Below are 110782 nucleotides of genomic sequence, written 5' to 3' on the forward strand. Positions count from 1 at the left end.
GCTCCGACCATGTTTGATACGGGCCGCGCCAACCTGATTTTTTTAATGCCTGCTCCAGCAGGCTTAACTCACTTCCCAACGGCTTCTCTTTCCATTGCTTGAAGTACGTGTACACCGTACTTTTGGGGGGAAAGTCGCTCGGTATCATGTCCCACTGGCAGCCGCTTTTTAACACGTACAATACCGCGCAAAACACATCATATAAATCCACTTGGCGCGGCTTGGTTTTCTTGCGTGCGCTCAGCAGAAGATCTTCTATCTTCGCAAACTGTTCTCTACTGATATCGCTTGGGTAGGTTTTTCTCATTACCCAAGTTTACGCAATATTCTTTTTGTTTACAATAAGATCTCGAATAGCTTCTAAGCTTTGCTGCTCAGAAAATCGTAAGCTTGTAGCACAAGCATCTGCACAGCGACTGCGCCATATGGCCGGGACTCATCTGCTCAAACCACGACGTCAATCTGCACTATGTTCGCGACGATTGGGGATGAGAATCAATTAGCACCATCAACAACTATTTGTATCCTTCTGTCGACGAAGGGCATAAATATACAGAAAAGCGACATAAAATCGGTTAGTGGATAGGATTAGTTTTCTGAATTAAGCATATTTATTGAGTTTTTTTCGAGAAATTCTATTATGAGGATGTACGCTCAGGGCTGATTTTTTTCCGCCGCAGACCATTTGAACAACCGTTGTCTGATGGCTAAGCCACGAGCGGCAGCGTGAGTGTAAACGTCGTGCCAAGCCCGGGTTCGCTGGAAACCTCGATGCTGCCCCCCAGTGACCCGGTTACTAAGTTATAGCAAATGTACATGCCCAGTCCGTTGCTTCCCTGGCCAAACTTCGTGGTGAAAAATGGATCAAATACGCGATCCATCACCACAGCCGGCATGCCGCAACCGTCGTCGCCATAGATCAATCGAACGCTGTCGCCCTGCACTCCGGCCAGAAATCGGATGACGCCGTGATCAAGGTGGTCAAACCCATGCTTCAGGGAATTGTCGATCAGGTGTGTGAGGCCTTGCTCGATCAACTCCGGATAGCTGTCCATATGCAGCTCGACCGGCATATCCAGCTCGAATCGATAAGGTGTGGTGCCTAAGGTGGTCTGCGTTCGCGCGACGAGCTCCGTGACGAGTTTCCTCAGGTCGAACGGGCGGCGTTGATAGGTCGCGCGATTCACTGCCACCAATTTAAATCGGGTCACCAGATCTGCGGCCCGATGCAAGCCCCGCTGCATCAACTCCATCGCGACGTGCGACGTCTCCAGGTACTTGTCCAGCTGGGCACGATGTAGCTTCCCGGCCATCAGCCGCTCCTCGAACTCGCTGATCGTATTGTCCAAGGTGCTGGCAACGACAAGGCAATTGCCGATCGGCGTGTTGATTTCATGCGCCACCGCCGACAGGATGGATCCAAGCGCCGCCAATTTTTCGGATTGCACCAATTGGCGTTGGGTCAGGCGCAGGTGATCCAGCGTCTGTTGCAACTCGTCCAATGTCATCTGCAACTGCACGCTTGAAACTTGAAGCTCGTGGGTGCGCTCCACCACCTGCCTTTCCAGTGTGTCCTGGAGGCATAACATATGGTTGTTGATCGTGCGCGCGGTGCTAATCGCCAACCACAGTGCCAAAGCGTAACCGGCAAAGCGCAATCCATGCCACATCCACCAGGGCAAGTCCCACAGGCTGGAGCGGTCGAACATAATTGCAGCGGAACCGAGCAACATGCACTGAAGACAAAAAAGCAAATCGGCGACCTTACGCATTTCCCGATAGGTCAGGAATAGTTTTGCCGCCGTCAACAACATGCATAGGCCACCACCGACGTTCAATATGGTGGCGGCAGGCGTAAATTTTCCCGATATTATCATCGAGGGAAGAAGGTCCTGAAAGACCAACGACCATCCGCCATACAGGACTGCCACCAGCAACACAATGGATGGGCAGTGTCTGAGATGAGGATTCCTCGCGGAAATCGGCAGCAATATCAGGGCAAACAGCAGACCGCCGAACGCGGTTGCGCTGCTGTGCAACCAAACGAACAAGTTGCCAGCGGCAGCCATCGAATGGAAGCCGTCCAGGCATCCCATTCCGAGCAAGGCTGTGGCGATGAGGAGATTATAGCTGCTGCCTTCACCGGCCGCTTCAAGGCGGAGCAGCAAGTAGGCAACCATCATCGCTATCACCGAGCCCCCCGCTTCAAGCGCAGCATGCAAGGTTGCGCTTTCCAGGCGCGGGTACTGGCCGGCGTACCCGCTGAGCCAAATAACGAAATACCACAGCAGGGCTAGCCCGAGTGCTCCCGCAAGAGCGACAAGCGGGCCCAACGGCTTGAGCGTTGGCGGTATATTGTTTGCCAATCTGACCTCCGCGATCGATCACCGAGAAACTATATAGTGCGCCGGGATTCCAATGTCTACAAGAAAAATCGAGCGCTGCCGTAGCGCGGGGGGCTGCGGATTTTTCAGCGGATGCGCTCGCGTCAATCAGACTGACCACGACTACCGCGGCGGTATCGATAACACGCTATCTGCTCGAAACGAGCGATGCATGGTGATCCACCTCAGCAGCCATCCTTGCGCTTGGGCGTACGTTGACATGAGGGCCATGTTGACGTATGCCTTGATCTCTATTCAGGAGGCAGCGCTAACACAAGCAATGGCGGGTGGCCCACATGCACAGGTCGTTCGTGCGGCATCCCCGCAGCCGTGCAAGGATTGACGTAAGGAAAGTTCTACACGCAAGGAGCAACCCCCGTCGTAACGAAAATTCATGCACTTGGCTCAAATGAGACAGGCGGGATATAAAAAATTAAATTTGCTTGGTATCAGCGTAGAATAAATTAACGATACGATCCTTAAGGACTATCCCGTGAAAATCAAACTACTAGGCAGATTACTGCTTGTCACATTGTTGACGATAGCGGCAGGGTTCACGCTAGCATTGTCGCTGATTATTAGCCAGTATGATGCCGCGCTCAAGACGGTGAACGCCACCTATCTGGAAACCGCCCTGCCATTGCGCCAAATCGACGCGAATACCAAAGACCTGCGTTTCCATTTGCTTGCATCCTTCATGCACGATCCCGAGCTGGAGGTGCATAAATATCACACCCATCCACTGTCGCTGCATACCGCCGCCATTCAATCCGTGATGGACGAAAACAAACGGCTTTGGGCGCAGATTGATCGGGTCGAGCCCAGCAACCCCCACGCGAAGGACCTGGCAGCGCTGAAGACCTTGTATGAAGCCTATTATCAGAAGGGTATGGGGCCTGGGATCACCGCGGTTACCGCCGAAAACTGGAACGGCATCATCGCCTCGGTGACCGCGACGCTCGTCGATTACGTCCAGTTCGAGAAAACGCTGCAGCAAAAAGTGTCTGCGATGCAAAAATGGGAGGAGCAGCAGGCGCTGGATCTGAGCAGTCAGCGGCGGTCCATCCTGCTTGCTGTGGGCCTGCTTGCGGCCCTGACGCTGGGTATCGCCGGTTTTGTCACCTGGAGGACGACCACCAGAGCAGTCGTCAGGATGAGCGGCGCGGCCAGCGCGGCGGCTGCGATGGCGACCGGCGACCTGACTTCCCGGCTTGATACGTCGGGAGCGGATGAGGCATCGGACGTGTTGCGCGCGATGTCCGACATGCAGCGCCGGCTGCAGGGGCTCGTGAGCAATATTCAAACCTCGGTGGAGGTGATCCGCGGCGCGGCATCGGACGTGAACAATGGAAATGACGACTTGTCTTCCCGCACGGAGCAGCAGGCGAGCGCACTGGAGGAGACGGCCGCGACCGTGGAGCAATTCAATTCCAGCGTCCGTCAAAACGCTGACAATGCCATACAGGCGAACCGGCTGGCCGCATCCGCCTCCGATGTGGCCGCCAAGGGCGGGAACGTCGTGTCCGAAGCGGTCAACACCATGCAGGCTATCAACGACTCGGCAAAAAAAATCGTGGATATCATAGGGGTGATTGATGGTATCGCCTTCCAGACGAATATCCTTGCCTTGAACGCGGCGGTGGAGGCGGCGCGGGCCGGCGAGAATGGCCGTGGCTTCGCCGTGGTGGCTTCCGAGGTGCGCAATCTTGCGCAGCGCTCCGCCGCCGCCGCGAAGGAGATCAAGCTGCTGATCAACAGTTCGGTTGAGCGGGTTGACGCCGGTTCCAGACTGGTTGACCAAGCGGGCGAGACGATGAAAGAAATCGTGGCCAGTACGAAACGCGTGGCCGACATCATCGGCGAGATCAGCAATGCGGGGGAGGAGCAGGCGTCGGGCATACAGCAGATACACCAGGCGGTAACCAGCTTGGACCAGACCACCCAGCAAAACGCCACCCTGGTAAGTGAAGCAGCGGCGGCGGCTCAGGAGTTGCATAGCCAGGCAGACCACTTGTCCAACGCTGTTGCGATCTTCAAACTGAGCGCATCGCGGGCGCCGAACGCGACCCCACTTAATGGGCCAGGAGCCACTCCCGCAAAAGCACGGCTGGGATTCACCGCGTAACAGCGGAAGTTCACTGTCCCCAGAAAGCGTCCTCTTGCTTTTGGTCGCTGGAGAACAGTCGGGCTTCGACAATCTGGCTACCCGCAACGCGAATCAGGTCCACGCCGGGTTGCTTGAGCTTCATGCCATCGGCATCGCCAGCAAACTCCAGGGTGATCGCGACCCAATCCCCGTTGGCCATGTAGTGGTCGGCACTGGTGATCGCGAACGTGCCCTTGGACAACTCCATCATCGTGCCTGGCATCTGGCCAACGGCGGCCAAGCCCCAATCTCAGGTTGACGTTGCGCTGATTGGCCTGATTGAACCGGCTGAGAAAATGGATGACAAGTTCATGGATATCCGGCCGGCGCTCGCACAGCGGCGGCAGACGGATGGGTATCACGTTCAGTCGGTAAAACAGGTCTTCGTGGAAGGTGCCCGCTTCCACCTCCCGTTGCAGGTCGCGGTTGGCGGCCGCCACCAGCCGTGCGTCGGTCACGCGCTCCTGCTTGGCGCCCAGCCGCGTGATCGGACCTTCCTGTAAGGTCCGCAATAGCTTCGCTTACATCGATAGCGGCAACTCGCCGATCTCATGAAGAAAATCGTGCCGCCATCGGCTTGCTCGAACAAGCCGGCGTGCGCACTCGAAGCCACGGTGAAGGCGCCACGCTCGTAGCCGAACAACTATGATTCGAACAAGGTCTCGGGGATAGCGGCGCAATTGACCTTGATAAAGAGTTGCTCTCTCCTCGGGCTGAGCAGTCGTCTCCCGGCGAAAAACCATGGTTTGATAGCTGATTGCTGTCTCAGAACGTGTTCTCAGACGAAACGATAGTCAAGGTTTTAAAAGGGAAGTAAGAAAAGTCAGGTTACCTAAGCCGACCTGAGCCTGTCCATCGCAGCGCCGAGCCCCGCTGTTCCGCCGCGCGCAACAGGCGCAGGCAGCGTTGGGCAAAGCGGCAGTGCCTTCAGGGCGTCAAACTCTTTCCACAGCCGATCGTAGTCCTCGATCGCCTTGCGAATGCGCTGTCGGTGCTGGCCACCATGAATTTTACCTTCCTGATCGAGCAACAGGGTCGTCCATGCCGCGGCGAAAATCGCATACTTGATGCGGCCATAGCTGGCGGAGATGCGGGCGAACGACTGACGTTCCGGTGTGGCGAAGCGGATCTGTGACATTAACAATTCAATCTCGCGCCACATACCGAGGGCCTCCTGCTTTTCGACGATGGCGGCCTCGCTCAAACCCTTGGAAACAATGTCACGCAATTGTGGTTCAGACATGGTGTTGTCGCGACACCACCAGACATCGATATTCACTCCCAAATTGCTAAGCTGCCCTCTCAGCACGGCGCGGGCCGACAACAGACATGCTTGTCGCAACAGCCGCGTATCGGCATCCGACAACTTCAGGATGTCGCGGCCGTATCGTTCGAAATGCACGGCTTCCGATTGCGCCGGATCGCGCGCGTAGTTCATAATGACGTAGGCATTCAGATCGCACCACAGTTCGTCTTGAATCACTGGCCCGGCCCAGCCACCGCCGCGTGACCAGGTCCAGACAGTCTTGATGCGCGGGTCGCGGATCACATCCTGCAGGCAGCGGGCTGCGCCCGCAGGCATCAGCCATGCATATTCTTCCCAGCCCTCGATCACACCTTGGGCAACGTAGTAAGGATGCGCTCCTTTTCCGTAGGCCTCAAGCTGGCACTGAACTTCGATCGCTTGACGGTGGCGCCCGGTCGCCAAGGAAGGATTGAATGGCGTGAGGCGATGGAAATCACCACTTTGATGTTTGATCGAAAAAATCAGCTGCGGATGCGGGTCGATGGCGTCCGTCACGTCCAGATAGTATTTCGGATTGTTGTGAAAATTATGTCCAAAGTCCCAAGTGCGGTAATAGACAGTGCGATTGGACTTGACGCAAACTTCGTCGCGCAGCAAGTTGATGAGTGCCACATGGCTCGATTCGCCGTGGGTGATGGCGGTGGCTGACTGAATTGCGTCGCGCGCGGCGCCTTTGGGAAGGCCGGAATCGTGGTAGGGCAGATCGTGCAGATAGACTTCGCCGGTGCGTATGACCAGGCCATCAAGACGGGGGAAGGCGGCGAATAATTCTGCGATAAAGACTTTCAAAATATTCTGAGTCATGGGACGACGCACATCCAGGCGCCCGCGTTCGTCAACCATTTCGGTGCCATATTTCTTAAGCAACGCCTGCGGCAGAATCACAAACTGACACCATGCGTACACCTTCAGGCCGCTCTGTTTGGCGGCGTCGATCTTGGCGCCGATCTCCGATTGCAACTGCGCCGCAAGTTGTGACTGCGGGCTCCCGGCCGGCATGATGCTGGGGTCGAAGGTCGAAAACGTCGGCACGCCCTCAATCGCGTGTTCGATCACTTGCGCATCGAACTGCCGCTCAGTCAGGAATACAGGGTCAACATAGCGTGTTGCAGCATCGTTTTCGCCCGGATTCCTGAACACCATATCCATGACGTCGACGCCCGTGGCAGCCCGGTCCCGCCCAAGCGGTGTTGTGACCTGATCCGCAGTTGCATCTGCGGCCGTAGCCTGGTCACTTGTGACATAAAGGGTGAGCAATGTTTTAAGCGCGGTGCGACGATCGAGCATATTGTGTCCCTTTTTGAATTGAAAATTTGCATTCACAGCGCGCGTACACGTCACGCCGGTCGTTCTAAGTCCTTTGACCGAGCGTGCACTCACCGCCTGAGACCTACGGCATTATCGGATATTGAACACCACCGCCGTCGCAAATGGCATCACCGGTGGGCACACAATAACGAGGGCAGCGCAGCTAGCGCGATTCGATACAACAAAGTACCGCAGGCGGAAGCAATAATCATCGTATACTTTCAAGATAGTGGGGTATTGGTAAAAAAATGGCAGGCCCGAACTTAGCGCCGGCCAGTGGCAACCGTCGCCGCCCGGCCATCGTTGATGACAATATTGGTCGCCTGGTTGGCACGGTAGAGGCCACGGCCAGCGCTGGCATTGACCACCACAACCTGGAATTCGCGCCGTTCCTTCATCCCCGGAAAACCGCCCTGCCGCCGGCCGATCGTCAGCTTCCTCGACGCGTCATTCCACCGCATGTGCGTCAAGGTGTACTCGCCATGCTCATACCCCCATCCATCGCCGGCGTCTTCGTAGTAGATGTATTCGCCATCGGCACCGGGATACACCCGCAGTTCAATCGGCGCGTCGACAATTTCCGATGCGTAGCGCATGACCGGCCCCATCGGGATCACGCTACCGGCCCGTACATGAATGGGCATGCGCGCGAGGGGGGCGTCCGCGATGATTGTTTGGCCTCCGCCGAGCGCCTGGCCGGTCCAAAAGTCGATCCATATTCCTTTCGGCAAATAGACCTCGCGCGTCCTGGCCGCCGTTTCAATCGGCGCCGACCGCGCCGCGTAGTACATAGGTGCGAGCACGGGACTAAGCATCACGCTGTCGCCAAACAGCATCTGCGTCTTGAGATCATGGGTACGAAGATCGTCAGGGAAGACGAACGCCACCGGACGGATGAACGACGCGCCATTCAGATACACCAGCCCGGCCCGCGAATAGATATGCGGCAGGAGTCGGTATCGCAAATGAATCGACTCTAGAATGGCGTCGTAGAACGGCGTGCCAGGCTCACCGAAATGCCATGGTTCACGCGGAGTATCCGCACCATGACTACGGCACATCGGAAGAAACACGCCCAATTGAAGCCAGCGCGTATACAGCTCGCGATAACCCAGGTCAGCCACGCCGCCCTCATAGTCGCCGTCCCAGAACCACCGGTCTTTGCGCTTGACGAAGAAAGCGCCAATGTCGAACGTGACATAAGGTGTGCCGGATGCGCTGAAGCTCTGGAGCGCGACCACCTGCTGGGCCAGCACCGGCCACTTTGCGGAAATGTCGCCGGTCCACACCACCGCGCCCACGGCCTGACTGCCCGCATACCCGGAGCGCGTCAGATTTACCAGGCGCTGGTTTGGCACACGCTTTCGCCAGTTGCGGTAAAGACTCTGCGAATCGACCAGTGCATAAGCGTTCAGTAATTGTGCATCCATCAGCTTGGCCAGCGCTTGTATATTGACGTCATCGGCATTCTGCGGACGCTTGCTGCCCGACCAATCGGCCACCTCCGGTTCGGTCGAATCACACCACCATGCGTCGATACCGTGGCGCCCGAGATAGTTCCAGACATTGTCGAAATACAGATCACCGGCCTTGCGCTGGAAAAAATCGACATAGTCAGTGCCCGGGAGGGTGTAACCATTGTCCTTGAATGCCTTGCCCGGCGGATCAAGCGGACTCGGATTTGGCCAGATCGAGATCATCACGCGCGCGTTCATATCATGAACCGCCTTCGTCATTGCCGCGATATCCGGGTATCTCGTCGCATCGGGGACAAAGCTGCCCCAGCGATTTGACATCCAGTAATTCCAATCCTGGACGATCACGTCGAGCGGGATGTTACGGTCACGGAACTGCATTGTCGTAGCAAGCACTTCGTCCTGCGTGACGTAACGTTCCTTCGATTGCATGTAGCCGTAAGCCCATTTCGGCAACATGCTGGCGGCCCCCGTCAATCGACGATAACCGGCGATCGCGCCGTCCATGGAAGGACCCTGGACAAAGTAGTAGTCTAGATCGTCCACCGCGTTGCTGGTAAACGAGGTTCCCTCCCTGCCATCGGCGAATGTGAGCACACTGTAGGTATCGAACAGCAGGCCGTATCCGCGCGTCGAGACCACGAAAGGCACGACAATTCGCAGGTTGTGCTGATAGAGCCGCTTGCTCTTGCCCCGCAGGTTCAGGTCGTCGGTTTCGTCGAAGCCAAGTCCATAGAGCGCTTCGTTGTCGCGGAACTTAAAACCTGCTGTTGCCTTCCATGCATCGCGGTCAATTTTCTGCACGTAGGTGTCTGCGACCTGCCGCTCGCCGTCGACCGTTTTGACAGTCTTCACCGTCGCGGGGTCGGGCACAGACTTGACAATGGCCACTTTCTCGAACGCGCGCGGCGACACCTTGGCCTCTTCCAGCAGAAGCTTCCCATCTGCCCCCCAAAAAGATATGGCGCCGGTTGTGCGATCCAGTTTCACGCTCATCTTGGGCGAGTGAAGCGCATACGTCTTGCCATCATCGCTGGTCCGGATTACCCCCGGCTTGTCCTTGATGTCGGCGCGCATCAAACTTGCCGCCTTTGACCAATCCCGGTTTTGCGTGGCAGTTATCCGGACAATCTGGTCCGTTACAAAGCTGATGCGCAAGCGCATATGATCAATCCGGCATTCGATCCCGTCCGCCGACTTTTGCACGTCATTCACCACGCCGAGAGTTCGCTCACGGAAGAAGTCTTGCGGAACTTTCTTGTCAGTGGCATAGCCACGCCTGGTCAAAATCCATACGGGAATTGAAGCGGCTAGTTGTTTTAGAAGTTTTCTGCGCTTATTCATTGTGCCAGTCTGTATGCCTGATTTGATTGCTTGGTACTGAAGGCGTCCACGCTTGCATGCCTTCTGTCGACAACATATTGTATTTTATATTTGCAACACCAAAACCGTTACAGACGCAATAAGAATTTTTCCAAGCATCAGCCCCAGCAAGAAATACGGACACAGGTGATCAGAAGGCGGTGTGCTAACTGACTATCTCAGCCGGATCTATCCTCAACCACGGCCAGCGGCTTTGATAGGACGCGACCTTTTTCTCAAACAGATCGCGGTAAGGCGTCAGGGGATTCATCGTCAGGATGCCGTCGTACAGCAGGGCCAGACCGTTTGGCGCATAGATAGCATTCGGGCGTATGCCAACACAGGTGGCGGGGATAAGGAAACGGTCGATACCATCGCGAGCGCACGCCAGTGCATCATAAGGATGGCCAAAGTAAGATGCATACCAGAGATGCACGCGCGCCTGGTTGCATGCTTCGACCGTAATTCCCAGATCGCCCAGCACCTCGTCGACACGCGCCTGCACGTTTTGTTCTGCTGCCTCGCTCAGATCACTGGCATCGTAATAAAACAGGTCATAGTCCTTGATGTCCGCTTCTGGCGCGCGGCCAGCCTGTTTGTTCCAGATGGTCTGGAACAAACATCCGGCGACTAACCAGCCATCGGCAAGTGCCAGGGCATCCCAACGCTCTAGAATAGCGCAATTGTTACGGTTGCCAAGAACCTCAGTCAGGAAACGGTTTTGCATGGAGTAGAGTAGAGGATAGAAGGAAGTAAAACAATGGAATTCCTTCCATCAAGACGCTGCCGGCACCGCCCCTGCTTTCAGCATCGCCTCTACCCGTGCGCGCACGAAGTTGATATGGCTGCGCAGGCCATACAGTTCTTCGGCATACGACAGCGGTATGGTGATGCGGTTGACCTTTTCTTCGATTTCATCAAGGTGACGTAATTGCGCAGTGGCCACGGCCTGCAATTCTGCCGGGGCTACGCTTTCTATCGATTGTTCGACCAGTCGCAATTGACCATACCAGCGGTAGATGCGTGAGCGTATGCGCCATACATACAGGGGCGGAATGATTTTGGACAAGGGCAGGAACAGGGCACCGAGTGCCACCAGTACTACCCACATGCGTTCAAAGAAATTGGCGACCCAGAATGTCAGGTAACGCTGCAACACGGGTGGGCCGTTTTTATAGAATTTTTCGGCTTCTCTTGCCACCGGAATTTCGGTGTATTTATCCGATGGAAATTCGCCCTGCTTGCTGAACCAGTCTGCCCCGCTATGTATGCGCCGTGCAGCCTGCAACAGCAAGCTGATCATGGCGGGGTGCAGGCTTTCATGGGCGACCAGGGTGGCAGTGGGTGCGATCAGGTGGTAGTCGCGAGCCGGGATGTCGCGGCCTATATCGACGATGCCGCGCGGTAGCACCACATGCGACAAAAACGGAAAGCGCCGGGTATAGGCTTCGGCCTGGACAAAATCAAACAGGCGTATGCCGGGCGTCTGCAACAGCATTTGCACCAGCGGTGAATCGCTGGCAGAACTGAAGATCAGCACATCGACTGTGCCATCCAGCAAGGCGACCGTCCCTGGTGTATCGGCCAGTTTTTGTATGCTGACATCAGCTGTGCTCATGCCGTTGACATCTAATATCTGGTCAAACAGGCGGGCAACGCCGGTACCGTCGGGGCCGACATTCACGTTCTTGCCCTTGAACTGGCTAATGGTGGTGACTTCTTTGGGATTGCGATAAAACACCCAGATCGGTTCATAAAACAGGCTGCCCAAAGAAATCAGGCCACGCTCCTGCGCCTGTGCTTCATCGGTGGAACCACTGCGGACAAAACCGACTTCAACCTCGGAATCAGGGTCGCTGATACGTGTCAGGTTTTCTTCCGACCCCATCGAGGATTGCTGGCGTAATTCGACCTGGTTCTTGGCCAGCTCTTGTGCATAGCGTTTGGCAAAACGCTCATACGCGCCATTGGCCTGACCGGTAGACATATCGATGACACGCGATGGAGCCGGGTCCACCAGCCAGTAACCGACACCGCAGACGATCACCACCATCAGCGTGACCGGGCCAAAGGCGACCAGCAGATCACGCAGATTGAACAGGGTGAATTTAATCTTCCGCATGTTTTTGTGGCGTAGGGATATAGTCAGATGTCAGCGTCTGCAAGCCTTTGAGCATGGAGTCATAGGCAACTGCCACCTCTTGCTGGCTACCCTTGACGCCCAGTTCTATATGGCGGCGTTCAGTGGCACTGCCGACGCTGGGCAGGCTGAAGACCTTGATGCCGGCATAGGTGGCTTCCAGCTCTTCCATCAGGGGTGTCAGTACGGACTCGGCAATTTCATACACCAGCACCGACTTTTCAAATTGCGCATGTTGGTGGAACAAATGAGAAAAATGGGTATCCAGCACCCATTCCAGCATGGGCCAGGCCATGACAGGGAAGCCAGGCACAAAGAAATGATTGTGTATCGAAAAACCGGCGATCTTGTTGAAGGGATTGGGGATGATGGTCGCCCCCTGCGGGAATTCACCCATCTTCAGCCTATGCTGGTGATCCGGGGTATTCAGGTCGGCGACCTCGCCTTTTTCTTTGGCGATGTCGATGATGCGTTCCTGTATCAGGAGCTTGGCTTCGGGGTGCAGGACTATCGGCAAATCCAGCGCAGCCGCTGCACACTGGCGCGTATGGTCATCTGGCGTGGCACCAATGCCGCCGGTGGAAAACACGATGTCACCGCTGGCAAAACTGCGTTTCAGGGTGGCCGTAATGCGCTCGCGGTTATCGCCTATGTATTCTACCCAGTCCAGTTGCATGCCGCGTGCCTTGAGCAGGGCAATGACCTTGGACATATGCTTGTCTTCGCGTTTGCCGGATAAAATTTCATCCCCGACTATGATCAAACCTATCGCCACAATCCACTCCCCTTCTTATGCTTGAAGCCTCTATTGTGCGCCATTTTCGATCCGGCGGGTGACAGCGACTCAGGCTGCGGGTTGCTCCTGTGGTTGTTCCTGTTGTTGGCGTTGTACCTGCAGCGCATCCAGGCAATAATACTGGAACCATAAACCGGTGAAGACAAACACCAGCACATAAATCCAGATTGCCACTGCGGCGATGACAGGCAAAAACAACACGGATAAAACGCCGCCCAGCCACAGCAAACCCGGCCCTGCACCAAACAGACCGGCGACAATGCCTATCGCCAGCAATGAAGGGCGATGCTGTTTCAACAGTGCATCCCGTTCATCGATATCGGCATGCAGTGCCAGGGCATCGTACACCATGACGCGGTAGGTCAGCCAGCCCCACAAAAATGGCTGCAGGATAAGACTGACAGGCGGTATCAGGGTCAGCGGCAAGGTCAGCAGCCAGATCAGGGCAAAAATGCCGAAAGATGAAAATGAATGCAGCAAACTACCCAACAGGCTGCCGCCGTTTTTTTGTTCCAGTGCCGGGTAATGCCGGCTGCCCACATGCTGGCTGATGGCGGGCATGGCAAACAGGGCGATGCAGACCAGGGAAGTGAAGATCATCAGCGGCAGCAAGACCCACATCGCCACCAATGGCACCACCATGGTCTTGAAGGCGATCAGGCCCAGCATATTGAGTACGCTGCCGGCAGCCTGAAAAGCATTGTGCTCACCAAACCAGGTCTGCAGAAAATCCATCAGACTTTGCATGCCCCACCACATGGCTGCGCCCCACAGCAGCAAGGCTGCAATAAACGGGATAAAGGTCAGCAAGAGCATGCGGTAATGCAATTGCCCTGCCACTGCCCTGCCCCAGGCACGCATGATGGATGTCATGTTCATTGTTTTTGCTCCTTGTCAAACCCCGTCATGCGCTTTAAACCCAGCCACTGTTGTGACCAGAAACCTTCGCCGTAGTTGCGGCTATTGCCTTCTGGTGCTGGCAACTGGTCGCGGATGCCGGTCATGGCAAATTCCTTGCTGAACAGGGCGGTGCGAAACAAGACATCCCAGACCGGGAACAATACCGCAAAATTATGCCCGCCCAGCGTCCCCTTGCCACGGGTTTCATGGCCTATGCCTATGGCATGGTGGGTACGGTGATAACGCGGCGATACCAGCAGGTATTCACCGATGCGGCCAAAATGGATGCGCACATTGGCATGCTGCAGGCTTTGCAGCATCTGCGATGCCATCACCAGCATGACATATTGGCCAGGTTCAACGCCGATGACCAGGGCGATCACGCCCATATAGATATCGCGGATGAAATCGTCCAGCAGGTGGTTGCGGTTGTCGCTCCACAAATTCATGTCACGCTGGCTGTGGTGCAGGCTGTGCAAGGCCCACGACCAGTTAAACTGATGTTCGGCGCGGTGATACCAGTAATCAAAAAAATCGAGTACGAACAGGTACACAAAAAACAGCAAGACCGGATATTGCAGCATGTCCGGCCAGATGTTTTCCAGATTGAAGGGATTCACACCTTGCAGATGCAACACCGCAGTTGCGCTGTCCAGCAAGGGGTCCAGCACGAAAAAAATCAGAATAGAAAACGCCCCCAGCCGGTGCAAGGCGGTATAGATGAAATCATTCCAGCGGGCATAGCGGTTCTTGATTTCATGCACGGGTATCCATGATTCCAGCGGGCGCAGCACGATAAACAATATGATCAGTTGCAAGACACCAAGAATGAACCATTCGACCCCCTCGAAAGAATCTTCAACAAACTCACCCAGATCCAGATAAAACATCAGGGGCTGCACTATCGTTTCAAAAATCCAGGCTTGCAGATTTGTGAACAGATCGGAAATAGTCATTATTTTTTCGATTGATTTAAATTACGGTAAGCAGGATGCTCACGTAGGGTAGCAAAACAAAAGGCTTTTTGCTCAAGCCCTTTAATCAGCGGTTCCAGGTTTTCTGGTGCCCAGGGCTGTTTGCGTGACCAGATGCCCATGTGTGCGACAAAAATATCGCCATCCCTGAGCTGGTCCAGCGCCCGCTTGAGCAGCATGGGGTTGCTATATTTCTCACTTGACAGTTCGTCCCCGGAAAAACCAGCCGGTGCCCAGCCCACATGCTGGTAGCCGCAAGCCTGGCCGGCTTTCAGCAGCGCGGGGGTCAGCTTGCCACCCGGCGCACGCCATAAGGGATCAAGCTTTTTGCCGGTCAGTGCTAAAAAACGCTGATCGACACGGCGTAGTTCCTGGCAATATTCTTGTGCCGTCCATTGCAGGGTCTGCCCGGCCTGTACACCAAATTGCGGTTTGACGGCGATGCGCCCATCGGGCAAATCACCCACCACGTAAACATGGTCGAAAGTATGGGTGCCAAAGGCATGGCCTTCTTCTGCCAGGTTTTTCCAGTACGGTGACCAACTCATGTCGAGGGAATAATCGCCCTGTACGGTTTTTTCATTCGCCAAAAAAAAAGTCGCCTTGATGTGATGGCGACGCAGGGTGGCAGCAATCAGCTCCGCCTGCGACTGGCTGCCAGTATCAAACGTCAGGTAGATCGTGCCCTTGCAGTTGCCTGCATTGGTGCCAGTGGTGTCATTAGTGGCATTAGTGGCAATTGCGGGCAAGGCCAGCATGGCCACCAGGGCCAGGTTCGTGCGCAGCGACAATTTACATATTGCCAGAACGGTTGGCAAAGTACACACCATGTGGGGAACGCCCTACCGGTATCATCTTGATCACCTTGCGGGATGGAATATCAATCACGGCCACCTTTTTGATCCAGCGCAGTGTGGTCCACAGGGTTTTGCCGTCATCGCTGACTTCCATGCAATCCGGTCCGCCCGGTACTTGTATGTTACCGACCATTTCCAGGGTCTGCTGGTCAAGGATATTGATTTCGTTGGATGTGCGGTTAGAGACAAAGGTATGACGCTTGTCACCCAGGGCGCGGAAATTATGCGTGCCCTCGCCTGCCTTGATTTTCTTGACGGTTTTTTGGGTGCGCCAGTCGATGACTTCGACATAATTGCTGCCCATGATACCAACCAACAGGTATTTATCATCCGGCGTCATGGATATACCCGCTGGCAATTTGCCGACGGGGATAGTCCACTTGACTTTCTGGGTTGCCAGATCAATGGCCGACACCTGGTCGCTGCCCTGCTGGGTAATAAAGACGGTGGTGCTGGCGGCATCAAATGCCATATGGCTGGGCAACTTGCCCAGGGGTACGCGCTGCACCAGTTTCATGTCCTGGCCATCGTATTTATAAAAATCGACACGGTCCAGACGCAAGGAATTCGACACGAACCATTTCTGGTCAGGTGAAAAGCCGATCTGGTAAGGGTCGGCAATGTCTTTCATACGGCGTTGTATCTGCCCGGTTTTAGGGTCAAGAAACACCAGCTCATTACCGACTGCATTCGCCACGATCAGGGACTTGTTGTCCGGCGTGGCCATCAGGTGATGCGGTTCCTTGCCTACAGGAAAGGTGCTGATTTCTTTATAGCTTGTCTGGTCAAGCAGGCTCACCGTCGCATCACGTGAATTCAATACCACGACGACATTGGCCTGGACTGAGGATGCTGCAACACTGGAAAGTAAAGAAAACGCCAGAGACGACCACAAAAAACGACTACGCATGAAAGAAGACACCGCGAAAAATTAAATTGAATAGGCATTTTACAGCGCTTGACATTAAGGAAAGGGCTTTCCTTTCATTGTTTTTCAGATTTTTCGCTAATTTTGCGTAAAATCAAGCTGCGCCTAGTTGCCGCAAAGAAAAACTGACCAAAAACCGGTACAAATTAATAGTAAGGGCTAGTGGTCAGGAGCAGTAGTAAAAAGCAGTAAGCAGTAGTAACAACACCCAACAATTGTATCGCCATCCACCATGCAAGAAACTTTTGCTCTACAATTGCGCCAGCTTTTTTTGATGAAGGAATTACCTGGCTTGGGGCTCAGTTATGACCCACCTATCGCAGCAAACTATTTCTATGCGACAATAGTTTTCGCCTGAAATGACAGTAGCACGCTGCGGGCAGCCAACACTTTCCAGACCAAAAAAAACAGGGTAGCAGAAAAAACCCATTCAGCCTGCACCTGAAAACCTAAAATGACAGGCGTTTTAATACGCATAACTACAACGTCTCACCGAGGAAAAACAATGAGCACAATCACAACAGTCAGCGGCCTGCAATATGAAGACAAAGTCGTCGGCGAAGGCGCAGAAGCGCAAGCAGGTCAACATGTCGATGTCCATTACACGGGCTGGTTGCAAAACCCTGATGGCAGCGCAGGCAAAAAATTCGATTCCAGCAAAGACCGCGGTCAACCGTTTTCTTTCCCGCTGGGCGCTGGCCATGTGATCAAAGGCTGGGATGAAGGCGTGCAAGGCATGAAAGTCGGCGGCACCCGCCTGCTGACCATCCCTTCCAGCCTCGGTTATGGCCCGCGCGGTGCCGGTGGCGTCATCCCCGGCGGCGCGACGTTGATATTTGAAGTCGATTTGCTGGGCGTTTAATTACCCTGCCTCCCCCTGCCCTGACAGCATGACCGATATTGGCAAACCCGGACCTGGTGTTTCGGGTTTGAACCACCTGACGCTGTCCGTCACCAACCTGGAACGTTCATTTACTTTTTATGTGGACGTTTTAGGCTTAAAACCTGTCGCCAGATGGCAAAACGGTGCCTATCTGCTGGCCGGTGATGACTGGATTTGCCTATCCGTCGATAGTGAATGCCGCACCCACATCCCCGCTGAATATACCCATACTGCGTTTTCTGTCAGCCCTGAGGCCTATACCGCTTTTGCGCAAAAGGCAGACGCTGGCGAGTTGCAGCCTTGGAAAAGCAATAAGAGCGAAGGCGACTCACTGTATTTGCTGGACCCAGACGGTCACAAGCTGGAACTGCATGTGGGCGATTTAGAATCCCGGTTGGCTAGCTTAAGAAACAAGCCTTATGCGGGTTTGATCCTGTATTAACCAGACCCTTATTATCAAATAAGCACCAAGCAAGTAAAAGCCAGGGCATGCCTGGCTTTTTTGCAACAGATTTGGTGAATACAGCTTATTCTTTAATGAAATGCTCGCGGTAGTATTTCAGCTCTTCGATGGATTCCAGGATATCGGCCAGGGCGGTATGCTTTTGGTGCTTTTTGAAGCCGGATGCCAGTTCTGGCTTCCAGCGGCGGCACAATTCTTTCAGGGTCGATACATCCAGGTTGCGGTAATGGAAGAAGGCTTCCAGCTTGGGCATGCCGCGTGCCATGAAGCGGCGGTCCTGGCAGATGGTATTGCCGCACATGGGTGACTTGCCTGCGGGTACAAAGGCTTTCAGGAAGGCGATCAGAGCGGCTTCGGCATCGGCTTCGGTGACGGTAGAGGCTTTGACGCGGTCGATCAGGCCAGAGCGGCCATGGGTGCCCTTGTTCCAGTTATCCATCTTGTCCAGGGTTTCGTCGGACTGGTGGATGGCAAATACCGGGCCTTCGGCCAATACATTCAATTGCGAATCAGTTACCACTATCGCCACCTCGATGATACGATCAGTGTCCGGGTCGAGGCCGGTCATTTCCATGTCCAGCCAGATCAGGTTTAACTCGTTAGGGCGGGCCGGAATAGTGGTGTTTGTTTGAATGTCGGTCGCTTGTGACATAATTCTTCCTTAGCTATTACTTATCGAATGTCACATTTTCCCATGATTTCAGTCGTTTTTTCGGTTTTATTCGTTTCCTTCCTGCTATTGACGCTGGTTTTTCAGTTCTGGCTGGCTTCCCGCCATATCCGCCATATCCTGCGCAACCGTGCCGCCGTGCCTGCACAGTTCGCTGAAAAGATCAGTCTGGCGTCGCATCAAAAGGCAGCCGACTACACCATTGCCAAGACCAAGATGGGCATCGTGATGCAGATGGTGAATGCATCGGTGCTGATCGGTTTTACCCTGTTTGGCGGGCTGCAATGGCTGTCGGTGGCCCTGGTCAAGCTGACGGGACCGGGCATGCTGTACCAGATCAGCCTGCTGATTGCGTTTACCCTCATCAGCGGTATCATCGAATTTCCTTTCAGTTATTACTCGCAATTTGTGCTGGAAGAACGCTTTGGTTTCAATAAAATGACCCTGGGCCTGTTTTTTAAAGACATGCTGACCAATACCCTGGTGAGTGCAGCGCTAGGCTTGCCGCTGATCTGGGTGATTTTGAGTCTGATGGAAAAAGCTGGCAGTATGTGGTGGCTGTATGCCTGGGTGTTCTTTATCGGTTTCCAGTTGCTGGTGATGCTGATCTTCCCTATCGTGATTGCGCCGCTGTATAACAAGTTCTGGCCGCTGGACAATGAAGAAGTGCGTGAACGCATAGAAAACCTCAGCAAGCGCGTCAGCTTTGCCCTGAAAGGCATCTTTGTCATGGATGGCTCGAAACGCTCCGGCCACGGCAATGCGTATTTTTCCGGTTTTGGTGGTGCCAAGCGCATCGTGTTTTATGACACCTTGCTGGAACGCCTGGCCCCGAACGAAATTGAAGCCGTCCTCGCGCATGAGCTGGGCCATTTCAAGCTCAAGCACATCGTCAAGCGCATGGTTGTCATATTTGCGCTGTCGCTGGTGTTTCTGGCGATACTGGGCTTTTTGAAAGACCAGGTCTGGTTTTACACCGGTCTGGGTGTCGACCCCATGCTGCTGGCCCGCAATGATGCGATGGCGCTGATCCTGTTCATGCTCAGCCTGCCGGTATTTACCTTTGTATTTTCACCGCTGAGTTCCATCACCTCACGCAAGCACGAATTCGAAGCCGATGCCTTTGCCGCCAAACATACCAATGCCAGTGACCTGGTCACCGCCCTGGTCAAGATGTATGACGACAATTCATCGACACTGACGCCTGATCCTTTGCATTCGGCGTTTTATGACTCACATCCTTCTGCCTCGGTGCGCATCAAGCACCTGCTGGCGGCACAATAACGGAGACACCATGATCAAGAACACAGATTTGCTGGCGAAAAAATCGCAGCATACCGAAACCGCCCTGGATGTAGCCAGCCTGCCCGCCTATCTGGCAGCTACACCCGGCTGGACCCAGGATGGCCCGCGCATCGTCAAGACCTACCAGTTCAAGAATTATTACGAAACCCTGTCCTTCATCAATGCGATTGCCTATGTCATCCATGCGGAAGACCACCACCCGGAAATGGTCGTCACTTTTAACCGCTGCGTCATCAAGTTTGACACGCATACTGTGAATGATGGCAAGGGTGGCATTTCAGAAAATGACTTTATCTGCGCCGCCAAGATCGACGCGATTTTTGAGCAAAGCTTTTCCTGATGGCACGTGCACAAGCCCTGGTCATTGCCGCGCATGGCCGTCATTATCTGGTACAAGCCGAGATCGACGGCCAGCAACACAAACTGCATTGCGTCACCCGTGGTAAAAAAAGTGATGTTTCGGTAGGCGACGTTGTCGAATATGCGCTGACCTCCAAAAACCAGGGCGTGATCGAAGCCATCACCCCGCGCAAGACTTTGCTGTACCGGTCTGATCAGTACAAATCCAAGATGCTGGCCGCTAACCTGACGCAATTGCTGATCGTGGTCGCCACCGAACCCAGCTTTACCGATGACCTGGTATCGCGCGCGCTGGTAGCGGCAGAATCATCCGGCATCAAACCACACCTGATCCTGAACAAGGTCGACGTCACCGCATCCCTGCCCAAGGCACGCGAACGCGTCGGCCTGTATGCTGGCCTGGGTTACCCTGTGCATGAAGTATCGGCCAAGACCGACCCCGAAGGCACACGCCTGCTGATGCACAAACTGATGCAGGGACAAAGCACCATCCTCATCGGCCAGTCTGGCATGGGCAAATCATCGCTTATCAATTTGCTGATACCCGATGCAGAAATCGCCACCCGCGAAATCTCTGCCGCACTCGATACCGGCAAGCACACCACCACCTTCACCCGCCTGTATCACATGGATGAGCATTCCTACGTGATCGATTCACCCGGCTTCCAGGAATTTGGTCTGCACCACCTCAGCGAAGGCATGCTGGAACGCGCCTTCCCCGAATTCCTGCCCCATCTGGGCAAGTGCAAGTTCTACAACTGCCACCACCACACCGAACCCGGCTGCGCCATCCTGGCCGCCATCAAGGACGGCAGCATCTCGACCATGCGGCATGATATGTTTGAACAACTGGTGCATGAATCGAAGCAGACGGTGGGGTATTAACAAGCAACTTGCTTCTTGAGTAGAATGAAATGCCGTTGACGCAAACAAATACCAAAAATTCATCTATGCTGGCTACAGCCAGGGCATTGTGGGTATTCCACTTGGTTTGACCATCTATTTCGGTAAAGGTTATACTTGCTTCGAAGCGCGTCAACAGTTCACTCCAACAAAGCTAGCAACAAGAGAGCAAAATGGATTCTTTAAAACGACGTTTTTTATTCATTTTCCTTTCTGTGGCATTGAGTGCAACGACGTCAGCTGCAGAGCCTACGTTGACCATGCTCGTCGGCACAAGTAATGCACCTAAGATGTTTTTGAATGATGCTGAGAAGCCTGTTGGCTATTTCACCGAACTTGCACAGTTAATTGGCAGACGCGCAGGCTACAAGGTTGTGATCGTTGCGGTTCCTTGGGCACGGGCAGTGCAAATGGCGGAGCGAGGCGAAGGTGTTATTTGTAGTTTATCCAAGACACCTGAGCGTGAAATGCTTTTTAGTTACTCAAATGCCGTTCTTGTTGATCGTGTGGTAATCGTCACCTTAAAGAAAAGAAACATAGTCGCAGCGAGTTTGGCCGATTTGAAAGGTATGACCATTGGTGTAAACCGAGGGTCAAAATACGGTACAAAGTATATTGAAGAACTTCCGATGGTAAATCTGGACGAAGATAACAGTGGCGTTTCCCGTTTGCGTAAGCTTGTTTTAGGTCGAATTGATGCTGCAATTATTCCAGGTGGTGTTGCAGCCGTGACGTTTAATGCAAAAATGGCAGGAATAGACTTTAATGACTTAACTGTACAGAAGACACCTTTAGCGATAGATAAAAATTATTTTGGAATTGCTAAATCACGTCCAGACGCGAGTGATGTGTTAGGACATCTTAATGCTGCAATTGATGCATCCATCGCAGACGGAAGCATCGAGGCAATAATGAATAATTATGGTGGTATGCCTTAACTGTAACGGCTCGCGTTTGAAACCGGTCGCGCTCGATACCGGCAAGCACACAACCACCACCTTCACCCGCCTGTATCACATGGATGAGCATTCCTACGTGATCGATTCACCCGGCTTCCAGGAATTTGGTCTGCACCACCTCAGCGAAGGCATGCTGGAACGTGCCTTTCCCGAATTTTTACCTCATCTGGGCCAATGCAAGTTCTACAACTGCCACCATCACACCGAACCCGGCTGCGCGATTTTGGCCGCAGTCAAAGACGGCAGCATCTCTACCATGCGGTATGACATGTTTGAACAACTGGTGCATGAATCGAAGCAGACGGTGGGGTATTAACTACAGGTTTGAAGTGGCTACCTGAGCATGTAAAAAAATGGCGTCTTATACGTGAGAAATTTAAAAGTTTACGTGACTGCCTTCAACACACATTAGAATTCATCTCCCTCACAGCCCAACAAAATTTTCCGGAAATCTGGCAACAAGCCAGGTTTCTGGACTTTTCTGCAATGGCAGAAGATTTCTATGCATTGCGCAATCAGTTTAAAAACTAGCGTTTGCGAACGAGCGCTATTTCAGCCCCTTCTTTTTCATCCTGTACCTCGTTTCAGGCATTTTATCGCAGCGCTTAGTTTTCAATAAATCATTTCATTTACAATAGGAATCCCGTCAACATTCTTTGAAAGCAATGTGATGCACGTTTTTGCAAAAAAAATCCTTGGCTGCCTCATCGTCGCCAGCTTGAACATGATTCCTTCATCCGCCAGCCTGGCACAGACAAAGGCCACTGATCCAGCCCTCAAGCAAGCGCGGGAATACTACAAGGCAGGTGACGTCGCCCGGCTGGATAAACGTTATGCAGATGCCGCGCAATTGCTGCTCAAGGCGTATGAACTTGTCCCTGAATCGTCTGCTCTACCGTACGACATCGCCTGCCTGCATGCCCTGCGCGGGGCGAAAGAGGATGCCTTCAAATGGCTGGATGTGGCCATTGGGGCTGGTTACCTGAATGTCGATCACATGCTCAAGGACAGTGATTTTGACAGCCTGCATGACGACCCCCGCTGGCAAAAATCAGTCGACAAGACCAGGAAAGAAGCCACCCGGCAAGCGCGCCTTTGGTCATCACCAGTGTGGGATAGCGCCTATGCTGAACAATTGAGTGAAGACGAGAGAGTAGCTGGCCTGTCCAAATTCTGGTCTGAAGTGAAATATAATTTCGTCTACACCGACAAGCTGCTGGATCTGGACTGGGACGCCGTCTATTTGCGTTATCTGCCCAAAGTGCGCGCGGCAAAAAACACCGCTGACTATTACAAGATTCTGATGGAAATGTGCGCCTTGCTGCAAGACGGGCATACCAATGTCATGCCGCCAGCCACCTTATACAATGATGTGTGGGGCACCGTACCGCTACGCGCTGTATTGATGGAAGACAAGGTCATCATCACGGATGTGCTTGACCCTGCATTGCGCGAACGCGGTATCTTGCCCGGCCATCAGATACTGAGTGCCGATGGACAGGACATCAAAACCTATTTACAAAAAACAGTGGCCCCCTATATCAGCGCGTCTACCCCGCAAGACATGGATGTCCGGCTCTATAATTATGTTCTGTTGCTTGGTGACCTGGACACGTCAGTGAAAATTCTTGTAGCAGACCCGCAGGGCAAGACCCTCTCCATCGACATCAAACGCATCAATACTGCAACCCGGCGCAAGTTTGCCACACCCAGGCCAGCATTCAACTGGCGCATGTTAGCCAATAATGTTGCCTACGTTGAACTCAACTCTTTTGGTGACAATACCGCTGCCAAAGAATACATCAAAGCCTATGCAGAAATTGCCAAGGCAAAGGCGATCATCTTCGACGTAAGGAAAAACGGTGGTGGCGATACCGACGTAGGCTATCGCGTATTGCAAACCCTGGGGACGCCACCCTTTGACAGCAGCCATGCCGCCACCCGTAACTATAAGCCCACAACGCGGGCATGGGGCGAAAGACAAGCCATGCATGACTTTGCCGACGAAAAAAACCAACCCGATCCAGAGCGCGCCTATCACGGCCCAGTCATGGTCCTGACAAGCGCCTCAACCTTTTCCGCCGCTGAAGATTTTGCCGTTGCCTTTGACAGCATGAAGCGTGGCCTGATCATCGGTGAACCCACCGGTGGCAGCACAGGACAACCATTGATGATCAGCATGCCCGGCGGTGGCAGTGCCCGCATCTGTACAAAAAAAGACACCTATATCGATGGTAAAGCGTTTGTCGGCGTAGGCGTACAACCTGGCAAGCTGATACGCACCAAAGTAGATGATTTCAGGGCCGGTAAGGACACACAACTCGATGCTGCGCTGGCAGAAATTGAAAAACTCAAGTGATGTACCAGGGCCACGCTCGCCAGCAGACACATGCTGGTGGGTGGGCTACAAGACGGTTTTTTCAGTTTTGGTTTATCTGGCACAATCCCCCTCAAGAAGATGTAGCAGATGTGGCGCGCCAGTATTTGATGGTGCCGTGATCGTATTGTTTGGCAGATCGATTCAATGTTTAATAAGTCGAGCATCAGACTTTATTAAACAAGGTAATCGTCCGCACTATTGCCGGAGCAATCATGGATTCATGGTTACCGGTGATCACTTCATGTTTGCAGACTGAATATTTGGCGACCAGACTGCAAAATTCTGCGTTAACTGGAATCGCCATGGTATTGGCTGATTCAGAAAACACATACAGCGGCGCTTTGACTGTGCTCGTATAGCGATAAGGGTCGCGGATTTTTTGTTCGTCTGGCAGATCAACATTGAAAGGGGCAATATTCTTATAATGGGCCAGCCACAGCGGCAAGCGGGCGAAGCCACTATAGGCAGCAACTGCCTTGAATGGTGACGGCATTTCTGATGCCAGTATGGCCAGACTGCCCCCCACGCTATGACCTGCCAGATATATCCTTTGTGTATCGACTTGCGGTAAAGTCGCAAGGTAACTGCCAGCGGCAATGGCGTCATCGACTTCACCGCCAAACATTTCAAAATTGCCTTCGCCACCGTTTTCACCACGCAGGCGCGGCATCATGAGAATATAGCCAGCTTTGACAAAACCTTCAGCAGCAACCCAGTCATCAGCAGAAAAGGAAAATCCACCATGCAGGAACACTACGGCAGGCATCTTTTTCTTGTTGTCAGGCGTGGTAGACAACCATGCCGTCAAATGCAATTTACCCGACACATAGCTAATCTCTTTGACCCCGGCAGGTACCTTTTCCTGGACGAAGCTTTGTGGCGCCTTCATTTTCTTGGTTAACTGGCTGGTGTAAGCAGTCCTTGCTGCTTGCAGGTCTTCTGCATGCGCATTGAAGCAAGGAGCGAACAGAGGCAATAAGAATAAAGCGTTAATAAGGTGCGTTGTGTTGTATCTCATTTTGATGACGGGTTAGATGCAATGGATGAAGACTTGGAATATTACGGCATTGAAGCGATTATAAGTATAGATGGTGGAACAAGTACAAAAACAATCTTTCATCTCCCACAAAGTCCATCCCTAAAGAGTCGTTATATAATTTACACAACAAAAATTTCACCGCAAGGCATACCTCTCCAACACCCGCCACGGGCCACTGCCCTCTTGCTCTATCAAACAAATACTGGTGAAACTGATCTGCAGAGGGTTTGGCAGGCAGGCTGTCGCGGCCAGGGAATTGCCGGGGGCTTTCGGGTTTCTGGGATGGGCCAGAGTCAGGTGTGGACGTTGGGTCTTGATATTGCTTGAGGCCAGAATGTATTCACGCAATTGAAGAAAAGCAGGTTCTCCTTCGATGCAATGCAGTATCAGGCCATGTCCCGAAAATACTTCAGCCACGCCAAACGTCAGGGTGATGGGTGGCAATACCAGGTGTTGCAGCCTTTGCCTGATGGGCGGGAAATCGGAAATTTCATCTTCGCGGCACAGGGTGATGTGTGCCGGGATAAGGCTGCTTTGTACGGGATCAACAATGCTGCGCACGCGTTCCAGCTCCACCGCTGCCAGAGCGGGGACAAGCGCTGGGACAAACATGCTCAATTGCTGGCGTGTGGTGGCCATTGGGTAAATTCAATGCGCTTGTAAAAAGATCCATCGTGGAAGCCAGGTACTTATTTTAGCCTATGGTCACTTAGCCTCGGTCACTCAGTCAGCGTTCACCTAGCCAGCGTTCGCAAAGGTGCGGAATGCAAGCCACTTTCGGCACTGATGCCGGAACCGGATAAAACGACGATTTTGTTGGTTTGTACTTCAGGTTTCATACTGCTGGCTTCAATTGAAGCATCAAAGAAGCATCAGCCTACCATCAACTGTGCGGACGATGTCAACGCTGTCTTCATCGTAGTCTTGTCTGCACGTATATATCGTACTGTCATCTGGTTTGATGGATATGGCTATCACCTGCATGTCATCGCCACTGACCTGGCTTGCCATGGCTTCCACTTTTGGGATGTCTGCCTGAAGCGCGAGGAAGATAGTATCGACCTTTGATAACCGCAATACACGATCGCCCCCTTCCATATATTGAACCCAGATCAGCACGCGACCTATCTGAAATTCATCCCCGTCCGGGTAAGAGTCTAAAGGCTCACTGAGCACACTATTCATTAGCATTCTGAAAATCACCCTCTACATCAAGTCTTTGGACCTAACGACGCCAGCCATTTTTTTTCTGATACAGTCAGTGGCTTGGGTAGCATACGCTCTGGCACTTCCCAGACGACGACCTTGGGGGCCTGGGTTTTGAATTCGTTGCTGTTCAGGTAGGCATAGGCGGCGCCGTCGAAATCACCGCCATCCTTGGCCAGATTGGCGACTGGCGAACCCAGGTGCTGGCTGAGGAAGGGCGAGAAATTCGAGGCACGGCTGAAGGACGTGCCCACCAGTGCCACGGTTGGCAAACCAGCGTCGCCAAACAGGTCATCACTGGCCACGGCAACGGGTGCCACTTTGCTGATCTGTGTGACTTCGGTGGCCGGGCGCATCCAGGTCGGCAAGCCTTCGAGGTTGGAGACGCGCATCAGGTCGCCTGAACGTTCTACCCTGGATGATTGTATGGCATTGGGGTCACGCGCATCTTTGGGTTTATCTGTCAGGTTCAGCGCCTGCAGGTACTCTGCCAGGGCTTTGGCGGCGGCGTTGGAGCCGTGCTCGTTCCAGTGTGAATCGCTGCGGTAATAGCGTTCTTCTGCCGTGGCAGCCAGTGCGGGGGTAAAGTCCAGTGCATCGACCTTGCTGTCACCCAGGATTTTTACCCAGTCGTCTACGCGGGTGGCAAAGCTGGCAGGACGATGCAGGCCGCACAAATGGTCGTGCTCGATACGGGTCTTGTCGGGTACCACGGCAACCACCAGTTTGATGCCGCGTTTTTGCAAATCGCTGGCGGTCTGGGTGATGATCCTGGCCCGGGCGGCGGCATTATCGGCAGCATTGGCGAAGGGGGTCAGTTCATCCGTCAAGAACAACCAGTCGGCACAACCCTTGCGCACCGATACACCGGTATCACCAGCCAGCAGCCAGGTCACGCCGCGCTCGATTTTTGCAAATGGTTTGCTGAGCATGAAGTAGTTATTCAATTGCGCAGAAAACTGGCGGGTTGCGTCACCATCCAGCAGGCGTTTGGGATTATCTATGCCTGCCCATCTTTCAGTCGGCACCGCATTCAGCGAAGTCTGGGTCACAATCAGGCCCCCCAGCATGATGGCGGCAAAGGCTGTCACCGGCAAGAAACGGGTCCAGCCAGCTTTTTTGGGATCAAAGTTAAAACATTCACTCATGATCGTCTCCTAAAACTGGAAATACAGAAAGGGAATGGCCTTTTGCCCGGCCAGTACCACAACGGCATAGGCAAAGGTCAGCACTGGCCAGGTCATGCTCCAGCCGACAAAACCCAGGCCGCCGCGTTTGCCGACTAAAGTGGCCGGATAGACGACGCAGATCAGGCCCAGCACAAAGGTCAGCACGATACTGGGGCGCAATGCGAGGGCAATGGCGTCCCCCATGGCGACGCCATGCAGGCCAAACTGACCGGCCAGCAAATCCATCGCAGTCGCAAAACTGTCCGACCGGAACACGGTCCAGGCCAGCATCACGACCAGCAAGGTCAGTGTGCGGGACAGGTAATTGGGCATGGATAAACCGCGCTGGGTAAACATGCGGTCACAGCACAAAGCCGAGCCGTGGATGATGCCCCAGATCAGGTAATTCCAGTTTTCACCACCGTGCCACAAGCCGCCTATGGCCATCGTCAGCATCAGGTTGACGTAGGTACGACCAGCACCATGACGATTGCCGCCCAGGCTGATGTACAGGTAATCCCGCAGCCAGGATGACAGCGTCATGTGCCAGCGCCGCCAGAAATCCTGTATCGACACGGACAGATAGGGGTTGTTGAAATTTTCCTGGAAATCGAAACCCAGCATCAGGCCCAGGCCGATTGCCATGGCGCTGTAACCGGCAAAGTCAAAATACAGTTGCAGGGTGTAGGCGGCGCAGCCGGTCCAGGCATCTACCAGCGATGGGTTTTTAAGGCCGAATGCCAGTGTCACGATGGGTGACAGGGTGTCGGCAATCAAGACCTTCATCGAAAAACCGACCATGAAGCGGCGCACACCAGCGGCAAATTTGTCGATGGAAAATACCCGTTCGCGCAATTCGGTATCGATGACCTTGTAACGCACGATGGGGCCAGCGATCAGATGCGGGAACATCGCCATATAGGCGCTGAAAGAAATAATGCTGTATTGCGCCGGCACGGTTTTGCGGCGTACATCGACGATATATGAAATCGCATGCAAGACCGTGAAGGACAGGCCTATCGGCAGCATCAGGTTTTCCCACGGGATGGTGGGCATGTCACGACCGGTCAAAATGGTATTGAGCGAATACACCAGCATATTGGTGTACTTGTACCAGACCAGCGAAGCCAGATTCAGCACGATGGCAGCGACCATGATGCGGGTCTTGCTGCGTTCATTGCTGCTCTTGTCGATCAATATGGCTGCAGCCCAGGCCAGCACGGTCAGGGCAATGATCAGTACCAGGAACTTTGGCGTCCACCAAGCATAAAACAGCCAGCTCCCCACCAACAAGGTGTGATTGCGAAACCGCTGAGGAGTGACCAGGTAGAGGGCAAAGAACAGGGGCAGGAAGAGAGTCAGGAACTCTAGAGACGCAAATACCATGGATCGTACCCGTGCTTAGCGTGGATCAGGAAGTACTGTCACGGACGAAGAAGGTCTGACGTCCTTTTTTGCCCGGCATCACAACGACGCTATAACGTTCACCGGCCTGCAACTGGCCCAGGTCTACTGTCTTGCCTTCTGCTTTCGCATCACACATGGCTTGCGCTTTCAGGCTGATAGGATTCACCAGACGGCGTTGCACAGTAGCCGGTTTGACGGCATCCAGTATTGGTGTATTTTTGACTGCCACATTCAGGCCAGCGACAGCGCAACTGGTATCCAGGTTCAGCAAAGCAAGTGAAGAACGGCTGGCATTGAAATCTGTCGGTGACTCTTTGATGATGACGGTTTCTATGCCTGTGCCTTTGCTGACAATGGCAATGGTGACAAATTCACCCGGCTTGGCAACGACTTCCACCGCTGTTTTTGCAGTGCCGACCTGTACATTGGCCGCCAGCTTGGCACCGGCCTTGACCGGATAAAAACGGGACACCCTGCCGTCGCCCTGGGCTGCCAGCGCCACTTTCGCAGCGCCATTCACCACACTGGCCTTGTCTTCGCTGGCGTTGAGGAAACGCACAAAGGAAGAATCCTGGGCAGGACCGGTTTCATATAAAGGATTGTCGGCATGTGCCGCCATCGCCAACATAGAGCCCAGACAGGCAACGATCAGTTTTTTCATGATTAAGGGTGACCCGGTTTAATTTATTTTTTAATGTTTTGCAAAACGGCTGGCGAAGAAATCGCATTGCCTATCGCCGTACCCCAGGCTTTGTAACCAGCCAAATCAAAATGCTGACCATCAGACGAAGCCCATTCACCCGGCTTGGACATGTTCAGTGAGTCAACATAGGTACAAGGCGCAACGATTTCAGACAGGTAGCCAGACATTTCTTTAGCACGTGCAAAAGTCTTGTTGAACTTGCCGCCTTCAGTGCCCCATGCCGGGCCAACCCAGACGCAGCTCACAGCATTGTTTTTGACACCCTTGGTCAGGCGCGTCACTTGTTGCCAGATCCAGGTCTTTGGCAGCTCTGGTGCGGCATACGATGCCATGGTGTCGCCATTGACGACCACCACCAGATTCGGTTTATATGTTTTAACCAGTTCATTGAAAGGACGGGTCATTGCGTCCTGGCCGGTTTTCACTTCTACCGGGCCATCCTTGATACGGCTTGCACCGCCACATGGTGATTGGCTTTTTACCATCCAGTCACCGGCGGCGACGCCGCAAGCACCGAAGGAATACACGACAGCGCCCTTGCTCATCAGATCATCATGCAAAGTCGTGATCAGATAATCGGGGGTCGACATATGGCTATCGCCAATAATCAGGACAGTGAGTCCGGCTAAGAGTGCGCTCATAATTTATCTACTTTTTGTTGATTTATTGGATAACAAGTGTTTGTCATACTTGCCTCACTTGCGGGAGCAATTGGAGGTCGCTGTAACAACAAACGCCATCGGTTGCAGTTTTCGGAATCGTTAAATCCTGTTAAATACAAAATCCATTTTTCTGCGTTTTCTGCAATATATTTGAGTTTAAACAAATCAATCAGCAATGCCAGCTAGTTGACTAAAATTCACAAATTGTAAACTGCATCAAAACGGGAAATGCAATAATTGTTACATATTGAAATTTTTGGAACGGGGAGAAACGCGGCAAAAAGACGGCAAGCTGGCGGTGAATCATTGCAGGTATGGCAAGATTTTCAACCCCGAATTCAAAAACCTGCGTAGAATGGGTTGGGGGTATTGACTTGGCTTGTTGACCTATCTTTTGGCAAGCAAAAAAGTCAGGTCAACACCCTCTGGATTTGTCTCTACCCAGAATTTAATATGGGAAAGGCGAATTAATCCCTTATAATGAAGCAGTTATGACAAGCGGCGGCAAGCTTAACTTGCTGCCCGTTTTATTTATGGCTATCAAACATTTCCTGCAGTTCTCCGATTTTTCGCTGTCCGAATTTGAATACGTGATGCAGCGTGCGCGCATCATCAAGCAGCGTTTCAAGGCTTACCAGACCTATCACCCTTTGCTGGATAGAACCCTGGTGATGGTGTTCGAAAAAAATTCCACCCGTACCCGCCTGTCTTTTGAAGCCGGCATGCACCAGCTGGGCGGTGCCGCGATTTACCTGAATACCCGCGACAGTCAGTTGGGCCGTGGCGAACCGGTAGAAGACGCAGGCCAGGTCATGTCCCGCATGTGCGACATCATCATGATCCGCACCTTTGAACAAGAAATGATAGAGCGCTTCGCCGCCAACTCGCGCGTGCCCGTCATCAATGGTCTGACCAATCAGCATCACCCCTGCCAGGTACTGGCCGATGTGTTTACGTATATTGAACACCGTGGTTCCATCACCGGCAAAAAGGTGGCGTGGATAGGCGACGCCAACAATATGCTGTATTCGTGGCTGCAGGCAGCGCAGGTATTCAACTTCCACCTGCATATTTCCACGCCCAAGGGCTATGACATGGACCTGTCGCAAGTCACCGCCGACAAGTCGCAGTACACGGTGTTTGACAGCCCGTCTGACGCCTGCGCCGGGGTTGACCTGGTGAATACCGATGTCTGGACCAGCATGGGTTATGAAGATGAAAACCAGGCCCGCCTGAAAGCCTTTTATGGCTGGATCGTCGACGAAGCCAAGATGGCCCGCGCCCATCCTGACGCCCTGTTCATGCATTGCCTGCCGGCGCACCGTGGCGAAGAAGTGTCCGCCGGTGTAATCGACGGCCCGCAGTCAGTCGTGTGGGACGAAGCCGAAAACCGCCTGCACGTACAAAAAGCCTTGTTGGAATTTTTGGTGGTGGGCGAGATTCGTTGATCTTGTTTCATGCACGGTAAATTTTGGAAAAGACCTCTCAACACAGAGGCACAGAGGCACAGAGACACGGAGACAGCATAGAGAAAACCGAAGAAAATCTTGTTATGGCTCATCTGATATGGGCCAAAGGATTTGTGATCTGGACAAGGTTTTTATCCAGGCCCAGGTGGCAAAAGACGGGTATCTGTGATTTTGTTGGGCTGATAAAACGTAGCCCAACCTACAAGTTAAGTATTTATATAGCTGCAAATTAATTTAAAGAAACCAGCAGACTCATGCTGACCAAGAATCAACCTGGATTTCCTCCATGTTTTTCCTCTGAGGTGCAGCAGGGAATTCGAATGGCATGCCATTCGCCTGCGGAACGAAGACTTCTTGCAAGAAGTCTTTCCTTCCTCTGTGCCTCTGTGGTGATCTTTTCGGTTTTAAGTCTTATGTTTTAATTTTTTCGAGAGCACATCATGAGCGATATTAAAAAAGTCGTCCTAGCCTATTCGGGCGGTCTGGATACCTCTGTCATTTTGAAATGGCTGCAAGATAATTATCAGTGTGAAATCGTCACCTTTACCGCCGATCTGGGCCAGGGTGAAGAGCTGGAACCGGCGCGTGCCAAAGCCATCAAGTTCGGTATCAAACCTGAAAATATCTACATCGATGATGTACGTGAAGAATTCGTGCGCGATTTCGTGTTCCCGATGTTCCGCGCCAATACGATTTATGAAGGTGAATACCTGCTGGGCACTTCCATTGCCCGCCCACTGATCGCCAAACGCCTGATCGAAATCGCCAAAGAAACCGGTGCTGATGCCATTTCCCACGGTGCGACCGGAAAAGGCAATGACCAGGTGCGTTTTGAACTGGGTGCGTATGCCCTGATGCCAGGCGTCAAGATCATCGCCCCATGGCGTGAATGGGATTTGCTGTCGCGCGAAAAACTGATGAAATATGCAGAAGACGCAGGCATAGACATCGACCAGAAACATAAAAACGGCGGCGCGCCCTACTCCATGGATGCCAACCTGCTGCACATCAGCTTTGAAGGCCGTCACCTGGAAAACCCAAGTGCCGAAGCCGAAGAATCCATGTGGCGCTGGACAGTTAGCCCAGAAGCAGCACCCGACCAGGCAGAATACCTGGATATAGAATTTGAACGCGGTGACATCGTCGCACTGAACGGCGTACGCATGTCGCCAGCAACAGTGCTGACAGAACTCAACCGCCTGGGCGGCAAGCACGGCATCGGTCGCCTGGACCTGGTTGAAAACCGCTATGTCGGCATGAAATCACGCGGCTGCTATGAAACCCCGGGTGGCACCATCATGCTGCGCGCCCACCGCGCCATTGAATCCATCACCCTGGACCGTGAAGTCGCCCATCTGAAAGATGACCTGATGCCACGTTACGCCAGCATGATCTATAACGGCTACTGGTGGGCACCAGAGCGCGTCGCGCTGCAAACGCTGATCGACCATACCCAGCACACCGTCAACGGCTGGGTACGCCTGAAACTGTACAAGGGCAATGTCATCACCGTGTCGCGCGATTCCAAAACCGATTCGCTGTTCGACATGAACATCGCAACCTTTGATGAAGATGGCGGCGCCTACAACCAGGCAGACGCTGGCGGCTTCATCAAACTGAATGCATTGCGCATGCGTATTGCTGCCAATGCCCGCGCAAAACGCGGTCAGTAATCATTTAAATTTTTATCTATTCCAGACCCGCTCATTGATTTGTGCGGGTCTTTTTTTTCGGAGCTATCCAGCATGTCTACCCAATTTGATCAAGTCAGCGTCGTCAAAAAAGCCAATCTGTATTTCGACGGCAAATGCGTATCCCACACAGTACTGTTTGCTGACGGCAGCAAAAAAACCATAGGCGTGATCTTCCCATCCAGCCTGGTATTCAACACCGGTGCCGCAGAAATCATGGAACTGAACGCCGGCAAATGCCGCATCCGCCTCAAGGGTGAAACCGAATGGGCAACCTACGAAGGCGGCCAGCAATTCAATGTACCGGCCAATTCCAGTTTTGAAATCGAGACTATTGATACGCTGGATTATGTTTGTCACTTTGTGTGATCAGTCAGCATTTGAAAATTACTTAGCAAACTAATTTGGATGTATTTTTCAGAAAGATACATCCAAATATTCACTGCCTCTCCGGCAATGTTCTTCCTATTGTATTTGCTGGAAATTTCAACAAACAATCAAGGTTAACTTGCGACAAGAGTACCCGCTATTAACAGCACATCTCAGTACACCTCAGCCTTACCAGATGTGTTGACTGCACATGGTTTCAATCTCCCGCCCGTTCAAATAAAAATCGGCAGACTGACCGCGCGGAATCCATACCCCCCCTTCATGATAATGAATTTAGAATGGCGCATTCCTCCTACCTTTGGGTAAATGCTTAATGCATCATCTTTATTCAAAAAAATTTCGCCTGTGAAAGGGATGGCTGGCCCACCATCTTCCGCAGGCTAGAGTGACACAGATCAGAACCCGGCAGACTGTCGGATGAAGACTAAAACAGATAGGGCCAGCCATCTACAGTGAAGCCAACGCGGTTGATCCCGAGCGTAGCTGCTCCATTGTTGTTACCGTCATAGTAGTGGTACACCATCAATGGACCATCGTTGTCGGTCATGAGACTCTCGCCGCCTGGGCCCTGAATGCGGCCATGTGCACTCACTAAGATGGTGCCGCCCCCACTGAGCATGTTGAGACCGCCACGATCATAGTAGGGACCGGTAATCGTGCTCGAACGTCCCACTATCGTGCGATAGTGGCTGTTGACACCGCTGCAGCAGTTATTGATCGAAGCGAAGAGATAGTAGTACCCGTTGTAGTAGTACAGGTATGACCCTTCCAGGCCATGCGCTCGCTCAGCCAGATGATAGTTCGTTGTATTGCTTGTTGATTGCTTGCCGGTCGATGGATTCAATTGAATCATATAGAGGCCATGCCACCATGATCCATACGACATCCAATAGTTTTCGCTCTGGTCTTGAATAATGCTGGGGTCGATTGCGTTAAAGGCACTCGACGAGTTCGACGAGACCACAATGCCCTGATCTGTCCATGAAGTGCTGTTCGGAGTCGATGCAGTCGCGAGACCGATTGCCGAGATTTTCGATCCGTCGCTGGAAGCGGAATAGTACTGATAATACTGGTTATTCATGAATACCACGTTGGGCGCCCAGAGCATGCCACCATTGGTATAGGTATTGGTCCAGGAAGGCAAGGGTGTTAGCCCGCTGCCGGCACTGGTAAAATTGATCCGGTCGGTGGACGAGGCGAGCGATCTGTTGGTTCCGTAAAGCCAATACGTTCCCCCTGCGGCTCGCAGCATGAACGGATCATGTACACCTGTGCCGCTACCGCTCACGGTTCCCGGCAATGGGTAGGGACTATTGCCAGTGCTTACCAGTTGCCATTTCTGGCAAAGGCAACCCGTCGCCCCCCATTGATCGATGGTCGCACTTGGCACCAGGCTTCCCTGAAAAACCTCCAGATACAAGCCACTGTTGTCGTTCTTGATCATGTAGTTACCGTCGCCCGTCTGAGTGATGGTCCAAAGGTGATCCGTGGTGCCATTATCAGCCCATTGAATTATCGGTGCGCCATTGGCTGTGGAACCGCTCGACACCCCCATCACCTGGTGGGTCAACATGTTCTCAATGTTGTACTTGCCACTGCCCATCGGGATGAAGTGCCACAACTTGTCGCTGGCACCGTCATCGTTCCGTTGCACCAGTACGCTTCCTGCGGTCTGGGTTGCGTTCGTACTCAGGACCAATCCGCTGTTGACGTTCTTGATTTTGAACGTCACGTTGTCGTCGACGATCACTTGTGCGACTGCCTGAGCTGCCCATACAAACAGCACCATGAATGCAAACTTCTTCATCAAGATTCTCCTCTATTCTTTGATATTAAGTTGGTGACAGCCGCGAAGCGAAACGTTAATCAACAATACAAGTCCCTACCGCATAAGCGCAATGCATGGCGCGAAAACGAAAAAAATGTCAATTCATCTTTCCCGGTTCGCAATATCGTTTTTGGGACACCGATGAGGGGTCGCAGAAAATGAAAGAAAACGTACGCCAACCGGCCGTTTCGAAAGGCCGAGGAATGGGCAAAGGCCGAGTGCTGCGTCTGCAATGATCGCCGCTTCATGGCTTACCAGCTTTCGGCGCCGCGGCGGTGGTCACATAGGCGATCGGCTGCACGGCCTTGACCGGAATCGTCAGCGTAGCGGGAATAAGACCCTGCGCGCTGGCGCGCACCTCGATCGTGCCGCCGCTGTCCCAGTTGCTCTGCACGATCAGTTGCGCCAGGCCGTTAAACAGCTTGCGCGTTTTGCCCTTCTCGTCCTCATGCGAATTCGGATCGCCATTGCCGTGGCCAATCGACTTGCCGGCACCGGCGATCTCGAAGCTCACTTCGTCGTTCGCCAGCGGCACCGCCCGGCCTTGTGCGTCGAGTGCGCGCACGGTGATCGGCATCGCGTCGTAGCCATCGCCGGCGAGCGCGCCGCGGTCCGGCACCAGTTCCAGCGCGACCGCCGGGCCAGTAGTCTCGACGCTGGTGCGCGCCACTTCCTTGTCGCCGGTGTAAGCGATCGCCTCCAGCTTGCCGGCTTCATATCTCACCTTGAAGTCGTTCATGCGATAGTTATCGACCTTCTGCTCGCCGATCTCGCGGCCATTCAGCAAGAGCTTCACGCGCTCGACGTTGGCCATCACTCTCACGACAATCTCCTGGCCCTCCTTGCCCGCCCAGTTCCAGTGCGGCGCAATGTGGACCAGCGGTCTATCCTTGATCCACTGCACCTGGTGCATGTAGTACGCGGTCTTTGGAAAACCGTTCAGGTCCATGATGCCGAAGTAAGAACTGACCGAGGGCCACGAGGTGTACGGCCACGACTCGCCGTGGTAGTCGAAGCCAGTCCAGACGAAGCCGCCGGCGACGAAATCACGCGTGCCGATCGCCTGCCAGGCATCGCGATGAGTATTCCCCCAGACCGGGTACTCGTTGTCGTAGCTGCCCTCGATATGACGCGCCTTATCGGTCGTGTATTCGCCGCGCGTCATGAACGCCGAGGTATCTTCCGAGCTCGTGAAGGGCTTGCCGGGATAGGCCGCATGGTATTTGTCGTACTCGGGTATCTGGTAGTTGGCACCGACGACGTCGACCGCGTGCGATACGTTGAGCGGTGTCAGCAGGCCATTGCTCATGGCGGCAGTGGTCGGCCGGGTTCCGTCAAGCGCCTTGGCCAGGGCCACCATGCGGCGCGCCATTTCGTAGCCAGCCTCGGTCGCTTGCACTGGCTCTTCATTGAACACCGACCACAGGATCACCGAAGGATGATGGCGGTCGCGCTTGACCATCCACTCGAGCTGTTTCATGTAATCCGGCGACGGATTGAAATTGCGGTTCTCGGCCATCACCAGGAAGCCCATGCGGTCCGCCATGTCCAGCACTTCAGAGGCAATCGCATTGTGCGAGAAGCGGATCGCATTCACACCGAGTTCCTTCAGACGGCGCAAGCGATACTCCCAGATCGCATCGGGCACGGCGACACCGACGCCGGCATGATCCTGGTGCAGGCAGACGCCTTGCAGCTTGACATGTGCGCCATTCAGGAAGAAGCCCCGCTCGGCATCGAAACGCAACGTGCGAAATCCGGTGTCAAGGGCGACCTGGTCAACCGTCTTGCCGTTGCTGCGCACGGTCGTGGTGACGTGGTACAGCGCGCCCTTGTCGAGAGACCACAGCGACGGACGGCGTATCGTCATCGGCAAGGACGCGGTGACCTGCGCCAGCACCGGAACATCGATCGAGGTGCTACGGCGCGCCACCTGCTTGCCGTCCGGGCCGGTGACGACCATCTCGACGTCGACACGCGCAGCTTGCTTGCCGTCGTTCTCGAGCGTGACCTGGGCCGGAATTTCCCAGCTATCACCCTTCACCTGGCGCGGCGTGATGCGCACGCCATCGGGCACGATATGTACGGCATCGGTCTTGACCAGCCAGCTGTGGCGGTACATCCCGGCGCCTTCATACCACCAGCCTTCCATCGCATTGGCGTCGACCCGGATCGCGATGACGTTCGGGTTGTTGTCGCCATACAGGAGATAGGGCGTGATGTCGACGCGAATCTCGTTGTAGCCGGACCAGTTGTGGTTGACGAGGTTACCGTTCACCCAGACCGTGGCGTGCGTGGCGATGGCACCGAACTCAAGCTCGACGTGCCGGCCGCGATCGCTCTCAGGCACGGCCAGGTAGCGCCGGTACCAGCCAATGCCGCGCTGGCGAAATCCCTGTGCCGGGTTGGCCTTGGCATCGAAGGGCTGTTCGATCTGCCAATCATGCGGCAGGTCGAGCTTGCGCCACGCCGTGGCGTCGAACTTGACGGCTGCGGCGCCGGATGCAAGGCCGGCCTTGGTCGCATAATAGGTCTCGTCCTGCGTGACCGGTACATGAAACGGAATGTCGCCGAGATGAAACAGCCAGCCGCGATCGAGCGACAGGCGTTCGCGTCCACTGTCGGCGTGCGCCGGGAGGACAAGCAGGCCGGCAAGCACGGCGCACAGAAAATGACGACAACCAAATCGTCGACTGAAAAACGTATACAAATCCTGTGTCATTGAGTGTTCCTCCAAAATAAATTTATGCATGGCTGTCTGCTATCAATTCCAACAAAAAATGGTAGCCTAAGCTGCCGAAGCCGCCATGACGGCAGCGAGGAAATAAGGCTCAAACCAGACCAAACCTTAGTTGACTTTCCAGTTCAGCATCAGGGCGATGGCGCGCTCGCTGCTGCGAGTGACAAATGGAAATACGCGCGAATCATCCCAGTAGACGCGGAACTTGTAGTTCAACAAGTTGGTTCCAGTCACGAACATCGACAAATCCTTGTTGATCTTGTAGCTCAGCGAACCGTCGAGCGACGTCATCGGAGCGACGAGCCGGTCGTGCGCGGGTGCCACACCCGCATTGCCGTCACGGTCGCCGTACACCTCGGTGAATTTAGAACGCCAATTGTACGCCAGACGACCGGACCACGGGCCGCGCTCATACAGGCCAACCAGGTTATACGAGTACTTCGACATGCCGGTGAACTGCTTGCCTTCGAGCCTAGGATCGACCGATGACGTCACACCACCAGTCATGTAGGTAAAGTTCGCCTGCATGCCCAAACCGCTCATCCAGCCCGGCAACCGATCAAAGAACTGCTGGGAAGCGAGCTCCAGGCCTTGCAACTGCCCCTTGTCCGAGTTGTACGGCCGCGTGGTCTGATAATTCACGCCCTGGAAGACTTCCGGCACGGACTTGGACATGATGTAACCGTCGAAGTTGTGACGGAACACCGTGGCGCTGACCATGCCGGTCCGCGCAAAGTAATACTCGAGTGCGGCATCCAGATTTTGACCGGTGAACGGCTTGAGATCTGGATTGCCACCCGACGCCGAGGCCTGAATCGTCGTGCCGTTAGAATTCACATACGCGGTTCCCGGGTTCAACTGACCGAAGTCAGGACGGGTCAGGGTCTTGGCGTAGGCAAGACGGCCTATCAGCTCATCGGTCAAAGCCAGCTTGAAACTTGCGCTTGGCAAGACATTTGTGTTGCTGTTACTTTTTTTCGTATCGACATAAGCGCCATTCACCTGGCTCTTGCCCAACAGATCGGCATCGGTCTTGGTGACGCGAACGCCGAGCAGGCCGTCAACCGGCATTTTGCCGAGGTCAAAGCCGACCTTGGTCTTCAGGTAAAGCGCCACGTTCTTTTCGGTGTCGCTGAAGAACGAGCCCGGATCGATCCCTTTGGCGGCCGAGCTACCTGTGATGATCTGGCGGATGCTGCCTGTACTGTTGAGCAGGTAGCTCGCGCATGGCATGTACCAGCCCGACGTGCCGTAATTTTCCGACATGGTCGGTGCAGTGCAATTCATACCGGAGATCGAGCCGGCCTTCACCGTCTTCGACGCATCCCACGCGCCGTTGTAGCCCGGCGCCATCACGCTGCCTTCGTACGACTTGATCGAGTCCGCTTCGCGCTTGTTGTAGCGCACGCCAACGGAGAATTCCTTGAAGAAGCCCTCACTATCCGGAATGTAGGTCGCGTCGGCGCGCCAGTCACTGGAGCTGCCTGTGTCCCGACCGTAGCGGTCGAAGAGCTGAAATAGATTGACATTGTTGCCGTTGGCCATATCAATGCCACTGTACTGTGCAAATGCGGCATCGTGGACATTGGTCTTGATGAAGACGTTCGGCACGTTGATCAAGGTGTCGAGAATCGGGTTCTGCCAATCGTATTTGCTCGCGGTGCGCGCCAGTTCGGTCGTCACTTTCAGGCTCGGCGTCGCTTGCCACCTGCCGCCGATTGCATACTGCGACGTTTTGTTGTCGGCGTGCCGCGCCTGGGTCGACAGGATCGTGTTGGCATTGCGCGAAGTCAGCGTGTCGAGCTGGTCGGTACCAGGAATCTTGGTCGCCGAAAATGTGTCGGCCCACCATGGCAAACCAACCAGGAAGTCGGTCTCATCGGTATTCTGGTAATGCGAATTGATACCTTCAGCATACAGTTCCAACCCCTTGTTCGGACGCCATTGCACTGCGAAGTTCTCCGCTGTGCGTTCGCGCTTTCCGAACACTGGCAGGAGACCGATGAGGTCGGGGCCGGTCAGATTCGGCAGCAGCCAATCCTTCTGGATCGGGAAGGACTGAAACGACCCCTCTTCGAAGAACCTGTCTTTCACATGAGACACGCCGAACAGGGCACCGACTTCACCGATGTCGGTCTTCCAGCGATTCGACACCATGCCGTTGAATTGCGGATCGGTATGCTTACCCTTGTCCTTGTAGACGACGCCACCGTTGACGCTGGCCTGGAAGCCCTTGAAGTCGAATGGGCGATTCGTACGCACATCAATCAGCCCAGCAATGCCGCCTTCCGCCAGGTCGGCGCTCTGGGCTTTATAGACGTCGACACGCTGCAGCATCGCGGACGGAATGTCGGCCAGTTGGATGTAGCGGCCGGTGGTGGTGAACATCTCGCGGCCGTTGAGCGTGGTGGCGATACCGGGCAAGCCTCGGATCAACACCGTGTTGGCTTCGCCGACACTGCGGCGCACCTGGACGCCGGTGACGCGGGCGATTGTCTCCGCCACGTTCGTATCCGGGAATTTACCAATATCGTCGGCGACGATTGAGTCGATCACCAGATCGGAATTTTTCTTGATCGATTGCGCGCTCTCGGCTGCGGCACGCACGCCAATCACAACAACCTGAGCCGGCTCGCCCTCGACAGCATTTGTCTCTGCGGAAAATCCGAACGGGGCAAGCGATAGCATTCCTATGCCAGCAAGTGCAAGCGCGACGCGTTTCGGAACAATGCGCTGACCGGTGGTGGCAGCGACGCTGATAAATTTTGAATTTTTCATAGTCTCTTATGGTTGGTTTAGTATTGTTGATGCTGCTCTTTTTTATTCCTTGGCGCCAAACCAAATGTACGGTATTGAAAGAGTCAATGCCAATTCATTTTCTCGGCTAACCGATCTTGTTTTCGTAATGCCGACTGGGCATTGCAGAGATCAGAAAAAAACGTACGCTAAGCATTCTTCTGCCGCCAAACATAGGGCCCCGTCAGGTCGATATGCTCCCAACTTGTCGGCCAAAGATGGTGCAGCAGCTTGTCGTCGACAACGTTGTCGCCATCCAGCGATGTGTGCATCGCACGTTTCAAGTGAACTGTGTTCCAGAACATGATGGCCTGTGTCACCAGGTTAAGACCGCTGGCGCGATAGCGATCGCGTTCGAAAGTATGGTCGCGTACACCATCCAAACGGCTAACGAAAACCGAGCGGGCCAGCGCGTCGCGTGCTTCGCGCCTTTCCAGCTCGGCGTGCACGCGGCCGCGCAACTCGACGTTTTGAAGCCAGTCGAGAATGAACAAGGTGTGTTCGATGCGTCCCAGCTCGCGCAGCGCCACGCCCAAGCCATCCTGACGAGAGCGACCACCTATCTTTCGGAGTGCCAGCGAGGCTGTCAACGTGCCCTGCCTGATCGAGATGGCGAGTCGCAGTATCTCGTCCCAATGCGTGCGTATGTGCTTCAAATCAAGCACTCCTCCAATGAGCGTCTTCAGCGCCGACGTGTCATCGTCATTGTTGACGGTGTACAGCCGCACGGCCTTCATGTCGAAGAGCCCCGGCACGAATTGGATGCCGAGCAAGTGCGCCAATGCGAACGCATGGTCGACGCAATGCTCCTCCGCGCGCAGTTCGGTATCCTGGCGCGGACCGTCGTGCGTATAGGGTACGCCGGACAACTCGGCCAGCGCAGCGGAATAGCCGGTTTCACGCACATGCCACGCTTGCAGCCACTTCAGCCTGGCATAGGTCGTTCCGGGACAGGAGTCGGCCATCTTGTTCAAGCCGAGATTGATGCCGTCGGCCAAGATCACGGATAGCAACAGGGTCTTGTCCTTTGCCTGCTTCCCGTCCTTCAGATGAACAAAGTGACGCGTGAAGTCCGTCCATTCATCCACGTCCATCAAGAGTTCGGTAAGCTTCACGCTAGGCAGCCGCCTGGTCGCCTTTTCAATGAATGTTCGGATAGCGTCCTTCGTCGGTTCGAGTGGCGCGATCTCCAGCCCGGCCGCGGTGATGCTTACCCCCGGCAGCGCGTTGGTTGATGCGAGGCGGTTGACCACATCAAGCCGTTCTTCCAGGAGCGTCAATCGATCGTGCAGATACCGATCGCAGGCGGCGTCGACAGCAAGAGGCAGTTCGTTCGCTCGCTTAAGTGCCTGGAATTTCTTGGCAGGCAACAGGTACTCGTCGAGACTCTTGAATCGGCGCGAACCGTCTACCCAAATATCACCAGAGCGCAGCGCGTCCTTCAGCGCATCCAGGGTGCAAATTTCATAGAGGCGGCGATCGATACCGGCGTCGCTGATCACCCGTCCCCGCCATTCTAGCCTGATGAAGCCGGCAGGAGCATCGGCTGGCACTTTAAGGACGTACCCAGTGTTCATGCGACGCACGACCTTGATTGCATCGAGCAGGTCTTGGGCAGCCGGCGTGGCGTGCAACGTGAATACGTCGAGAAATGCTGGCGTATAGCGGCGCAGCGTACTGAACTGCTCACGAACAAAGCACAGGTGGCCGGACGATTCTTGCGGCGCAAGCTGATCGGACTCGCCGTGTTCGACATCGTCCCAGGTGGCAATCGCCTCGATGGCGGCATAAGAAACGCTGCCTGCCTGCCGACTCTCCGGCAAGGCCTGCCCCATCCGGAAATATCGCACCCCAATCCCATTGGATGTCTTGCCCGGCACGCCGACATGCTGCAGATATTTCGTCTTCGCGCCACAGAACAGTTCTAATAGAATACCGTCGTGCAAGTCGATAATCTCGTCGGTAACGGTTGCCATTCGCTCCGACATCTCTGCAAGCAACATGGCATAACGACGCTCGCTCGCGAGTTTTACCATGTCAGCCGCCGACATTTTCACGCTCTCGTGAGCGATCTTCTGCAGACGGTTCTGATCGATTCTACGGCCTATTCCGTCCGGTAACTCCAGCGACTGGAGTGTCTTCAGGCGTGCGATATGTTCGAGTATGGACTGCGGGTTCTGCTTTGACGGCGAGCGCCGCAGCCACGTAAGCCAAGTCAGACTGCCGTGAGGCTTCACCTGCAGCAGACCGTCGAGCTGACAGCGATGACGTTCGCTTAACGGCTTGACCAACGCACGATGGGTGCGCCGGTTGGCACAAGCGAGCGCATCTGCGCATACCCGGTCGATTACCTTCAACGCCGGCAGGATAACCCGCCGCTGGCGCAGCACCGCCATCGCATGTTCGGCCAGCCGCAGCGGATTGTCCGTCCGCATTGCGACCTCTGCAAGCAAACGCACCAGAAAACGGAAGTCCGACAGGCCGAAGGAAGACAAACCGAGATAGCAGCGCAACTCCTTAACATGTTCGCGTCGGGTCTCGTCGCGCACGCCATACTTCGCCCAGGAACCGGCATCGACCCTTACCTGCCAGGCGATCCAGTTAATCATGGCCACAGGGACTTGCGCGTCGGTCCCCAGCGCATATCCCGGATAGTGCAGTAAGGCCAGTTGCACGGCAAAGCCGAGACGGTTGGCGTCGCCGCGGCGCAGCCGGATCAGCGCAATATCCGACTCGCTAAAGGTGTAGAGGAGCCGCAATTCATCCTCGCATCCCGGCAGGGCACCCAAGCCGGCCCGTTCGGAGGCAGACAGTATCGAGCGACAAGGCATGGTCAGCCGTCCATTTCGACGTATTGGCCCGAAAATCGGGCGCACAAACCGATCGCCGGCAAGCAGCGCTGGCTTCGGAGAGTCGGAAGCATTAGAAACGCTGAACGAGCGCCACCTTGTCGGTCACAGCTTGATGGTAGCAAGCCGACGGCGGGACGCCTGGGGTCGGCAGCCACTTCGCGCAACTCGGAATAGCTACGTGTCCGCAGGGATCTTCCGGCGGACATGCATTGGCGCACGCGCAAATTGATGGCAGCCACAGCTTCATCTCCTTACATATTCTTATTTGGTTTATCGTTAAACCTAGTATTTTTTCGATTCTAGTTGAACGTAAAACCAAATTCAAGGAAAATCTCGGGACGCAGCGCAAATCCGCAACACCTTGGGGAAAAATTTAGATGGCAACAATTAAGGAAGTCGCAGCCCATGCCGGCGTCACACCGACAACCGTCACTAATGTTTTGCGCGGGCGCGGAAAAACTGGCGAACTGACACGACAGCGTGTGCTGGATGCTGTCGCGCTATTGCGCTATCACCCCAATCTCACGGCGCGTGCACTGGTGGAACGCAAGGCGCCCACCTTCGCGCTGATGCTACCCTGCATCACAAACCCGTTCTACCCAGAATTCATGTTGCACGTAGGTCTGGCCGCCCGTCGGCAAGGCCGTTACCTGATTGTATGCAACACGGATCATGAATTGGACGATGAAAACCGATTCCTCGACGAGGTAGCGGGCTCGTTGTCAGACGGAATTCTGGTCGCCAACTATCCAGACATCAACTTTGAGCAACTCAAGCGCGTAGTCCAACGAGGCATCCCCGTTGTCATCGATTTGTGGGAGGATCCCGACTCGCCTCCGGGAATACCCTGCCTGGCATTTGACGGCCGGCAAGCCGGTCGCATGGCCACAGAACATCTCGTCGCACTCGGGCACCGGGCAATCGGCGCGATCATTGCCAGTCCTAAAAACGGTATCCACGACATGCGCTATAAAGGGTTTCGCGATGTATTGCGCTCTGCACGGATAAATTGCCCCGCCTCTGCAGTTCGATATTGCGCAGATACTTTTGAAGCAGGAAAAGAGACTGGAATTGAACTCCTTACTTCCATGCCGGACCTCACGTCGATATTCGTGTCCAACGATCTGGCGGCAATCGGCGTGCTGGAAGCAGCTGCAAGTTTGGGACGCAAGCTGCCGGATGATCTTTCCGTTGTGAGCATCACAAATATCATGGTGGCAAGCCAGTCTCGGCCGGCACTGACGACCGTCGCCATTCCAACGGCGCGCATGGCCGCGCGCGGCATCGAACTCCTGACCGAAATTCAGGAAGGGAGACACCATTCTCCCCCGATGGAATGTATCCACGACTTGGAATTGATCGTACGAGCATCCACCGCAAAGCCACGGGACGCGCAATAGCTCGGCCCGCGATGGCTAAATGGATTAAGGCACGATCTCCGGCCATCCCGATGTGAAGTCGAGCGAATTTACGAACAGATAGTCCAGTCCATTGCGCGACAAATTGAGAGCATGGAAGGTAATCAGACTGGCAGCCTTATGCGTTGCATCGCCCGGATCGACATATGCGGTTTGCCCACCAGGACCGCTCCATTGGCTATTTCCTAGCAATAAAATTGTCCCACCTCCCAACAGCATGTCCTTGCCGTCCTTGTCATAGAAGGGACCGTTCGGCGAAGTGCCGCGCCCGACGACAATCTTATAATTGCTATTGGCAGGATTGGCGTCGCAGCAGGAATCCCACGAGACAAACAGGTAGTAATACGAACCAGCATGGATCATGGACGCTCCTTCGACAGGATCGTACAGGACCGTGCTGGCGCGGCGCGCGATATTCCTTATAGTGCTGCTCGCCTTGACCATGCCCGTTGCCGCATCGATTTCATGCTGGAATATGCCTCCCCAGAAGCTGCCGAAGTTTAGCCAGACCTTGCCGTCGCTATCGACCAAAATATTAGGGTCGATGGCATTGAAGTTGCTGCTCGAATTGGAGGTGAGAATGGGGCCATGGTCGACCCATTTATATACCGGGTCCGTCGGATCGAGCGTCGAATTTGTCGCGACGCCAATAGCGGAAGTATTCAGTCCCATCACCGAAGCGGCGTAATACATGTGATAGCTTCCGCCAAAGTATGAGATGTCCGGCGCCCATATCATGGTTGCCCCCGGCACAGTGGACGCGATCCAGGAAGGCATCGCGGGGAATACGAAACCGCAATCAGTATAGGCGACTTTGTCCTTACTGCAACGAATAGGAATCACGCCACGCTGACTGACCGGGGCATCCGTAGAATAGACGTACCACGTATCGCCCTGGCGAATAATGGCCGGATCGTGAATGAGGGTGACCGCCCCGGTCAAATTATTCTTGGCGAGAGGGCCGGTTAAGTCAGCTGCGGGAACTGAAAGCTGTGAAGCCGTTCCGCCGCCACACGCAGTGAGGGCGGCGCAAACCAACATACCAATCCCGCAGAACGCCCGGCCTAGAAAGGATGCTGATCTGCGGCGCGAGCAAAGTCCATGATGTTTCATTTGTCTCCTTGTGCATTTGCATGAATTATGAATTTGAATCGCCATCGAATGCCTGGATTCATCCGGCGACCATGTTGAAACGCGTCTCTCTCTGCCGACACTTCCATCATTCTGGAGGGGAGGATAGTCTCGACGGCATTAAGCATGTTGCATAAGCGATAAGCGGCTTGTCGTTGCCTATCGTGCAGACCCAATGTATCGCAAGGAAATCGCAAATTCCAATTCATTTTCTCCGGCTTGCGATATCGCTTTCGAGCTTCCGATGACATGTCGCAGAAAACAAAAGGAATCGTACGCTAGCCATTCATGAGAAATGCGGGACTCGCCCCACCCCGGATCGATCAGACCACCGGATACGAGGAGGAGAACAGAGAAATCGTCACCCAGGCCTCAAGGGCGACTGATGTTGCCCGGCGACCGTTAACAGATCAACTGACGACATTTCATGCGCCAATACTTTGTCCCGGCAATCTTAAGCTTTGAGTGCGCCCGCCATCATCCCTTTCACAATACGTTCCTGGCCAAAGGCGTAGGCGACGATCAGCGGTAGCGACGTGAGCGTCACTGCAGCCAGCATTGCGGGAATATTCGAGGCGTACTGTCCCTGGAAATCCCACACGGCCAGTGGCAAGGTGCGGTGTTGCGGCGTCGACGTGAGAACGTAGGCAATGATAAATTCATTCCATAACGAGATGCCGTTGTAGATGGCCACGGTCGATAGCCCCGGACCCGACAGGGGCAAAAACACCTTCCAGAAAATTTCAAAAGGCCCGCAGCCATCGAGCAGAGCCGCCTCCCCCAGCTCGCGCGGGATCTGCCTCATGAACTCGGTCAGTATGAATATGGACACGGGCAGGCTGGTGGCAACATACGGCCCAATCAGCGCAAACTGCGTGTCATAGATACCCATTTTAGTGGTCATCAGGTAAATCGGTATCAGCGTGATGTGCAGCGGCACAATCATGGCCGAGACAATCAGCCCAAAGAGCGGCTTGCTCAACCGAAACTGGATGCGAGCCAGTACGTACGCCGCCATCGAGCTAATCATCAGGATCAAGCCTATCGACACAACGACAACAATAACACTGTTTTTCAAATAGGTACCAAAGGCACCTTGCAGCACTTCGACATAGCTGCTCACGTCCAGATGTTGCGGCAAGGCCCAAACCGGGCTGGAAAAAGTCTCCTCAGGTGACTTCAGACTGGTCATGACGACAAAGATAAACGGCAAGGTCGTCACTGCCAACCACAACATCCCCAAGACTCCCACGGCGAAACGTGGTGCGATACCGCAAGCGGATGATCTTGAGCTCATTTCAGACCTCCGTTTGGTAGCGTCGGGTCAATCGCAGGACGCTTGCCGCTATGATCGTTACCACCAGGAACATCCCCGATGCCACCGCGCTGCCATAGCCAAGCTGGGATGAACTAAATACCGTGCGATACATGTAGGTAGCCATCAGTTCCGATGCGCCTTCCGGACCTCCTTCCGTCATCACATAGGTCAGATCGAAGTAACGCAGTGAACCGACAGCCGTGAGAAAAACTGCCGTCCTGATGGTCCCCTGAAGGTGCGGAAGCTTGATGTGCCAGAAAATTGTGCGCTCGCTCGCCCCGTCAAGCCGAGCAGCCTCGCCGACCTCTGCGGGAAACGAAGACAGGCCAGCCAGAAACAGCACCATATAAAAGGGGATGTTCTGCCAGCATACGACGGCGATCACTGCCCCGAGCGAGTAACGCGTGTCACCCAGCCAATCTTGCGCCAGCCAGTCAAGATGAACCGCGCGAAGGAATTCATTGAGCGGACCAAAGTTCGGATCAAAGATATTCTTGAACAGCACGCCCAGCGCGACACTCGACATCAACATGGGCATAAAGTAGAGAATCTTGAGGATGCGCGAACCCTTGCTGGCCCTATCCAGCACCAGCGCAAGCACCAACGCAATCGGCATCTGAATCAGAATGGAAAAAATCGCCAACAGAACATTGTTTCTCAGCGCCTTCCAAAACAACTGATCGGTTGCCAAGATGCGCCAGTTGGCCAAGCCGATAAAGTGTCCGCCACTCCCTAAACCATTCCAGTCGAGCAAAGAAAGCTGAAAACTGCTGACCAAGGGATACAGGAGGAAGACGCAAAGAAATAGCACTGCTGGCGTCAGGAACAGCACAATGAAGGCATTTTTCCGTAAGCTCTCCCGTCCCGGCTTGCGCGGCTGCGGGGCCATCATGCTTGCTGATCTGCCGTAGAAAGAGGCTGTGCCATTCTTGTTTTCTGGTGCATGATCACAGCTCTCCTTAGCCGCCGAAACGCCAACGATGGACAACAGGTAATGAACGATAGCGAAGTTCTGCCTTGGCAGCATCTTCCATCTGCTGCGCCGCGACTTCAGGCGACAAGGAGAGTCCAAAGATTGCCTGAGTAATATCCTTGTGGAGCTCCGCCATCGTCGGCGATAATTCCTGGTCATACCAATGTTGTACATTAGGGACTTGCACAACCAAGTCCATTATGCGATTCAAGTAAGGGGCGCTCGCCTTCAGGCCTTTGACAGGAATGATCCGCATGTCATCCAGACGCGCCAGCGCGGAAGTGTAATCGGTCAGGAATTGAATGAGCCGAAACGCGGCATCGGGGTCCTTGCATGCCGACGAAACACTGAAGAAATTGTCGCCCACTGTCCCCACGACGGTGTTCGGATTCCCTTTTCCGCCTGGCACTGCGGGAAAGGCGAAGAAGTCGAGTTTTTCGTAGAATTTGGGATTTTCGCGTTGAATGGTGGCGATCTCCCAGCTTCCCATCAATTCCATTGCCGCACGCCCCGAGTAAAGTAGACGGCGTGAGGCCCCAACCTCATAATCAAGTCCATTGTAGCCTTGCGCAAAGGCTCCAGCCTTAACCAAATCTTGGATCCGCTTGCCAGCTTCAATAAAGGCTGGCGCCGTAAAACTGCCACCCGGAGCGCGATCGACCGCTTTTTGAAACACACTTGAGCCACCAATGCGGTCGACCAGATAGGCGTAATACATTGATCCCGGCCATTTATTTTTGTTTGCCAGAGCGAGCGGCGCAATATGATTTGCTTTTAACACCGCCACTACATTCATCAGCTCATCCCATGTCTTTGGCGGCGTCAGCTCATATTTTGCAAAAATCTCCTTGTTATACAACATGACCGCCACCGCAATATTCTCACCGGGAACGCCATACTGCTTCCCGTCAAAGGTCACCAAATTGAATCCGGCCGACATGAAGCGTTCACGAAAACCGCTGCCCTTGGCCAGTAGCGGTGTCAAATCGAGTACCTGATTGGATTTTACATATTCACGCAGCGCCTCGCCGCCCCGGGATATGAACACGCACGGCGGTTCATGGGCACTGAAAGCAATTTTGAGCTTGGTCTTGTAAGCATCGTTGAGGATATGGGATTGCTCGACCTTGTGGCCAGGATTGGCCTGCTCGAACCGGATGGCGGCATCGCGCATAATTTTTACTGCGTTCGGGGTCGTCTGAATATCCCACTGTGATATGGCTTTGCTTTCCTGAGCTCGCAAGGCTAGCGGCATCAAGGCGAGCAAAGTTATTGCTCGGACAAGCAGCTGCGCCTTCGAAACGGGGCATTGCGCCATAATTCATCTCCAAATTTCAAGGCGGCTTCAAATACCAGGCACAACACTGGGCTAATTAACAGAATCAATCGGATGTTGTAGCAATGCGGCGTACTGAGTATAAACGACGAGTGGAGATTCATAAGGAATCTCTGATTAAGTAAACGCAAGCCTATTCAGAAACGTTAATAGAAGCATGTTCCCCTGTCAATCATTGAAGCCTTGAAACAGACTACATTTGCGCAGGATAGCTTTGAACGCTACGCCAAGACAACCAAGCGAGCAGTATTTTTATCCGAGATGAATCATGTTGTGCCCTGGTCAATACTTTGGAAATTGATTGCGCCTCATTATCCGACGGCTGGCAATGGACGTCCACCGGTAGGTGTAGAACGTATACTTCGAATTGATTTCCTGCCGCAATGGTTCAACCTGTCTGACTGAACAATTGCATAAAATTGTCAGCCATGAAAATGGCCTGCTATAGCAATATAGCAGGCCATTTTTACGTCATCTTGTTCTGATCACGCTTGATCGTTTTTATCGGTTTTTAGCGTTTCTTTTTATACGCGACTTCACTGGTAGAAGGATCGGGCAATCCCAGCAAGCGGTATTCAATGCCTTTGGCATCTTGCGGTGGTATTTTTTCGCTGAAATTATTTTTCAGGTAACTCCACATGTCTTTTTGCAGTACCTCGCACTGAAGCACAGCGCGGCTTTTGCTTACGGAGCGGTGGCTGTATTCCAGATCATCGGCATCTGGTGCTTGCTCACGGTTATAGCGATTGTCCCGATAGGTCTTTTTGTAGACGTTATCTGCTTCCGCATTGCTGTCTTTGATAAACTTCTCAGACGGTCTGTCGCAGTTTTCCTTGAAATTGGTCATCAGCACGCTGTCAATGCTGGTACTGCATTGACTGTAACGATGCATCAGCACCCAGCAGCTTTTACCGGTATCTTTTTCTCTTTGCAAAGAAGTAATCTTGCGCAAGGTGCTGTCGTTCTTGACTTCAGTGGCAACGCTGCCGACTTTGGCGTTGCAGGGTTGGTCGGTATAAATCGTTTCACCAGTACTGGTGACGCATTTACGGACTTCGGCATGCGCAATGCAGGAAGCAGACAAACTCAGGCAAAAAATGGCAAACAGCAGTGATTTATTCATTGGGCAGTTTTTTATAAGTCGATAAGCAGGCATTACATTTTATTTCAAAAAACACTTTGCCCTTTACATATGCGGAATGTTAAGAAATTATAATTCAGCCCCCTGTCCTGGCATACATAAATTTCCATTTATTTGCTTTATCGACATCACAGTTTTGTCACTTTTTGCATGCGCAGATATTCGGACTCCTTGCCAATGCCTGTCTACACTTCATCAGGCATCAATCAAATTCCCCCTATAGCAACAAATCAGAAAATTCCATCAGGTTCAAGCTTAAGCAGCCCGCAGGTTGATATACGGACACCATCGTCACAAGCTTGTCATCAAGCAACTTTACAATCGCGCTTACTGAAGGTGGCCAATTTTTCTGATCTTTGGCACCACACCTCAGCCTACCTTTCGGCATCTGGCCAGCCCAGATGTGCCGTTCAAAAAACCTGTGACAGGAAATACCATGAATCTTCGTTTTTTAAATGAAGGCAAAGCCGTCAAGCAATTGCTTTCATTCTGCCTGCCGCTGGCATTGATTGCCTGCGGTGACAGCAAGGATGCCGCAACACCAGCAGCCGAGGCAGAAACACCTGCCGTGGCCGTCATGTCGGACGTGCACTTTGAAAATGTCTACGGTGATCTTAAAAATGCCAAGTTTTCTGGCATCTCCACCGGCGATGGCAAATTTGCGACCATCCGCACCATGTATGCGCAATTGACCTCTACCCGCCTGTTTAACGAAAACTATTTCGCCTTTCGTGGTGCACTGGACGACGCCTATGCGCGTGGCATCCGGCTGGTAGCCTTGTCGGGCGATTATTCGGATGATGCACAGCCCGTCAATATCGATGGCATCGCGGCGATCTTGAAAGAATACCAGGCCAAAGGCATGCGTTTCTTCATTGCCCCCGGCAATCACGATCCAAACGAACCATATGATGATGACGAAGCGGGTAAAAGCGATTTCCTGACGGCAGAGGGCAAGGAACAAAAAGTCTTTGCCGTCAATTATTCTGGCTGCAAATCGCAGGACGCCACGGTGGCCTGTACCAACCAGTTGATGGAACTGGGTTACGAAAAGCTGATCAACCAACTGGGTGAATTTGGCTATATGCCCAACAAGGCTGACGTGTATTGGGAAACCCCGTTTTCCAGCTACGGCAGCACTGCCTACAGTTATGACGCTGCACTCACCAGTGCCGATGTAAAAAATCGCCAGTTTGAAATTTGTGCAGAAGGCGAAGGCGGCAGCTACAAAGCCGAAGGTGAAAAAGCCCTGGGCAAGTCGTTTACCAAATGCACCAGCATTATCGATTCCAGCTATCTGGTGGAACCAGTCAAGGGTGTCTGGTTATTGTCGATTGATGCCAATGTCCACATCCCCAACAGCGCATTTGACCCTGTCAATGCCAAGGCATTCAAGGGCTTTGATGGTGCCGGCAATGCTGGCTGGAACAAGGTATTGACACATAAAAAGCATTTACTGGCATGGATCAAGACCGTTACCGCACGCGCCAAGTCCCAGGGCAAGCGCCTGATCGCGTTCTCACATTATCCGACCATGGATTTTTATGCGAATCAGACCGATGCCATGAAAGCCGTCTTCAAATCTGGCGCCTTCCAGGTGAGCCGCGTACCTGACCTGGCCACAACCACCGCGCTGGCAGCAACCGGCATGCAATTGCACATGGGTGGCCACATGCATTTCAATGGCACCAATGATTACAAGGATGCTTCCGGCAATTATTTCGTCAACGTACAGTCGCCATCACTGGCCGTATTTGGTGCGGCCTACAAAATCGTCAAATACAAAGACCAGGATACTGTCGATATCGAAACCGTGTCGCTAAACAATGTGGCACGCTATAACGAACTCTTCAAGTATTACCAGACCGAGTACGATTATCTGCAAAACAGCAATCTTGCCGCCGATATCAGCAAACGCTGGAGCAAGGATATTCTTGCCACCAAATCCTATGGCGAATTCACCCGTTTCTATTTTGGTGAACTGTCGCGCCTGCGTTTCATGGATGAATACTGGCCTTGCGAAATGAAAGAAGCAGCCACCACCCTTGACACCAAACAAATGCTGATCCTGTCGCAATTGCAAACCCAGGTCACTTTCGCGCAATTGAAAGACATCCCGGGTGTCTTGCCTTTGACAGCCACCTGTATGTCAAAAGGCAGTGTCAGCGGCACGCCGGTGTCTGCCAGCCAGTTGGCCGCCGACTGGACGGTGGCCACAGCCAAAGCAACGCAACTGGCCACTGCAGCAGGTTATAAACTGGATGATTTCGCAAAAATAACGGCTTACGAATTTTATGGCGACTTCCACCGTACCGTGTATGCAGGCGAACTGGCCTTGCGTGACATGGGTACAGACCGGGTCAAACAATACAAGGTACTGATGAATGCCTTTCCTGCCAGCCCTGCTGTTATCAGTGTGCTGGATGGTAAGCCATCGGACCAGAACCCTGTCAACGTGGTTTTCCAGAACCAATTCAAGCAAGTGTTTAACATCTTGAAAGGACTGGGATCAGGCAAGCCCAGCGATCGTTTCACCGTCAACTTCAAGACCCAGACGCTGACGAATACTAATACCAGCTCGGCCAGTTTTAACTAAAGCACTTGATCAGGCTATCCCCGTTTGCCTTTGGGTGAACGGGGATTTTTTTCAACATTAATTTTCTGCACTGCCTATTGCGTGCCTCAAGACTATTTCTTGCGTGTCGCCTGATATGCCTCAATCTGCGGTAACAATGCTGCGCGCCGTGCCAGGCTGCTGGCGGACCAGTGCTGGTTGCGGTCGTAGTATTCGGTAAAGACAGGTATGTCCCCAACCAGGTTGACCCAGGGCTGTTTGGATAGTGTAAAGATATGCATATCTGGTGGTAAATGATCGGGCTGGTCCAGCGTGCCGACGCGCACAAACTTCATCAGCGGGCCAGCACCGGCATAATTGCTCCAGACGGCAATACTACAGTGGGGGCAACGGGCTATTTGTTGCCCGGCGCCGCTGTTTGATGGGGTATCGACCATGTCAGGCTCGCCGCCCAGGTTGAGCACCTGGCCAGCTTCTATCATGGCATTGAGGGCAAATGCCGTACCGCTTTCGCGCTGGCACCAGCGGCAATGGCAGCAATGCACCACCAGCGGTGTTGTCTGCATGCGGTAGCGGATGTGGCCACAATCACAGCCGCCTTCCAGAGGGAATACCGATGTCGTCATGATGTCCATCCCGCATAGGAAATGAAGGATGAAATAGCATTAGCGCACTATTCCACCCCTATGTTCATCAAAAAAAACTGAAACGCCCCAGACCCAGTATGCCAACCAGGCCCACCACGATCAGGTACAAAGCCACAATAAAACTCACCAGCTTGGGTTTAACCAGGATACAGAGACCAGCTACCAGGGCCAGGACAGGCATGAGGGAAAGATGAATATTCATGAATAATCAGTCAAAAAAAATAAAGAAAAGTGATGGGCTGAATGTGGGATTCAACGTGGGGCTCTATAGCCACCCGCCCATGTTAACGCGACTTGATTATTTTTGCTTAAAAACTTGCTTGGCATCCATCAACCGCTTCTTCAGGATGGAAGAATCAAACCAGTGCAGCACCACCGAAAGTCTCTCAGAACGTGTTTACGATCTGTAGCGAGCGAGCGTCAGCGGGAGTGAAGAGCAGCGCAAAAAGCGGAATGTACTTTAGTACATGAGCATTTTGAGCAGCGCATGAGCCCCGATCACGCTCGCGCAGTAAGATCGCTGCGCTGGTTTGAGCATGATGGATAAACTGCAGACAGCCGGGCTTACTGGCGAATCACACACTTCTGCAATGCCGGCAAGGGAATGGCATTGACCATGGCACGGAAACCTGCTGTAGAGGGATGCAGGAAATCGCCCGTGTCATACTCTTTGCGCATGCGTTCTACCTGTGCCGGGTCGCGAATGGCGGCATCGAAATCCGCCACGGCATCAAACACCCCGGAGCTACGTATCCAGCTATTGATGGCCTGGCGGTCTTCTTCGTTGGAGGCATTCGGGCGGTAGTAGTCGCTGCCCATATACGGGGTGATGGTAGCACCGATGACGCAGATACCGTGTGCATGGGCGCGTTCCACCAATTGAATATGGGCGGTCAGCAAGTCTTCGATGATTTTTTTGCGTGCTTCCGGCACATCATCGCCATTACGGTGCTGGCCACCCAGATCATTGACACCTATCATGACGATGGCATGCGTGACGCCGCTGCGGGCAATCACGTCGCGTTCAAAACGGGATGCCAGATTGGGGCCGGTGCCGTCGCGCAGCATGCGTCCACCGCCGATGCCGGCATTGATCACGCCCATGGCAGGCGCGCCTTCTTTTATCAAACGGGCAGACAACTGGTCTGGCCAGCGATCATTGCCATCGGTGGTGGAGCCAGCGCCATCCGTAATCGAATCGCCTATCGCCACCACGGCACCGACACTGCGCGGTGCCTGCACTTCGACATCGGCAATCTGATACCAGTGCACGACCTTGCCGGCATCAGTCCATGCGGATTCAAGGATACGGTTACCCTTGATATAAAAACTGTTGGTGCGTGAACCGGGGTGGCTGGTCTGGCGCACAGGCTCGCCCTTGAAATACATGGAAATAGCCAGGTCAGATGCAGCAGTATGCGGCAAGTTCACCGGGTCACTATAGTATTCGGCACCGGCCGGTATCATGACGCTGTTGCGACCGGCAAACTTCAATTGTTGCAGGCTGGCGGCCTCTACGTCGGTCTTGCCTGCGGCAACGGCGCGGGCCAGACTGGCAGCTTCAATAAACAGCGGTGTCGTGCCATACACATTAGTGAAGCGCACACGCACGCGGCTGCCGCCCAGCGTGACACGCACAATCTGGCGCAGGCTGGATTCGCGCCAGCGTTCGGCGGGCAGCATATTGTCTTGTTCCGGCACTTGCTGGGCCGTACCCCAGGATGCCACCCAGTGCACATCTGCCGCCGCAGCAGTGGCAACTGAGGTGATAGTAGCAGCCAGGGGCAAGGCGATTGCCAGTAGCGAGGCTGACCATAATTTTTTTGCTTGTCTCATGTATTCTCTCTTTTTTATTGGCACTACCGATGCGGCATCAAAACCGTGGACAGACGCCTTTGAAATCGGGATCATATTTGCGCATCTGCCCCAGGTCGTCACGATTGCGTATGCCGCATTCCAGATATTGCTGATGCAGTACCGCCAGTTTGACCTGGTCAATTTCTACGCCCAGGCCAGGTGTGATCGGCACCGGCACCGCGCCATCGACAAAGCGCACTCGCCCGCCCTTGATGACATCTTCTTCCTGCCAGGGGTAATGGGTATCGCACGCATAGGTCAGACCAGGGATGACCGCAGCCACATGGGTCATGGCCATCAGGCTGATGCCAAGGTGGGAATTGGAATGCATGGACATGCCCATGCCAAACACCTCGCACATGCGCGCCAGCGACACGGTGGCCCGCAGGCCGCCCCAGTAATGGTGGTCGGACAGCAGGATTTCGACTGCATGGGTTGAAGCATTGCGCTTGAACTCTTCCATCGTCGTGACCACCATATTGGTGGCCAGTGGCGCATCGCAATGCCTTGCCAGTTCGGCCATGCCGATTTGACCTGGTGTCGGGTCTTCATAATATTCCAGCAGGTCGTCCAGTTCTTTGGCCGCCGCGATACTGGTTTCCAGCGACCAGTTGGCGTTCGGGTCCAGGCGCAATGGCAGTGCCGGGAAAGCGTCCCGCAATGCCTTGATGGCAGCGATTTCTTGTGCCGGTTCCATCACACCACCTTTCAGCTTGATGCTTTTAAAACCGTATTGCGCGATCATGGTCTGCGCCTGCCGGACAATCTGCGCCGGCGTCAACGCTTCGCCCCAGGCATCGGCCGGATAAGGGTTGTCTACGTGTTTGGCATATTTGTAAAACAGATAGGCGCTGTAAGGCACAGCATCGCGCACCGTACCGCCCAGCAGGTCACAAACCGGCAAACCCAGAATCTGCCCCTGCAGATCCAGCATGGCCACTTCCAGCGCGCTGATGACCTTGTCTGCATTTTTATTGGTATGCGAGCCGGGTGCCAGTTCTATCTGCACCCCTGCCCCACCGCCGGTAGACAGGATGTTCTTGCGCACGCGCTGTTCCATGGCATTCAGGTCAAACGGGGTCAGGTCTGCCAGCAAGGTCTTGGCTTGTTCCAGCACCTTCAGCATGGGCTGGTCGCCATAGGTTTCGGCAATACCAACGCGACCATCAGCAGTTTCAATTTCTATGATGCTGCGCAATGCCCATGGTTCATGAATGCCGCTGGCATTGAGCAAAGGCGGGTCGCGAAACGCGATAGGTGTCACACGCACCTGGCGTATCATCATTGTGGTATTACGAATAGATTGATTCATTATCTTACCCATGCATAAAAATGGTTTTCATGTAATCTTGCAATAAGCTCTTGGCGCTTATTTTTTGTGCTTTTTTTGGTGCTTATTTCTTCGCCCTTATTTCCTGACGCTCTCTTGCGGCCCCAGGTAGCTGGCAAACAAGCCGCCGGTATTCACGACTATGCGCTCCAGCGTGACACCTGCATCCATGCTGTAAATACGTATGCGATGCGCGCCAGCCTTGGCGATGTGGTGGCGGCTGCTAATTTTACGCATCTCATCCTTCACCGACTCTTCCCAGGCCTTTAAACTCATGTCTTTGACTATATTGAAAACCTGTGGTTTTTCATCATCAACGGCGATGGCAAAGCGCAGGCCTGGCCCTTCGGCAAAGGGCAGCGTCGGGGCGAAAATCGTGTCGATGCTGACATCACTGGTCGAATACAGGTAAGCCGTGTAGTCCAGATAAGGGGCCTGGGTCAGGTCAGTAAAATGCCTGTCGTTGCGTGGGAATACCGCCATGGAAGACAAATTCCGCCCATGTTCCGGGATTTTTTGCCAGGAAAACTGGCCCACATTCTTGCTATTGCTATAGTGCTCTGCCTCTATCGTCACATTGCCATCTGACTCGACAAAGCCTTTGAAATCTTCTGGCAGCGGCGCGACATTCAGGGCCGATACTTTAATGCTGGCACCACCCCAGCCTGTGCCTTTGATGTCAATCACGCCTTCAGCCTTGCCTGTGGGTAGCTTGCTCCAGTCTATCGACACCTTGATGCCTTGGCTACCGACCACCTGGCCGCTGGTATCGCTAAGACTGATCCAGGGTGCGCTGGCCTTGGCGGTGAACTTGAATGCCTTGGTCCCCCTGTTAAACACCGTGATGGTGCGCTGCTGCTTTCCAAAAGGGTCAAAGCGTGCCAGTTGGTAATTGCCCTGGTGCGGCCAGACGGAGGCGGCATTCTGTGGCCAGGCAGGCTCAATGTCTTCCACCGCCACGCCCATGTCCGCACCATCGTGTGGCTGCAAGTCATACAGCAAGGGCATGGTGTTGGCGGCGGGCTGGTCCCAGTGGATATAGCCGATATGGGTCTGGTCCATGAAATGCTGCCACTTGCCCCGGCTGAGTTCGGTGTCGTACTGGCGCTGCAAATCGGCGTCAGCTTTAAACAGTGCACGAGCCTGCTCGGCATAATCGTTGGCATTGGCCCGGCCCTGTCTGGCATACAGGCGGTTCTTGCCCACCATGTTGTACATCTCGGTGACGATGGCGCTGGCTTTGACCGGGTGCAGCACCAACTGGAAAAACGCATCCTTGTAGTCTGCCGGCATCTTTGCGTAGAGTGCTTCTGCCTTGCTGCGTAAATCCTTAATCTCTGCCGTCACGCGGTCAGCTTCATCGTAATGCAACTGGCTGTAAGTGGTGGCGTCTTGCAGCTCTGGCTTGCGGCGATAATTATGGCGGGAATAGCCAGTCATCAAGGCGGCGATTTCTGCGGCATGTTCTGCGCCAAATTCACGTTCTGCCCATAGCTTGCCGAATTCTGGCAGGCGTTCTTTCGGCCATTTTTCCGGGTTCCAGGCCATGCGCAAGAAAAACTCTATGGGGTATTCCATAGGTTTCAAATCGCCGACATTAACTATCCATACCTGCCTGGCATCAAAGTTATAGGCCAGATCCATTTGTTCCCATACCTTGGCAATGGAATTGGTATTGATCCAGCGGTAAGAACGTGGCCCGCCTACATAATCAAAGTGGTAGTAGACACCGGCACCGCCAGTGCGCTTGCGTTCTTCCGGCTTGGGCAGGCGACGGATATTGCCCCAGTTATCATCGCACCACAGCAAGGTCACATCGTCCGGCACACGCATGCCTTTTTCATAGTAAGCCTGCACTTCTTTATACAGCGCCCAGACCTGCGGCACTTCTGCGGCTGGTTTGGCGTGTACCTTGCTGATGATTTGGCGCTGGTCCTTGACGATGTTTTCCAGCAGCGAGATATTTTCGCTTTCTGACATCGGTTCATCGCCATCACCACGCATGCCGACGGTGATCAGGCTTTCCTGGTTCTTGTTGCGGGTGACGCCACCTTCCCAGAAAGGATAGAGTTTGGCTTTATTGCTCTGGTAATCCCATTTGCCGTTTTCTGCCGTCCATTCCTTGTGGGCGCGCATCATGGGTTCGTGATGCGAGGTACCCATGATGATGCCGACTTCATCCGCCAGGAACCTGTTCTGTTCGTCATCGACATTAAAGGCGTTGTTCCACATGGCGGGCCACAGATAATTCGCTTTCAGGCGCAGCAGCAATTCAAACACCTTGCCATAAAACTGCTGATTGTAATTGCCGTAATTCTTGGCGACCCAGTTGGTCAACGCCGGGGCTTCATCATTCAAAAAAATACCGCGATATTTAATCTTGGGAATTTCCTGCACTAGGGTATTCTTCTGGATGGCGATGCTGCTCTTCTTTTTCAAAGGCACATCTGCCCACCAATACCAGGGTGACACGCCTATCTGTTCAGACAGGTCATACACACCATATACGCCACCACGTTTATTGCTACCGATAATCACCAGCGCCTGCGCCACATCCGGCAAGGGATTTTGTACCGTCACCAGTTGATAGGCATCCCATTGATTCAGAATGCCGCTGACATCAATCTTATGCGCTGCAATCAGTTGATCAACTAACTTGCTTTGGCCTATGGTGCCGACGATGACAGCCTGTCCCTTCAAGGCCAGTGCATCATTGGTAATGACAGGTTTTTTGCCGCTAATGCTTTCTATGTCTTTTTGCAGATTGCCGACTGCCCTTTGAACGCTCGCAAAATCACCCTTGTCAACATACAGGCTGGCCGCGCTATTGGCATCAACCAGCACCAGATCACCCGCTTGCGCCGTTGGATTGATATAGCTTTTTTCACCCAGGGCAAAACAGCTATTGCTGGCCAGTATAAAAAAAGCGGCGGCGGCAAACACCAGTCTTGACATTTTTCTGTTCATATCGGTTTTAGTCCATGTTCATCTGCATGAAAATCGGCGCGAAAAATGGTGCGCAAAGCAGCCATATCACTGGCACCTGGCTAGGTAAATTGAGTTTTGAAAGCAGATGAAATGAACACAAACCGGCAAGCCGACCATGTGGCGGCATGCCTTGTCGTTCATTTTTGGCATTTTTGTCTCAATTTTATTTTAATTTTTCGCTACAAACCACAGCGGCTATCCGTTGTTACAGACTATACGGCAAGTCTGCCTACCAACGAACGCCATGAATTTGTGCAGGATAAAGAATGCCCTCAGTCGCGCTGTTAGGCAATTATGAAACTCACCAATCATGGGCATGATTACGCGCAGCAACTACCGACGCCATCACGTTGATGGGGAGGATGGCAGGCTCAGCTAAGGCATGGTAGAGAAAGGGGTGGCATGTTTTACCTTGTGCAGACCGCATCCAGGCAGCTTGCAAGCGATGTTGTGTGCAGCTTGGGATGGGGTTTTGCCACAAATTCATTGCCCGTCAATTGACCGAAACCCATCCCCACCCTAACCCTCCCCTTGAAAGGAAGGGGATTTACCAGTCATTTTCTGTCAAGCACACTATTCCGGACAACAGTAGAGCGGCGCAGGGGCCTACCTATTTTGCAGGAAGAATACCGACCAGTATCTGACGCACCGCACCATGGGCCATCACCACGTCAGGCGAATCATGCAGCAGCACATTGTACCTGGCACGAAATTCCATATCGCCCTTCTCATTCGGGCCTATCAGCTCTTCTAAGGCGGTACGAAACGCAAAGGCTTCGGCCACGCTGATGTCTTTTGCGTCGTCCAGACGTTCATCCATCTCGGTCATCAGGCTGGACAATTTCTGTATCCATGCAAAATGCGGATGATTCACCACCAGATGCAAATGCTCCAGCGGGCTACCCACCGCACCAAAATATTGCGTTTCGACGTCAATCAAGCGCTTATGCAAATCACGCAGCGCCCGGCCCAGGCCGGTAAGTTGCGTGCGTTGAGACAGTTCCGAATTCATTGCGGGTATCCTTTCATGTAGGAAGCCATGGCTATCAAGCAGTCACCATCACCTCTTGAAGAATATGCTGCCACTTGGCATCAAATCAACCCTGCTAATGATATGGATACTCGTATATCGCTGTGCCTTTACCGCATCAGACCTGGACTATCTTCTAACCATTCAAGCCTGAACAATTTCATGGCTTCAGTGGCTTCTGCATGGCCAGCAAGTACCCTACTCCCATGAAACCATGCAAGCGGAAGTGTTGCGTCAAAGGGTTATAACTCAGGCCGCGCTTGTCCTGCAGTACCAGGCCTGCACTATTTGCCATGAACAGCAATTCTGCCGGTTTGATAAAGCGCGCATATTGATGCGTGCCGCGGGGCAGGATGTTCATGATGTACTCGGCTGCCGCAATAGCCAGTGCATAGCTCAACGGATTACGATTAATGGTGGAAAAGAATACCCAGCCACCTGGCCTGACCATGTCTGTGCAGGCCTGAATGACGGCTACCGGAGATGGCACATGCTCCAACATTTCCATACAGGTGACCACATCGTATTGTGCCGTATGCTGCTGCGCCCAGGTTTCTGCACTGCTTTTGGCGTAGTGCACAGTCACACCCTGGGCTTGGGCATGCCATTGAGCGATCTGCAAAGGCTTGTCGGCCAGGTCTATGCCTGTCACGTTCGCTCCTCTACGCGCCATGGATTCCGCCAATATGCCACCGCCGCAGCCCACGTCCAGCGCCTGCTTTCCGGCAAGCGGCACCAGGCTGTCTATCCACTCCAACCTGTGTGGATTAATTCTGTGCAAGGGTTTGAATTCTGAATTTTCATCCCACCAGCGATTGGCCAGTTTATTGAAGCGGGCCAGTTCGGCTGGATCGGCATTACTTTCTGTGGTTTGTGTAGCGTTCATTGTGTTCTCAATAGTGAAATGATTTCTGCTAGTCTTACCAGTGACCACGCCTGCGATTCCAGCGGTACAGGTACTTGGCAATGCAGTTATACAAAGGCCGGGTCAGGAAACCCATACGTAAAGTCAACCAGGCCAGCCAGCGCCTGCCTTTTGTCTCTGACCACAATGCAGCCAGGGCCTGCTCACCAACCAAGATGTCGCCGTTGGCATGCCGAACATGCAGGCGCTCACGCACGGCTTCAAGTTCACCGTTTATTTCAGTCACTGCATCAGGCTGGCTATGCACATCCACCCAGTTGATATTGCATGCCTGCATGCGTTGACGCTGATCACGGATACCAGCGTCACATACCGGACAGGCACTGTTGTAGTACACCGTCGTAATGCCTGTCGGGCTTTTGTCGGATTCCATGATGTTCGATCTATCGTCAAAGTTCATGGAACAAGAATATACTATATTTAGCTAAATTCCTAATTAACTAAATAACTTTAATAAATTGGAGCAAAATGCTATGATGAATCATTAAGATCATTCTATTGCGTATGGAAAAAATATTTGAAGCTTTGGCATCGACGCCGCGCCGGAAAATACTGGCTTATCTATCGGAGACAGAATTGTCTGCCGGTGAAATTGCTGCGCGCTTTGAAATGACCAAACCATCCCTGTCAAAGCATCTACGCATACTGGAATCAGCAGGCCTGATCGCCAGCGACAAGCGCGGGCAATTTGTGTTCTACCGCCTGCAAAGCGACAACCTGGCAAACACCCTAGCCTCTTTCATGCAGGCCGTATGCCCAGTATCCAAAGGTTTGAAAAAAGAAAGCGAAGCGCTGGCGGTAAAAAAGCAGGCGAAATAGTATGAGAACTGCTGCACCAGACCAAGTTCAAGTGAGCACTGCATATTGTTCTTAACCGATAAAATGCGCTTTTTGGATATCAAAATAATTTCAGTTTCTGAGAAATCAAATTCAGTAGCTTGGCTTTCCCTCGCATGTATATCCATTCATCATTTAATCTTTTACAATTAAAATAGAGTTTTTATTTCAAAGACTTAATTTGTTAATTTTTCTTAGGCTTAACAACGGCATAGCAAAAGTCGCTGCCTAGGACCTTATTCTCCACAAGAAGCTGTTCTTGTAAAAAAATCAGCCTTAATAATGTCGCATCTAACTCTTTGTCAGTATCGAAATTTGCCATGATATGGTTCATAAGCAAATGCAGTATGGTGCCACCATATCTCTTTAGTTCAACAACATCGAAATATTGTTCGACTTTAGGAATAATCTCACTAGAATTGATCGCTTCAGAGGGATCCATGTCGATCATTTCTTTTATCGTTGGCTTTTGAATTTCGTCCAAAATAGAACCAGTAAAAGCGCTGAGGCGATATTTTTCAGGAAGAGTTTGTAAGATTCTGTTTGTGATTGATAGTTGGAGCTCAGTCCACTGAAATCGCGTTGGTCCTATGTATTCATTGAACATGAATACGCCGCCAGGTTTCAAGGCACGAGATATCTGAGCGAAAATATGATCAAAGTCTTCAAAATGATGCAACGACATTTTTGCTACGATGAAATCATAGCTATTCGCCTCCAATTTAATTTTATTAATATCCGCTACGTTGTAGTGAACTCGATTTGAGCAACCGTTTTCGACGGCTAGTCGCTTTGCCAAATTGATTGATTCTGGACTCGCATCAAAAGCATCAATAGTCTCCGAAGCATTTAACTCAATTAAAGCGCGCTCTAAATTTCCCCCTCCACAGCCCAAACTCAGCGCGCGTTTCACAGGCATATGTGGCAGATGTTCAGCAAAAAAATGTTGAAGATAGTAAATTGATCGATCCCCCGATACACTCGGTCTTATATGCTCGACTTCGATGAACTCCCAGTCAAGCCATCCTTTCAAAACCTTACTTTCAACTAATTTGACATGATTGTCCCAGTGTACGGTATTCTCATTTGTTACTGCATCAACATGGGCAACAACCGGTGCTTGACATTGCTTAGTGCGATATTGATGGACGGCACTTTGGATTCCTCTGTGAATAAAAGTACCGGAAAAGACTGTTTTGACCAACATAAACCCGAACGGCCATTTACTTAAATAAAAATGCAACTGCGCAAGAGCATAATTTTTTGATGATTTCATAAAAGCTTGAATTTCTCATTTAGGTTGAAGCAAACTTGGCTCGTAAAGATTAGCTGATTAATTTATTAACATTATAAGACTGAAAGAAGGCGGAACGTAACTTTAAAATATCTAATAAATCGGGTTAAGCATTCTTATCAGCTCTAAATGCATATATATCCGTCGTTACGTTTGGTCTCGTTGGACTTCGACTAATTCGGTAGGCATTTAATAATGTCAAAAACTGAGAAGGAAGTACATCATGAGAAAAAGTGGGTTTGCGGATGAATTCAAAGCGGAAGCGATCAAGCAAATATCTGAGCATGACCATAAGGTGATCGATGCTGAGCCGCTTCATTGTCGGAGCTACCCACTAGCTCCTAAAAATCTCAATTAAGAAAATTCTACTTTTAAATGCGATTAATTTCCGGGGGGATTACCCACGCACAATGAAGTGCCGAATGTTTTTACCGACTGATAAAAGGCGGGCCTTATGCCCAGTATCCAAAGGTTTGAAAAAAGAAAGCGAAGCGCTAGCGGTAAAAAAGCAGGCGAAATAGTATGAGAACTTCCGCACCCGATCAAGCGTAAGTGAGTAGCTCGCGTTGATCCTAGCAGATACAATGCGCTTTTAGGATAAAAACCATTTAAGTAATTAGCATTACGGAAAAATATAATGAACAATTGAAAGCGCCAAAGAAAAATTTGTTTTTGTTTGAAATTCTGGACATCAAATCCATAAGGACGAACCAGAAAAATTTCAAAATATAATCACAGGCACATTGCCAGCGATGGCATCTGGCAAGTAAGAGCTGCTTCTTTGTCGGAGCTACCCACTAGCTCCGACAAAGAGATACTTTATCGCATGTGGCCTGCACAGTCGTGCAAAATACTGATTGCCGCAGTCCATCAACTCTGCAAAGAAATCCTATACACCGTCGTCTGCCGATACACCTGCCCGGGCCGCAAGATGACGGCTTCGGCATAGGGGCCGTTGATCTGGTTAGGGTAAGCTTGTGCTTCCAGGCAAAAGCCATCGTGTCTGGCATAGTCATGTGCATCGCGGCCTGCGACACCATTCAAGAAATTACCGCTATAGAACTGCAAGCCGGCCTGGTCGGTGGCGACGGACAACTTGCGGCCTGAGCCTGGGTCGTACACACTGGCGACTTCGCGTAGTGGGCCTGGCTGGCCATTCAGTCCTTCTTGCACGCAATAGCAATGATTAAAACCGCCAGCTATCAAGATCTGTTGATCAGGCCAGTTCAGCCTGGGGCCTATGGGTGCCGGTTGACGAAAATCGAAGGCGCTGCCTGCTACCGAAGCCAGTTCGATAGGGATGGACGCCTCGTCGATTTTCAGATAATGCGATGCATCAATACTGAGCAAATGGTCTTTGATGTCTGAGGTACCGGCGTTCAAATTGAAGTAAGGATGCGATGTCAGGTTGATCGGTGTTGGTGCATCGGATTGTGCTTCATAGTCTATCGTCAGACGTCCTTCGTCATCAAGACGATATGTCACCTGCACCTTGAGGTTGCCGGGAAAGCCGCCTTCACCATCCGGCGAAGTCAGCGACATGCGCAGGCTGCCTTCTTCTTCTGTTGCCAGCCAGCGTGCCGTGTGAAAGCCGGTGCTGCCGCCGTGCAGGTTATTGCCGCCGTCATTGCATTCCACGGCGTAGCTGCGGCCATCCAGCTTAAACTGCCCGGCAGCGATGCGGTTGGCCCAGCGACCGATGATGGCACCAAAATAAAATGGATTTTCCACATAGCTGCTGGCTTCGGCATAGGCCAGCAAGACATCGCCCACGCGTCCGTAACGGTCAGGTGCCAGCCAGGACACCAGCGATGCCCCACGATCGCTGATCATCAGCTGCATGTCACGCGCATTGCGCAGGGTGTAAATATTTTCATCTGCGGTTGTGGCCGTGCAGGATACTGTTTTTTTATTCGTCATCACTTTGCTCGGCAAGTTGAGTGTTGGGATGTGGCGGCGGCAAGCCTGCGGCATTGCCATCCGTCTGTAATACGCTTTCCTGATATTTGCGCGGGGTGCAGCCAAGTTCCCGTTTGAACACGGCATGCATGTACTGTATGGTGGTAAAACCGCAACTGACAGCGACATCGGCAATACTGCTTTGCCCCAGTGTCAGCATGGTCTTGGCTGCTTCCAGCTTGAAATGCAGGATTTCATCATGGACACTGCGCCCCAGTTCCTGTCGAAAATACGATTCCAGCGACGAGCGGGAGATGCCGACATAATCAGCCACCTGTTCTGTCTTGATACCCTGGCACGCATACTGGCGGATGAAATGGCGCGCCTGCATCACATGCGGATGCTTGGGTGTCTCATAACGTGATGAAGTCAGCACATTGATGCCGACCGGCGGCACCAGGATTCGGGTGGTGGACAGGCGTGCGCCGTTCAGCATCTGGTGCAGCAAATGGGCCGCCGTACGCCCCATTTCTTCCGTCCCCTGCATGACCGAACTGAGTGGGATGCGGGTTAGCATGCGGGCCAGCGGATCATTGTCTATACCTATCAGGGCGACCTGTTCAGGCACGGCAATGCCGGCAATCAGGCAAGCCTGCAATAACTGCCGGGCGCGGGCATCGGTCACGGCGATGATGCCGACTGGCTTGGGCAAACCTTCCAGCCATTTGATCAGTTGTTCTACCGCCTCATCCCAGGAGGGTGCACTGGTGATCTGGCCACGATAAATTTCTGCCGTCAGGCGGTCGCGCTTCATCAACTGGCGAAAGGCGTTTTCGCGTTCTTGCGCCCAGCGGTTTTCTGGTGCTTCAGGCAAACTGAAAAAAGCAAAGCGTGGCAAGCCAGCCTCAATCAAATGGTCATACGCCAGTTTGATGAGCTTGAAATTGTCGGTCGCCACATACGGCACGGCCTTGGGGTAATGCGCTTCGTTCTCGTACGATCCGCCGATGGCCACCACCGGTACGCGGCTATGCGACAGGGCCTCGCAGACCACAGGGTCATCAAAATCGGCGATGATGCCGTCGCCCTGCCAGCTTTCTATGCCATGCAGGCGGGCGCGGAAATCCTCTTCCAGAAACAGATCCCAGGACACCCGGGTCGAGCTTAGATAAGAGGCAACGCCAGCGATGATTTCCCTGTCATAAATCTTGTTTGCATTGAACAATAAAGCAATTCTATGCGAGTTAGGCATCTTCATATTCGGTCAACTCCTTGGGGGATGGCTTGCTCACCATACTTTTTATATTGTACTGCCTTCCCTTTTTATTCCTTCCCATTTCAGGAAATCCAGGAAAATGCCCTTACAGGCACCGACAGTACCCCCCTATTCAAGATTGATCGTTGTGGCACTAAGAACGTGTTTCCGATCTTACTGCGCGAGCGTGATCGGGCCTCATGTGCTGCTCAAAATGCTCATGTACTTTAGTACATTCCGCTTTTTGCGCTGCTCTTCAACCCGCTGACGCTCGCTCGCTACAGATCGTAAACACGTTCTAAGGCAAACCAAGGCAAACCAAGACAAACCTAAGCAACCGTCAACTTGACTGATTTCAGATCAGCGCTGCTGGAACCGGCATGTATAGTGAAACTGCCCGGCTCCACCACGCGTTTCATGTCCATGTTATAAAACCACAGGTCCGACGGTTTGATATCAAAAGACAAAGTACGTTTTTCACCCGGATTCAAGCTGACCCGTTTAAATGCCTTCAATTCCAGCACCGGCCTGGTGACAGAGCTGAAGTCATCGCGGATATAGATTTGCACGACCTCATCACCCTTGACGGCACCGGTATTGGTGACATCGACTTCCACTTTGGTGCTGTCGCCGACGCCCATCGTTGCCCTTGTCAGGCGTGGTTCTGAAATGCTGAACGAGGTATAGCTGAGGCCAAAGCCGAATGGATACAAAGGCTTGGTCGATGCATCCAGATAGCCACGACGGGCCGACGGTTTGTAGTTGTAATAAATCGGCAGTTGACCAACATTGCGGGCAATCGACACCGGCAATTTGCCACCAGGGTTGACGCGGCCAAATAAAATATCTGCTGCTGCAAAGCCGGTTTCCTGTCCCATGTACCAGCCTTCTACCAGCGCATCTGCGCGTTCAGCCAGCAGATTGACGGATAGCGGACGACCATTCAGCAAGAACACGACGGTTGGTTTGCCCAGATCAAAAATCGCTTTGGCCAGGTCATTTTGCTGGCCCATCAAATCCAGGCTGGCGCGGTCACCCAGATGGTTATCGGCCCAGGCTTCGCGGCTGGTTTGTTCATTGTCACCCAATACCATGATGATGGTATCGGCCGATTTGGCGGCTTCGACCGCTTCTGCAATCAGCTTGGCATTCACTGCCGGTGGGGTGAATTTGACTTCATCATGTCCCCAGACATGGCCGCCTTCGGTAATGCGCACACCTTCGGCATAGCTGAGTTCAAAGCCCTGGGCCCGGCTTTCGGCCTGCAAGCCTTCATAAATGGAGACCACATGGCGCGGGATGTCAGAATACCCGCCGATAGGGCAATCCTTGGCGTGCGTACCCAGCAACAAGACTTTGCCGACCTTTTTGCCATTCAGCGGCAGCAGGCCCTTGTCATTTTTAAGCAGGACGACAGAACGGGTGGCCGCTTCACGCGCCAGTGCCACCGCATCTTGCGTGGCTGTCAGTTTGTCGGCGATGCTGGCATCGACATACGGGTTTTCAAACAAGCCGGCCAGGAACTTGAGTTCCAATACGCGGCGCACGCAGCGATTGATTTCTTCTTCAGAAACACGTTTTTCTTTGACCAGTTCTGCCAGGGTACGGTAGCCCAGGCCATCCGGCGTTTCGATGTCGACACCGGCCTTGATGGCGCGCAATGCGGCTTCTTTGGGATTAGGCACCAGCTTATGCCTGGTCACCAGTTCATTGATGCCAAAGTAATCGGACACCAGCGCGCCTTTAAAGCCCCACTCTTCGCGCAAGACCTTGGTCAGCAACCAACGATTGGCATGCGAGGGTACGCCACCGATTTCGTTATAGGAAGGCATGACGGCGCTGATATTGGTTTCACGCACCAGCTTTTCAAAGGGCGGGAAAAATTCTTCGCGCAAGGTACGTTCACTGACCTCGGCCGGGCCGATGTTGGTACCGTTTTCTGGCTGGCCGTGGCCTGTCATGTGCTTGAGCGTGGCAAATACCTTGTCTTTCGCCAGCTTTTTGTCTTTGCCCATGAAGCCGATCACTGCCGCCTTGCCCATCTCGCCACACAGGTGCGGGTCTTCGCCATAGGTTTCTTCTATGCGGCCCCAGCGCGGTTCACGCGCCACATCGACCACGGGTGCCAGGGCAAAATTGGCACCGCGTGCACGCATCTCACGCGCAGCCACGCTGAATATCCTGGTTGCCATGTCCGGATCAAACGAGGATGCCAGTCCTATCGCCTGTGGAAAGCAGGTGGCGTCACGCGCCACATAGCCATGCAGGGCTTCTTCATGCATAAGCAGCGGGATGCCCAGGCGTGTTTGTTCGACAGCCCATTTTTGCACGGCATTGACATAGGTAGCCGTTTGAAAAGCATTGCGGTTTGGCACTGAACCATCATCGCCTGCGCCGGTAGCCTTGGCGATGCCCTGATAGTCAGACGGGCGTGCCATCATACCCAAACCATGGGGGTAGACTTTGGCTGCCTTGTCTACTGAAAAATCACCATTGGTTTCCTGTATCAGTTTTTTATCTTGCCACACGCATTGCATCTGCATGATTTTTTCATCCAGGGTCATTCGGCTCAGCAGATCGTCTACCCGCGCTGCCAGCGGTGCTGCAGCGTCTTTATAAACAGCTTTGCCACCGGCTTTTGCGGCAGCGGCCCAGGCGAGGGAAGGTGAAAGCAAGGAAGGTGAAAGTACTGCCCAGCCAGCCAGGCCAGATGCGGACGACAGGAATTGCCTGCGTTGATTACTCATTGTGGTGGTCTCCATATGCTATTTTTAGCATTTATTTTTTGAAATATTGGGTCATGACGTATGCGTTCTGATGCTCTGAGAACGTGTTTACGATCTGAGTGACTAACATGTCATGCCTACCATACTATCTTGCATGTAAAAGAATACAGACACAATTATGAAACTCACCAAGCATCATCATGATTACCAATGGGAGATTCTGCTCCAGTCGTAAAAAAAGGCGGTTTCAGAGAAACCGCCTTCAAGGCAAGGCGAACCTTGCCGGACCCGGAAGGGAACTTTAAAAACTATCGCTTGGCCGAACGGGTGCTCACATCCACCCACACTGCCAGCGTCAAAATGCAGCCTTTGACGATCATTTGCCAGTAGGTATCCACGTCCAGCATGGACATACCGTTATCCAGGCTCGCCATGACCAGCGCACCGATCAGGGCGCCATACACCGTGCCAGAACCACCACGCATGGAGGTGCCGCCGATAAAGCAGGCAGCAATCGCATCCAGCTCGCCCGAGTTACCGGCAGAGGGTGAACCTGCTGCCAGACGGGCTGTATTGATCAGGCCAGCCAGCGCGCACATCAACCCCATGATGCCGAATATCCACAGCTTGATGGCATTCACATTAATGCCCGACAGGCGGGTGGCTTCCATATTGCTGCCCACTGCATAAATCCTGCGGCCAAACACGGTTTGCGTCGTCATGTAGCTGAAGATGCCCAGCAACACCAGCAGCAACAGCACCGGCAAAGGGATGCCTTCATAGCTGTTGAAGGTCAGCACAAAGGCCAGCAGCACCGCTGCGATGGCAGCGATTTTGATGCCGTCACGCCACAGCGGCGCGACCTCCAGGCCGTGCTGCGCACGTTTGCTGCGCTGTTGCCACGTCAAAAATACAGCCAGCGCGAACAGGGCTATGCCCAGCAAGACACCGGTCGTCACCGACAGATAACCCTGGCCCAGATACACCATGTCAGCAGACACTGGTGCTACCGTCGTGCCACCCGTCACGCCCAGCACGATGCCGCGATAAGCCAGCATGCCGCCCAGACCAACAATGAAGGACGGTATCTTCATGTAGGCAGTCAGATAGCCATTGAACAGCCCTATCAGCAAACCCATGGCCAGCACCAGCATGAGGTTGACAGGCAGCGGCAAGTGATGGGTCACATCCAGCACCGCAGCCACGCCGCCCAGCAAACCCAGCAGGGAACCAACGGACAAATCAATTTCGCCAGCGATAATCACCAGCGCCATGCCACAGGCAACGATGCCGGTAATCGACATTTGCCGCATCAGGTTGGACAGATTGCGTGGGGTGATGAAACCCCCTTCGGTTTTCCAACTGAAAAAAGCCCAGATCAAGGCAATGGCAATCAGCAGGGCCAGCATTTTGTATTGTGTGAACAGCTGTTTGATATTCAGGTTTTTCATATTAATTTTTACCGATAGCGATGAATGGCATCAGATGGGTGGTCATGGCGCAGTACTGAATTGTGTTTGTGTTTGTGCCTGTGCTTGCATTTGTGCTGGTGTCGGTGCTTGCGTCTGTGTTTCATCCAGGGCATGGCTTTGATCCAGCGCTGCCGCCAACAGGGTTTCTTGTGTCAAATCCTTATTGATGAAGTTGCCGCGCAGCTTGCCTTCGCCTATCACCAGCACGCGGTCAGAAATGCCCAGCACTTCAGCCAGTTCAGATGACACCATGATGATGGACATGCCCTGCTTCACCAGTTCAAACATCAGTTTATAAATTTCATACTTGGCACCGACATCCACACCGCGTGTCGGTTCATCGAGTATCAAAATCTTCGGCTTGGTCAGCAACATCTTCGACAACACTGCTTTTTGCTGGTTACCGCCAGACAGGCTGGTGATGGGCAAAAACGGGCTGGCAGTCTTCAGAGTCATGCTGGCGATTTCTGTACGTATGGTCTTCAGTTCCGCTTCCTTGTCGATGCGGCTCATACGGGCAAATTCATGCAAGACGCTCAGGCTCATGTTCTGGCCCACATCCAGATCTGGCACGATGCCGTGCTGCTTGCGGTCTTCCGGCACCATGGCCAGACCAGCGCGGATGGACTTCAGCGGGCTGCTGCTATCAAGCTTGCTGCCATTCAGCCAGACTTCGGCTTGGTATTCACCGGGATAAGCACCAAACAGGGCTGACACCAGTTCGGTACGGCCAGCGCCGACCAGGCCGGCGATACCCAGAATTTCACCCTGGCGTAGCGTAAATGAGATGTTATCGACACGCTTGCGCTGCGGGTTTTCTGTGTCATAGCAGGTCACATTACGTGCTTCAAACACCACTTCACCGATGGTATGGTCCTGCCTTGGATACAGCTGGTTCATTTCACGCCCCACCATCTGGGCGATGATGCGTTCTGCGCTCATGTCGGCCATCGGTGTCGTGGCAATATGCTGGCCATCGCGTATCACCACGATGGTGTCGCAGATGGCTTCGACTTCATCCAGCTTGTGCGAGATATAAATACAGGTCACGCCCTTGGCCTTCAGGGCCCGGATAATATCCAGCAAGACCGTGATTTCTGATGCGGTCAAAGAAGAGGAAGGTTCATCCAGTATCAGCAGCTTGGCCTGCTTGTTGAGTGCCTTGGCAATTTCTATCAATTGCTGGTGGCCACCACCATAATTCTTGACTGGCAGGACCACATTGACTTCAGGTATATTCAGTTCACGCAGCAATTCTTCAGCACGCTTGTTCATGGCGGCATAATCCATGCGGCCACCGGGCAAGGTGATTTCATTCCCCAAAAACATGTTTTCAGCAACAGACAATTCGGGTACCAGCATCAGTTCCTGGTGGATGATGATGATGCCGGCTGATTCGGTATCGCGGATGGACTGTGCCTTCAGGGGCTTGCCTTCCCACAGGATTTCACCATCCCATGTGCCATGCGGATAGACACCGGACAAGACTTTCATCAGGGTGGATTTGCCAGCCCCGTTTTCACCACACAGGCCTATGCATTCACCAGCCTTGACCTTGATATCGATACCGTTTAAGGCACGGACACCGCCAAACTCTTTGACGATGTCTTTCATTTCGAGCAAATATTCAGACATGCTATTTTTCCCGGCAAATCCTGGAACAAACCACCAACTACATAAGCCACAGCGGCCCACTTATATAGGCAAACCAGGCAGGCGAAGCCGGTGATGACCTTCAGCGCAGGCTGGTGGCCATGACCGTGACGACTGCGATCACTATCAGTTAGCGGATAACTGTGCCTTGGTATAGAAACCTTCTTCCACCAGCAAGTTCACATTTGCCTTGGTCAGCGGGATAGGTTTCAACAGCAGGGTATTGACTTTTTTGAGGCCATTATCGTACTGGGAATTGTAGGCAGGCTTTTCATTACGTACCAGTTGCACAGCCAGCTTGGCAGCTTCAGAAGCGATCAGTTTCAGGGGTTTGTAGACGGTCATGGCCTGGGTACCAGCCATTACGCGTTTAACCGCTGCCAGGTCGGCATCTTGCCCGGACACTGGCACCTTGCCACTGAGTTTTTGTGAAGCCAGCGCCTGTATGGCACCGCCGGCAGTACCATCATTGGAAGCAACGATGGCATCAATCTTGTTGTTGTTTGCTGTCAGCGCGTTTTCGACGATGGACATGGCTTCAGAAGCGCTCCAGTCTTTCACCCATTGTTTGCCGACGACTTTGATATCGCCTTTATCGATCAGCGGCTGCAAGACTTTCATCTGCCCTTCGCGCAACATCTTGGCGTTATTATCGGTCGGTGCGCCACCCAGCAAATAGTAATTGCCTTTCGGTTTCAGGTGCACCAGGCCTTCGGCCTGCATTTCACCAACTTTGGCATTATCGAAAGAGATATAGGCGTCGATATCCGCATTCAGGATCAGGCGGTCATACGACACCACCTTGATATTGGCTTTCTTGGCTTCGCGGATGGCGTTATTCAATACCGTAGCGTTGTAGGGCACAATCACCAGCACATCGACACCACGCGAGATCAGGTTTTCTATCTGGGAAATCTGGCGCTGTTCGCTGGCGTCGGCGGATTGCACAAACACCTTGGCACCGAGTTTTTCTGCTTCTGCGTTAAAGAAATCCCGGTCCCTGCCCCAGCGCTCTACCCGCAGATCGTCGATGGAAAAACCGATTTTCGGGTTCTTCGCATCGGCATACGCGCTGCCAGCCATACTGCTACCCATGGCCAGCATCACACTGAGGATAGCCGCTTTTACTTTTGTATTCATTGTCTTGTCTCCTGTTGGATTAAAGCATGGGTATCGGCATTGCCCTCCCACTTATTATTGCTTTAAATTTTTGTATCTTGAGTAGTGTTGCTTCCGGTTGTTGACTGCTTTTTACTTATAAACTTACTTGTAAAACTGACGGGACTTTTGCAAAATTGTCCCAGCAAGGCACGCAATGGAGCTGGGGTGGTTTTGCATAAGTCCTCACTTAATGATTATGGCGTGGCAGCGTGTTGCCTATGCCTATATAGGGTACAGCCAGCTCCATGCAAGCACCTGTTTCCAGTTGCCCGACAGTCGAGCGATAAATCTCTTGCCACGGCGTCTGGCTGGCCGGATAGGCCGGTATGCCCTGTGCCTTGCGGCTTTCCAGTTCTTCTGGCGTGATCAGCATGTCGCAGCGACCGGTGTTCAGGTTGATGCGTATGGTGTCGCCGGTACGGATATAGGCCAGGCCACCACCGACCGCGCTTTCAGGCGAGGCATTCAGGATGGATGGGCTGTCCGAAGTGCCGGATTGCCGGCCATCACCCAGCGTAGGCAGATTCAATATGCCCCGCTTTAACAGGGCATCGGGCGGCTGCATGTTGACCACTTCCGCCGAACCGGGCCAGCCGACCGGGCCGGCACCGCGTATCACCAGGATACTGTCTTCATCGATATTCAGCGACGGGTCATTGATGCGGGCGTGATAATCACCAGAACCATCAAATACCACGGCCTTGCATTCAAAGATGTTTTCTGCCCCGGCCTTGCTCAGGTAACGGGCGCGGAATGCTGGCGAAATCACGCTGGTCTTCATGATGGCGAAATCAAACAGATTGCCCTTCAGGACCATGAAACCGGCCTGCTGCTTCAGTGGTGCAGCATACGGGTAGATGACTTCGCGGTCGTTGGTTTGCCTGCCATCCAGGTTGCGTTCCATGCTCTTGCCGGTTACGGTAGGACGGTCGGCGCGCAGTTTTCCTGCTTGCAGCAGTTCCCACATGATGGCGGGTACACCACCAGCGCGGTGGAAACGTTCACCCAGGAACTTGCCTGCTGGCTGCATGTTCAATATCAGCGGGATGTCATGGCCATGCGCCATCCAGTCATCCGAATGCAGTTCTACATGCGCATGCCTGGCCATGGCCATGATATGCGGCTGGGCGTTGGTAGAACCGCCTATTGCAGCATTGACCACGATGGCATCGAGGAAGGCATCGCGCGTCAAAATACTGGATGGACGAATATCCTGATACGCCATTTCAACAATGCGACGGCCTGTTTCATAGGCGATCTGACCACGCTCACGATAAGGCGCGGGGATGGCCGAACAGCCGGTCAGCGACATGCCCAGTGCTTCCGCCAGGGCGTTCATGGTGGATGCGGTGCCCATGGTATTACAATGGCCTGCCGATGGTGCTGATGCAGCCGCTATCTGCAAGAATTTTTCTTCATCGATATCACCTGCCGCCAGTTGCCTGCGGCCTTTCCAGATGGCGGCACCGGAACCTACCAGTTCACCATCCATCCAGCCGTCCAGCATGGGGCCACCAGACAGGACAATCGCCGGGATATCCACCGTTGATGCGGCCATGATCTGGGCCGGCGTGGTCTTGTCGCAGCCAGTGGTCAACACCACGGCATCGATAGGATAGGCATGCAGGATTTCAACCAGACCCATATAAGCCAGGTTACGGTCTATTGCCGCCGTTGGCCGGCGGCAGTTTTCAAAAATCGGGTGCAGCGGAAATTCCATCGCAATGCCACCTGCGTCCCGGATGCCATCCCGCACCCGCTTCGCCAGTTCCAGATGGATGCGGTTGCAGGGGCTGATGTCGCTGCCGCTCTGGGCGATGCCGATGATGGGGCGGCCAGAACGCAGTTCTTCCGGGGTAATGCCATAGTTCATGAAGCGCTCCAGGTACAGCGCTGTCATGTCGATGTGATCGGGATTGTCAAACCAGTCTTGCGAGCGGAAACGGCGTACCTTGCTGTCGTCAAACATCATGATGCATACTCACTCAACTGATATTGCGGCAGACCGGGCACGTCCACACGGAAAGAAAACAGGCCGCCCGCCAGGGGTTGCTGCGCACGTTTTTCTGCCGACATACCTTTCCAGGCGGTGGTCACAAAGACTGTACGCAAATCGGCGCCACCAAAACAGACTTTGGTGATATTCGAACACGGGAAGCTGATGACCTGGACGATCTCACCGGCAGGGGAATAACGTTCCACCCGGTTGCCAGCAAAAATGGCCACCCACAGAAAACCTTCTGCATCGACCACGGTGCCATCCGGGTGGCCACCGTTGGTGATATCGGCAAACACACGCTTACCAGACAGCTTGCCATCGGGTGTCACATCAAAGGCATATATCTTTTTACCCAAGGTGTCGGTGTGGTAAAACAGCTTGCCGTCCGGGCTCATGCAGGGGCCGTTGGTGATGACGTAATCATGATCCATGGCTTGCAAATTTACCAGCGCGTTTGAACTATACTGCAGGCGATACAGCGAACCGCTGGGTGCTTTTTCACCATCATCCATGGAACCAAACCACAGGCTGCCCTGGCTATCGATATAGCCATCATTAAGGCGGTTGCCGGGTTGATCGGTTTCCACTTCCAGCATGGTGCTGAAACTGCCGGTGCTGCTGGAAAAGCGCACCAGTTTGCCGGGCAAGCCGCAGATGAAATCACCGTTCTCACCCTTATTCGACATGATGGGCAGGATAAAACCAATCTGATCCGGTGCATCCCAGCTCTGGCGGGCTGAACCGTCTTCTGCACAGCGATGGATTTTACGGCTTTTGATGTCCACAAAATACAGCGCTTTTTCGCCCGCGTGCCATACCGGGCCTTCGCCCAGGTGCGTAGCCACTTCCCAAATGCAGTGAGACTGATCCAATATCATGCGCCGTACCATCCTGCGTCCACAAAATAATCACGTCCTGAACAACGCGCGGCGTTGTCAGAGGCCAAAAACAAAGTCAGGGCAGCGACGTCTTCGGTTTCCACCCTTTCGTGCAGGCATTGGGCTGCCAGAATCTGCGCTTCTTCTTCCGGTGTGTGCCACAGCGCCATCTGGCGTGGAGTACGTACTGAACCGGGGATGATGCAGTTGACACGGATGCCGTCTGGCCCCAAATCACGGGCCAGGCCACGGGTCAGGCCCTCTATCGCTGCTTTGGCTGTCATATACAGGCTAAGGTTGCCCAGGGCAAGATGCCAGGATATGGAACCAAAGTTAAGGATAACACCTCCACCCATGGCTTTCATACCAGGGGCCACGGCCTGGGCACAAAAAAACTGGTGGCGCAAATTGACGGCAAAACTGTCATCCCAATAAGTGGGCGTCACATTCTGCACCTGATGCCGGTCATCATTGGCGGCATTGTTGATCAAAATCTCGACGGCACCGTATTCGCGTTCGATGCTGGCGAATACCTTGGCCACTGCATCCAGGTCAGTCAGGTCGCAATGCATGAATTTAGGCGGCTTGGCCGACTGCTGCAGGCTTTTTTCCAGTGCTTGCGACGCTTCGTCGGCTATATCCAGAAAAAACACTTGAGCGCCCTGCTTGCAAAAGGCATCCACAACGGCTGCACCGATGCCAGTGCCGCCACCTGTCACGACTACTCTTTTCCCGGCTAAATTCGGGTAACTTGCATAAATCATCGCTTTTCTTTCATGGTGCGATTTGGAATGATGGCTATCCACCGGAATCTGTTTGCTCAAACTGTTATCCACACTTTCGCTCATAGCGCACCTGAAACAGGCTGCACACCAGAACCACCCGCACCGACAGCCCCAACCGCTCCAACCGGCCCATGGGTCAGGCCATGGGCAATTCCACGCAAGGCCAGGTTGCGATACAGGGCGCGTACCCCAAAGCTCCAGGGGGCAATCGCGTCACTATACTGTACATGGTTCACCAAAGCACCTAAAGCCGGACAGGCAATACTGACCCTGTCGCCGGTATGGTGGGTAAATCCGCCGCCAGCGGCGTCCCTGTCCTTGATGGGCGAGAACATGGTGCCCAGGAACAGCATGAAACCATCCGGGTACTGGTGGGTGTTGCTACAGACCTGGCTGACCAGATCTAGCGGATCACGGCTGATTTCGCGCATCATGCTGACGCCATCCAGCCTGAAATCATCGTCCTGCCCTTCAATCAGCAACCTGACTTCGGCCTGGCGTATGGTATCGATCGTGAATTGACTGTCAAACAGGCGGATAAACGGCCCTATCGCGCAAGAACCATTATTGTCCTTGGCCTTGCCCAGCAATAAGGCGCTGCGCCCTTCTATATCACGTAAATTGACATCATTACCCAGGGTGGCTCCAACCACTTGCGCACGGCTGTTGACGGCCAGGACGATTTCAGGCTCCGGGTTATTCCATTTGGAATCGGGATGTATGCCAACATCGGCACCAAAGCCGACGGCTGACATGGGCTGGGATTTGGAAAATACTTCTGCATCAGGACCAATACCGACTTCCATGTATTGCGACCAGGCACCACGGCTGATCAAATCCTGCTTCAGCTTTTCGGCCACTTCAGAACCGGGGCGTATGCGTGACAAATCCGTGCCTATGCTGGCTTGCATGGCGGCACGCAAGCGGTCTGCTGCCGAAGCATCACCTGCGGCCTGTTCTTCAATCACCCTTTCCAGCAGGCTGACGGCAAACGTCACGCCGCAGGCCTTGATGGCTTGCAGATCACAGGGGGCGAGCAAATAGGGGGATGTGGAATCTGGCTGGCGCTGCAGGGTTTGATCAATCAGGGTCTGCACATCACCCAGCGATTCACCTTTGACGGCCAGGACAAATTCCAGCAAATGATCTTTTTCCAGCAGATCGGCGACGGTCTGTACCTGGGCTGTGATATCGAACACTTCGCCCTGGCGCACGACGACCACGCAAGGCCCGTTGATCTTGCCGCCACGCCATACGCGGCCCAGCAGCACAGCTTGTTTATATTCATGCGGCAAATAGGATATGCCGGACGTGTTTTTCATCATAGTCTCCGTATAGCGATTTTTTTGGATCACCGTACTCTTCGCTTTAGAGTTTCCGGCCGGGTCTGCCCCTGGCCGGAATGCTGTTTGCTTCTATCTGCATGAAGCAAGCAGCCGGTGTCCTTGATCATTATTGATACGCTGGTATGTATACTCGCTGGTATCGGGATCATTCACAATTATGAAACTCACCAATGTGAATCATGATTACGTGCAAGCAAGCCCGGGGACAAACCCTGAGAGACCACCTGGGCCGGGCTGAAAATGAAGGGGGAAAAGCACGGGCACCTCCTGGCTTTTTCATTGGCTTTTTCATTGGCTTTTTCACCGCTTGGTGTAAAACGCGGCTTTAATCTTCAGGATGAAGTTGATCGCTCAGGCGTAAGCTGTACCTGCCATGGCAGCCTGTATACCTGTGCTGCCCTTGTCTACCAGCGCCAGAAAGATGGTTTTCGCTTCGTCTGCATCCTGCTTTTGACGAAAGCACAGGTGCGCCTGGATCAGGGCCACTGTCCAGGTTGCCAGCAGCAGACCGGCGGCCAGCTCAGCATCCGGGTCGCCTGGTTCTCGCTTGACGGATTCGGCCAGGGCCACCGCAATCACTTGCGCAATCTCGTCCCGTATCGCCCTGGCACGTGCCTTGAGGGTTTCGCTGCCTTCTATCGTCTCTATGAAGCCCTGGCTAGCGGCAGAGATAAAGCCGCGCGCTCCGGCAGCAAACCGGACATAAGGCCGCTCTTCTGCAACCAGCCTGTGCGCCAGCAGGCGCAAGGTCTCCAGCGGCGAGATGTGGGGATCACGCTGGCGCAAGGCTTCGCGCAGCATCTCGCGCCCTTCCTCGTCACGATCAAAGAACATATCTTCTTTACGCGGAAAGTGATTGAACACCGTCATCCGCCCCACATCGGCAGCTGCCGCTATGTCATCCACCGTCACATGATCAAAGCCCCGCTCCTGAAAGAGCAGGGTGGCAGCATTGGAAATGCCCTGACGCATGGCCAGGCGCTTGCGGGATCGAAGATCAGATGGGATTGACATGCAGCGCATGATAGCATATCTTACATATACTAAGTACATTTATAGATTAAGTACATTATTAACCATATGATTAAGAAATATGACCAAGAACATTGATATCGTTATTGAAATAACCAGACCATCTGGACTGCCGTTCACCACTTATCTGATGTGTGGAGGCGGCCGCATCCCCCTACCGGATCACCTGTGGGCACCTGCCACATCACGCCACGCGGGAGAACAACTATGAACAAGGCACTGACCGTCATCTTCGCTGCCATTGGTCTTGATGCCGTCGGGATAGGCCTGATCTTTCCTATCCTGCCGCGACTGCTGGCAGACGTCACGCATGGCGACAACGTCGCGTCTTATATCGGCATCATGACTGCGCTGTATGCGGTGATGCAGTTCATCTTCGCACCCGTCCTTGGCGCATTAAGTGATCGTCTTGGCCGTCGGCCTGTGCTGCTGATCTCGCTCGCCGGAGCGGCCATCAACTATGTGGTGATGGCCTTCGCGCCACAACTCTGGATGCTGCTGCTTGGCCGCGCCATTGCCGGCCTGACCAGTGCCAACATGTCAGTCGCCATGGCTTATATCACCGACATTTCGCCTGAAGACCAGCGGGCGCGGCGCTTTGGCCTGTTCAATGCCGTGTTTGGTGCCGGCTTCATCATCGGCCCGGTACTGGGTGGTGTGCTGGGTGATTACTGGCTGCGGCTGCCCTTCATCGCTGCGGCGCTGCTGAATGCGGGCAATCTGTTGCTGGCATTGTTTGTCTTGCCGGAGTCACGCACCCCAAGTCGTGAAAATCATGAGAAGCTGAACCTGACAGCACTGAATCCGCTGCGGCCATTACGCTCGGTATTTGCCATGAAAAACCTGGCACCCGTCATCATCATCTTTTTTCTCTTGAGTGCCACGGGTGAAGTGTATGGCACCTGCTGGGCACTCTGGGGTAATGATGTGTTTCGCTGGAACGGTCTGTGGATCGGCCTGTCGCTGGGCACCTATGGTGTATGCCAGTCACTGGCGCAGGCTTTCCTGCCTGGCCCTGCCGTCAAACTGCTGGGTGAACGCGGCACCATCCTGACCGGTATCGCAGGCACATGCATCGCCCTGGTGGTGATGGCGTTTGCCAGGCAAGGCTGGGTGGTGTTTGCGGTCATGCCGGTGTTTGTACTTGGCGGTATCGGCGTCCCGGCATTGCAGTCCCTTGCTACCCGCCTTGTCGACGAAAACCAGCAGGGCCAGTTTCAGGGCGTGCTGGCATCGGTCGTCAGCCTGGCATCAATCATCGCCCCGCTGGCATTCTCAACCTTTTACTTCGTCGTCCGCGAGCAATGGCCAGGGGCGATCTGGCTATCTGTGGTGGTAGTCTATGCGATCGCCGTACCGCTTGTGCTCAGCTTACGGTTTCGCAAAGGAGACTGAACACGTCGATCGTTTCTATTTGCCTGTCAGGGCTTCAACTACACCATCAAAGGCTGGCTTGGTGGTGTAATCATCCTTGAACAACAAAGGCCATTCTGCCCGTTTGTGAAAACTGCTGAGCCAGGTCTCACCATCGATCACACCCCAGAAGGTAATGCCGCCGCGCTGTGCGGCAGGTACTTCTTCCAGATACGCCGTGACGATTTCCTTGTAGCGGGCTTTTTGCGCCATGGCCACGGCAGGCGTCAGGGATGTAAGATTTTTGTGCTTGTTCACCGCCACATCCAGTTCAGAAATCCTCACCTTCAGGCCACGGTCGGCCACTGCCTTGAAGGATTTGCGGATTTGCGCAATGCTGGGGTAGTCCACATCCACATGCATCTGAAAACCGATGCCGTGGATAGGAATCTGCCGCGCCTTGAAATCATCGATCATGCCCAGCATGAAATCGAGCTTGGATTGCACCGATTCGGTATTAAAGTCGTTGTAATACAGATCGGCAGCCGGGTCGGCTGCATGCGCCGCGATGAAGGCTTTTTCTATATACGATTTGCCCATTTTTTGATAAAACAGCGATGGCCGGTAACTTGCCGGCACTTTTTCATCAATGACTTCATTCGCCACATCCCAACTGGCAACCCGCCCGGCAAAATGCCTGACTATCTGCTCGACATGGTTGTTGAGCATGGCATCCCAATCACCGCTATAGTTTTTCATCCATGCCGGCACCTGATAGTCGGGGTGCCATACCAGCGCATGGCCATGCAAGATCATGCCGTGTTCTTTGGCATAATTGGCGAGGGCATCGGCATCATCAAAAGTAAACCGGTTTTCAGCCGGATGCAGGTAACGCATCTTCATGATGTTGGCCGCCACCAGGCTATTGAACTGGCGGTTGATCAAGGCCTGTTGATCCGTCTTCTTGAACAGGCTACGCCTTTCATCGCCAGCACTGACTGCCACCCCAACAGGAAAAGCCGCCAGGCTTTTCAATACCACGGCAGACTGCGCATTCACCACGCCATCCGGCACATCACTGCCCTGCTCCGCAGCAAACACTGCAGTGGGTGTAAAAAACGCCATGCCCGCCAGGCTCAAGCCCCATACAGCGCGCCCCATCAATTTATGCATACCGGTCCTGACCGTAAAGAAACGTAAAAAAGAAACGTAAAAAGCGACGAATTTGTCTTTGCCGCGATTTAAGCATGGCTGAGGGGATAAACACAGGGCATCCATAAAAATCATAAGTGCGATTGGTGTTTATTGCCTTTCATGATGGATATGCGACGAGGATAAAAAGCCGCAAGGATATTTCCTTGTCAACCAAAACGCCGCCACTGCCGTTTTCAGACAGACAGGCGGAAACATCGCCATTACAAACAACAACAAGCAAACACCCGTCATGGCCACATACCTACCATACAATCCCAGCACACCCTTCACCAGGGCGATGTTCAATTTTGATGCTGTTGGTGCCCCCAATTACATCCTGGTGGGCACGATACGCATGACCGTGTCTGACGACTTTAGCTATGCCAATTATTATTCGGATAAAGACTATTCGCTATTCACCAAAAGTATCTATACCAATGGCCCCAATGAATATGCCTGGTCGGCGACACAACTGGATAATATCGACCTTGCGGTAGATGTCTACGCACAGTTTGCCAATCTGTCGTTTGCCAAAGTAGTTAATTATGACACCACCAATACAAGTACCATCGCCAACCCGGAAGATGTAGGCCGGGCCAATCTATCCGACATCAATATCAACTGGATTTATCGTACCGATGTCAGCTTTAGCGGCCTGTCGGGCGGCAGTACGGATAAAGGCCTGGGGTATACCGGTGCCGCCGGTGACATCTACCTGAACGCAGCCGCCTCGAAATTCCAGGGGGATTATTCGTTTGCCCCCAACAGCCATGGTACCCAGACACTGATGCATGAACTGGGCCACACCCTGGGCCTGTCCCATCCGCATACCGACATCGTTAATGGCGTACCCATTATCGGGGCAGATTATGCAGCGACCCAGTACCTGGGCTTTAACAAACTGGGGTTCAGGACCAATAGTGCGATGGACATGTACAAAGAGTATTTCACCATCATGTCCTATGATGACCAGAACTATTCTTCCACCTTGCATGCCTACACCCCGATGATACTGGACGTGATTGCGCTGCAACAGGCTTATGGTGAAGGCCGTGGCACCAGTGGAGTCACGAACGACACGCTGTTGGTGGGCACAGATGGTTATCGCACTTATTTCGATAAAGGTGGCATTGATACGATAGACCTGTCGCTGTACAGCAATGGTGCCTACTTCCACATGGGGACCACCATCACCGGTGCTGACCATCTGGTAGGTGTGGCGATGAGTTTGTATGACGGCGTCAACACCATACTCAATGGTGGTGAACCGGTCAGCCTGCGCTGGCTCTATGGCGAATATGAAAACGCCATTGGGTCGGCCAGCGCCGACGTCATCCTTGGCAATGATCTTGCCAATATCATTTCTGCCGGTGGTGGCAATGATGTGATTGACGGCGGCGGTGGCAATGACAACATCAATGGCGGCGACGGCAACGACAGCATTGAAGGTGGCGCTGGCAACGACACCCTGTTTGGCGGCGCGGGGAATGATACCTTCGACTGGGAAGTCAGCTTACGTGGTGGCAACGATGCCTTCGTCGGCGGCACTGGCGATGACATCTACGTCCTTGATACCAATGCAGACAAGGTCTATGAAAATAGTGGCGAAGGCGTAGATACCGTCTGGGTAGATTTCAATACCTCGCTGGCCGCCTTTGCCTTTGTGGAAAACATTCGCATCTATGGCAATACCGGCACCACCATCACCGGTAACTCCTACAGTAACCTGATGTCCGGCAGCAACGGCAATGACACCATAGATGGTGCCGACGGCAATGACCTGGTGATGTGCGCCGGCAATATCAGCAACTATACCGTCACCAAATCCGGCAATAGCTACATCGTCAAGGACAAGACGGGTACCGAAGGCACGGATCTTCTCATGAATGTTGAACTGGTCAAGTTTGACGACCATTATTTGTCATTTGAAACAGCAGGCATTGCTGGCCAGGCTTACCGGTTATACCAGGCAGCCTTTGATCGCAAACCCGACCTCGCCGGTCTGGGTTACTGGATCAACGACATGGAAAACGGTTCCAGCCTGACCACGGTGGCGGCTAGCTTTTTTTCATCGCCAGAGTTTCAAAAGCTGTATGGAAAAATCCCCAGCAGCACAACGCTGATCACCAATTTTTACCAGAACGTGCTGCACCGCACACCGGACAAAGCCGGTTTTGATTATTGGCTTAATTCTATCGACACCGGCAAGATCAGCGCCGCCGGTGCCCTGGCCAGCTTTTGTGAAAGTACCGAAAACCAGGCACTGGTCATCGCGGCGATACAAAACGGCATTGAATACCTGGGCTGGACGGTCTGACGATGGCTTAAGCAGTGCCAGGACCAGCCCCCTCTTTGGCCTTGTTCCCGATCTTGGTCCTTGATCCTGGCCCTGCTGCACGCGTTTGCAACACATTGCAAGATAAACACTTGATCCGCGACGTATCGCTGTTGCGGTAGTACAATGCAAAAAAACTGCCGCAGGCGAGTGTTTTTGCACTGCGTCATCCAGATCAGGCCAAACTGGGGAGACCACGTGCATCGCCTAGCCGATTTTGCCGGGGAACGACTACTTCTGCTGCTCGCAGCCCTCATCCTGTTTACCTTCCCCCCGGCCAGCGCGCAAAGCATATTACGGACTGCCGCGCAAGAATCATCCGAGCCCAAATTCGTCGTCAGACAAGAAGGCGGAAAAACGGTCATAGGTGGTTTTTGCGTGGATGTCCTACGTGCCATCGAAGCCATAGAACCCGGTCTTAAATTCGTTGGCGACCAAACCCCGCTGCCGCTGGCACGCATCTATGGTGGGCCGGACGATGTCATCTGCGGTTTGCTGTACACCAAAGAACGCGCGCTCAAATACGACTATATAAGTACGCCTTTGTTTTCCGTCAATTACCTGCTGGTGGTGCGCGCCGATGACGACGTCAAGGTCAATGACTGGGATGACATCCGCAAGCTGGGCAATGAAGGCCTCATCCTGTCCATGCACAATTTTGCCATCAGCGATATCCTTCGCGGCATGGGTGGCCTGCTGGTGGATTCAAGCGCTGTCTCATCCAAATCGAATCTCAACAAACTGCTGGCCAACCGTGGTCGCTTTTATTGCCATCGCTCCCCCGGCATCGTCACCGAAATCCGCAAAGCGGGCCTGGAAGGCAAGGTCAAGCTGCTACCCAAGGTCATGCTGAAAGAACAGTTCTACATGCTGGTGTCAAAGACCGTCGCTGCCGACGATGCCAGAAAACTGCGCGCCGCCATCGCCCAGCTCGACAGCCTGGGCGTGCTGGTGAAGCTGTTCGAGAAATACCAGGATTAGCGCCAGCCCCCTTCCCCTTTCCCTCATGTAAAAGCCCGCGCTTGACATGTCAACGCATGCCCCCGCATGTAAAAAAACAGTTTATTTCACGCCAACAACGGTAAAAACCAGTCTGTTTCCCGTAAAAATATCTGGCACGCAATTTGATAGGTGAAGCTGACAACAGCCGTATTTTGCCCGTGCCCATGCACAGGACGGCCAGGCGCATAGATTTCATCAACCATCAAATAGCGAGGATAAGAATGGAAAGCGTAATGGAACGGGAATTAGAAAGCACGCATGGCAATGGCAATGGCAATGGCAGCTTCATAACAGGTTCAGTGCGCCTGCTTGACTATGACATCGGCAACAACAATGTGCTGATCCGTGGCAGCGCCTGTTTCGGTACACCAGGCTTTACCATCGCAGATTTAACACAGGCCATCACACAAGACCCCCATTTTGCAGCGGCAAAAACAGCCGGCATCCGCCTGGCCAGCAATCCATCCGTCATTGATTTCTGCCTCATCGGCTTTGCGCCAGAGAGTAAAGACCAGGGCATCGTCGATACCGAACTGAGCTGGTTCACCAGCAAGCCGCCCGCACTGAATGGCGAATCCGGCCCCTACCCCGTCTACATCCCCTCTGCCATTTCCAACAACCCGGGGATGATGGTGTACTGGCCCATACAAGCCATAGGCGGCACACCGCCCACCACAGAAGGCGGTGCCTGGCCGGTATCACCCGGCAGTTCCATCGGGGCCGACCAGACCGACTTCAACTATACCGGCCTGATCAGCGCCATCTACCATGCACTGAACGGCAATGTGGCAAACCTGCCCCATCCACCAGCAACACTGCGCAGCATCAGCAATGCCATCATCTACATCCACTGCGATTCTGGCGTCAACCGCACCGGTGCCGCCGCCGTCGGCTACCTGATGAGCTATGGCAGCCAGCTCAGTGCCCTGTCCCTGCCATGCACACCCGCCACACCCTACACCCTGGCACAGGCACAAACCGCCGCCAACCTGGCCCCACCCAGCAACGACACCACCCCACCCGGCGGCAGCGACATCCCCGTCGCCTGCGCCTACTGCAACCTGCTCAGCACCGGCATGATAGACGCCCCACTGATGGAGGAATGTGTGCCGCTGAGTTTTGTTTGAGTTGATGGGTCCTGATGCTGGGCATCAGGGTGTGACCAACATCATTCAAGCAATTCTGAAAATCGCTTGGGTACCCACTCTGTTATGGAAAAGTCAGCACACCCTATTTAACGCATTCGACTAGAAATGACAGCAAATTTGACAGTACAAAGAAGCGCTGTTGAGGACCCACTAACTCAAGGTAAACGTATTTAACCATTTACAACACTTCCCTTACAGAAAATTTCTGTTTTGATGCTTATAATAAAAAGTAAATAAGCCTTGGCATAAAAATTTCACCTGAATTTTTTATATCAAAATGCAAACAGGAGAACACGAACTGTCCGTCATCCATATTTAATGGCGCAGGAAAAATTACGCCTCTATTTACCAGCCGATTCAGAACAGTAGGTGTTGATTAGTCAACGGTATTGATTAAAAATTAGTACTCAAGTAGCGAATCAATGAAAAAATTGAAGTCGTACGAGAAGCATTAGGAAGGAGCGCCGTGTTTGCCGGATTTTATTCCCATGTTGACATTTCTCTGCACATGACCGGAAACACTTGCGAATCGCCGATTCAGGCGATGGCGACAATAATCTTTAATGAGACTTGACTCATGCATAGTTTGCTTCAACGTCAAATCAGGCGATTCTTTGGTGATGGGGTAGTACCGTCCCATGAGTTAGACAGTTTCATTCAAGCAATTAATGACACCTATCATCAGGCTGACACAGATAGGATAATGACTGAGCGGTCACTTGATTTAACCTCTCAAGAAATGCTGGAACAAAATCGTGCGTTGGCCGCCGAACTTGAAGTCCGGCGAGCGACTGAATCGCAATTGGAATATTTGACCAATTATGACGCATTAACTGGACTGGTTAGCCGTCGCCTTTTCAGCGACCGGCTGAAGCATGCATTGACCGGCGCAAATCGGCGTACACAAGTTGTCGCGGTGTTGGTACTTGGTTTGGATTTTTTCAAAACAATAAACGACAGCCTGGGTTACGAGATTGGCAATGAAATACTGCGTATCACCGCCGAACGACTCGCTAACGCTGTCCGAGCAAGCGACACGGTAGCCCGTCTGGGGGCCGATGAGTTTGCACTCGTTCTCATTGAACCAAATGTGGAATCACTTCCGACTAAACAGGCTCAGTCAAAACTGGATGAGATAGACTCCAGCTATCCGCAGATAACAGATATTTTGCAGAGAATTCTCATATCTGTTTCAAAAACCTTTTTGTTGGCGGAACAGGAACTGCAAATGACATGCAGCATAGGTGTGAGTCTTTATCCACATGACGGCAGCGATGCAGAAATTTTACTCAAAAATGCCAGTGCAGCAATGAGTAGTGCAAAACAATTGGGACATAATAATTTTCAGTTTTATACCTCTGATCTGAGTGCGCGAATACATCAAAGGTTAAATATTCAAAGTAAGCTCAGGCTTGCCCTGGAGCGTGAAGAATTTGTTTTACACTATCAACCGCAGGTGGATTTACGGACCGGACATATTGTTGGAATGGAAGCATTGATTCGCTGGAATCAGCCAGGAATTGGCATTACTTCACCCGGTCACTTTATTGGGGCCGCCGAGGAAACTGGCCTAATCGTCCCTATCGGGGCTTGGGTTATCCGTACCGCATGCGTGCAATGTAAGGCATGGCAAGAAAATGGTTATGGAAACTTCCGTATTGCAGTTAATTTATCAGTGCGTCAGTTTTCCCAACCAGATTTATTGGAATTCATCGCCACGGTTTTAAAAGAAACCGGTCTTGATCCTGAGCGTCTTGAAATTGAACTGACTGAAAGTTTGGTCATGACAAACGTCGAACGATCCATTGAAATTTTACAGGGTTTGAAAGCACTCGGAGTGCAACTGTCTATCGATGATTTTGGAACTGGATATTCAAGCTTATCATACTTGAAACGTTTTCCGGTTGATGTACTTAAAATTGATCAATCCTTTGTACGCGACATTAACAAGGAGGATGATGCTGCGATTGTCAAAGCGATTATCTCCCTGTCGCACAGCTTGGGAATACAAGTGATTGCAGAGGGAGTGGAAGCTGAAACTCAGTGTGATTTTCTTCGAACGCATTTATGTGACGAAATCCAAGGTTTTTTCTTTTCTAAAGGATTGCCAAAGGACGAAATTGAGGTCTTGCTAAAGAAAAAACAACGGCTTCCAGATCATCTTTTACATTTCTCCAAACACGTACGAACCCTACTGTTGGTAGACGATGAATTAAATGTACTTTCTACCTTAAAGCGTACATTGCGAGCAGAGAATTGCATAATTTTAACCGCAAGCAGTGGGCAGGCTGGGCTAGATTTGCTGGCTCAATACCAGGTCGATGTTATTGTTTCTGATCAGCGCATGCCAGGAATGACGGGAGTCGATTTTTTTTGCATTGCAAAAGAAAAATATCCGGATACCGTTCGCATCATACTTTCTGGTTATACGGAACTACAAGCAGTGATCGACTCCGTCAACAAAGGTGCGATTTATCAATTTTTGACTAAGCCATGGGATAATTTTCAATTAAAGTTACATATCGAAGAAGCATTCAAGCACAAGGAAATGGCTGATGAAAATCGACGACTAAGCATGGATGTACAAACGCAGAGTCTTACCATTGCGAAGCAGAATCGACAATCGAGAAATCACAAAACTGAAAATCGTCAAGACTTACTTGAAATGCAGAAGCACGGGTGTTAAAAAATCAGAACTGACACTCGCTTAGTGCTGTCTTAGGAGCTTTCTTTTAATCATATAAATTGGCAAAAGGGCCTGTTTAGCATGAATGATGTTATTTACGACAAATCCGATAAAGGTCGAGAAGAAATTGTTACTCGCAAATACCGTTTGATATCGAAATTACGTCCATTGCTTGTCCTGATAGATGGCAAGAAAACAGTCGCGGAAATTAAGAAGGAAATCTCCGGTTTGGGATTGACAGAAAAAAATATACATGAATTGATTGAACAGGAATTTATTCATGAAATTGTGACGCAAGAAAAAGTATTGCAACCCACTTTGATGACTGATATCCAGGTAGAAATTAAGACCGAACCAATTACAGTCACAAAGGCTGTCAAGCCGAACACAAGTGAAATTGAGCAGCACCAAGCGTTGTATACGTTCTACAACGAGACAATAAAAAGTCTAATGGGCATACGAGGATATTGGCTACAACTGAAGGTAGAACGTGCATCCACAATTGATGATTTCAGGTCAATAAGACAGGCATACCTTGAAGCCGTTTTAAAAGTAAAAGACCGTGATGCAGCACGTAGTTTACGTGACCAGTTAGATGAACTTTTGAACGTTGAGTAGTTGCGAAATTGTAGATCAACACTGCGTTGTCAGTTCAGTAGTTCAAGCGTGCTGATCTACCAAAATAAAGTTGTTATCCGGATTTAGGCGATAATGCGCAATGTCAGCGTATCATGGATAGAAACCACAGATCTAAGCCATTTGCGTTCATGGGAAGATGCACTGTCGTCGCCAAATGAGCCAGTAAAAATGCGATAGCAATCTGGCTTTTTATTGCTCCACACCAACGAACAAGAAATATCCTCGTCACCAGGCATAGCACTGATGAGGGTTTTCTGTTCACCATTGATGCTGCACAACAATGCGGCAACTGACCACTCGGCCTCTGTCCGCAAAACCTGTGGCGGTTGCGTGTTCTCGAATCCTTCTGGCAACGCTAGCATTTCCGTATAATCTTCAAGCGCCAGCAACGTCACTTTGACAGGTTCTGTAGGCGCATTGGATTCGAGCATGATGAAACTGACGTCATCTCCCGGAGATAGTTCAATCTCATCAAACCAGGAAACATGGGTGCGGCGTCCGTCTGCTTGCACCGTCAGTGCGCTAAGTCGCAGGTGTGCAGCTTTTCCGGCATCAGCAAACATGCTGATGCCGGGTGAAATTACCGTTGCGTTTTCAACGCCAGCACGGCATAAGAACTTGCCATTAATGGTAATTTCAAAACAAATCATGGCGGTATATTTTTTCTTTAGGCAGCTTGTGTGAGGTTATCGTTACGACAAACACGGTCGCGGCCATTTCTTTTCGCAACATAAAGCGCCCTGTCAGAAGCCTCTATCAAATCCACGGGCTTGTTCAGCTCCCTAACAGGGATCATTGCTTCTACCCCTGCACTGATGGTGACAACCCCTGCTTCATTGCCAGTGTGTGGTATCGCCAGGTTGCGAATTGCCAGACGAATATTCTCGGCGATCAGTATTGCCCCTTCCACGTCAGTTGTTGGAAGGATGACAGCGAATTCTTCACCGCCGTAACGGGCGATCAGATCACCTGCACGGTTTTGACAGCTTTTGGCTGCCTGGCTTATTTTTCTGAGGCATTCGTCTCCTGCCGCATGACCGTAAATATCGTTGTATCTCTTGAAGTGATCCACATCGAACATGATCATGGCGAGAAAACTCGAATTTCGGATTGCCCGATTAAATTCTTCTTCTAGCGTGACGTCAAAATTACGTCTGTTTGCCATTTCGGTGAGTGCATCCTGTAATGACAATCGCTCAAGAGTCAGATTCAGGCTGAGCATTGCATCTCGTGCAGCCGCACTCTCTGCTTCAGCATTCAGGCGCAACTTGATTTGACCTGTGAGGTAAAACCCGACCAAACCAAGAACAATGACGAGTATCCCTACACCGGTAGAATGTAAATAGGTGTCGGCGAGCCATTCCGAAAGAATTTCATTTTCGGACAAAGCCGCAGAGGCAAACAAAGGGTATTTATCTAAGTGCCGAAAGCTGTTCAGTCGTTTTACACCGTCCTGCGCGGAATTGACAGTGAATGACCCTGATCTCTTGACGATGCTTTCCTTGTAGACAGTCGTCGTCAGCATACTCTTGCCGATGGAGTCTGGTAACAAAGGTCGGCGAGTCAGCATAATACCTCGCTCCATTACCAGAACAATCGCGCCATTTTCACCAAGATTGAAGCTGTTATAGAATTTATTGAAATAATCAATATCTATCGTTGCCAGGGCGACACCGGCAAAGCTACCGTCTGCATGATTGATGCGGCGTGATACGGTCATAATCCAGGCACCACTTGAACGACTGCGGACAGGTATTCCAATATATGGCTTACTTTCCTGATGGGAGCGATGATGAATAAAATAATCCCGATCTGAATTATTGACCTTCTCTGGTGTAGTCGGCAAAGAATTCACTAACCATCGTCCGGTTTCGTCGTAGACAAACAAGCCTTTGAGTTGAGATAATTCTGTTGTCCTGCGCACCAACAATTTATGCAGTCGTGCTAAGGCAGCAGAGCTAACGCCGTCTGTCTCAATGCGTTCAACGATACCTAACAGCGCCGTATCTGCCCCTTTAATCGTATCGTCAGCATGCTGAGTGATGGCACGGGCCATGTTGGCAGTGGAAATTTGCGCTTCGCTCAGTTGATTTTTTCTGGCAGCCCAACTACGCCAGCCATCCATTAATACCAGGGACAGACAAACGAGAATGACAAACCCAAGAACCGAGCCTGTCAGTGATATTCCCTTCGTTTTGACTCCGGTGACACTAGCTGATTGTGTTTGACTGATCATGTTTTACCGGGGATGTCGGCGCGACCTTCATATTTATATGCGCCCTAAGCATTGGATATTATTTTTTTCATTCTCTTTATTGAGGAATATACCATAGGGTTAGCAGGGACAATTGTGGACAACCGTCACAGATATTCATCAATACAAAACTAACGGGTTTTGAGCAACAGGATATTGCCAAAAAAATCATTTATCCAATCAATGAGAATGGCAGTGGGCCTTATATACGTATGAGATCTTATAAAATTGAGTAACTGTTTGATGCACAATGTAAACAGACGCTAAACAGACTGCCCTGATACCAGCCATCACGGCATATCAAGAAACAACTCCTCCACCCTCGCCCGTGCCCACGGTGTTTTGCGTAAAAATTTCAGGCTGGATTTGATGCTGGGGTCGCTGGTGAAGCAGTTGATGTCTATGAGTTGGCCCATTTTTTCCCAGCCATAATGGGCGACAAGTTGCTCCAGGATTTTTTCCAGGGTGATGCCGTTCAGGGTGCGGGGTGGGTGTTGTTCGTTCATTGCTTTATTCCTTGGTGACCCCGGATGATAGCAGGCTGGGGCTTGATACGCAGCACTGCTCCCTGTTTCCGCCGGGTGACGACAGCATCGCACTTGGTGGCAACGACATGCCGGTCACCTACCTGTTTCTGTTCACGCTGTCTCTTGGTCGAAGGCTGGTTGCAGTGCTTGTAAGACTTGTTCCCACACACTGGCCAGCGCCAGCAGGTATTCGGGCTGTTGATGCGTTGGCTGTTGATGCGTTGGCTGTTGATGTGCAGTTTGTGCCTGCCCGTGAATTGCTGCCACCATTTGGTTGATCACGGTGCGATTGGCGTGGTCGCGTTGCTGCTGCAGTGCATGGGCATCGATTTGGTTCATGTCGACGGGCAAATAGTTACGCCACTGTTGTATGGGCATCGATACGGGGGATGGGAACCATATGACTGGCCCGTTAGTTTCTGCCAGCAACAGGTTGCCATGGGCGAAGGTGGCACTGCAGCGGTGGTTGAGCAAGGTGGCTGTGCCGTCATCGGCGGCGGAAGCGAAATTTTGGCAAAACAAAGAAATATGCAGCGTGGGGCTGACCAGCAGCAGGCTGGCAAACATGGGAGGACTGTCGCCCGTTGCAGGTGGCGCTATGACTTGGATGTCTGCCAGTGAGCCAAGGGCGCGGCCCACTATGTCTAGGCTGGAATACAGGGTTCTGAGGTTGACTGCCAGATCAAAATGCAGGGGTGGCCCCATGTGCTTCGCAACGGATAGCCCGTTATAGAAAGCCTGAGGTGCCAGCAGATCGGCAAAATGGGCATTGACCTGGAACAGGCGTCCGTATTCTTTTGCAACGGCGAATGCTTTGTTCATTTGCGCTGTGCCGATGGGATGCTCACACAGCACATGAATGCCTTTGGACAGCAGCGCCAGGCTTAACTGGTTGCCGGTTTCCCCCGGTACGGCGACACAGGCAATATCGATGCTGCCGTCCGGGATGCTGTCCACATCCGTGTAGTGCGGGACTTGTGCCTGATGGGCGTAAGCCATCGACCGTGCACTGCCGGTGGATAGTATGCCTGCCAGCCGGACATTGTCCTGACTCGCTGCAAGGGCGCGGATATAGGTTGCGCCGTAGTTGCTGCCACATACCAGTACTCTCATGCAAATTCTCCTTTATAGGACTTACGCAAAACCGCCCCAAAGCGTTGTAGCTCCCGCATTTAGCCAAACCTGTACTAAAGTACTGTCTTCGTCGCTGTCGGTGTAGTCGGGGTTTCAGACAATATATTGTCTGCCGACCTAACGAACCTCCCTTGCAAGGGAGGTTTCCTAAAGCGTTAGCCTTGTTGGGACAATTTTGCGTAAGTCCTATTTTAAATTTTTCTTGCGCAAATTGATCTTGCGCTCTGTCTCTTCACGCAATCGGGTGTGGGTTATTGTTAACGATACGGCCTTTCAGTAATTTGCGTAACCTGGGGTTGTCGATGCGCTTGAACTGTTCACCAAAATGGATGGGCTGCATATGGATGCCCACTGCACGCGCCACCCGGAATGGGCTCAGGGCGACGTCGGGCGCGGTGACATCTACAATCGCCACATCGACATTCGCTGCTAACAGGCGCTGACGCAGGTCTTCTGCATTCTGGACGTCGGGATAGGACCAGTGGCTGGCATCTATTGCCATGGCGGCAGGTTGGCGCATGAAGTCGAACGCCCCCAGTTTATTGCTGGAAAAGTAGTAAGCGGCATGGTCTTCCAGCGTTTGTACCTCGTGTACTTGCTGGGGAATCTTGTGCCCGTTCCTCATCAAGTGACATAGGTATGGCATCACATGCCCCTGTTCCAGCAAAGCTTTGCGCATCGCCACCTGAATGTCACCGTGGGTGGCCAGTGCGACTGATATTGCGGGCGTGCCAACGCCATCGCCCAGACCCAGGCACACCACGGTAGGCACATGTATGCCGACATCCAGCAGATACAATTCCAGCTGTATGCCGCGCCCGGTCAAATCATCGATCATGAGGCGCATTTTTCCGTGATACTGGCTATCCAGACTCAGGCGCTGGCAAGGCAACTGGGCGTACCAGGTCAGCATCATGGCGTCACGTTCTATCAATTCATACGTGGCGCGAATGGCTGCATCATCGTTGTTTTGTCCGGCAGCCAGGCCATTGGACGATACCTGGCTGAACTGTTCTTCATAAGGTGAGCTGAAGTTGAAATAACTGACCAGAGCAGGCACCCATACCGATTTTTGCAAACCCAGCCAATGCCCCTTCGTCCAATGAATTTTTTGTTTGGCACGCCACTGAGAAAAAGGGAAATTAGGTGTGCTGTATTGGCGTTTCGAGTACAAGACCAGTTTTTCTGGATCGACATAATCGCCATTTAATTCATTGACGTTGGCGTACTTGAAATCGCGCATGGTGTAGCGTGCGGCAGAATAGCGCTCTATCGCTTCGCCAATGGCGCTGATGTGGGCAGATACTTCATCCAGCCCTTTTCCTGAACCAACCTGCCCCATGCTGCGGGGGTCGAATTTGCCGGCGGAAAAAGTCGACATCCCCGCCGACGCGGTGACCGGAAAATCAGGCAGATGTAATGCGTGGCCACTCAATTGACGGATAATTCCGGTGACAGGATCGATCCAGCCTGCCAATAATTTTTTTAGCTGTTCAACTGTGGAGATGTGATTAAGTGGATTGTTGCCCGCCTGTTCATACGAGGCCACCGCGCTCATGGCGCCGAATTGCGGCAGATGGCCGACTGCTGTTGCAGGGATGCGTGGCTGATCCTGATGCTCATGTTGATGTTCATGTTGATGACCGCAAATTTCACACCACGGCATGGGAATGATTTTGTGTTGTTCACTTTCACCTGTGACCAGGTTTTGTACCCTTACCTGGCCATCCAGGGTAGACGTGGTATAGCGCAGTAATAACTTCAGCACTTCCATCGACATTTGCTGCCCAACCATTACCGCCATCGGGCTTAGTAATGTGCGGGCGCGACTGGTTTGCTGGCTATCGGTCGCCACTTTATCCAGTTCGTGCGCCATTGAGGGCTGGTGTGCGGTACCCAGGCGGCGCAAGCGCAGGCAGTTCCAGCAACTGGTCTGGTTGGGGATGACCCATGGGCCTATCCAGGATTCAAGACCATCAAGGCAGCCAAACAAGGCTTGGTAGCCGCCGGCATCGATATATGCTGATGCCTTGTGCAACCAGAATTGCGCCTCTTTACTGAGGCTGACTATCACCAGATCCCATTCGCCTTCACCGGCTACAGTCAACTGCTTCTTTTCATCAAGGGCCAGGCGACCTGTGGTGACGTTGCACCATGGTGCTTGTTGCGCCAGTACGGTCTGCAACACGTCGGCACGCGACTGTCCTATATGCTCTTGCCCAAATGGCCGATGGCAAAGCACATCGTCTTTGGTCAGGGATTCGTTATCCAGCAGGTGCAAGTGACCGATGCCGGCGTTGGCCAGTTCGTCTATCATTTTGACTGACCAGGGTTCCAGGCCAATCACCAGCAGCCTGGCCTGGCCGAGATCTTCTGTCGATTTTTTACCTGGATGCTGCCAGGCTTTGAGGAAACGTTCGTGCGGTGACCACGGGGGCATAAACTGATTGCCCTCGTCAATTTCTTCCAGCAGGCCATGCTTCTTGAGTAAATCGACTACCGCAATGATGCTGGCATCGGCATAGCCAGGAAGTTGGGCGCATAGTTCAGTTTGACTATATTGGCCCTGCAATAGCGGACAGATATTGCTCACAAAATCGCGGACGTCTTTACCATGCAATTGAAAATCGCCCAGATCAGATTGCAATAGCACCCCTTGTGCATTAGGCGTGATCGTGGCAGCGGGAGATAATTGAAGTTTCTTCATCATGGGACGTCACTCTTTAATCAAAATGGTTGTGTCGATAACTAACTATTAGGACTTAGAACCTATTAGAACTTAAAACCTGTTGACGATCTTACTGCGGATAGTGGCATACATCTGCCACTATCCGCTTGCTACTATCCTCCTGCCGCTACCTGCTAACTACTACTGGTCGCACTCAGCACACACATAATTACCGGACTACATTGCGTAGGCTGGCACACCGCGCAGACAACATTCGCGGTCTGGCATTGCGCTGTTGGCTGGCAGGCGACACACTGATACCCGGTAGCACAGGGGGTGCACGGTGTACATGGAGTGCAGAGGGTGCATGGTTGGCAGCAATAACATTGCGCCGTCGGGTGACACACGGCACACACTACATTCGCGGTTTGACACTGCGTCGTTGGCTGGCAACAGAAACATTGCTGGGTAGGATGACACACCGCACACACTACGTTCGAAGTTTGAAATTGCGCCGCTGGCTGGCAGGCAGTACATTGAAAGCATGGTGCACAATTGCTACACTGCACGCACAAAGTACAAGGGGTACAGTGCACACACTGTATGCACAGAGTACAAGGAATACACTGTACGCACTGCACGCACTGGACACACAATGTACAAGGAGTACAGTGTGTGCACTGTGCGCAAAGCGCGTTGGAGGATTGGAACTGCGATGGGTCCGGTTGGCACGCTACACAAAAATTGACGCACGGTAAGCAATAGTAGCAATGCAGGCAATGCACACAAAGTGTGATGCATGGCACACAATGCAAAACGCAAGGCGTACATTTCATGCAGGTGTCACATTTGAATACGGGAGCAGCATTGCTGCTAAGTGTTTCTTCCAGCGCCTTGACTTTTGATGTCAATTCGGTGAGTTGCAATTGAAGCTCTTGAATGTTATCGCTCATGATTTCTCTTCCTGAAATATTGGCGTGAGCCAATGGATGTTGATAAGACAACCTATGCCATGAATGGCGGGAGATACCGACCAGCGCTTGAAGCATCGTCTTTAGCTGCATCATTTCGCTCCATTAACGCTGTTGCTACTACAACGAATCAACTATTGGACTTTGCTCAGGCTGTTGGCAGTGATATGCGGGAACACATAAGACTGGCCATCAGCCAGGTGTAACTGCAGGCTGATATTCTGCGAATATTGCAACATCAACTGCCCGTTGGATAATTCTTCCAGCCACACGGTATGCCTGAATTGCGTCACGTTGTTATGGTCTGCAATGAAGGGATTATTGGTAATGCCACCGTTATTGTTCGTATCCACATTGAGCTTGTGGGTGCGCAATACAGTAAGGCCTTGCTGGGACAGTGCCGCCAGGGCATCTTGCAAAACGATGTTCGGATTGATGTTGGGATTGTTTGGAATGTCCGTGCCATACGGCGCATTAAAAGCAAGCGGTGCATCAATCGGTAAGGTGCTGACGTCGGGAATGTCAGGCGCACCATCAATGATCGTTACATCGCCCATCGCCAGGATGGAATTTCCATGCGGTACAGAAACCTGTTTAATGATTTGTCGTGCCGGGTTTTGTGGTGGAATGGGATCAGGTGCAGGCGGACTGGGGATATAGGGTTGCGTATCGAGCGGTCCCTGACCTTGCTGGGCCGTGATCAAATTAAGCCAGGCACCGTTTTCTGCATGCACCAGGGTATTTGCCTGCACCCCGTCAGAGAAAAATACGCGCTGCTCGTAGAATAAGGTGTAGCTGTCTTGCTCATCCGTACCGCCACGATTGGAGACTTTTCCTTGTAATGCGCTGAAGGTCATCACTTCATAATAAAAAACATTCTTCAGGATAAAACCATTCGGCGCTGTCGCCTGTGGTATCGGCATGACGTTAAAGCCATTGGTTTTGGGGCTTACCCAGGTGCCAATCAAGCCTGCCAGCGGCCCCAGGTTTTGCAACATCGCGGGGTTGTGATCGCCGCCGCCGGGCGCGAGTAAGGGAATGTTGTAGTCGGGTACAAAAGGGGAAACCGGGCCGCAGGCACTGCATTTGCTCACAGGGCAATGGCACTGTTGCACAGCATGACTGACTGGACAGCTTGACGCGTGCAAGCGATCAACAACAGAGCTTAATTGTTCTATGTCAACTCGCAATTGCTCAACTTCATTTTCAGATTCCATGTCGTTCTGGCTCCTTCTAAGGGTGAAATAAGTGTGAAATAAGTGCGGGATAAGTGTGAAATAAGCGTGAAATAAGTGTGAAATAAGTGTGAAATACCGGTCGAGAAACAACAGAGGGATGCACGTATTACGGTATTGCGGTATTGCGATTTTTTGAAAATGGATATCACCGCTATCGCAGCGCACCACATCAAAACGCAGAAGCAGTCATGCTTTAAAAATTGCATTGCTTCATGCAACTATTTTTCAATGCAATGGGGCAAGTAGATTTTTTTCCGTTTAGAAAAATCTGTCTTGTTATTGAAATTCTGTAGCAGAGCCAAACCAGCAAGCCTAGTTACAGGCTGCCATTTAAAGAACCAAAAGCTTGCTGTAAAAGTCCAGCAGAAATAGGACGTGTGGATATTTTTCTTCGACAACCGAAAGGGATCTTACATTTCCCTTAGTTGAAATTCTTATATCCTTATTTGATAATAATATTATCCAAAAGATAATATAGCAATGTTAATTAATAGTTAAAACTACGTGCTGCTTACCGTAATGCCTTGACGCACTATTTCCAGGGAAAATAAAGATGCACAACCCTGCATCTCTCAAAATGCAAAAAAATGTGAATCCGATTCGGGAATGTTGCCGTATATCCAGAGTGGCCCAGGGTGACCCAGAGTGGCCAAGGGGCGGCCCCGGTTAATACGAAGATACGAAGAGGATTGCATGACAAATTTGACTATTTCAATATCCACTGGCAATCGCCGTCGGTTTGCCCGCACCATGTCGAGCATGGCGTTGTCGGCTTCGGGTATTGCGCTGGTGACGGAGAATGAGGCGCTGGCGGCGAATGTAGTGGCCACTGCGGCAGTCAATGCTTACTTGGCCGCCAATCCGGCTTTCAAGGAAGGTGAACTGGTAAAAATCGCCGGTCGCCTGGCTACCGATGACACCATACACTGGACTATTGTGTCAGCTACCCAAGGCACAGAGTATGGTGCACAAATGATGGCTTTCACGTAGCATTCAAGTAATTCTGCCACTGCTGTCACAAAGAATCAGGACTTACGCAAAACTGTGCTAGCCGCGTTGCACTATGAGAGTACGTAGGTGAGATTAGCGGAGCGTAATCGCACGTATGTTGAGCCTGGCAATGGCGAAGAAGCTTCCAATTTTCCTATCTTCTATCCAGCAGGAGGAAATTCACTGTTTTGTATTTTCTTCAGTCAATCAGCTGTTGAAGGCAGCATGCCGTGATAGACATGCGTACGATTACGCTCCTCTAATCGTATCTACGTTCTGGGACAATTTTGCGTAAGCCTAAGAATAATCCAAACGTTTTTACTATTTCCAGCTAGTTCATGGCGTTGCCCTGTCAGGCTTTACGTGATTGTCAGCCTGAGTGCTCCGGGTCAGAGAAAGTCTCGTTTTGTGCTTTGAATATGTAATGTCGCCAAGATCACGGATATGGCAATAATGACCTGGGTCACCACAATGGCAATTGCTGTTGAATTCCATACCATCGCTGAACCATAAACATAAGGTCCAATCGGGTCCAGAAAGGCAATCGTCCATAGATAAGCAGACGTGCCCAACTCGAAGGTCATTATGGACAAAACTGTGATAGCCAACGACTGGAAAAGCAAACTGACGCTGAGGATACAGGTGTAGGCGACAAACACACCCAGAAATACCATGGTGACAAATGGAACAGCGCCTGGCGGAAACAGCTTAAGTCCAAAGGCGAAATAAAATGCTACCGCGCTGACCACCAACCAGAAAATACCGAATACAGGCAAGTTGATCAGCAGCTTTGCCAGGGTGAATTCCTTCACTGAAACAGGAAGACTCATGATGAACGGCTGTGTCGATTTTTCTTTCTCGAACACATTGGTCTTCATAATGAGCACAATACCGCAAGTTGCGGCTGGACCCAGTAGCATCATAAAACCGATATTGACCAGCACCCAATTCGGTATGCGCCCATGGAGCAAGGGCAAGATGCCAATGGCGGCAAGACTCACCAGAGCGAACACGAATATGGTCCGGCTCATGATCTGGAAATCTTTTCTGACCAGTTGGGGGACTATCGAGCTATTCATTGCGCAAACTCCATATTGATACTCGCCTTGGCGCATTTGACGTTGGCCAGGAATATCTCTTCCAGGCTCAAACGCTCGATGGCCTTTATGACCTGACCGGCGCTGTTGAACTGCGCTGGAATGGACTCATCGTAATCATTAACAGTCACCGCACACAGGTGGCCGCTCTGCTGGATATCCTTGATATTTGGCAGTTCCGGCAAGGGCTTGTTTTCCATGTTTATCAAACGTAGTCTTCGCCAGCCGTCCATGAAGTCTTCCTTGTTGCGGGATTCGATGATGCGGCCATCATAGATAAAGCTGATGTAGTCGGATATCTGCTCTATATCCAATGTATTGTGCGATGAAAAAAGAATGGACCGCGTTTCGTCTTCTAGCGCATTCATCATTTCGTCAAGCACTTCCTTCCTGACAGCTGGGTCCAGGCCGGTGGTCGGCTCGTCGAACACCAACAGCTTGGGGCGGCGGGCAAGCGCTAACAACAGGGTAGCCTTGACTCTCTGGCCGTGAGACAGGCCTTTGACCTTCTGGTCTTTATGAAGGTCGAAGCGGCGCAACAGGGTGTTAGCGTAGTCGGAATCCCAAGTGTCGAATATCGATTTGATAAAGTCCATATGGAAAGTAATCGTCTCGCTCTCGTAGAGCCGCATGTCATCGGAGATAAAGCCGATATGTCGCTTCGCGGCGATTTGCTCGTCGGGCATGGAATGTCCCAATACCCTGACCGAACCAGCGTCAGGCCCCAACAAGCCCATGACCAGCCGCAAGATCGTCGATTTTCCGGCACCATTCGGTCCAACCAACCCCATGACGGCACCCTGTTCAAAAGACAGGTTAATGTCTTGCAGCTTAAAATGGTGATACCCCTTGCTGATGCCTTTACACTCTACTGCCAGCGGCAAATCCATCCCGATCTCCCTATTCCATAAATTGCTTTATCATCTGCAATATTTTGTTTTCCGGTATGGCAAGAGATTTTGCCAATTTGCCGGCTTGCTCCAGGTGCTGGATTAACTCTTCTTTCTGAAGTATCGTCAGATCAAGCGTGTCGTTTACCCAGCTCCCTTTGCCTTGTTGAGTAACAATGACACCTTCTCGTCCCAATTCCAGATAGGCACGCTTGACCGTAATAATGCTTACCTTCGTTTCAGTTGCCAGCTCACGCACTGAAGGTAAAGGTGTTTTGGGCGGCCAATCCCCCACAGCAATCCGCTGTTTAATTTGTTCCATGATCTGTTGATACATGGGACTTTTGTCCGTTTGAGAAAATACAAAATCATATTTCATATACACAGTATATACAGATGAACGCGCAATAGGCAAGCATTTAAAAAATGGAAGATAGGGAATGTTCGTTTGCTTGCGGCCAATCAACTCTTAGGGTCTTTTTTTAAAAATATCAGCGAGCTATAAATAAGCCGCCTATCTCTATGAGAATCAACGGCTATATTTATTTGAGAGTTGATGGCGACTTTGACATACCAAAGCATGGCTACCTGGAAATGTCTAAGCAGCAAGGCCGTGGGTATAGTGCCGCTGCTGATGGTGGCCCTGCATAGCCATCCGCTGGCAGTCCACCCCAGCGCCGCACCACCCGGCCTGGCGGGCCAATGGTTTATTGAGCAGGTACAGCGCTGCCTTGGCTCTGCATAAATTTGCCCCCTGCTTACATGGGAACAGCGCCAATCTGTCGCAATAAATCAAGCAGATCTGGCTGGCCACGTTCTTCAATAATTTGCCCAGCAGAGAAACGATAGATATTCAGTGCTTGTACGGCGATCTTCTTGCCTGTGGCTGGCACGCCAAAAAAAGTTCCCTGGTGTGTACCGCGCATGGTGAAGCGCGCCACCACTTTGTCGCCTTCAGCGACGGTTTCTTCCAGTGTCCATTGAATATCGGGGAAACCAGAACGCATCATGTGGATGATTTCCAGATACCCGGCGGGGCCGTTCATCGGTTCTGCACGGCCCGGCACATAAAATATCGCTTTGGGCGAAACCAGTTCAGAAGCCAGCCTCACATCTGCGGTATTAATAAATTGCACAAAGCGTTGCATGAACAAGCGATGTGCTTGTGCCTCTGCAATGACATCAGCATTTTTGCCTACCTGTTGAGCAGGTAATTTTGGTGTCGTGGCGGGTTCTGCAGCCAGGGCTGTCAGTGGCGCAGCAGAAACCATGAGTACTGCGGATTTAATATGGGAAGTAATCATCATTGATCCAGTCTTATTGAAAAAGAAATTGAGACCTTGCGTTCCCGGTGGAGACCAACACGTTCTAAGCTCGTGGCTAGTGCAGCCGCATTGGCGGGCTCACGATGTCCAATGACAACTTCACAAGTTGCCCCGGAAAAACAGGCCGGCAAGACCAGCGACCATATTGCCAGTGCCAATAACAGCAATTTTCATGCTGATCTCCAAAAGTATTTGCGAGGAGTTCACTATAAAATGAAAACAATTAATGATAAATTGCCATATTACTTCATCACTACAAACAAGGTGTTTATAATGGACAGACTCGCCAGCATGCACATCTTCGTCAAAGCCATTGAACTGGGGTCTTTTTCGGCAGCTGCCAATGACCTCAAGATGTCGCCGCAGTTAATCGGTAAAAACGTGATGGTGCTGGAGCAGAGCCTGGGAGTACGTTTGCTAAACCGTACAACCAGACGTCACAGCCTGACCGAAATCGGAAAGCTTTTCTACGAGCGAGCCAAAATTATCCTGGCCGAAGTGGAAGCCGCAGAATCCCTGGTCGCGGAAACACGGGCGGTACCTCGCGGACGTATCCGTATCAATGCGCCAGTCACTTTTGGTATTCATGCCCTGGCACCAAAACTGACAGACTATTTAAAACAATACCCTGATGTCTCGGTCGAACTCACCATGAGCAATCGGATGGTTGACCTCATAGACGAAGGTTACGATGCCATCTTTCGCGTGGGCGAATTATCAGACAGTAGCCTGATGGCCAGGTCGCTGGCACCCTATCGTCTGATTATGTGTGCGGCGCCTTCTTACCTCGCCACTTGCCCGCCACTAAAAACACCAATGGATCTTCAGCAGCACGAATGCCTGGTGTTTTCACATACCTCTTTGCGGACGCACTGGCTATTTGAAGGCCCCGATGGCCGCATTTCAGTACCCATCAGCGGACGACTGATGGTGGACAGCGGCGAAGCATTGCTCTCTGCTGCCATTTCCGGATTTGGGATCATGCTTCAACCAATTGAACTGGTAAAGGCCGGGCTTGATGCAGGTCACCTGGTACCTGTTCTACAGGATTACAAAGTACCCACCCGCCCCCTGCACATTGTCTATGCACCAGACCGGCGAATGACGCCCAAGCTTAGAAGTTTTCTGGATTTCGCGGTAGCGGCTTTTGGGGTCGAGCTTCTTTAACAGGTATGGGAAGCTCATGCTGTAAATCGGGATGCCGTACAAGGCCAGGGTGTATGCCTGCGCAACAATGCGCTGGTTGCCTTGGCAAGCAGCACAATGCACAATGCTCCTGCATGCACTTATTTTCACCCGAAGATAACGTAGCCAAACGCTGCACGTATGATTGTACGTATGATTGCACGTACAATATATAAGCCTGCATGGCTCATACAGCCTCTAACTGCCGGCCTTGCTGCAAGGATATGCACAATAAATCCGCCATCACCAGCGCCATGAAACTGCTGACCCAGATCAGGTTGGCGTTTCCACCAAAGCTGGCATTGATATCCATTTTTAATACATCGACGAGCATGCGCGTGACAATAAAAGTCAGTGTCAGCGCATAGCTGCGGGTGATCCAGATCTGGTGCATGATCAATTGCTTCTTGCAGGCCGTGAGCACAGCAGCCAGGGTCGTCCCCAGCCACAAACAGCCTTGCGCAACTGCCGGCCATTTTTCAGCCGGGGCCAGGTGCATCAACGCAATGTAAATCGCAAGCGGGGCAGCAATGGCTACCGCGATGGCGTACAGCCGCCCAAGTACCCGGTGCATCTGCAAATGCCTGTTACGAAATCCCGGGAAAAACTGTATCGGCGCGGCCAGCAATGCAAGCGTTGCCGCCAATGCGTGCACATGCAGGCACCAGCGATAGGCATTTATTTTTTGTTCCCACTGCGGATTCATCCCCAGCAGCAAAGGCAGCTCCACCTTGACCATCACCAGCATAAACAGCAAACCCACGACGAGGAAAAAAACCAGCTGGGGACGAGCGAATACCTCACGGGTTGCCATGATTTTCTCCCAAAAGATGCAAGCGCAAGGGCTATGTGTTAGAGGGGATTAAAAGGTATTCAACGTCATTGACGACGTTTTGACTGACACCGAAGCTGTAAAGTGTGTGAGCAAAAGTAAGTATCACAATGTAGATGCAAACCACATTTAGATCCTAGGTACGATTAGATTCTATGGTTCCCGATCTCGTCGCAATAAAAACTTGACGGGAACCATAGAATCTAATCTCATCTACCTATACTCATTGCAACGCGGCTAGCTCAGTTTTTCGAAGGTCCTGCTAATCAATCTAACCGCCTCTGCGACACCATTCTCTTGCTTCATCGCCTCTGCAATTGATTTTGCTTTGACTGTCATCTGTGGCGCGTTCACTACGGCCTTGATCTGTGTAGCCAATGTCTGCGCCGTCAGCTTGCGTCGTTGCAAAGGCTTGCCGGCAATACCCAGGCGGTGCAACTCATTACCCCAGTGTTCTTGCTCGCTGATGTGGGCAACGACCACCGATGGCTTGCCTGCCAGCGTCGCCGATTGTGTCGTCCCTGCCCCACCATGATGCACGATAAGCTGACACAGCGGGAAGATGGCATGATGCGGTGCCGCCGACACGTACAAGACCTGATCGCTGGATTCGAAACCACAATCCTGCCCACCCGGGCTTTGGATAATCGCCCGGCAACCCGCCAGTGTTGCCGCCTGCGTGAACAGGCGCAGGGTCTTGCCCTGTTCGGCCACATCTGCCGGCATCCAGCTGCCAAACGTCATGTAGACAGGTGCATCGCCCGCCGCCAGAAAACTGGCCAGCGCATCAGGCACAACACCTTCCACTTCAGAATTTGGCATATCCAGAAAACCGCAAACATGCGCAGACGCAGGCCAATCCGCTTGCGCCTGGCATATCTGCGGGCTGACGGCCACCAAAGCAAGCTGCGGCGATATCCACACTTGCGTCACGATGTCTTGTGTCAGTGGCATGTCTAGCTGTTGCCGCAGGCGGTTGGGATAATGTTTCAGCGTCCGGTTCAACGCAAATTGCGTCAACCACCACAATACGCGATTGCCGGTCTGTCCAAAAGCAGCCACGCTTAAGGGATGGTTAAAAGCACTGGGTATGGCAGCATGCGACAGCAGCACACTGACATAAGGCTTACCCGCTTTTTCTGCCGCGATCTGAAGCGGATGCATGAAATAATGCCCGATCAATACATCAGCATCGGCACACAGGCTTTGGGCCGCCTCAAACATGGCATCTTCAACAGGGTCATAACCAAGGCGAAGGATGGTCGTCATTTGCGTCATGGGATTGCGGGTGGTGTACACCAGGCGGCCAATTTTCTCGGCCTCTTCCGGGCTGACCACCGGCGAAGCAAGCACCCTTATCTTTACACCACACGCCGATTTGAAACCGGCATACAAAGCACCGTCGAAGCAGGTGATGACCAGGCTGACTTCATGCCCCGCCACCTGCAGCCCTTCTGCCAAGGCCAGAAATGGCCGCACATCACCATGGCTACCCCAGGTTTGTATTCCTATTTTCATATGCTGTTTTGCTTGGTCAGGCGTGTTGATAAAGTCGGGCAAACAGGATTGTAGTGTGTATCGCTGGACTTGTACGGAAGCGATATTGCTAAGAGACATTGCGAAGAGCCATTGCACCCGCCCACCTATGACAATCTGGCTGCAAGTGGTAAATTAGCATGTTTATACAGCCCGCAACATCTGGACAGGTGCTGCGACCAGGCTAACAACATGTATGCGCTGCGCCGATATGTGGCTACGGCAACTCACAACAGGGACAATATGAACACAACATTCAACGTGAACAATTCAGGACTGGTGCTGCTGCAAAGCTATATCCCCTTGTTTTTTTCACGCTTGCATCTGACAGTAGACGACAGATTCGTCTCCGCCGACGCGCAGCAACGCGCCGTGCATTACCTGCAGTTTTTAGCGACCGGGCATAGTCAGACCGCAGACCACTACCTGGTGCTGAATAAAATCCTGTGCGGCTTCAAACCGCAAGACACCGTGGACACCAACATAACAATGCCCACAGCAGACAAAGAACTGTGCGAAAGCCTGCTGCACGCCGCCATTAGCCATTGGACCGCCATAGGCGCCAGCTCGCTAGACGGCATGCGTGGCAACTGGCTGGTCAGGGATGGTTTGTTAAGCGAAAACGGAGAGTGGCAACTGGCAGTGGAAAAACGCGCTTACGATATATTGATCAACAAGAGCCCATTTAGCTTTTCCGTCATCAAATTTCCGTGGATGAATAAGGTGTTGCGGGTGAGTTGGCCGAGTTAGCCCAACCTGCAAGTGGCATTGATTACTACTGGCCTATGGCATGTGCTATCTAAAGTATGTTTTGAGAAAATACCCATATATGAGAATTGAAATTAATGGAATTAGTGGATGGAATCGCAAAACACAAGTTGTCATTGGTTTTTTGTTTTTAATCTTCGCTATTACCCTATTTTTCAAGTCGTCATTCACGCTAGCAGAAGTAAAAATTAAAATGGCAGAACATTTTTCTGCTGGCACATCCAAAAACATTGAAAGAATAGAATGCAACCCTGGTACGAAGGGCCGGGATTTGAGTGCATTTCTGGACTGTAATTATAAAATTCGGGGGAAAGACATTTGGAAAGCCAAAGAAGTGAATTACCCTGAGCACTTTTTTGGCGGTGGGGACTTCGGTGTTATTTTTTATGATCAAACTGCTCAGCCAAAAGTCGATATCGTCAGTTCAGCAAGTGACGATATCCCATCAATTAGCAGAGTTGATCTTTACTATTGCATGAGCGTAGTTGATCAAATTCTGGATCAACAGCCCAAATAGCCGTCCTTGTATTCAAGGCCGAATATGATTTATCAATCCGAGCTTATGTGGACATCTCGCCTCGCCCGAAGGTAACAATTTATTACTAGAGTGCCGGAACAGAATTCAGGGTTTGCATTCAACTCCAGCTTTGTATAAAATTTGATACAATGAATAACGATAAAGAAATTCGCTGGGTCGGGTCCTCATATGACGATCTGCTCAATTTTCCTCATGAACCAAGGCGCGAAGCTGGCTTTCAACTAAGTAAAGTCCAGGCGGGCCTTGAACCCGACGACTGGAAGCCGTTTGACGATGTTGGATCAGGTGTACGGGAAATTCGTATTCGGGATGCGACAGGAATATTCCGCGTGATGTATGTGGCGAAGTTTGAAGAAGCGATATATGTGCTGCACAGTTTTCAGAAGAAAACTGAAGCTACCTCCAAACGCGACAAGGATATTACTGAAGCTCGATATCGAGCCATAGTGCAAGAAAGGAAAGCAAAGAAATGAGTAAAGTCGACACCCAAGTCAGGCACATTACTAAACCTGGCACAAACTTGTTTGCAGAACTTGGTTTTTCACCAGACGAAGCTAAGCGTTATCAGGATGAATCACGTGGCCGGATAGACCATACTCTGGCGCTCAAGGAACAGCTTATGGGAGAATTGGTAGCCTGGATCAAGGAAAGTCACCTCAAGCAAGATGCAGCGGCTGAAATTTTGCATGTAACACGTCCTCGCGTTTCAGACGTTGTGAACAAGAAAACGAGCAAATTCACGATTGACGCGCTAGTGGAAATGCTGGCCCGAGTTGGAAAACCTGTCAAAGTTGTGGTCGGGTGACAAGACCTGTTATTAAACCTACTTTAATGGACTGCTACATTTCCACCTTTGCGGGCTAAACAAGGCTCCTCCCAAAATGGCAGTCTGTAGTGGTCTAATAATAACGGACACCGAGATAGGTGGGATAATTCACTTATTGAGGAAAAGAGATGAAAGCAAAAAGAAGAACATTTGAGATTGGCTTTAAGTTGCAAGTTGTCCGTATGGTGA

At 52.4% G+C, this 110782-nt stretch carries 89 protein-coding genes and 4 pseudogenes; 29 read left to right on the forward strand and 64 right to left on the reverse strand.

The features are described from left to right. Positions 1 to 307: pseudogene (locus ACO0LM_RS23405) on the reverse strand (transposase); the annotation flags it as partial. Between the two features lie 400 nt (positions 308 to 707). After that, the gene (locus tag ACO0LM_RS23410; protein WP_423040465.1) at positions 708 to 2366 is read right to left on the reverse strand and encodes an ATP-binding protein; all 1659 of its coding nucleotides are present in this window, start codon (positions 2364 to 2366) and stop codon (positions 708 to 710) included. Between the two features lie 511 nt (positions 2367 to 2877). Between ACO0LM_RS23410 and ACO0LM_RS23415 the strand changes: the two genes are divergently transcribed. Then, on the forward strand, positions 2878 to 4509 hold the full coding sequence (locus ACO0LM_RS23415; RefSeq protein ID WP_423040467.1) for a methyl-accepting chemotaxis protein: 1632 nt from the start codon (positions 2878 to 2880) through the stop codon (positions 4507 to 4509). Between the two features lie 10 nt (positions 4510 to 4519). Here the strand turns inward: ACO0LM_RS23415 and ACO0LM_RS23420 are convergent, their stop codons facing one another. From ACO0LM_RS23420 to ACO0LM_RS23475, 12 genes and pseudogenes are all read right to left on the reverse strand, one after another. After that, the gene (locus ACO0LM_RS23420; protein ID WP_423040618.1) at positions 4520 to 4741 is read right to left on the reverse strand and encodes a hypothetical protein; all 222 of its coding nucleotides are present in this window, start codon (positions 4739 to 4741) and stop codon (positions 4520 to 4522) included. A gap of 199 nt (positions 4742 to 4940) precedes the next feature. Further along, a pseudogene (locus ACO0LM_RS23425) lies at positions 4941 to 5018 on the reverse strand (hypothetical protein); the annotation flags it as partial. Next, positions 4985 to 5143 carry a hypothetical protein gene (locus tag ACO0LM_RS23430; RefSeq protein ID WP_423040608.1) on the reverse strand — a complete coding sequence of 53 codons (159 nt, stop codon included), beginning with the start codon at positions 5141 to 5143 and terminating at the stop codon, positions 4985 to 4987. The pseudogene ACO0LM_RS23425 and the gene ACO0LM_RS23430, both read right to left, overlap by 34 nt. A 219-nt stretch (positions 5144 to 5362) precedes the next feature. Next, entirely contained in the window at positions 5363 to 7123 is a 1761-nt protein-coding gene (locus ACO0LM_RS23435) for a hypothetical protein (protein ID WP_423040469.1), read from the reverse strand. Positions 7124 to 7407: 284 nt separating this feature from the next. Beyond that, positions 7408 to 9963 (reverse strand): TIM-barrel domain-containing protein, encoded by a 2556-nt coding sequence (locus ACO0LM_RS23440; RefSeq protein WP_423040471.1) that lies wholly within the window; start codon positions 9961 to 9963, stop codon positions 7408 to 7410. 184 nt (positions 9964 to 10147) lie between these two features. Then, on the reverse strand, positions 10148 to 10708 hold the full coding sequence (locus tag ACO0LM_RS23445) for a nucleotidyltransferase family protein (RefSeq protein ID WP_423040473.1): 561 nt from the start codon (positions 10706 to 10708) through the stop codon (positions 10148 to 10150). A 48-nt stretch (positions 10709 to 10756) separates the two neighbouring features. After that, on the reverse strand, positions 10757 to 12103 hold the full coding sequence (locus ACO0LM_RS23450) for a TAXI family TRAP transporter solute-binding subunit (protein WP_423040475.1): 1347 nt from the start codon (positions 12101 to 12103) through the stop codon (positions 10757 to 10759). Next, entirely contained in the window at positions 12090 to 12896 is an 807-nt protein-coding gene (locus tag ACO0LM_RS23455) for a competence/damage-inducible protein A (protein ID WP_423040477.1), read from the reverse strand. The genes ACO0LM_RS23450 and ACO0LM_RS23455 overlap by 14 nt, the downstream gene beginning before the upstream one ends. Before the next feature lie 69 nt (positions 12897 to 12965). Continuing rightward, positions 12966 to 13796 (reverse strand): EI24 domain-containing protein, encoded by an 831-nt coding sequence (locus ACO0LM_RS23460; RefSeq protein ID WP_423040479.1) that lies wholly within the window; start codon positions 13794 to 13796, stop codon positions 12966 to 12968. Continuing rightward, entirely contained in the window at positions 13793 to 14773 is a 981-nt protein-coding gene (locus ACO0LM_RS23465; RefSeq protein WP_423040481.1) for a sterol desaturase family protein, read from the reverse strand. The genes ACO0LM_RS23460 and ACO0LM_RS23465 overlap by 4 nt, the downstream gene beginning before the upstream one ends. Continuing rightward, positions 14773 to 15549: a polysaccharide deacetylase family protein gene (locus tag ACO0LM_RS23470; protein ID WP_423040610.1), complete on the reverse strand. Its 777-nt coding sequence runs from the start codon at positions 15547 to 15549 to the stop codon at positions 14773 to 14775. Before ACO0LM_RS23470 ends, ACO0LM_RS23465 begins: the two co-directional genes overlap by 1 nt. A 34-nt stretch (positions 15550 to 15583) precedes the next feature. Further along, positions 15584 to 16558 (reverse strand): cytochrome D1 domain-containing protein, encoded by a 975-nt coding sequence (locus ACO0LM_RS23475; RefSeq protein WP_422984890.1) that lies wholly within the window; start codon positions 16556 to 16558, stop codon positions 15584 to 15586. Positions 16559 to 17081: 523 nt separating this feature from the next. Here ACO0LM_RS23475 and ACO0LM_RS23480 point away from each other — a divergent pair. Both ACO0LM_RS23480 and ACO0LM_RS23485 read left to right on the forward strand, forming a co-directional pair. After that, positions 17082 to 17438, forward strand: coding sequence for an FKBP-type peptidyl-prolyl cis-trans isomerase (locus tag ACO0LM_RS23480; protein ID WP_422984892.1), 357 nt, complete (start codon positions 17082 to 17084; stop codon positions 17436 to 17438). A 28-nt stretch (positions 17439 to 17466) separates the two neighbouring features. Then, positions 17467 to 17901, forward strand: a complete 435-nt coding sequence (locus tag ACO0LM_RS23485) for a fosfomycin resistance glutathione transferase (protein ID WP_423040483.1) — start codon at positions 17467 to 17469, stop codon at positions 17899 to 17901. A gap of 85 nt (positions 17902 to 17986) precedes the next feature. Here ACO0LM_RS23485 and orn read toward each other — a convergent pair whose 3' ends face one another. Next, on the reverse strand, positions 17987 to 18574 hold the full coding sequence (gene orn / locus ACO0LM_RS23490; RefSeq protein ID WP_422984896.1) for an oligoribonuclease: 588 nt from the start codon (positions 18572 to 18574) through the stop codon (positions 17987 to 17989). Positions 18575 to 18616: 42 nt separating this feature from the next. Between orn and ACO0LM_RS23495 the strand changes: the two genes are divergently transcribed. From ACO0LM_RS23495 to ACO0LM_RS23520, 6 genes and pseudogenes are all read left to right on the forward strand, one after another. After that, positions 18617 to 19876: a M48 family metallopeptidase gene (locus tag ACO0LM_RS23495; RefSeq protein ID WP_423040485.1), complete on the forward strand. Its 1260-nt coding sequence runs from the start codon at positions 18617 to 18619 to the stop codon at positions 19874 to 19876. Between the two features lie 10 nt (positions 19877 to 19886). Continuing rightward, complete coding sequence (locus ACO0LM_RS23500) at positions 19887 to 20237, forward strand: 4a-hydroxytetrahydrobiopterin dehydratase (protein ID WP_423040487.1); 351 nt, start codon at positions 19887 to 19889, stop codon at positions 20235 to 20237. Continuing rightward, positions 20237 to 21142, forward strand: a complete 906-nt coding sequence (rsgA, locus tag ACO0LM_RS23505) for a ribosome small subunit-dependent GTPase A (RefSeq protein ID WP_423040489.1) — start codon at positions 20237 to 20239, stop codon at positions 21140 to 21142. Before ACO0LM_RS23500 ends, rsgA (ACO0LM_RS23505) begins: the two co-directional genes overlap by 1 nt. 191 nt (positions 21143 to 21333) lie before the next feature. Beyond that, positions 21334 to 22098 carry a substrate-binding periplasmic protein gene (locus tag ACO0LM_RS23510; protein ID WP_423040491.1) on the forward strand — a complete coding sequence of 255 codons (765 nt, stop codon included), beginning with the start codon at positions 21334 to 21336 and terminating at the stop codon, positions 22096 to 22098. Between the two features lie 28 nt (positions 22099 to 22126). Further along, positions 22127 to 22435: pseudogene (gene rsgA / locus ACO0LM_RS23515) on the forward strand (GTPase RsgA); the annotation flags it as partial. A gap of 354 nt (positions 22436 to 22789) precedes the next feature. Continuing rightward, positions 22790 to 24478, forward strand: coding sequence for a S41 family peptidase (locus tag ACO0LM_RS23520; RefSeq protein WP_423040493.1), 1689 nt, complete (start codon positions 22790 to 22792; stop codon positions 24476 to 24478). A 184-nt stretch (positions 24479 to 24662) separates the two neighbouring features. Here ACO0LM_RS23520 and ACO0LM_RS23525 read toward each other — a convergent pair whose 3' ends face one another. The 7 genes from ACO0LM_RS23525 to ACO0LM_RS23555 all read right to left on the reverse strand — a co-directional run bounded on the left by ACO0LM_RS23525 (position 24663) and on the right by ACO0LM_RS23555 (position 30664). Further along, a complete protein-coding gene (locus ACO0LM_RS23525; protein WP_423040495.1) occupies positions 24663 to 25388 on the reverse strand; it encodes an alpha/beta hydrolase family protein in 726 nt (241 codons plus the stop codon). Between the two features lie 285 nt (positions 25389 to 25673). Beyond that, positions 25674 to 26177: a 2'-5' RNA ligase family protein gene (locus ACO0LM_RS23530; RefSeq protein ID WP_423040497.1), complete on the reverse strand. Its 504-nt coding sequence runs from the start codon at positions 26175 to 26177 to the stop codon at positions 25674 to 25676. A 222-nt stretch (positions 26178 to 26399) separates the two neighbouring features. Then, complete coding sequence (locus tag ACO0LM_RS23535) at positions 26400 to 26723, reverse strand: hypothetical protein (RefSeq protein WP_422984916.1); 324 nt, start codon at positions 26721 to 26723, stop codon at positions 26400 to 26402. A 26-nt stretch (positions 26724 to 26749) separates the two neighbouring features. Beyond that, positions 26750 to 27892, reverse strand: coding sequence for an alginate O-acetyltransferase AlgX-related protein (locus ACO0LM_RS23540; RefSeq protein ID WP_423040499.1), 1143 nt, complete (start codon positions 27890 to 27892; stop codon positions 26750 to 26752). A 9-nt stretch (positions 27893 to 27901) separates the two neighbouring features. Continuing rightward, on the reverse strand, positions 27902 to 29299 hold the full coding sequence (locus ACO0LM_RS23545; protein WP_423040501.1) for an MBOAT family O-acyltransferase: 1398 nt from the start codon (positions 29297 to 29299) through the stop codon (positions 27902 to 27904). A 25-nt stretch (positions 29300 to 29324) separates the two neighbouring features. Beyond that, positions 29325 to 29981 (reverse strand): cell division protein FtsQ, encoded by a 657-nt coding sequence (locus ACO0LM_RS23550; protein ID WP_423040503.1) that lies wholly within the window; start codon positions 29979 to 29981, stop codon positions 29325 to 29327. Between the two features lie 23 nt (positions 29982 to 30004). Next, positions 30005 to 30664, reverse strand: coding sequence for an SGNH/GDSL hydrolase family protein (locus tag ACO0LM_RS23555; protein ID WP_422984924.1), 660 nt, complete (start codon positions 30662 to 30664; stop codon positions 30005 to 30007). A 554-nt stretch (positions 30665 to 31218) separates the two neighbouring features. Between ACO0LM_RS23555 and argF the strand changes: the two genes are divergently transcribed. The 3 genes from argF (at position 31219) to ACO0LM_RS23570 (ending at position 34214) form a co-directional block, all read left to right on the forward strand. Next, a complete protein-coding gene (argF, locus tag ACO0LM_RS23560) occupies positions 31219 to 32133 on the forward strand; it encodes an ornithine carbamoyltransferase (protein WP_423040505.1) in 915 nt (304 codons plus the stop codon). Positions 32134 to 32594: 461 nt separating this feature from the next. Then, positions 32595 to 33827 (forward strand): argininosuccinate synthase, encoded by a 1233-nt coding sequence (locus tag ACO0LM_RS23565; RefSeq protein ID WP_422984928.1) that lies wholly within the window; start codon positions 32595 to 32597, stop codon positions 33825 to 33827. 72 nt (positions 33828 to 33899) lie between these two features. Then, complete coding sequence (locus tag ACO0LM_RS23570) at positions 33900 to 34214, forward strand: pyrimidine/purine nucleoside phosphorylase (RefSeq protein WP_423040507.1); 315 nt, start codon at positions 33900 to 33902, stop codon at positions 34212 to 34214. 445 nt (positions 34215 to 34659) lie between these two features. On the opposite strand, the gene ACO0LM_RS23575 is transcribed toward ACO0LM_RS23570, so the two are convergent. From ACO0LM_RS23575 to ACO0LM_RS23590, 4 genes are all read right to left on the reverse strand, one after another. After that, positions 34660 to 36042, reverse strand: a complete 1383-nt coding sequence (locus ACO0LM_RS23575) for a family 43 glycosylhydrolase (RefSeq protein WP_423040509.1) — start codon at positions 36040 to 36042, stop codon at positions 34660 to 34662. Positions 36043 to 36307: 265 nt separating this feature from the next. Further along, positions 36308 to 38815, reverse strand: coding sequence for a beta-galactosidase GalA (gene galA / locus ACO0LM_RS23580; protein WP_423040511.1), 2508 nt, complete (start codon positions 38813 to 38815; stop codon positions 36308 to 36310). Between the two features lie 96 nt (positions 38816 to 38911). Further along, a complete protein-coding gene (locus ACO0LM_RS23585; RefSeq protein ID WP_423040513.1) occupies positions 38912 to 41581 on the reverse strand; it encodes a TonB-dependent receptor in 2670 nt (889 codons plus the stop codon). Between the two features lie 167 nt (positions 41582 to 41748). Further along, positions 41749 to 44430: a Tn3 family transposase gene (locus ACO0LM_RS23590; RefSeq protein ID WP_423040515.1), complete on the reverse strand. Its 2682-nt coding sequence runs from the start codon at positions 44428 to 44430 to the stop codon at positions 41749 to 41751. Positions 44431 to 44828: 398 nt separating this feature from the next. On the opposite strand from ACO0LM_RS23590, the gene ACO0LM_RS23595 reads away from it, so the two are divergent. Next, the gene (locus ACO0LM_RS23595; RefSeq protein ID WP_423040517.1) at positions 44829 to 45851 is read left to right on the forward strand and encodes a LacI family DNA-binding transcriptional regulator; all 1023 of its coding nucleotides are present in this window, start codon (positions 44829 to 44831) and stop codon (positions 45849 to 45851) included. A 24-nt stretch (positions 45852 to 45875) separates the two neighbouring features. On the opposite strand, the gene ACO0LM_RS23600 is transcribed toward ACO0LM_RS23595, so the two are convergent. The 4 genes from ACO0LM_RS23600 to ACO0LM_RS23615 all read right to left on the reverse strand — a co-directional run bounded on the left by ACO0LM_RS23600 (position 45876) and on the right by ACO0LM_RS23615 (position 50609). After that, positions 45876 to 46982 carry an arabinan endo-1,5-alpha-L-arabinosidase gene (locus ACO0LM_RS23600; protein WP_423040519.1) on the reverse strand — a complete coding sequence of 369 codons (1107 nt, stop codon included), beginning with the start codon at positions 46980 to 46982 and terminating at the stop codon, positions 45876 to 45878. A gap of 472 nt (positions 46983 to 47454) precedes the next feature. Continuing rightward, positions 47455 to 48297, reverse strand: coding sequence for a carbohydrate ABC transporter permease (locus tag ACO0LM_RS23605; protein ID WP_423040521.1), 843 nt, complete (start codon positions 48295 to 48297; stop codon positions 47455 to 47457). Position 48298: 1 nt separating this feature from the next. Continuing rightward, positions 48299 to 49345: a carbohydrate ABC transporter permease gene (locus ACO0LM_RS23610; protein WP_423040523.1), complete on the reverse strand. Its 1047-nt coding sequence runs from the start codon at positions 49343 to 49345 to the stop codon at positions 48299 to 48301. Then, complete coding sequence (locus ACO0LM_RS23615; RefSeq protein ID WP_423040525.1) at positions 49278 to 50609, reverse strand: extracellular solute-binding protein; 1332 nt, start codon at positions 50607 to 50609, stop codon at positions 49278 to 49280. The genes ACO0LM_RS23610 and ACO0LM_RS23615 overlap by 68 nt, the downstream gene beginning before the upstream one ends. 201 nt (positions 50610 to 50810) lie before the next feature. On the opposite strand from ACO0LM_RS23615, the pseudogene ACO0LM_RS23620 reads away from it, so the two are divergent. Further along, a pseudogene (locus tag ACO0LM_RS23620) lies at positions 50811 to 51029 on the forward strand (IS5/IS1182 family transposase); the annotation flags it as partial. A 109-nt stretch (positions 51030 to 51138) separates the two neighbouring features. Here the strand turns inward: ACO0LM_RS23620 and ACO0LM_RS23625 are convergent. After that, a complete protein-coding gene (locus ACO0LM_RS23625) occupies positions 51139 to 51750 on the reverse strand; it encodes a DUF4124 domain-containing protein (protein ID WP_423040527.1) in 612 nt (203 codons plus the stop codon). Between the two features lie 454 nt (positions 51751 to 52204). Here ACO0LM_RS23625 and ACO0LM_RS23630 point away from each other — a divergent pair, with 454 nt between their 5' ends. Beyond that, complete coding sequence (locus tag ACO0LM_RS23630; RefSeq protein ID WP_423040529.1) at positions 52205 to 54364, forward strand: metallophosphoesterase; 2160 nt, start codon at positions 52205 to 52207, stop codon at positions 54362 to 54364. A gap of 92 nt (positions 54365 to 54456) precedes the next feature. On the opposite strand, the gene ACO0LM_RS23635 is transcribed toward ACO0LM_RS23630, so the two are convergent. The 8 genes from ACO0LM_RS23635 to ACO0LM_RS23670 all read right to left on the reverse strand — a co-directional run bounded on the left by ACO0LM_RS23635 (position 54457) and on the right by ACO0LM_RS23670 (position 63493). After that, the gene (locus ACO0LM_RS23635) at positions 54457 to 54969 is read right to left on the reverse strand and encodes a GFA family protein (RefSeq protein WP_423040531.1); all 513 of its coding nucleotides are present in this window, start codon (positions 54967 to 54969) and stop codon (positions 54457 to 54459) included. A 67-nt stretch (positions 54970 to 55036) separates the two neighbouring features. Further along, positions 55037 to 55192, reverse strand: a complete 156-nt coding sequence (locus ACO0LM_RS23640; protein ID WP_423040533.1) for a DUF3096 domain-containing protein — start codon at positions 55190 to 55192, stop codon at positions 55037 to 55039. 362 nt (positions 55193 to 55554) lie between these two features. Continuing rightward, positions 55555 to 56826, reverse strand: a complete 1272-nt coding sequence (locus ACO0LM_RS23645; RefSeq protein WP_423040535.1) for an SGNH/GDSL hydrolase family protein — start codon at positions 56824 to 56826, stop codon at positions 55555 to 55557. A 37-nt stretch (positions 56827 to 56863) separates the two neighbouring features. Then, complete coding sequence (locus ACO0LM_RS23650) at positions 56864 to 58159, reverse strand: glucarate dehydratase family protein (RefSeq protein ID WP_423040537.1); 1296 nt, start codon at positions 58157 to 58159, stop codon at positions 56864 to 56866. A gap of 96 nt (positions 58160 to 58255) precedes the next feature. Next, positions 58256 to 61144: a glycosyl hydrolase 115 family protein gene (locus ACO0LM_RS23655; protein WP_423040539.1), complete on the reverse strand. Its 2889-nt coding sequence runs from the start codon at positions 61142 to 61144 to the stop codon at positions 58256 to 58258. A gap of 631 nt (positions 61145 to 61775) precedes the next feature. Next, positions 61776 to 62177 carry a hypothetical protein gene (locus tag ACO0LM_RS23660; protein ID WP_423040541.1) on the reverse strand — a complete coding sequence of 134 codons (402 nt, stop codon included), beginning with the start codon at positions 62175 to 62177 and terminating at the stop codon, positions 61776 to 61778. A 178-nt stretch (positions 62178 to 62355) separates the two neighbouring features. Beyond that, on the reverse strand, positions 62356 to 63081 hold the full coding sequence (ubiG, locus tag ACO0LM_RS23665) for a bifunctional 2-polyprenyl-6-hydroxyphenol methylase/3-demethylubiquinol 3-O-methyltransferase UbiG (RefSeq protein ID WP_423040543.1): 726 nt from the start codon (positions 63079 to 63081) through the stop codon (positions 62356 to 62358). A 34-nt stretch (positions 63082 to 63115) separates the two neighbouring features. Continuing rightward, positions 63116 to 63493 carry a thiol-disulfide oxidoreductase DCC family protein gene (locus ACO0LM_RS23670; RefSeq protein WP_423040546.1) on the reverse strand — a complete coding sequence of 126 codons (378 nt, stop codon included), beginning with the start codon at positions 63491 to 63493 and terminating at the stop codon, positions 63116 to 63118. Positions 63494 to 63624: 131 nt separating this feature from the next. Here ACO0LM_RS23670 and ACO0LM_RS23675 point away from each other — a divergent pair, with 131 nt between their 5' ends. Beyond that, on the forward strand, positions 63625 to 63939 hold the full coding sequence (locus ACO0LM_RS23675) for a metalloregulator ArsR/SmtB family transcription factor (RefSeq protein WP_186948303.1): 315 nt from the start codon (positions 63625 to 63627) through the stop codon (positions 63937 to 63939). 202 nt (positions 63940 to 64141) lie between these two features. Here the strand turns inward: ACO0LM_RS23675 and ACO0LM_RS23680 are convergent, their stop codons facing one another. The 12 genes from ACO0LM_RS23680 to ACO0LM_RS23735 all read right to left on the reverse strand — a co-directional run bounded on the left by ACO0LM_RS23680 (position 64142) and on the right by ACO0LM_RS23735 (position 81439). Then, positions 64142 to 65233 carry a class I SAM-dependent methyltransferase gene (locus tag ACO0LM_RS23680; protein WP_423040548.1) on the reverse strand — a complete coding sequence of 364 codons (1092 nt, stop codon included), beginning with the start codon at positions 65231 to 65233 and terminating at the stop codon, positions 64142 to 64144. Between the two features lie 888 nt (positions 65234 to 66121). After that, on the reverse strand, positions 66122 to 67171 hold the full coding sequence (locus ACO0LM_RS23685; RefSeq protein ID WP_423040550.1) for an aldose epimerase family protein: 1050 nt from the start codon (positions 67169 to 67171) through the stop codon (positions 66122 to 66124). Further along, entirely contained in the window at positions 67161 to 68408 is a 1248-nt protein-coding gene (locus ACO0LM_RS23690; RefSeq protein WP_422984962.1) for a XylR family transcriptional regulator, read from the reverse strand. The genes ACO0LM_RS23685 and ACO0LM_RS23690 overlap by 11 nt, the downstream gene beginning before the upstream one ends. Positions 68409 to 68734: 326 nt before the next feature. Continuing rightward, positions 68735 to 71152 carry a glycoside hydrolase family 3 N-terminal domain-containing protein gene (locus ACO0LM_RS23695; RefSeq protein WP_423040552.1) on the reverse strand — a complete coding sequence of 806 codons (2418 nt, stop codon included), beginning with the start codon at positions 71150 to 71152 and terminating at the stop codon, positions 68735 to 68737. A gap of 287 nt (positions 71153 to 71439) precedes the next feature. Further along, positions 71440 to 72582 carry a sugar ABC transporter permease gene (locus ACO0LM_RS23700; protein ID WP_422984966.1) on the reverse strand — a complete coding sequence of 381 codons (1143 nt, stop codon included), beginning with the start codon at positions 72580 to 72582 and terminating at the stop codon, positions 71440 to 71442. Between the two features lie 42 nt (positions 72583 to 72624). Continuing rightward, positions 72625 to 74238: a D-xylose ABC transporter ATP-binding protein gene (xylG, locus tag ACO0LM_RS23705; protein ID WP_423040554.1), complete on the reverse strand. Its 1614-nt coding sequence runs from the start codon at positions 74236 to 74238 to the stop codon at positions 72625 to 72627. Positions 74239 to 74382: 144 nt separating this feature from the next. Beyond that, positions 74383 to 75396 (reverse strand): D-xylose ABC transporter substrate-binding protein, encoded by a 1014-nt coding sequence (gene xylF / locus ACO0LM_RS23710; protein WP_422984970.1) that lies wholly within the window; start codon positions 75394 to 75396, stop codon positions 74383 to 74385. 208 nt (positions 75397 to 75604) lie between these two features. Next, a complete protein-coding gene (locus ACO0LM_RS23715) occupies positions 75605 to 77389 on the reverse strand; it encodes an IlvD/Edd family dehydratase (RefSeq protein ID WP_423040556.1) in 1785 nt (594 codons plus the stop codon). Further along, positions 77386 to 78294 (reverse strand): SMP-30/gluconolactonase/LRE family protein, encoded by a 909-nt coding sequence (locus tag ACO0LM_RS23720; protein ID WP_423040558.1) that lies wholly within the window; start codon positions 78292 to 78294, stop codon positions 77386 to 77388. Before ACO0LM_RS23720 ends, ACO0LM_RS23715 begins: the two co-directional genes overlap by 4 nt. Then, on the reverse strand, positions 78291 to 79058 hold the full coding sequence (locus ACO0LM_RS23725; RefSeq protein WP_423040612.1) for an SDR family NAD(P)-dependent oxidoreductase: 768 nt from the start codon (positions 79056 to 79058) through the stop codon (positions 78291 to 78293). The genes ACO0LM_RS23720 and ACO0LM_RS23725 overlap by 4 nt, the downstream gene beginning before the upstream one ends. 80 nt (positions 79059 to 79138) lie before the next feature. After that, a complete protein-coding gene (locus tag ACO0LM_RS23730; RefSeq protein ID WP_423040614.1) occupies positions 79139 to 80401 on the reverse strand; it encodes a fumarylacetoacetate hydrolase family protein in 1263 nt (420 codons plus the stop codon). A gap of 375 nt (positions 80402 to 80776) precedes the next feature. Beyond that, positions 80777 to 81439, reverse strand: coding sequence for a TetR/AcrR family transcriptional regulator (locus ACO0LM_RS23735; RefSeq protein WP_423040560.1), 663 nt, complete (start codon positions 81437 to 81439; stop codon positions 80777 to 80779). A 225-nt stretch (positions 81440 to 81664) separates the two neighbouring features. On the opposite strand from ACO0LM_RS23735, the gene ACO0LM_RS23740 reads away from it, so the two are divergent. Next, on the forward strand, positions 81665 to 82852 hold the full coding sequence (locus ACO0LM_RS23740) for a TCR/Tet family MFS transporter (protein ID WP_423040562.1): 1188 nt from the start codon (positions 81665 to 81667) through the stop codon (positions 82850 to 82852). Between the two features lie 15 nt (positions 82853 to 82867). Here ACO0LM_RS23740 and ACO0LM_RS23745 read toward each other — a convergent pair whose 3' ends face one another. Beyond that, on the reverse strand, positions 82868 to 83983 hold the full coding sequence (locus ACO0LM_RS23745) for an endo-1,4-beta-xylanase (protein ID WP_423040564.1): 1116 nt from the start codon (positions 83981 to 83983) through the stop codon (positions 82868 to 82870). 271 nt (positions 83984 to 84254) lie between these two features. On the opposite strand from ACO0LM_RS23745, the gene ACO0LM_RS23750 reads away from it, so the two are divergent. The 5 genes from ACO0LM_RS23750 to ACO0LM_RS23770 all read left to right on the forward strand — a co-directional run bounded on the left by ACO0LM_RS23750 (position 84255) and on the right by ACO0LM_RS23770 (position 91793). Next, positions 84255 to 86321, forward strand: a complete 2067-nt coding sequence (locus tag ACO0LM_RS23750; RefSeq protein WP_423040566.1) for a DUF4214 domain-containing protein — start codon at positions 84255 to 84257, stop codon at positions 86319 to 86321. A 216-nt stretch (positions 86322 to 86537) separates the two neighbouring features. After that, positions 86538 to 87320, forward strand: a complete 783-nt coding sequence (locus ACO0LM_RS23755; protein ID WP_423040568.1) for a substrate-binding periplasmic protein — start codon at positions 86538 to 86540, stop codon at positions 87318 to 87320. 254 nt (positions 87321 to 87574) lie between these two features. Further along, the gene (locus ACO0LM_RS23760; protein WP_423040570.1) at positions 87575 to 88468 is read left to right on the forward strand and encodes a hypothetical protein; all 894 of its coding nucleotides are present in this window, start codon (positions 87575 to 87577) and stop codon (positions 88466 to 88468) included. A 598-nt stretch (positions 88469 to 89066) separates the two neighbouring features. Next, complete coding sequence (locus tag ACO0LM_RS23765) at positions 89067 to 91175, forward strand: EAL domain-containing protein (protein WP_423040572.1); 2109 nt, start codon at positions 89067 to 89069, stop codon at positions 91173 to 91175. 81 nt (positions 91176 to 91256) lie between these two features. Then, a complete protein-coding gene (locus ACO0LM_RS23770; RefSeq protein ID WP_423040574.1) occupies positions 91257 to 91793 on the forward strand; it encodes a hypothetical protein in 537 nt (178 codons plus the stop codon). Positions 91794 to 91876: 83 nt separating this feature from the next. On the opposite strand, the gene ACO0LM_RS23775 is transcribed toward ACO0LM_RS23770, so the two are convergent. The 6 genes from ACO0LM_RS23775 to ACO0LM_RS23800 form a co-directional block, all read right to left on the reverse strand. Next, the gene (locus ACO0LM_RS23775; RefSeq protein WP_423040576.1) at positions 91877 to 92464 is read right to left on the reverse strand and encodes a hypothetical protein; all 588 of its coding nucleotides are present in this window, start codon (positions 92462 to 92464) and stop codon (positions 91877 to 91879) included. 17 nt (positions 92465 to 92481) lie between these two features. Further along, positions 92482 to 94050 carry a sensor domain-containing diguanylate cyclase gene (locus ACO0LM_RS23780; protein WP_423040578.1) on the reverse strand — a complete coding sequence of 523 codons (1569 nt, stop codon included), beginning with the start codon at positions 94048 to 94050 and terminating at the stop codon, positions 92482 to 92484. 308 nt (positions 94051 to 94358) lie between these two features. Continuing rightward, a complete protein-coding gene (locus ACO0LM_RS23785) occupies positions 94359 to 94574 on the reverse strand; it encodes a VF530 family DNA-binding protein (protein WP_422984988.1) in 216 nt (71 codons plus the stop codon). A 132-nt stretch (positions 94575 to 94706) separates the two neighbouring features. Next, positions 94707 to 95708: a Gfo/Idh/MocA family oxidoreductase gene (locus tag ACO0LM_RS23790; RefSeq protein ID WP_423040580.1), complete on the reverse strand. Its 1002-nt coding sequence runs from the start codon at positions 95706 to 95708 to the stop codon at positions 94707 to 94709. Positions 95709 to 95961: 253 nt separating this feature from the next. Beyond that, positions 95962 to 98439, reverse strand: a complete 2478-nt coding sequence (locus tag ACO0LM_RS23795; RefSeq protein ID WP_423040582.1) for a TOMM precursor leader peptide-binding protein — start codon at positions 98437 to 98439, stop codon at positions 95962 to 95964. A 1063-nt stretch (positions 98440 to 99502) separates the two neighbouring features. Further along, complete coding sequence (locus ACO0LM_RS23800; RefSeq protein WP_423040584.1) at positions 99503 to 100462, reverse strand: heme-binding protein; 960 nt, start codon at positions 100460 to 100462, stop codon at positions 99503 to 99505. An 837-nt stretch (positions 100463 to 101299) separates the two neighbouring features. Here ACO0LM_RS23800 and ACO0LM_RS23805 point away from each other — a divergent pair. Next, on the forward strand, positions 101300 to 101596 hold the full coding sequence (locus ACO0LM_RS23805; protein ID WP_423040586.1) for a hypothetical protein: 297 nt from the start codon (positions 101300 to 101302) through the stop codon (positions 101594 to 101596). A 389-nt stretch (positions 101597 to 101985) separates the two neighbouring features. Here the strand turns inward: ACO0LM_RS23805 and ACO0LM_RS23810 are convergent, their stop codons facing one another. Genes ACO0LM_RS23810 through ACO0LM_RS23820 form a run of 3 tightly spaced genes read right to left on the reverse strand, consistent with a single transcriptional unit; the run spans position 101986 to position 103920 of the window. Beyond that, positions 101986 to 102675 (reverse strand): hypothetical protein, encoded by a 690-nt coding sequence (locus tag ACO0LM_RS23810; protein WP_423040588.1) that lies wholly within the window; start codon positions 102673 to 102675, stop codon positions 101986 to 101988. Then, positions 102672 to 103583 (reverse strand): ABC transporter ATP-binding protein, encoded by a 912-nt coding sequence (locus tag ACO0LM_RS23815; protein ID WP_423040590.1) that lies wholly within the window; start codon positions 103581 to 103583, stop codon positions 102672 to 102674. Before ACO0LM_RS23815 ends, ACO0LM_RS23810 begins: the two co-directional genes overlap by 4 nt. A gap of 10 nt (positions 103584 to 103593) precedes the next feature. Then, positions 103594 to 103920, reverse strand: a complete 327-nt coding sequence (locus ACO0LM_RS23820) for a GntR family transcriptional regulator (RefSeq protein WP_423040592.1) — start codon at positions 103918 to 103920, stop codon at positions 103594 to 103596. 219 nt (positions 103921 to 104139) lie between these two features. Between ACO0LM_RS23820 and ACO0LM_RS23825 the strand changes: the two genes are divergently transcribed. Beyond that, positions 104140 to 104328, forward strand: coding sequence for a hypothetical protein (locus tag ACO0LM_RS23825; protein WP_423040594.1), 189 nt, complete (start codon positions 104140 to 104142; stop codon positions 104326 to 104328). 13 nt (positions 104329 to 104341) lie between these two features. On the opposite strand, the gene ACO0LM_RS23830 is transcribed toward ACO0LM_RS23825, so the two are convergent. After that, positions 104342 to 104854: an ester cyclase gene (locus tag ACO0LM_RS23830; protein ID WP_423040596.1), complete on the reverse strand. Its 513-nt coding sequence runs from the start codon at positions 104852 to 104854 to the stop codon at positions 104342 to 104344. A gap of 327 nt (positions 104855 to 105181) precedes the next feature. Here ACO0LM_RS23830 and ACO0LM_RS23835 point away from each other — a divergent pair, with 327 nt between their 5' ends. Next, positions 105182 to 106075 carry a LysR family transcriptional regulator gene (locus ACO0LM_RS23835; protein WP_423040616.1) on the forward strand — a complete coding sequence of 298 codons (894 nt, stop codon included), beginning with the start codon at positions 105182 to 105184 and terminating at the stop codon, positions 106073 to 106075. A 205-nt stretch (positions 106076 to 106280) separates the two neighbouring features. Here ACO0LM_RS23835 and ACO0LM_RS23840 read toward each other — a convergent pair whose 3' ends face one another. Together ACO0LM_RS23840 and ACO0LM_RS23845 are read right to left on the reverse strand one after the other, a co-directional pair. Then, positions 106281 to 106907 (reverse strand): DUF2306 domain-containing protein, encoded by a 627-nt coding sequence (locus tag ACO0LM_RS23840; RefSeq protein WP_423040598.1) that lies wholly within the window; start codon positions 106905 to 106907, stop codon positions 106281 to 106283. 255 nt (positions 106908 to 107162) lie between these two features. Further along, positions 107163 to 108443, reverse strand: coding sequence for a glycosyltransferase (locus ACO0LM_RS23845; RefSeq protein ID WP_423040600.1), 1281 nt, complete (start codon positions 108441 to 108443; stop codon positions 107163 to 107165). A gap of 210 nt (positions 108444 to 108653) precedes the next feature. Between ACO0LM_RS23845 and ACO0LM_RS23850 the strand changes: the two genes are divergently transcribed. The 4 genes from ACO0LM_RS23850 to ACO0LM_RS23865 all read left to right on the forward strand — a co-directional run bounded on the left by ACO0LM_RS23850 (position 108654) and on the right by ACO0LM_RS23865 (position 110572). Next, the gene (locus tag ACO0LM_RS23850; protein WP_423040602.1) at positions 108654 to 109211 is read left to right on the forward strand and encodes a contractile injection system tape measure protein; all 558 of its coding nucleotides are present in this window, start codon (positions 108654 to 108656) and stop codon (positions 109209 to 109211) included. Positions 109212 to 109290: 79 nt separating this feature from the next. Beyond that, entirely contained in the window at positions 109291 to 109746 is a 456-nt protein-coding gene (locus ACO0LM_RS23855) for a hypothetical protein (RefSeq protein WP_423040604.1), read from the forward strand. Positions 109747 to 109895: 149 nt separating this feature from the next. Next, the gene (locus ACO0LM_RS23860; RefSeq protein WP_422985012.1) at positions 109896 to 110240 is read left to right on the forward strand and encodes a type II toxin-antitoxin system RelE/ParE family toxin; all 345 of its coding nucleotides are present in this window, start codon (positions 109896 to 109898) and stop codon (positions 110238 to 110240) included. Beyond that, a complete protein-coding gene (locus tag ACO0LM_RS23865) occupies positions 110237 to 110572 on the forward strand; it encodes a helix-turn-helix domain-containing protein (RefSeq protein ID WP_423040606.1) in 336 nt (111 codons plus the stop codon). Before ACO0LM_RS23860 ends, ACO0LM_RS23865 begins: the two co-directional genes overlap by 4 nt. Positions 110573 to 110782 lie beyond the last annotated feature (210 nt).

The organism is Undibacterium sp. Di26W, from assembly GCF_049340265.1.
Classification (GTDB): Bacteria; Pseudomonadota; Gammaproteobacteria; order Burkholderiales; family Burkholderiaceae_D; genus Undibacterium.

Excerpts from the sequence above, each read along its gene's own strand:
- ACO0LM_RS23420 (WP_423040618.1), bottom strand. The coding sequence starts at position 4,741 with ATGATGGAGTTGTCCAAGGGCACGTTCGCGATCACCAGTGCCGACCAC.
- ACO0LM_RS23435 (WP_423040469.1), bottom strand. The coding sequence starts at position 7,123 with ATGCTCGATCGTCGCACCGCGCTTAAAACATTGCTCACCCTTTATGTC.
- ACO0LM_RS23440 (WP_423040471.1), bottom strand. The coding sequence starts at position 9,963 with ATGAATAAGCGCAGAAAACTTCTAAAACAACTAGCCGCTTCAATTCCC.
- ACO0LM_RS23445 (WP_423040473.1), bottom strand. The coding sequence starts at position 10,708 with ATGCAAAACCGTTTCCTGACTGAGGTTCTTGGCAACCGTAACAATTGC.
- ACO0LM_RS23450 (WP_423040475.1), bottom strand. The coding sequence starts at position 12,103 with ATGCGGAAGATTAAATTCACCCTGTTCAATCTGCGTGATCTGCTGGTC.
- ACO0LM_RS23460 (WP_423040479.1), bottom strand. The coding sequence starts at position 13,796 with ATGAACATGACATCCATCATGCGTGCCTGGGGCAGGGCAGTGGCAGGG.
- ACO0LM_RS23465 (WP_423040481.1), bottom strand. The coding sequence starts at position 14,773 with ATGACTATTTCCGATCTGTTCACAAATCTGCAAGCCTGGATTTTTGAA.
- ACO0LM_RS23470 (WP_423040610.1), bottom strand. The coding sequence starts at position 15,549 with ATGCTGGCCTTGCCCGCAATTGCCACTAATGCCACTAATGACACCACT.
- ACO0LM_RS23475 (WP_422984890.1), bottom strand. The coding sequence starts at position 16,558 with ATGCGTAGTCGTTTTTTGTGGTCGTCTCTGGCGTTTTCTTTACTTTCC.
- ACO0LM_RS23480 (WP_422984892.1), top strand. The coding sequence starts at position 17,082 with ATGAGCACAATCACAACAGTCAGCGGCCTGCAATATGAAGACAAAGTC.
- ACO0LM_RS23485 (WP_423040483.1), top strand. The coding sequence starts at position 17,467 with ATGACCGATATTGGCAAACCCGGACCTGGTGTTTCGGGTTTGAACCAC.
- orn (WP_422984896.1), bottom strand. The coding sequence starts at position 18,574 with ATGTCACAAGCGACCGACATTCAAACAAACACCACTATTCCGGCCCGC.
- ACO0LM_RS23495 (WP_423040485.1), top strand. The coding sequence starts at position 18,617 with ATGATTTCAGTCGTTTTTTCGGTTTTATTCGTTTCCTTCCTGCTATTG.
- ACO0LM_RS23500 (WP_423040487.1), top strand. The coding sequence starts at position 19,887 with ATGATCAAGAACACAGATTTGCTGGCGAAAAAATCGCAGCATACCGAA.
- rsgA (WP_423040489.1), top strand. The coding sequence starts at position 20,237 with ATGGCACGTGCACAAGCCCTGGTCATTGCCGCGCATGGCCGTCATTAT.
- ACO0LM_RS23510 (WP_423040491.1), top strand. The coding sequence starts at position 21,334 with ATGGATTCTTTAAAACGACGTTTTTTATTCATTTTCCTTTCTGTGGCA.
- ACO0LM_RS23520 (WP_423040493.1), top strand. The coding sequence starts at position 22,790 with ATGCACGTTTTTGCAAAAAAAATCCTTGGCTGCCTCATCGTCGCCAGC.
- ACO0LM_RS23525 (WP_423040495.1), bottom strand. The coding sequence starts at position 25,388 with ATGAAGGCGCCACAAAGCTTCGTCCAGGAAAAGGTACCTGCCGGGGTC.
- ACO0LM_RS23530 (WP_423040497.1), bottom strand. The coding sequence starts at position 26,177 with ATGGCCACCACACGCCAGCAATTGAGCATGTTTGTCCCAGCGCTTGTC.
- ACO0LM_RS23535 (WP_422984916.1), bottom strand. The coding sequence starts at position 26,723 with ATGAATAGTGTGCTCAGTGAGCCTTTAGACTCTTACCCGGACGGGGAT.
- ACO0LM_RS23540 (WP_423040499.1), bottom strand. The coding sequence starts at position 27,892 with ATGAGTGAATGTTTTAACTTTGATCCCAAAAAAGCTGGCTGGACCCGT.
- ACO0LM_RS23545 (WP_423040501.1), bottom strand. The coding sequence starts at position 29,299 with ATGGTATTTGCGTCTCTAGAGTTCCTGACTCTCTTCCTGCCCCTGTTC.
- ACO0LM_RS23550 (WP_423040503.1), bottom strand. The coding sequence starts at position 29,981 with ATGAAAAAACTGATCGTTGCCTGTCTGGGCTCTATGTTGGCGATGGCG.
- ACO0LM_RS23555 (WP_422984924.1), bottom strand. The coding sequence starts at position 30,664 with ATGAGCGCACTCTTAGCCGGACTCACTGTCCTGATTATTGGCGATAGC.
- argF (WP_423040505.1), top strand. The coding sequence starts at position 31,219 with ATGGCTATCAAACATTTCCTGCAGTTCTCCGATTTTTCGCTGTCCGAA.
- ACO0LM_RS23565 (WP_422984928.1), top strand. The coding sequence starts at position 32,595 with ATGAGCGATATTAAAAAAGTCGTCCTAGCCTATTCGGGCGGTCTGGAT.
- ACO0LM_RS23570 (WP_423040507.1), top strand. The coding sequence starts at position 33,900 with ATGTCTACCCAATTTGATCAAGTCAGCGTCGTCAAAAAAGCCAATCTG.
- ACO0LM_RS23575 (WP_423040509.1), bottom strand. The coding sequence starts at position 36,042 with ATGAAGAAGTTTGCATTCATGGTGCTGTTTGTATGGGCAGCTCAGGCA.
- galA (WP_423040511.1), bottom strand. The coding sequence starts at position 38,815 with ATGCATAAATTTATTTTGGAGGAACACTCAATGACACAGGATTTGTAT.
- ACO0LM_RS23585 (WP_423040513.1), bottom strand. The coding sequence starts at position 41,581 with ATGAAAAATTCAAAATTTATCAGCGTCGCTGCCACCACCGGTCAGCGC.
- ACO0LM_RS23590 (WP_423040515.1), bottom strand. The coding sequence starts at position 44,430 with ATGCCTTGTCGCTCGATACTGTCTGCCTCCGAACGGGCCGGCTTGGGT.
- ACO0LM_RS23595 (WP_423040517.1), top strand. The coding sequence starts at position 44,829 with ATGGCAACAATTAAGGAAGTCGCAGCCCATGCCGGCGTCACACCGACA.
- ACO0LM_RS23600 (WP_423040519.1), bottom strand. The coding sequence starts at position 46,982 with ATGAAACATCATGGACTTTGCTCGCGCCGCAGATCAGCATCCTTTCTA.
- ACO0LM_RS23605 (WP_423040521.1), bottom strand. The coding sequence starts at position 48,297 with ATGAGCTCAAGATCATCCGCTTGCGGTATCGCACCACGTTTCGCCGTG.
- ACO0LM_RS23610 (WP_423040523.1), bottom strand. The coding sequence starts at position 49,345 with ATGCTGCCAAGGCAGAACTTCGCTATCGTTCATTACCTGTTGTCCATC.
- ACO0LM_RS23615 (WP_423040525.1), bottom strand. The coding sequence starts at position 50,609 with ATGGCGCAATGCCCCGTTTCGAAGGCGCAGCTGCTTGTCCGAGCAATA.
- ACO0LM_RS23625 (WP_423040527.1), bottom strand. The coding sequence starts at position 51,750 with ATGAATAAATCACTGCTGTTTGCCATTTTTTGCCTGAGTTTGTCTGCT.
- ACO0LM_RS23630 (WP_423040529.1), top strand. The coding sequence starts at position 52,205 with ATGAATCTTCGTTTTTTAAATGAAGGCAAAGCCGTCAAGCAATTGCTT.
- ACO0LM_RS23635 (WP_423040531.1), bottom strand. The coding sequence starts at position 54,969 with ATGACGACATCGGTATTCCCTCTGGAAGGCGGCTGTGATTGTGGCCAC.
- ACO0LM_RS23640 (WP_423040533.1), bottom strand. The coding sequence starts at position 55,192 with ATGAATATTCATCTTTCCCTCATGCCTGTCCTGGCCCTGGTAGCTGGT.
- ACO0LM_RS23645 (WP_423040535.1), bottom strand. The coding sequence starts at position 56,826 with ATGAGACAAGCAAAAAAATTATGGTCAGCCTCGCTACTGGCAATCGCC.
- ACO0LM_RS23650 (WP_423040537.1), bottom strand. The coding sequence starts at position 58,159 with ATGAATCAATCTATTCGTAATACCACAATGATGATACGCCAGGTGCGT.
- ACO0LM_RS23655 (WP_423040539.1), bottom strand. The coding sequence starts at position 61,144 with ATGAACAGAAAAATGTCAAGACTGGTGTTTGCCGCCGCCGCTTTTTTT.
- ACO0LM_RS23660 (WP_423040541.1), bottom strand. The coding sequence starts at position 62,177 with ATGAATTCGGAACTGTCTCAACGCACGCAACTTACCGGCCTGGGCCGG.
- ubiG (WP_423040543.1), bottom strand. The coding sequence starts at position 63,081 with ATGAACGCTACACAAACCACAGAAAGTAATGCCGATCCAGCCGAACTG.
- ACO0LM_RS23670 (WP_423040546.1), bottom strand. The coding sequence starts at position 63,493 with ATGGAATCCGACAAAAGCCCGACAGGCATTACGACGGTGTACTACAAC.
- ACO0LM_RS23675 (WP_186948303.1), top strand. The coding sequence starts at position 63,625 with ATGGAAAAAATATTTGAAGCTTTGGCATCGACGCCGCGCCGGAAAATA.
- ACO0LM_RS23680 (WP_423040548.1), bottom strand. The coding sequence starts at position 65,233 with ATGAAATCATCAAAAAATTATGCTCTTGCGCAGTTGCATTTTTATTTA.
- ACO0LM_RS23685 (WP_423040550.1), bottom strand. The coding sequence starts at position 67,171 with ATGACGAATAAAAAAACAGTATCCTGCACGGCCACAACCGCAGATGAA.
- ACO0LM_RS23690 (WP_422984962.1), bottom strand. The coding sequence starts at position 68,408 with ATGAAGATGCCTAACTCGCATAGAATTGCTTTATTGTTCAATGCAAAC.
- ACO0LM_RS23695 (WP_423040552.1), bottom strand. The coding sequence starts at position 71,152 with ATGAGTAATCAACGCAGGCAATTCCTGTCGTCCGCATCTGGCCTGGCT.
- ACO0LM_RS23700 (WP_422984966.1), bottom strand. The coding sequence starts at position 72,582 with ATGAAAAACCTGAATATCAAACAGCTGTTCACACAATACAAAATGCTG.
- xylG (WP_423040554.1), bottom strand. The coding sequence starts at position 74,238 with ATGTCTGAATATTTGCTCGAAATGAAAGACATCGTCAAAGAGTTTGGC.
- xylF (WP_422984970.1), bottom strand. The coding sequence starts at position 75,396 with ATGAATACAAAAGTAAAAGCGGCTATCCTCAGTGTGATGCTGGCCATG.
- ACO0LM_RS23715 (WP_423040556.1), bottom strand. The coding sequence starts at position 77,389 with ATGATGTTTGACGACAGCAAGGTACGCCGTTTCCGCTCGCAAGACTGG.
- ACO0LM_RS23720 (WP_423040558.1), bottom strand. The coding sequence starts at position 78,294 with ATGATATTGGATCAGTCTCACTGCATTTGGGAAGTGGCTACGCACCTG.
- ACO0LM_RS23725 (WP_423040612.1), bottom strand. The coding sequence starts at position 79,058 with ATGATTTATGCAAGTTACCCGAATTTAGCCGGGAAAAGAGTAGTCGTG.
- ACO0LM_RS23730 (WP_423040614.1), bottom strand. The coding sequence starts at position 80,401 with ATGAAAAACACGTCCGGCATATCCTATTTGCCGCATGAATATAAACAA.
- ACO0LM_RS23735 (WP_423040560.1), bottom strand. The coding sequence starts at position 81,439 with ATGTCAATCCCATCTGATCTTCGATCCCGCAAGCGCCTGGCCATGCGT.
- ACO0LM_RS23740 (WP_423040562.1), top strand. The coding sequence starts at position 81,665 with ATGAACAAGGCACTGACCGTCATCTTCGCTGCCATTGGTCTTGATGCC.
- ACO0LM_RS23745 (WP_423040564.1), bottom strand. The coding sequence starts at position 83,983 with ATGCATAAATTGATGGGGCGCGCTGTATGGGGCTTGAGCCTGGCGGGC.
- ACO0LM_RS23750 (WP_423040566.1), top strand. The coding sequence starts at position 84,255 with ATGGCCACATACCTACCATACAATCCCAGCACACCCTTCACCAGGGCG.
- ACO0LM_RS23760 (WP_423040570.1), top strand. The coding sequence starts at position 87,575 with ATGGAACGGGAATTAGAAAGCACGCATGGCAATGGCAATGGCAATGGC.
- ACO0LM_RS23765 (WP_423040572.1), top strand. The coding sequence starts at position 89,067 with ATGCATAGTTTGCTTCAACGTCAAATCAGGCGATTCTTTGGTGATGGG.
- ACO0LM_RS23770 (WP_423040574.1), top strand. The coding sequence starts at position 91,257 with ATGAATGATGTTATTTACGACAAATCCGATAAAGGTCGAGAAGAAATT.
- ACO0LM_RS23775 (WP_423040576.1), bottom strand. The coding sequence starts at position 92,464 with ATGATTTGTTTTGAAATTACCATTAATGGCAAGTTCTTATGCCGTGCT.
- ACO0LM_RS23780 (WP_423040578.1), bottom strand. The coding sequence starts at position 94,050 with ATGATCAGTCAAACACAATCAGCTAGTGTCACCGGAGTCAAAACGAAG.
- ACO0LM_RS23785 (WP_422984988.1), bottom strand. The coding sequence starts at position 94,574 with ATGAACGAACAACACCCACCCCGCACCCTGAACGGCATCACCCTGGAA.
- ACO0LM_RS23790 (WP_423040580.1), bottom strand. The coding sequence starts at position 95,708 with ATGAGAGTACTGGTATGTGGCAGCAACTACGGCGCAACCTATATCCGC.
- ACO0LM_RS23795 (WP_423040582.1), bottom strand. The coding sequence starts at position 98,439 with ATGATGAAGAAACTTCAATTATCTCCCGCTGCCACGATCACGCCTAAT.
- ACO0LM_RS23805 (WP_423040586.1), top strand. The coding sequence starts at position 101,300 with ATGACAAATTTGACTATTTCAATATCCACTGGCAATCGCCGTCGGTTT.
- ACO0LM_RS23810 (WP_423040588.1), bottom strand. The coding sequence starts at position 102,675 with ATGAATAGCTCGATAGTCCCCCAACTGGTCAGAAAAGATTTCCAGATC.
- ACO0LM_RS23815 (WP_423040590.1), bottom strand. The coding sequence starts at position 103,583 with ATGGATTTGCCGCTGGCAGTAGAGTGTAAAGGCATCAGCAAGGGGTAT.
- ACO0LM_RS23820 (WP_423040592.1), bottom strand. The coding sequence starts at position 103,920 with ATGTATCAACAGATCATGGAACAAATTAAACAGCGGATTGCTGTGGGG.
- ACO0LM_RS23825 (WP_423040594.1), top strand. The coding sequence starts at position 104,140 with ATGGCGACTTTGACATACCAAAGCATGGCTACCTGGAAATGTCTAAGC.
- ACO0LM_RS23830 (WP_423040596.1), bottom strand. The coding sequence starts at position 104,854 with ATGGTTTCTGCTGCGCCACTGACAGCCCTGGCTGCAGAACCCGCCACG.
- ACO0LM_RS23835 (WP_423040616.1), top strand. The coding sequence starts at position 105,182 with ATGGACAGACTCGCCAGCATGCACATCTTCGTCAAAGCCATTGAACTG.
- ACO0LM_RS23840 (WP_423040598.1), bottom strand. The coding sequence starts at position 106,907 with ATGGCAACCCGTGAGGTATTCGCTCGTCCCCAGCTGGTTTTTTTCCTC.
- ACO0LM_RS23845 (WP_423040600.1), bottom strand. The coding sequence starts at position 108,443 with ATGAAAATAGGAATACAAACCTGGGGTAGCCATGGTGATGTGCGGCCA.
- ACO0LM_RS23850 (WP_423040602.1), top strand. The coding sequence starts at position 108,654 with ATGTATGCGCTGCGCCGATATGTGGCTACGGCAACTCACAACAGGGAC.
- ACO0LM_RS23855 (WP_423040604.1), top strand. The coding sequence starts at position 109,291 with ATGAGAATTGAAATTAATGGAATTAGTGGATGGAATCGCAAAACACAA.
- ACO0LM_RS23860 (WP_422985012.1), top strand. The coding sequence starts at position 109,896 with ATGAATAACGATAAAGAAATTCGCTGGGTCGGGTCCTCATATGACGAT.
- ACO0LM_RS23865 (WP_423040606.1), top strand. The coding sequence starts at position 110,237 with ATGAGTAAAGTCGACACCCAAGTCAGGCACATTACTAAACCTGGCACA.